Source organism: Yeosuana aromativorans (genome assembly GCF_014646655.1).
GTDB classification, from domain to species: Bacteria; Bacteroidota; Bacteroidia; order Flavobacteriales; family Flavobacteriaceae; genus Yeosuana; species Yeosuana aromativorans.
Map to the genome: position 1 here is coordinate 386,956 of NZ_BMNR01000002.1, position 115,343 is coordinate 502,298.

The window sequence follows — 115,343 nt, forward strand, 5'->3', positions numbered from 1 at the left end:
CCCCAGGTATTGGCAACTTATCATCTTTGCAGTTTGACAAGCAAACAAACAGGAAAATGGAAATAAAAACTATCTTCATATAAATTTATTTTGTTCCAAAAATACAACTTACAATTATTTTGTATAAATTTGCTTAATTAAAAAATAGAAAAATGCGCAATATCGTCACAATTTGTAAACAATACTGGACCTCTAGTTATAGAAGTTGGGCTTGTAGTTTGTTGTGGTGATATGTTTAAAAATATGATTCGCTGCGAAAGCCCAACTGAAAAGTTGGGCTTTTTTTATTGCTAATTTCAACCTTTTATCAATCAAATAACAAATCAAACTAATGAAAACACTATTTCGAAATTATATTAACACATTTGGAGGACTTTCTAGGGAAGTGTGGTGGCTAGCTTTAATAACATTAATAAACAGGGCCGGCACCATGGTTATTCCATTTTTATCATTATACCTAACCAAAAGTCTGCATTTTAACCTAGCTGATGTTGGTTGGATTATGACGGCTTTTGGTTTAGGGTCTGTGGTTGGCTCTTGGATTGGTGGTAAATTAACCGACAAAATCGGGTTTTATAAAGTCATGGTTTTTAGCTTGCTCTCAACAGGGTTGCTTTTTATCTTTTTGCAATTCTTAACCACTTTCACAACCTTTTGCATTGGTATATTCTTGGTTATGCTCATTGCTGATATGTTCAGGCCAGCCATGTTTGTAGCATTAAGTTCTTACAGTAAGCTGGAAAACAAAACACGGTCTGTAACACTCATAAGGTTGGCAATTAACCTTGGTTTTTCGGCAGGTCCAGCAATTGGTGGCATTATCATTACAACGCTTAGCTATGGCGGACTATTTTGGGTTGATGGTATTACCTGTATTGTAGCGGCTTTGGTTTTAATAAATGTGTTGCATCCCAAAAAATCCAAAACATTGGATAATATTAAGGTTGATAGCCCGCAATCTGCTTATCACGATAGGTCTTTCTTAATATTCTTATGTGCCATGGTTGTATTTGGTATTGTGTTTTTACAGTATTTTTCAACCATGCCCTTATATTATAAAGATGCCCATCATTTAAATGAACTTGAGATTGGGATTTTATTGGGCATGAACGGGTTTCTGATTTTTGTATTTGAAATGCCTTTGATAAAATGGCTGGAAAATTCAACATTCACCAAAACGGGTTTAATGCTTTTTGGAGCTATCCTTACTGGGTTGAGTTTTCTTATATTAAATTTAACTTCATGGGCAGGTGTTCTCATAATCGGAATGCTGCTAATGACGTTTGGTGAAATGATTGCGTTTCCGTTTTCAAATGCCTTCGCCATGGATCGAGCTAAAAAAGGAAATCAAGGTGAATATATGGCGCTGTACAGCATTTCATTTTCCATCGCCCATATCTTTGGTCATAATGCTGGATTACAGATGGTTGCTGGTTTTGGGTTTGACAAAACTTGGTATTTCACTACCATTCTTGCAGGCTTATGTGTATTTTTGCTTTTTCTTTTAAAACAAAGAATGCGCATTAAACCCGTTTAGATTAGCTTAAAATATGATTGCAGAAACTGATATTGTTATCGTTGGTGGTGGACCTATTGGTATAGCTTGTGCCCTAGAATGTAAAAAACTAGGTTTGAATTATGTGGTTATAGAAAAAGGGGCGCTTACAAACTCCTTGTACAATTACCCAAAAAACATGACCTTTTTTTCATCTTCGGAAAAACTGGAAATTGATGAGATTCCTTTTATCAGCAATAAGCCCAAACCAAACCGTGATGAAGCGCTGGAATATTATAGGCGTGTGTCTACATCTAATAAATTGAACATCAATTTGTACGAAACTGTTTTAAAGATTGATAAGGAAGGGGCTACTTTTAAAATAGAAACTGACAAGCAATATTATTCAGCAAAAAACGTCATTATTTCAACTGGTTTTTACGACATACCTAATTTATTGAACGTTCCTGGGGAAGAACTTCCAAAAGTGTCCCATTATTACAAAGAGGCCCATCCTTATTCCATGCAAAATGTTATTGTAGTGGGCGCCAGTAATTCCTCTGTTGATGCCGCTTTGGAAATTTGGAGAAAAGGAGGGCGTGTAACTATGGTTGTTAGAGGCAATACTATTGGTGAACGGGTTAAATATTGGGTACGACCTGATATCATGAACCGCATTGAAGAAGGCAGCATCAAAGCCTATTTTAATTCTGAAATCACTGAAATAACCCAGACAAGTGTCATCATTAAAACCACTGAAGGCATGAAAACCCTTCAAAATGATTATGTGGTCGCGCTGACCGGATACCAACCGGATTTCAACTTTTTAAAAAACATTGGTATTGAATTATCAAATGATGATAAAATGATTCCAAACTACAATCCGGATACTATGGAAACCAATGTGGAAGGATTGTATTTGGCAGGCGTGATTTGTGGCGGTATGGAAACCCATAAATGGTTTATAGAAAACTCGCGGATTCATGCCAAAATCATTATTGAACACATACATCCAAATTGAATTGAAGCTTAAAAATGAATTTAAACCAAGTTACCATACCGTCGTTGGATGTTGAAATCTCAATAGCCTTTTATGAAAAACTTGGGCTGAAGCTTATTGTAAGATCACTACCTAAATACGCCAGATTTGAATGCCCAGACGGAGATTCCACATTCTCTGTTCACAAAGTAGATGAGCTTCCTAAAGGTCACGGTATTACCCTTTATTTTGAGAATGAGGATTTAGATAAAACCGTTGAAATACTGAAAGAGAAAGGTCTCGCATTTCAAGAACTACCAAATGATAAACCGTGGCTGTGGCGTGAAGCTCATTTGTTTGACCCTGACGGCAATCATATTATTTTATTTTACGCTGGCAAAAACAGAAAAAATCCGCCATGGCGGATTCAATAAAATCAAAAAGAATCTAAAATTTTCTTAAACTTTGCATCATTTATATATTTTGAAAACTCTTTTTGTTTTAAAATATAATCCTTGTTTTTAAACCCTTTTTCCATTGCTCTTTTTAAATTCAACAACATACTTTCTTGATTATCAAGCAATGCATAGTCCATAGATAATCTTAGAAAAGTATATGGTCTTGATGGATATATTTCCGTGTTTAATTCATGGCAAAAAACAGCTTTTTTAATGTCATTTTCCCTTAAAAACTCTTGGGCCGTTTCAAAAGATAATGCAAAAATAGAATATCTTATACGCTCAACCATTTTTCTGAAACGAGAATCTTCATGCTTGAGATATTTAAAATTGATTTTATTCAATTCCCTTCTCCACCACTCATAATTATTCTTTTTGAGTATTTCACTTTTAACATCACTATTAAATTTTTGCACAAAAATATTAGTGGTTTTTGTTTCTTCACTTATTATTTGCTCTCGTATTTTAACATCTGCCCTATACTGCTTTTCTTTTTTCAGTTCATTTACTTTTGAACTAATGCTATCCAAGTTAAAGTATCTTGAGTAGTTTCTTAAAATTCGTTCATACTCAAAGACCGAAAGCTCAATTTGATTACTACTTTCAAGTGATTTGGCCTGAACATAATTCTTTTGATAGGTTTCTTCAACAATGTCTTCATTAACGTGTTTAAGCCCTTTTTTATAAGCTTGAAGCTCAAGCCAATCAAAAGCTTTTAAAACTTCACTTGATGGAGGCCATCTATGATCACCTTCAAAAGTGAAGATTTCATGGTCAATGCCAAATCTTGTGCACCAGTCTTTAACAGAAAACATTTCTTGATAATTCATGTCCGAATCACCAACCAATCCAACATAAGAGAACGTTTCAAAAGTAGGTTTTTGTGATAAGTTAGAAGAAAAACCAGCACCACAAGCTATAACCCCTTGAATTTTTTTGGAAATCACGGCTACAATAGATGCCAACCTAGACCCGCCCGAAAACCCTGCAGTATATATCAAGTTTTGATTTATTTTAAATGTAGTAAGCACCTCTTTAAATAGATTATCGATGAACTTGAAATTTTCATCATTTGGACCGTTTTTACAATTATTAGAACAGACTAAAATATAGTTATACTTTTCAGAGGATTCTATAAAGGGCTGAATTCCAATTTTTCCTCTGGCGGCAGGGTCAAAAATGAAAACGATTGCAGAAGGTTGATTTTCCTTGAATGTTTTGGGGAGATAAAGCGTGTAAGTTTCTGTAGTGTTTTTAATCTTAACTGAATCAATAATCTTTCCTCTTTCAAAATAAATTGATTGACCATTTAAATTAAAAATGGATAACAAAAAAATAATACTGAGTAACTTCCTCATTAGACAAAAACTCAATTTAATAAATAAATAGAGGTTAAATAAACTATCTTATAATTTTAGATTAATTTATGTGTAATATTCATCCAATCATTCAATTAAAGATAATTTTATTTTAAAGGCTTGACCTCATTGTATTTAACCACATGTGACAACACGATTTGGGTTTTGGTTTCACCATAAACAATTAATTGGTCAATAAAGCTCTCCAAATGTTTTTGGTTTTTAAAAACCACTTCCATAACTATATTTTCGTTACCTGTGATTCTATAACAGTTTAGGACTTCATCGTAGGTTTTCACTTTTTCCAAAAATGGCTTTAGCATCCCCATAAAAGCACGTAAAGTAATCAATGCCTTTAATTGATAACCAACATCCAAAGGCGAAACAGATGTTTTGTAACCTTGAATAATGCCGGCATCTTCCATCTTTTTTATACGCTCTGAAACCGCCGGTGAACTAATGCCAACACGCTTGCCAATAGCAACATTGGACTGTCTGGCATTCTCTTGCAAACACTTTAAAATCTTCCAGTTTAATGAATCGATAATCATTTAAAAAAACAGGTAATTAAAAATTAATTATTAAAGCAAATATACAATTTTACTTTAATATCGATAGTATAAATTGTAGACTTGTCAGTATTTTTGATAAAATTGCTTGAAGAAAATGTTGCCCACTATTCCATCACACCTATCAGATTTGCCTATTTATAAAAAGGCCATGGAAATCTATATTCTAACCAGAAGTATTTCGTCCTACATTCAATATGACTTATCTGAATTAAAACCCGATGGTTCTGAAAATAAAGACATTTATTTTTCAGGTGACATTATTCAGCAATCTGTTTCGTTAGCTCCTGAAATTCTCAATGCCGAACTAGAGCGCAGTTCAGAAAGAAAGCATAAACACATTGCTTCTCTGCAAAGACTTACCAATTTACTTTACAAAAACTCCTATAGATTGGAACGATCAAACAGTAATGGGAAAGACTTTTTACCCATTCTAAGAAGTGAATTGAAAAAGTTTAAAAAACTACAGCACAATTGGATGTTGACGCTTTAAACTGAGCATTACAACTTAATAGATATTTTTTTTATCAATTCGAATTGATAGTAATAATCTGAACTATCATCAGCATTAAACTTTAAAAAACCAGTCCTAGCATAATAAAGTAATTTTTCTTATTACACAATTTCAATAGTTTTATTTTCATTCTTTTTATAATAAAAAAACACACATCAAATGATGTGTGTTTTAATAGAAAATAAGCAATCCCTATTTCTAAATAACCTTATTGATAAATAGCAATTTGATAAATATTCAAGCAAACGATTTTTGAATATTATGCTTCAAATGTAAATAAGATTATTTTACCAATTTTTTAAAAACCCACTTGAAATTGATAAATATCAATTTTTATATGATTTAAATTATAAAATCTATTGATATAGCCTAGATAAGGTTTCTGGACGAATATTTAATAGAGAAGCCATATACTTTTTAGGCAGCCGTTTTACGATTTCGGGATTGAAGGTTTTTGTGAAATGTTCATAACGCTCTTTAGCACCTGATATTCTCGCCAAAAAAGCTCTGTTTTCTGCATGAATGTAATAGTGAACCATTAAAATTCTGTTCAACTCTGCCATATCAGGATAGTTTTTAATGGCGTAGTCCATATCATCAAACCCCAAACTTTCAGTATAAGTTTCTTCTAAACACTGTATGTTTTCTGATGCCGGTTCCTTTTTAAAATAACCCGAAATTGATGTCACTATTTCATTATCTACGCTTACCCAAGTAGTAATTTCATTATCATTATAATCAAAATAACCTCGAATCAAGCCTTTTCGTATAGCATGTATTCTATCACAAACTTCTCCCCTTTTCACTATATAATCGCCTTTTTTATAATGTGTGGAAATCATTCTTTGCGACAAAAAGGTTTTAAGTGAATTTGATAAAGGAGAAATAGAGTTTAACAACGTAACACTAAAGATATTGTTATACTTAGCTACTGGCATATGGATAGTTTTGCCAAGCAATATATTTGATTATGCTACTACTAAAAAATGATATATATCATTTTTTAGATATTAGTATACATTTTTATCATATCAGTATAACTTTTTATCACATATTTCGCCGATACTGTCCACCAACTTCAAATAAGGCATTGGTGATTTGACCCAAAGAACACACTTTACAGACATCCATCAACGCTTCAAAAATATTTTCGTTATGAATAGCCTTTAGTTGCAACTCTTTTAGCAATCCTTCTGTATCATGAGTTGCATGCAGGTTTTGCAATGTATTGATTTGGTTCTGCTTTTCTGCTTCAGTCGCTCTGATGACTTCTTTAGGCAAAATAGTTGGAGATCCCTTACTGCTTAAAAACGTATTAACCCCAATTATTGGATAGTCACCATTATGCTTTAAGGTTTCGTAATGCAGACTTTCCTCTTGTATTTTACTGCGTTGATACATGGTTTCCATGGCACCAAGCACACCACCACGTTCTGTGATTCTGTCAAATTCCAATAAGACAGCCTCTTCCACCAAATCGGTTAATTCTTCAATAATGAATGAGCCTTGGATAGGATTTTCATTTTTAGCCAACCCTAATTCCTTATTGATAATCAATTGAATGGCCATGGCACGTCTCACGGATTCTTCGGTTGGTGTGGTTATGGCTTCGTCATACGCATTGGTATGCAGTGAATTACAATTGTCATAAATGGCATATAATGCCTGAAGTGTGGTACGAATATCATTAAAATCTATTTCTTGAGCGTGTAAACTTCTTCCGGATGTTTGAATGTGGTATTTTAACATTTGAGCACGCTCATTGGCACCATATTTATGCTTCATGGCTTTTGCCCATATTTTTCTTGCTACTCTACCTATAACCGCATACTCCGGATCAATACCATTTGAGAAGAAAAAGGATAAGTTGGGTCCGAATTTATTAATATCCATACCTCTACTCAAATAATACTCTACATAGGTAAAACCGTTGGATAATGTTAAAGCCAATTGTGTGATTGGGTTAGCGCCAGCCTCGGCTATATGATATCCCGAAATAGATACCGAGTAGAAATTGCGAACCTTATGCTTGATAAAATACTCTTGAACATCGCCCATTAAACGCAAGGCAAACTCTGTTGAGAAAATACAGGTATTTTGTGCTTGGTCTTCTTTTAAAATATCGGCCTGTACGGTGCCTCTTACTTGTGAAATGGTCTTGGCTTTAATGTCTTCATAGATATCTTTTGGCAGCACTTGGTCAGCCGTAACACCCAAAAGCATCAATCCTAAACCATTATTGGTTTTTGGTAATTCTCCATTGTATTTAGGACGTTCCTTATCCTTATAAATCTTATTTATTTTAGATTCAACTTCTTTTTCCAAACCATGTTCCTTGATGTAAATCTCACATTGTTGGTCAATGGCTGCATTCATAAAAAAACCTAATAACATAGGAGCCGGCCCATTAATAGTCATGCTCACAGAAGTCATGGCATCTGCCAAATTAAATCCGGAATACAGTTTTTTAGCATCATCCAAACAACAGATGGACACACCTGCATTTCCTATTTTACCATAAATATCTGGTCTTAAATCTGGATCATGGCCGTAGAGTGTAACGCTGTCAAAAGCTGTAGACAACCGTTTGGCAGGTAAGCCTTCACTAACATAATGAAACCGTCTATTAGTCCGTTCTGGGCTACCTTCACCCGCAAACATTCTGGCCGGGTCTTCTCCCATTCGTTTAAATGGATACAAACCCGATGCAAACGGAAACTCACCGGGTACATTTTCTTGTAGAACCCAACGCAAAATGTCACCCCACGCTTGATACTTTGGCAGCGCAACTTTTGAAATTTGGGTGTGTGACAGTGATTCTGTATGGGTCTCAACCTTTATGTCTTTACCACGAACTTTAAAAGTATATATAGGATTTTTATACTTGTTAACTTTGTCTTCCCAACCTATAATGGTTTCCCAATTAAATGGATTAAGGTTAAGTTTAACACGATCAAATTCTGCAATAAGAAGTTTCGTGAAATCCTTATTGTCATCCTGAACTTGTTTCAGGATCTCATCTGTATTCAATCCATTTTTATCAAGGAAAGATTGCTTCGTTTCACTCGCAATGACGTTTAAAACAGATTCCAAGGTTTTATAAATACCATATAGTTTTTGGGCCACGTCTACTTGCTCATTAGCTGTTTTGTCATAAGCCCGATTATTTTCAGCAATTTCTGATAAATAGCGTGTTCGTGCTGGTGGAATAATGAAAATCTTTTCACTTGCCTCCTCTGAACTTTTGAACGTTGACTTTAAATCAGATTCAGTTTTTTTAACAACGGCATCCATAACAGCAGCATAAAGTTTATTCATTCCTGGGTCGTTAAACTGTGATGCAATCGTTCCGTATACCGGTAAGTCATCTTGGGACACATCCCAAAGATTGTGGTTACGTAAGTATTGTTTTTTCACATCGCGTAATGCATCCAATGCCCCACGTTTATCAAATTTATTGATGGCTACCATATCGGCAAAATCAAGCATATCAATTTTTTCCAACTGTGTGGCCGCTCCAAATTCGGGTGTCATAACATACAATGACACGTCACTATGTTCAACAATCTCCGTGTCTGATTGGCCAATCCCAGAGGTTTCCAAAATAATCAAATCATAAGCAGCCGCTTTTAATACCTGAACCGCTTCATGGACATATTTTGATAAGGCTAAATTCGATTGCCGTGTGGCCAAACTGCGCATATAAACCCGAGGATTGTTGATGGCATTCATCCGGATTCTATCTCCTAACAAGGCTCCTCCTGTTTTTCGTTTGGAAGGATCTACAGACACAATACCAACGGTCTTCTTTGGGAAATCAGTTAAAAACCGACGAACCAATTCATCAACCAATGATGATTTTCCCGCACCTCCAGTACCCGTAATTCCCAAAACAGGAGTTTTTGATGTTTTGTTCTTGTTATGAATCGCTTCCAAAGTAGCTTTAGAAACATCAGGGAAATTTTCAGCAGACGAAATAATCCTTGCTATATATTTTGGATCTTTCTCAGTGAGTTTATTGATATCTACATCCAACGTGTCACCAATGGCAAAATCAGATTGTTCAATCAAATCATTGATCATGCCCTGCAAGCCCATTTCACGTCCATCATCTGGTGAATAAATCCGCGCAATGCCATAATCCATCAGCTCCTTGATTTCCGAAGGCAAAATAACACCCCCGCCGCCGCCAAATATTTTTATATGTCCTGAACCGCGTTTTTTTAGTTCGTCATACATATATTTAAAATACTCATTATGGCCACCTTGGTATGAGGTCAAACAAATGGCATTAACATCTTCTTGAATGGCCGTATTAACCACTTCATCAACACTTCTATCATGTCCTAAATGGATAACCTCAACACCTGTTGCTTGAATAATTCGACGCATGATATTGATGGACGCATCATGCCCGTCAAAAAGCGAAGCGGCTGTTACTATTCTGATTTTATGCTTTGGTTTATAGGGAGCAATTTGTTTCATTAATAAAAATATCTGATTTTTCGTCTGCAATTTACGGAATATTCAAAAAAATACACTCATTATCTTGAATTATCTAAAATTACAACCAAAAACCTTTCTTATGTTTTTTTGGTTAATTTTAACCTTTCAAAATCTATAGAATATTATGAACAAAATCACCTTGCTCATGTACTGTAAAGATCGATCCAATATCATTGCCTCGGTCACAAACTTTATCGCCAATAACGGTGGAAACATTGTGTACATTGATCAGCATGTTGATAGAGAGCAGGACATCTTTTTTATGCGCCTGGAAAGTGAGTTTGAAAATAAATCCTTTTCAATTGAAGGCTTTAAAGACCTATTCAAAACCACATTGGTGGACCAATTCAAAATAAAGTGGCGTATGTATGCTTCAAACAGAAAACCTAAAATGGCCTTGTTTGTTTCAAAATACGACCACTGTTTATACGATATTTTAGGGCGTTATAATTCAGGAGAGTTGTTTTTGGAAATTCCTTTTATATTGAGCAATCATAACGACTTAAAACCCATTGCCGATAGTTTTAAAATCCCGTTTTATCATGTTCCCATCACAAAGGACAGCAAGCGGGAAGCCGAACAAAAGCAATTGGAGTTATTAATAAACCATGAAATAGATTTTATTGTTTTGGCCAGATACATGCAGATAGTTTCGGATACCTTGATTTCAAAATACCCCAATAAAATCATCAACATTCACCACTCCTTTTTACCTGCGTTTGTGGGAGCCAAACCCTATCATTCGGCTTATAAACGAGGCGTAAAAATCATAGGCGCTACCAGTCATTATGTTACCGCAGAGTTGGATGCGGGTCCTATAATTGAACAAGATGTGGCACGCGTTTCCCATACACATTCCATTGAGGACTTAATTGCCAAAGGACGGGACTTGGAAAAAATTGTATTGGCCAATGCCATTAAATTACACACTAACAGAAAAGTAATGGTATATAATAACAAAACGGTTATTTTTTCTTAATTAAACTATATATTTGTTTTTAACCTACATAAATCTACTAAACTATGCTCCGTAAACTTTTCATTTTCTTTTTGATTTTTAATCTAACTGCTTGTGCAGAATTACAACAAGTAGTCAACCAGTTACCACAGGGCAGTCCTACTTTAAGTAATGCCGATATTGCAGCTGGTTTAAGGCAAGCCCTTGATTTTGGTATAGAAAAACAAGTAAGCAAACTCACCCAAACCGATGGTTTTTACAAAAATGATTTGGTTAAAATTTTATTGCCAGATGAATTACAAAAAGTGGATAAAGCACTGCGTGATATAGGCTTAAGTAGTTTAGCCGATGAAGGCATAAAAGCACTTAACAGAGCAGCCGAAGATGCCGTAAAAGAAGCTACGCCAATATTTGTTGATGCCGTTAAAGGTATCACGTTCACGGATGCCAAAAACATTTTACTTGGCAGTGATGATGCGGCCACCCAATATTTAACAAGCAAAACACAAACGGCACTGTATGCCAAATTTAATCCCGTTATTAAAAACTCATTCAGTAAAGTGGGCGCGGACCAAATATGGAACAATTTAATTACCAAATACAACAACATTCCGTTTACATCGAATGTTAATCCAGATTTGACCGATTATGTGACCCAAGAAGCATTAAAGGGTGTTTATACCATGATTGCTGTTGAAGAAAAAGACATCAGGACAAAGTTCTCCTCAAGAACAACTGACTTATTGAAGAAAGTATTTGCATTACAGGATTGAGGTTTTAATACTGAAAGCAGAAAGCATTTATTATTATTTTGATTTGCTGCTTCGCTGAAATTATTAAAATACTTACAGCACCAATCATAATTAACATAAAATAAGATGATATTGCAATAATTTATTTGCTTTATAAATAAAATAATGTATATTTAAGAGCCTGTTATTCAGACACTCAATGAACAGAATTGACATTATAAAATCCAATCAAGCAAAACTACATAAGCAATACAAACAGCTTATGGAACAGGCGTACAATATGCGCCAAACAGATTCGGCATTAAGTGATATTTCTGAATTTAAAGCCATCAAACTTCTCAACAGACTCAACAGATTGAAATATCTTTCAGGAGAACAAAAAAAGACCCTGGTCTAGTTTTATTAATTATTTAACTTTCTTATTACATCCAATTTACCCAAGCGCTCGTACTTTATAAAAAAGAACGTATGAACGCACAATTTTGCAGAGTTGGTAAAATTAAATTAAACACCGATAAAATATTCAACAAAGAGCCTTTTCAAAACGACACAGCTTATCACATTGAAATAATCTATAAGCAAAATCCATTAGAGAAAATGCCAGTCTTTTGATTAAATATAAATTGACATTTGTCAAGAAGGTTATTTTGGTTATTTCATCGGGAAACTAACTTTCATAATCGAATAACTTACTATTTTTCATACAATTAGTTTGTTTTTGATATTAAATATTACTAATTTGTATAGAGTTTAACCTTAATAATTGCCTCAATAATGGTATCCTTCCTCCAAAAAAAGCTAGACTCCAAGCTGTTTTTTTCTTTCAGATTTACGGCAATTATAACCTTGGGCATGTCTTTAGTCAATATATATTTTTGGCTAACCAACAATTTACAAAACTTCTTTACTGGGTATTTAACAAACCCAAATGCAACCATGAAAATAATAACTAGCCTTAGTTTTATTTTGCTTGCGGGCGTGTACTTTACCAACAATAAGGTTCGTATTAAATTTTTAATATCGGCCGGATTGATTATTCAAGCCTTACAAGTTACTGCCATTTTGTTTAAGTTGAAGTTACCAGAACTATTGGCCACAAGTTCAATACTCAGCATTTGTTTGTTTTCACTAACTTATTATTCCGTTTACTGTATAAAGATAAAACGGAAGAAATACCAGTTTTTAACTTCAAATTCTATTGTTTTCATTCTTTCTTCATTTATCATTTACAACTATTTATTGGATATTGATCAAACAAAAAGAATCATTAGCTCAGATCTATTGAATTCAGAAAGTATCAGTTGGATTACCGCTATGCTGTTTTTTATAAATGCCATTTCATTATATGAAGTCAAATTAACCAAAAGGATAGGCGGTTTGTACAAAAACAAAATTTTACCACTTAAAAAATGCCATCCATTCAATTATTTTCCTTACTTCTTTTTGATACCAATAATCATTTTTTGGTTAGCCTGTATGCTAACGTTTTCAAACTATATGAGTCATACCAGTAGTGTATTTGTAATCTTGTTGTTTTTAAATATCTCTATATTGATAAGTATGTTTTTGTATTCATACAGATTTATGGATTTTTATGCTGAAATCTCTTCAAATACAACAAAAATACACGACAATAACATAAAACTGAATATTCTAAATGACGAGCTAAAAGAGTCCAACAAATACCTTGCAGACTTTGCCTCCATAACATCACATAACCTAAGAGAACCCATAGTAGCGTTAAGCGAACTGTGCAATTTTTATGAGGAATCCGTAAAAAAAAGACATCTTTCCCAAAAAGAAATGCGAGACATGTTTAAAAGCAATATCCAAAGATTGGATGTTGGCTTAAACGCCTTAATCCAATATCATGAGTTTATTCAAGATGTCAATCAAAAATTACCTCAAAAAATATCAATTGTAGAAAGCTTAGAGCAAACTTTTGAAAAACTTGATAATCAAAAACCAGAAGGAACTGTTGTGCAAGCCGAAATAAAAAATAACATCAACCTGCCAAAAAGCCATATTAACAATATATTTTATAACCTATTGAGCAATTCCTTTAAGTATAAAAAAACTTTTGAGAATCTGAACATTAAGATTTTAGCATACAAAACCAAGGATTCTTACAACCTGCTTTATAAAGATAACGGCATTGGAATTGATGTTGAAAATTATAAAGATGAACTATTTAAACAAGGCAGAAGGTTTCATAAAGAAAGTGGTCCTTCAAATGGATATGGCCTCTATTACTTAAAGCTATATGTAACCAAACTTAACGGACAGATAGATTTATTTAGTAAAGTGGACAAAGGAACACTTTTCAGAATAAAATTAAATTACATAAATGGTAATGGGTAAAATAGCTATCATAGACGATAATTTATTTTTTAGAAAGATAACGTTCCATCTTCTTAAAAAAACAGGTGTTACAGAAGACAATATTCTAATGTTTGAAAATGGAAAAGAAGCTTTTGAATATATAATCAAAAATATAAAAAATAAAAACCTATTGCCAGAACTTATTTTACTGGACTTGAATATGCCCATTGTAACTGGTTGGAAATTTTTAAGCCTTTTTAGAATAGTTAATGAAAAACACAATTATAATCCACAAATCTATATTTTGACATCCTCAGTGGATCATAAGGATATCTCTAGGGCAAAATCCATTCACGAAGTCAACGGTTATCTTATAAAACCAATAAAAACGAATGACTTGAATGACTTACTTAAAAAATCAGAATTAAAAATCAACGTTCCAGAATAGCCTGCATTTCCTGTTGTAACTCAAATGCTTTTTGAGCTGCCACTGTTGCAAAATCCACTTTATTAGATGCATAAATAATGCCTCTTGAAGAATTGATTAGCAATCCTACTTGTGCATTCATTCCATATTTACAAACGTCCTGTAAATTGCCGCCTTGTGCTCCAACACCGGGAACCAATAAAAAACTTTCAGGAATAATTTGCCTTATCTCAGCTAAATATTCAGCCTTAGTAGCACCAACAACGTACATTAAGTTTTCTGAATTTTTCCAGGATTTAGAAGTCTCTAAAACAGTTTTGTAAAGTTCTTTACCTTCAACGGTTTTTGTCTGAAAATCAAAAGCCCCTTCATTGGATGTCAAGGCCAGCAAAATGGTATGCTTGTCTTTCATGGCTAAAAATGGCTCTACTGAATCTTTCCCCATATACGGCGCAACAGTCACACTATCAAAACCCAAATCTTCTAAAAAAGCCTTAGCGTACATACTGCTGGTATTACCTATATCGCCACGCTTGGCATCGGCTATTGTGAAAATTTCCGGATGGTTTTCATTTAAGTAATTGATTGTTTTTTCTAGAGCCTTCCAACCCCTTAAACCATAAGCTTCATAAAATGCAGTGTTGGGCTTGTAAGCAACACACAAGTGATGTGTGGCATCTATGATGGCTTTATTGAATTCAAATATAGGATCATCTTTTGTCAATAGATGTTGCGGTATTTTATTTAAATCAACATCCAATCCTATACAAAGAAAGGATTTCTTTTTACGAATTTCGCTTATCAGTTCTTGTGTTGTCATATTACAAAAAAGCCTCAAAAAAGAGGCTTGGTGGTTTTAAATTACATCTTGATTGGCTTTTAACTTCTCTGTATTTTCGGCCAATTGCAATTCATCTATTATCTTTTGAATATCCCCATTCACGATGTTTGATAAATCATAAAGTGTCAACCCTATTCTGTGATCGGTTACACGTCCTTGCGGGTAATTGTATGTTCTAATTTTGGCACTCCTGTCACCAGATGTTACCATGGAACCTCGTTTGGCAGCATCTTCCTCATTTTTCTTGGCCAATTCCATTTCGTACAATCTAGATCGTAACACCCTAAAAGCTTTTTCCTTGTTTTTATGCTGCGACTTTTGATCTTGGCATTGCGCTACCAAACCCGTTGGAATATGCGTTAATCGCACAGCGGAATATGTGGTATTAACAGACTGCCCTCCAGGTCCTGATGAACAGAAAAAGTCAATTCTTACATCTTTGGGGTTGATTTCTACATCAAATTCCTCTGCTTCTGGAAATACCATTACAGTAGCGGCACTTGTGTGTACACGACCTTGTGTTTCGGTTTGTGGCACGCGTTGTACACGGTGCACACCTGCTTCAAACTTCAATGTCCCGTAAACCTCTTCACCTGATACTTCAAACTGGATTTCCTTAAAACCACCATTGGTACCCTCACTGAAATCCACTACATCTACCTTCCAACCCTTGCTTTCGCAGTATTTAGAGTACATCCTAAACAAATCACCTGCAAAAATACTGGCCTCATCACCACCGGTTCCGGCCCTTAACTCAACAACAGCGTTTTTGGAATCCTCTGGATCTTTTGGTATCAACAAAAATTTGATTTCATCTTCCAGTTGTGGTATTCTGGCTTTGGCTTCCTCATATTGCATTTTGGCCATATCCACCATTTCAGGGTCACCTCCTTCTGAAATAATATCTTCGGCTTCAGCCAAATTATCTAAGAGGGTTTTATACTCGTTTCGTTTTTCAACAAGAACTTTTAAATCTTTATATTCTTTGTTTAAAGCTATATATCGTTTTTGGTCGGTCATGATATCCGGTTGAATGATCAAATCACTCACTTCATCAAAACGTTGCTTTATTATTTGTAATTTCTCTAACATTTACCTTTTTAAATTGTGCATCAAAAATACGATAATTTATGAATTCTATACATTAACCTGATTATCTTATAAAGAGTTATTATTATATTCTTTATTTTTAAGTCGATATCATAAAATCATGCAAAAACTAATCACTATATTTCATTTCTACAAATCTTTTTTAATTTGGTCTTTGAGTATTAGCATCGTTTTTTTTATTCTTTTTGAACATACCATTTTTCTTGTTGTTTTAGGTAAGGTGATTTTAATTTCCTCATTGGCCTATCTTATTATGTATTCACCTAGTAAGGAAAAATTAATATTTTATAAAAATTTGAGCATTTCAAATTTTAAATTGTTTTTCACATTCTTTATTATTGACTTTTTAATTACAGTGCCTCTGCTTTTAATAATTAAAAAACTAACATGATTGTTGAAATAGACAATGTAGAACTTTACTTTAAAGAAAAACGTATTCTAAACGGCATTTATTTAAAAGCTGAAAGTGGTAAAGTAACAGGCATTTTAGGTAGTAATGGCTGTGGAAAAAGCTGTTTGTTAAAAATAATTTTTGGTGAATTAAAACCAAAATATAAATTAATAAGAGTTGACAAAAAACCTATTTTAAAACCTTTATACCAAACAAAATTAGTATCATATCTACCCCAACATAACTTTATACCGAATGCACTAAAAATTAAAACAGCTTTCAAACTTTTTAATGTTGACTGGATTGATTTTATTGAAATATTCCCTTCATTCAAAACATTTGAAAACTTAAAATCAAAGAAGCTCTCAGGAGGCGAACGCCGAGTAATTGAACTTTATTTAATATTAAAAAGTTCATGTGAAATTGTTTTGTTAGATGAACCCTTTTCACATATTGCTCCTCTTTATATCAACCAAATAAAAACTTTGATTGAGACTGAAAAACATAAAAAAGCTATTGTAATAACCGACCACTTATACAGGCACATTATTTCTGTTTCTGACACCATTTACCTTTTAAAAAACGGTTGTTCTAAACTTATAAACAACCTCAAAGAGTTGGAGGATTACAAATATTTAAGCATAAACTCTTTGGATGAGTAAAAAATAGCCTTAATTTTTAACTACTTAAAAATTTATTAATCTATCCACATTTTGAAGACCCACAATCCTTACAAGTCAAGCAACCTTCTTGGTAAATTAAATTTTCAGATTTACAATTATCACAAACATGTCCTTTGGCTTGTGTACCATCCTCAACATAACGCTTTAAGGCTCTTACCACACCGTTTTTCCATGTATTGATGGATTCACTATCCAATTGCAAACTATTAATTAAATCTACAATTTTATCAATGGGCATTCCATAACGAAGGGTGCTGGAAATTAACTTGGCATAATTCCAAAACTCCGGATTAAATTTATGAGAGAGCCCCTCAATGGTTGTTTTGTAACCTCTTTTATTTTGATATTGAAAATCATAACGCGAACTGCCATCGTCATTCCTGCTTTTAATAATAAGCCCATTAACAACCCACCGTGGTATTAAAATACCATCTTCATCATCAGCCAAACCCGTAAAAATCTCATAGGGCTTGTCATCTATCAAACCAATAAAGGCAATCCATTTTTCCTTACTGTTCTGAAAGCGCACCACGTCAGCCTCTAAAACCTCTGGCCTTTTTGTTGGGAAAGCTGTCAATATATCTTGGGGCTTTTCTTCATTTTTTTCTTCATTTGATATCAAAACCCCAGAACGTGAGCCATCACGATAAACCGTGACACCCTTACATCCTACTTCCCATGCTTTTAAATACAAGTTTCCTACCAAGTCTTCGGTAGCATCATTAGGCAAGTTAATGGTAACACTTATGGAATGGTCTACCCATTTTTGAATAGCCCCTTGCATGCTCACTTTGCTTAACCAATCAACATCGTTGGATGTGGCTTTATAATAAGGTGATTTCTTTATTAAACCATCTAATTCTTCTTGTGTAAACTTTTTAGAAACATCAATACCATTCACTTCCATCCATTGTTTAAACCTATGATGGAAAACTACATATTCTTCCCACGAATCCCCTACTTCATCAACAAAATCAACGCGAACATTTTTATCATTTGGGTTTACCTTACGTCTGCGTTTGTAAACTGGCATGAATACCGGTTCAATTCCTGAAGACGTTTGTGTCATTAAACTTGTTGTACCTGTTGGTGCTATGGTCAACAAAGCTATGTTGCGACGGCCATATTCCAGCATATTATAATATAACTTTTCGTCTTCGTTTTTTATACGCTGAATAAATGGATTATTTTCTTCACGCTTAGCATCAAAAATTGCAAAAGCACCACGTTCTTTAGCCGTATTTACAGATGCGCGGTAGGCTTCAATACACAATGTTTTATGAACTTCCAATGAGAAAGCATTCCCCGTTTCACTACCGTATTTGATACCTAAAGCTGCTAGCATATCGCCTTCAGCCGTAATGCCTATACCTGTTCTACGACCTTCCTCAGCTTTCTTTTTAATATTCAACCATAAATTCCTTTCGGTAGCTTTTACATCATCTAGTTCTGGATCTGAATCAATCTTTTCTAGGATACCATCTATTTTCTCAAGCTCTAAATCAATAATGTCATCCATGATGCGTTGTGCAGCTCCTACATGCTTTTTAAACAGCTCAAAATTAAAGACTGCATCTTTTGTGAACGGCTTTTCTACATATGAAAATAGATTAATGGCTAACAAACGACACGAATCGTAAGGACATAAGGGAATTTCGCCACATGGGTTTGTTGAAACTGTTTTATAACCTAAATCCGCGTAACAATCTGGAACCGATTCATTGATAATGGTATCCCAAAACAAAATGCCCGGCTCTGCAGATTTCCATGCATTGTGAATTATTTTTTTCCAAACATCTGTTGCATGAACCGTTTTAGAATACTTAGGGTTTTTGCTAAATATTGGATATGTTTGCGTATAATCTGAATCAGATTTCACCGCTTTCATAAAAGCATCATCTATTCTTACGGATACATTGGCGCCCGTTACTTTTCCCTGCTCCAGTTTTGCATCAATAAAATCTTCAGAATCCGGATGGTTAATGGATACTGACAGCATTAAAGCACCGCGACGACCGTCTTGTGCCACTTCGCGTGTAGAATTGGAATAACGCTCCATGAAAGGGACAATACCGGTAGATGTTAATGCTGAGTTCTTCACGGGAGATCCTTTTGGACGAATATGTGATAAATCGTGACCAACACCACCTCTACGCTTCATTAATTGCACTTGTTCTTGGTCAATCTTCATAATACCGCCATAAGAATCCGACTCGCCTGAATTGCCAATAACAAAACAATTGGAAAGCGAAGCTGTTTGGTAAGGGTTTCCAATACCTGCCATTGGACTACCTTGAGGAACGATGTATTTAAAATCTTTGATTAGGTTAAAAACTGCCTCTTCTGAAAGTGAATTGGGATACTTTGCCTCTATTCTGGCAATTTCCTTAGCAATGCGTTGATGCATCTCATTTGGTGTTGCTTCATATAAATTACCATGGGAATCTTTTAAAGCGTATTTATTGATCCAAACACGAGCAGCTAAATCGTCTCCTTTAAAATAAATTACTGAAGCTTTAAATGCTTCGTCTTGTGTATAGGTTCTTGATTGTTTGAGGGATTGGGTTTCTACAGGCATTGATTTTGGTTTAAGTTTTTTAGTTAATCATTTTAACAAATAACGTAAAAAAGTTAAACTTAAAACCTGACAAAAATCATAAAGTTTACAGAAAAAAATTATAAATAATTGATAATTAATTATTTAAATATTTATCAACATAAAAAAGTTAACAAATTTTTTATTTTTTTGATTTTAAAAATCCATCGCAAAACCAATGCCCAAAAATTGTTTCCATTGGGTTTTAGGTCCTGCCTCAACAAATTCACCTTCAATTTCGGATGGCTTAGTAGTTTTAACATCATCATCATAACGAATATGGGAACCCAATGTTGCCTTAACAAAACTGTTGACTTTAAAATCAAAATTGATTTGCCAATCCACATCAATATTGCCAAAACTATTGATATAATCTGAATACAAACTCACTAAGTGCTTTAAGGTTATATTGTCAACCACTTCCATTTCGTAACTATTGGTCACCAGCACGCCAACTTCTTTTTGAATGCGCTTTCCCGCAATGATAACGTTTCCTGCATCATCCAAAACTGCTGGATCAACCCCAAAAGCACCTGCATTGGCAAGGTCTTTGTCCAATACAAAGGTTGTTTTTAAAGTCAGGGGCGAAAAATAAAAAGACATGTCTTCTCTATTTTTAGCATATTCCATACCACCACCAAAAAACAGATAACCAGGCGCCATTAATTTTGAAATTGGTTCATCTGTGTTCGGGTACTTGTACCCATTTGTGAATTGTGTTTTAAAATTAAGTCTAGCTGAATAATACCAGTTGGACAAACTATCCGGTTTATACCCTAGATTTGAATTGATTTCAATTAAATCTTCGGTCTTTCTTAACTCCCTGGCTTGTTGCTTATTAATTCCGTATCTGGTAGTCAATCTGTTTTTCCAAGAAAAATACTTGTCCCGGTAATCTAAATTTGACTCTGAACTGAATAAGGCGGAAACTGAATTGCTACCTCCAGAGTTCCAGTTAACAAATGTAACTTCACTTAAATCAACCCCAACTTTATTGTTTTTTTTCCATTCAGGCCTGATTTCCTTTTCTTTATTGCCTCTCATAAACAGAGAGGTTGGTTGCGCGTGCAACAATTGAAGCACTAAACATAACGGAATAATCAAAAGCTTTTTATTCATAGGCTGGTTATTCTAATTTAAAAAGAAAAAAATTTATCAATAATCATTCCATTTACAAACGAGTTAGTTATAAATTCAATAGACAAACTCTCCAAACTCACTTTTTATAGTAAGTTTAGACTGATTTGAAGATTCAACACGTCCTATAATTTGAGCATCAACATTAAAGGATTTTGAAATTTTAATAATATCATCAGCAATACCTGGGGACACATATAATTCCATTCTATGTCCACAATTAAATACTTGATACATTTCTTTCCAATCTGTTTTTGATTGTTCCTGAATCAATTTGAACAACGGTGGTACCGCAAACATATTGTCCTTTATAATATGTAGATTTTTTACAAAATGAAGGATTTTGGTTTGTGCGCCACCTGAACAATGCACCATGCCGTGAATGCTGTCTTTTTTGCACTTAGATAAAATCGATTTGATAATTGGAGCATACGTTCTGGTAGGCGATAGCACCAACCGTCCTGCATCAATTGGAGAACCTTCCACGCTATCAGTTAATTTCACTTGTCCTGAATACACCAAATCTTTTGGAACAGACGCATCAAAACTCTCAGGATATTTTTCTGCTAAATACTTGTGGAACACATCATGTCTGGCTGATGTTAATCCATTACTCCCCATGCCGCCATTATACTCTTTTTCATAAGTAGCTTGACCAGACGATGACAGCCCAACAATCACATCACCAGCTTGTATATTGGCATTGTCAATCACGTCACTACGTTTCATTCTTGCAGTAACTGTGGAATCAACAATAATGGTGCGCACCAAATCGCCAACATCTGCGGTTTCTCCTCCTGTTGAATGAATGGTCACCCCAAAGTTTTTCAATTCAGATATCAATTCTTCCGTTCCATTGATTATTGACGAAATAACATCACCTGGAATTACATTCTTATTTCTACCAATGGTTGATGACAGCATGATGTTATCAGTAGCTCCCACGCACAACAAATCATCTATATTCATGATTAAAGCATCTTGCGCAATACCTTTCCAAACTGATAAATCACCTGTTTCTTTCCAATACATATAGGCTAAGGACGATTTTGTTCCGGCACCATCGGCATGCATAATTAAACAATAGGCGTCATCATTGGTTAGATAATCTGGTACTATTTTACAAAAAGCTTGCGGAAATAATCCTTTATCAATGTTCTTTATGGCGTTATGAACATCTTCTTTTGATGCAGAAACTCCCCGAAGTGCATAACGTTTACTTATTTCTTGGCTCATGAAATAGAAATTGTGTTTTCAATTTGCAAAAGTAAGGATTGTTTACTTTTTACTTTAATTTTTTTTTCCGAATTTAAACGATTGATTACAAACAAAAAAAGGCCTTGATGTAAGGCCTTTAATATTCTTGTTAAATAATTATCGTGTAAACAATAGCTCACGGTACTTTGTCAATGGCCAAATTTCATCATCAACAAGCAACTCCAACTTATCACAGTGGTACCGAATCTCGTCAAATAATGGTTTTACCTTAAAACAATAAGCATGAGCTTTCTTTTCAATATCCTCTATTGAATTTGCTTTTTTGCGCTCATTGGTCATTTTTGTGACATTGGCATTGATCCCTGCAATATGAGCGGAAATTTCTTCAATTAAATTCAACTGTTCCAGTGACACGCGTTGGTATTTCTCTTCAAAGATGTCTTTTAATCCTTTTACGTTTTTAATCAAAATATTTTGATATTTGATGGCAGTAGGAACAACATGGTTTCTTGCTATATCACCCAACACGCGTCCTTCAATTTGGATGTGCATGATGTATTCTTCAATTTCAATTTCATAACGAGCCTCTGTTTCTATTTTGCTCATCACGTTCATTTCCTCAAATAAAGCTATCGCTTTTTTGGAAACTTTGGCTTTCAATGCTTCTGGAGTTGTTTTATTATTACTCAATCCACGTTTTTTGGCTTCAATAGCCCAAGCCTCTCCATAACCATTACCCTCAAACAAAATATTTCTGGAAGCCTTGATATATTCTCTTAAAACATTAAAAACAGCTTCATCTTTCTTTAAGCCTTTGTTTTCAATTAAAGCATCTACCTCAACCTTAAAGTCCTTTAATTGTTTGGCAACTATAGTGTTTAAAACGGTCATGGGATTTCCACAATTGGCCATAGAGCCTACAGCCCTGAACTCAAATTTATTACCAGTGAAAGCAAATGGCGATGTTCTGTTCCTATCCGTATTATCCAATAAAACATCGGGTATTTTACCAACTACATTTAATTTTAAATCCGTTTTTTCTTCTGGCGATAACTTACCATCTGTAACACCTTCCAGCTCTTCTAACACTTTTGTTAACTGATCACCTATAAATACCGAAATGATAGCAGGAGGCGCCTCATTGGCCCCTAACCTATGATCATTACTGGCAGAAGCTATGGCGGCTCTTAAAAGTTCTTCGTTATCATGAACCGCTTTGATAGTATTGATAAAGAACGTTAAAAACTGTAAATTACTCATAGGCGTTTTTCCAGGTCCTAATAAATTAACACCCGTATCGGTTGATAACGACCAGTTATTATGTTTACCAGAACCATTGACCCCTGCAAATGGTTTTTCATGTAACAGCACCTTAAAGTTATGGCGAGATGCCACCCGCCCCATGATATCCATCAATAAAGAGTTATGGTCAACGGCTAAATTTGCTTCTTCAAATATGGGAGCCAACTCAAATTGATTGGGCGCCACCTCATTATGACGTGTTTTAACCGGTATGCCAACCAACATACACTCGGTTTCCAGCTCGCGCATAAAACTTAATGCCCTACTAGGAATGGATCCAAAATAATGATCGTCCAATTGTTGGCCTTTTGCTGAAGAATGCCCTAATAGGGTTCTTCCTGTTAAAGTTATATCTGGTCGTGACGTAGCCAATGATTTATCAATCAAAAAATATTCCTGTTCCCAACCCAAAGACGATGAAACTTTCTTTACATTTTTATCAAAATATTTACAAACTGCCGTTGCGGCATTGTCAACAGCATGTAGCGCTCGCAATAAGGGTGTTTTATAATCAAGTGCCTCACCTGTATAGGCTACAAAAATAGTTGGAATACATAAGGTTGTACCATAAATAAATGCCGGTGATGTTGGATCCCACGCTGTGTAGCCACGTGCCTCAAAAGTATTCCTGATTCCGCCGCTTGGAAAACTGGAAGCATCCGGCTCTTGCTGAACCAGCTGGTCGCCTCCAAACTTTTCAACAGACCTACCACCACCTATGGTTTCAAAAAAGGCATCATGTTTCTCTGCTGTTATGCCCGTTAAAGGCTGAAACCAATGGGTGTAATGGGTAACGCCTTTAGAAAGCGCCCAATCCTTCATTGACGAGGCAACTTGATCCGCTATATTCCGGTCTATTTTAGTACCGTGTTCTATAGCACTCATAACACCGTTGTAGGCATCTTTGGACAAATGTTGCCGCATGGCACTTTCATTAAATACATTTTTTCCAAATAAATCGGAGCGCTTCTCTTTCCCTTCTATAGGAATAGCAGTATGGGACATGGACTCTTTTAAAGCGTGAAATCTTAATGTTGACATTTTGGTATTATTTAAAGTTTATTTATGACACAAAAATAAACATCATTCTTCTTTTGTGGTATACTAATGAAAAATTCTTGTTAACAATTTTACAATTATTGCATAAAAAAATATACTTTTTTTAATAGATGCCACAAAAAAATAGGGTATAAATAAAAATATCAATAAGATTTATGAAAATACCCCTGTAAATTTAAAGTATATTGATAAAAAATTATATTTGTGGAAATTTAATATTAATATCTATTTAAAATATTCATTATGGCAAAAATTAAATTAGAATACATTTGGTTGGATGGCTATTACCCAACTCAAAACATGAGGAGCAAAACCAAAGTAGAAGAACATGAAAACTTTAAAGGAACGCTTGAGGAAATAGGAAACTGGTCTTTTGACGGGTCTTCTACCAAACAAGCAGAAGGAGGTTCATCTGACTGTATACTAAAGCCTGTAGCCATTTACCCAGATCCAGAACGTATTAATGGTTACTTGGTTATGACTGAAGTTATGAGCCCTGATGGAACGCCTCATCCGTCAAATGCGAGAGCAACCATTAGTGATGATGATGATGATGATTTCTGGTTTGGTTTTGAGCAAGAATACTTTATTATGGATGTTGCAACAGAATTGCCTTTAGGATTTCCAAGAGGTGGATACCCTAAACCACAGGGTATGTACTATTGCTCTGTTGGAGGTTTAAATACTCACGGTAGAGATCTTGTTGAGGAACATGCCGATTTGTGTATTGCTGCTGGATTAAACTTTGAAGGTATCAACCAAGAAGTTGCCTGTGGTCAATGGGAATTCCAATTATTTGCCAAAGGTGCCAAAAAAGCCGGTGATGAAATTTGGGTTGCACGCTATTTACTGGACCGATTAACTGAAAAATATGGTTACTATATTGAATACCACCCAAAACCACTTGGTGATACCGACTGGAATGGTTCTGGTATGCACGCCAACTTCTCAAACAGTATTTTAAGAACTTGCGGAGATAAAAAAGTATACGAAGCTATTTGTGAAGCGTTCCGCCCTGTTGTTAAAGAACACATTGAAGTGTATGGTGAGCACAACGAGCAACGTTTAACAGGTAAACACGAAACTGCTTCCATTCACGATTTTAGCTATGGTGTATCAGATAGAGGTGCCTCAATACGTATTCCTATTGCAACCGTTGAAAGAGGTTACAAAGGATGGTTAGAAGACAGAAGACCTGCTTCAAATGGTGACCCTTATAAAATTGCTTCTAGAATTATTAAAACTGTTAAATCCGCTAAGATTTAATAATCTACCAAATTGTTCATAATAAAAAAGAGCCGCTAAATTTAGCGGCTCTTTTTTTACTGACACATTTATTATTTTGAAGTGAAAATCAAAAACATAAAAACTCCATAAGCCAGCACCAAAACAAATCCTTTTGCCCTTGTAATTTCAAACTTTTTCTTGATAAATACCATTGGCAATAAAACAAACGCAAATGCCAACATCCAAAAAATATCATTTGAAAGTATTTGAGTCTCTGTAACCGGAATTGGTTTAATAATGGCCGTTAACCCCAAAACCGATCCTATATTAAAAATATTAGACCCAATTAAATTACCCAGTGAAATGGCTTTTTCTTGTTTTATAGCCGCCATGATAGATGCTGCCAATTCAGGCACGCTGGTTCCAATAGCGATTACTGAAACGCCAATCACAGCCTCACTTACCCCAATAGAAACAGCAAACTTTTTAGCACCATCAACTAGCCATTCACTTCCAAAATACAAAGCAGTTGCTCCTATGAGCAACCAAACAACTATTCTGAAATTTGACACAATGGCCAGGGTTTCATCCACCTCATCTTCAGCCGCGTAATTTTTTGATTTTTTGATCAATATTATTAAAAATATGATGATGCCAAAAAACAGTATGAACCCTTCCAAAGTACTGAGAATTTTATCGTTCCAAAGAAAATAATACAAGGCTATGGAAAACAGCATCATGACCGGCCAGTTCATTTTATAAAAAGCCTTATCAACAACAATGGACCCCACCAATGCTATAATGCCCAACACCAGCCCAATGTTGGCTATATTGGATCCTATCACGTTGTTCAAGGCAATGGCCGGCGAGCCTGTTAATGCGGCCTGAACACTTACCAACAACTCAGGAGCAGAGGTGGCAAATGACACCACGGTCATACCAATCACCATTTTGGAAATATTGAATTTAAATGATAGCGCGACTGACGACCTTACCAAATATTCGCCTCCTATAACCAACAAAAAAAAGCCTAGAATCAACCAGATAATACCCATAAAAATATTTTTTACGAAGATAGCATTTCAAAGATTTTAAAATTAAAAAATTCACATTTATTAACAACTCATGCATTTTTCATTTTAAAGTTTAGTTAAACTTTTTTAGTCGATTATTTTATGTAATAACTTTAAGTGAATATTTAAAAAAGACATGATTATGAAATCTAAAAATGTTTTAAAAATCGCACTAGCTTTAGTTGTTGTTGTGGCTTTAGGAACTGTTTCTTTTAAAAGTTTTGCCCACAAAAACAAAGTACACACAATTACCTCAAGTAAGAAAATTGACAAAGATTCCAATGTAATTGTTACCATTGACAAGACAACCACAGCAAAGGATTTTGATGATATAACGGATATGCTAAAGGAAAATGGCATTACGGTTACTTTTAGCAATATTGAACGGAATGATTTGGGCGAACTCACAGGTATAAATATTGAATTGGAAGACGGCACCAATAATAAAGCAGAAAGTACCATTTCAAGTAATATGCCCATTGCACAAATAACCTTTGGCCGAAAAGACGGTTTACTGTTCATTTCACAAAGCAATACTGAAAAAGGGGCCTTTGCATTTTTCAATCAACCCAATATGATGCCTTTTGGATTTGAAAACGATTCATTAATGGGACAAAATTTTCAGTCTTTTGGAAATTTGAATTTTGATGACTTTTTTAATGATGATGACAATTCGTTTTTCTTTAAAGGCCAAAACATGACCATTGATCAATTGCGTGAGCAAATGAAAAAACAGTTGCAATCAAGCGGCATGAACCCTAACGGTCTGTCTTGGTTTTTTGACTCAGAAAGTGATTCGCCAAGCAAATTCAACTTTAAAGATGATCCCAATTTAAACAAGCTCATTATTATTGATGGCAAAGAATCTGATTTTAAAACCCTTAAAGATTTAGAAAAAAATGGCAAACTGGCCGCTGTAGATATGCTTAAGCCAAAAACAGCCATTAGTATTTATGGACAAAAAGCCAAAGATGGCGCTGTTATAGTGACAACAAAATAAGAGTACTTATGTATAATATATTTTATTTAGGGAGTCTACTAGGCTCCCTTTTTTATAAGGTCTTACAGCCATAAATCACACCTCCCCTTCACTAATAAAACTTAAAAATTAGTTAAATAACTATATTAATAGTTGTATAACTATAAAAATAGTTATATGTTTGTTTTGCGTTAGGGGTTGCAACGGCATCCTTTTTTGATTCACTCAAAAAAGATACAGTGGAAAACCCGACCTGAAAGGTAACGTCCAAAAAATACAACCATGGAAAAACTCACCAACAAGGAAGAAGAAATCATGCATATTTTATGGAAGCTTGAAAAAGCTTTTGTAAAAGATGTCTTGAATGAGATAACCGATGACAAACCGCACTACAACACGCTGTCAACCATCATTAGGAATTTGGAGGACAAAGGGTATGTTGGCCATAATGCTTATGGAAAAACACACCAGTACTACCCTATTGTAAAGAAAGCTGATTACCGGAAACGGTTTATGAGCCAAGCCATAGACCATTATTTTAATAATTCCTATAAAAACATGGTGTCATTTTTTGCTCAAGAGGAAAAGCTGAGCGTTGAGGACCTCAAGGAAATTATTGCACTTATAGAAAAAGACAAATAATTATGGAATATTTACTGAAAGCCAGTGCCATTATTGCATTATTTTATGTGTGCTATAAAGTGTTTCTACAAGATGAGACTTTTTTTGAGTCTAATAGATGGTTTTTGTTGTTTGGTCTTTTGATGGCCATTTGCATGCCGTTTGTAGTAATTCCCATTTATGTGGAACAGGCACCATTATTACTTGATAATTATACGTTTACAAATGCTTCTGAACCTATACAGCAAACCAAGAAAACCTTTGATATCCTTGCAATATTGACTCTTGTATATGGCCTTGGTGTACTGGCCTTTGCCATTAGGTTTATCGTTCAGCTTACATCTTTAGGGTTGTTATTATTTAAAAGCAAAAAGGTTGTTGCTGGTAAATTTACGCTCATAAAAACAAATAAAAATATCCCACCTTTTTCATTTTTCAGTTACATTGTTTACAACCCCAATCAATTTAGCGAAAGCGAATTGGAGCAAATACTAACTCATGAAAAAGTGCATGTTACCCAACGGCATTCTGCAGACATCTTACTATCACAATTGTCCTGTATAGTGTTTTGGTTCAATCCGTTTGTTTGGCTTTACAACAAAGCCTTAAAGCAAAATTTAGAGTTTATTGCCGATAAAACTGCTGTAAAGCTTTCGTCCTGTAAAAAAAGCTATCAATACACCTTATTAAAAACAAGTATGCCAACTCATCAATTGGCTTTAACCAATAATTTTTATAATTCATTAATCAAAAAACGAATCGTTATGTTGCACAAATCAAAATCAAAAAAAATCAATCTGTTTAAGTACAGTTTAATCCTTCCGTTACTAGCATTATTCTTAATGAGCTTTAACACTGAAGAAGTCATTATTGAAAAGGCCTTAAAAGAACCTACCGAACAACCTGTTTTGAATCCATCAAGTAATGTTGTTATTCCCGCTCTAACAAAAACGCAAGTAGAAAAACCAGCACTGCAAAACGCAACAGTCAAAAAAACAAATTCAACCAGTGCCAATATAGAGGTTATTATTACCAAAGACTTTACAGACAACGATTTTGAAAAATTGAAAACCAAATTCAAAAACGAAGGCTACACACTAAAAGTAAAAGGTGTTAAGCGCAACAAACAAGGTGAGATTACATCCATAAAAATTGAGGTAAGCTCGCAATCATCCAATGCCAATTATAATATTGATACCAACGAAGCCATTAACCCAATAAAAATTAGCATTGATGATGATGGCAAAAACATTTCCATAGGAAATGGCCACTCAACAAAAGAGAAACACATGGTCTTTATCTCCAAAGATGGAAACAAGCATGTCATTAATGGTTCTGATGATGACTCTAATGTATTTGTAATTTCCGATACTGACGGTGATGTAGAATTTGACAATGATGTGGATGTTAAGACTTTTGTTGTAAAAAAGGGAGATTCCATTAAGGTTAGGAAAATTCATAAAAAAATGAATTCAGATGACGATGTGTTTTTTATAACAAAAGACGATAACGCTAAAGTGCACAAAGTCATTAAAATTAAAACAGATGACGACCATTCTGGCATATCATGGACAACTGATGATGACGAAAAAGTGATCATTAATGGAGACAGCGATGCTAAGGTAAAAATACTATCAACTGAAGGAAAAGAACCTTTATACATATTGGATGGAAAGGAAATCACTTCACAAGAAATGAAAGACATCGACCCAAAAAACATTGAAAAAGTTGAAGTACTAAAAGGTGATGGCGCCACCGAAAAATATGGAGACAAGGGAAAAAATGGCGTCGTTATGATTACCACAAAAAAGTAAAACCAATCTAACTAATTACTAACTTTCAAAAAAGCTGGGCTTAAACGTTCAGCTTTTTTTTATTCAACAATAATTTTTTTAAGGCTTGACAAACCTCTGGAAGTCAGTTTTAAAAGATACAAGCCTGATGAGAGATTATCATCAACAAAGGTGTCATGATTTGTTTTAAAGCCTTCAATTTTCCTTCCGTCTATAGAGTATAACTCAACACGGGTTTCTGCTTTGATCCCTTTTATATAAAACCCGTTTTTGGCAGGATTTGGAAACACCTGAACATGAACTAAATCATGATCATTAACACTTAAAGACTGGCTCCACAGTTCCCCTGCATGAGTTCCCCATAAATACTCTACCAAATCAGGTTCGTCTATAAATGGGTTTCTATTGTGTTGCCAAGTGTAAACAATGTTATTTCTGTTCATTTCATAATCATCCGGTGGATCATTTCTGTGCCACTCCAACAAGGTTGCCAAATCGCCTATAAATCCCGGCGTGGTATCAACTGGATATCCGTTCACAACATCAATTCCATTGTATCGTGTAACCATATAAAAAATGCTTCTGGCCACATCTCCTTTAAAGCTTCCTGAATTTCCTAATGGTCCATCATATTCACTCGCGCCATAGTTTTGATTGTTACGGCTACTGTTTTCTGGCCCATCTGCGGCTCTTAACGCATGGGCATCAGAATTTCCATGTCGTAATGAATCGGCGGTTGTTGTCCAATAAATATCTTTTCCATCAGGAATATCATCATCTTTTATGCTGTAAAATCCGCCACGCGATCTGCAATACACGTGTTCTCTATTCCACTTTCCAGTACTGCTACTTGACGAACCTTGATAATCTAGTTTAGCTCTACCCTGCTCCGTATAAAGCAACCAAACTTGATTACTGTTGGCTGGGTTTTGATCGGCTTCTTTTAATATATCTATAATATCTGCATAGGTTTGTGCTCTTACAACAGCTGGGTTGGCAATAATATCTTGAATAGCCTGTTTTAAAGCCGCACCAGAAAATCCATCCAAACTATCATAATAACCAGCTGGTTGTGTGCTTGATACCACACCATATGTTGGATTTAATGGTGTTCCCCATGCCGCAACCACATAATCATTATCAACAACCCTGATTTCCAGTTTATCATTCAGTTTCAAGTATTCCGTTGGCAATGACAACACACTAATTTTCAACACCTCATCACCTTCATCATCAGAGTCATCTGTTAATGAGATGGTTGTAGTTACTGAATTCTGTCCAGTTGGAATAGTCAAGGACGTTGTTCCTGTATAATCTGAAGTGTTAAAAGAGCCGTTATTTAAACTTATACTAAATGATAAATCAGAAGTGACATTCTGTTCTGTTGTAAATGTAATGTCAAACGAATCCCCTTCATTGTATTGGGTTTGGGCTATGGTAGTTAACAATCCATTTAATACGATTCCGCTACCATCGTTTAATTGTCTGGGCGTAGGTGTCCCAACAGTATAAGAACCGTCATTATTTCTTTGAATGGAATTGGCATTTCCTCCCGCACCTTCATTTATCATTTGAATACTGGGGTTAAAGGCCGAAAAAATTGGCACCAACCCTGTTCCATCGGAATCATTTGTTTCATAAATCAATACATCAATAAGGGCTCCATCAACATAGGCCGTGGTTAAATCGGGGAAATCATAATCGTTTGCTTGGTAAACAGCTACTGCATCTGCTCCATTTTGAATTGTGTTGGATGGTATTATATATTGAGGTATAGGTGATACCGTATTGCTTCCTATTAGCAATAAACCATTCACATCGGTTGAATAGCCATCTAAATCCAAAGCCATATAACTTCTATTTTCACCGGTATCGGGATTGGTCGATCCATTAAAAAAAACGACTACATAACCATCCAAAGGAAAATTGGGTGCATCAGATTTTAACTCTAAAAACTCTGCATCATCTGTTCCAGGTGTATCGCAATCCAATTCATTGATAACAATTTGCCCAAAGGACAGTTGTACCATCAATGATATAAACAAAACCAATATGGATTTTTTCATCAGCTTATTTTTTACAAATGTAAGCATCTAAAATGCATTTTCTGTAAATTTCAAAATGATCGTATTGGGAATTTAATTTTTCAACCTCGAAAATGAAATCAAAGAAAATGAGTTGTTTTTAAAAAAAATGCCTCTACAATTTTTAAAATAAACTCAAAAAGCCTCTATAAATATTACATTCTATAACAATATATTAGAATTTATGTAACATTTTATCACTTTTTTGTAGACTAAATATTAAATATTTATATACATATCATTTTTTTACTTACACATATGCATTCAATTTCATAGATTTTATTGTAAATCCTTGGATGATATATTGGTTATTATTTACCTTCATAAAACATTCATTTAATTAAACTATTTATTAACCGATAAAACCTAAAATTATGATCACACTTGCTGCTATGTTAATTGATATTATCTTTTCAATTAATTAAATTAAAAAATGTAAAACTTAGTCTAGAATAAGTTTTACTATTTTTACAATATGCAACAGCAAGTATTTAAATTTTTAGCAAAGGTCAATAAAATGATTTTGCCCAGTTACTCTAAAAAACAACTGGACTTATCAAAAGCAACCAAACTACAATTACTGATTATTGGGTGGCGTTATTACGTGACAATTAGGGCTTTGGGGTAAACCTTTATAAGACTTTATTATTTAAAAAACAGAAATAAAAAAAGGGAACAATCCAACTAAGAACCATTCCCTTGTTTTTGTTATCAACCAACCAATAAATAACATTACAAATATCTGTATAGTTTATTTTAAAAAACATGACTTTTGTTAGGTTTTAAAAAAACATTTAAAAATTAATCTTTTTCTTTTTGCTTGGTTTTTTTAAACCCTATCATGGTGCGGTTTTTAAGATCTCTTTTTTTCAATTCTTCCTCTAATTTTTTATATCTACTGATGTCTTTAATGGTCACCACAGCAGCTACCACATGATTTTTACTGTCCAGTATAGGCCTACCGCTTAATAACACTCTTCGGCTTTCATTTGTTTCCAAATCTTTTAACAGGATATCTATATCATCTGTAACTTCACCAACCAAAGCGCGCTCTGCCGGAAGATTTTGAACAGGATACGTGGTTTCTCCATCGGGATATAGGACTTCAAAATGATCGGAGAAATTAATGGGTATTTTGGAATCATCTTCAATTCTAAAAAGTTCATTGGCTATATGGTTAGCCAGGATGACTTGCCTATTGGCATTGGACACAATAACACCATCACTAATATTTTCAAGAATCATATTGAGTTTTTGTTGGCTTTCAAATAACTCATTTAAAGTTTTTTCTTTTTCTTCTTCAAGTTGACGTTCTTCAGTGATGTCTCTCACAATAGCATATAATGTTCCAGTGTTTACATCGGCGGTAGCATTCCATGACAGCCATTTGATAGAGCCATCTTTACATATCCATCGGTTATTAAAATTAATCAGGTTGTTCCCTTCTTCAAGCTTTTCAATTTCCTTTTTTGTTGTTGGTACGTCTTCAGGCAAAATAAACGTTGCAAATGGTTTTTCTAAAAGTTCAGGAACAGTATATCCTAAAATCTTGCTTAAAGATGGGTTGATCTTCAAAAACCTATCTTGTGAGGCTATGACCAAGCTATCTATTGACAGATTAAAAAACGTATCGGCTGCTTTTAATGATTGCTCTACTCTTTTTCTCTCGGTAATGTCAGTTGAAATGTTACCAATGGCATAAGCTCTGTTTGAGGCATCAAATAATGGGAATTTAACAGATAAATACGTATGAAGGCCATCCAGTTGCTCCAACGTTTCTTCAATATGTATTTCCTTACCTGCTTTTATGGCTTCTAAATCTGAACTTCTGTAGGTATCTGCAATTTCCTTTGGCAAGAAATCATGATTGGTTTTTCCAATCAGGTCTTTCGCTTTTGACTCAAATAACAGTTGGTATTGTTTATTTACCAAAATATATTCGCCATTTAATTTTTTAACCGAAATAGGATTGGTTGTATTATCAATTATGGACTGTAATACATTCTTGTTTTTTAATAATTCCTGTTCATAAATTTTATTTGATTTCTGTTGGGCCTTCAGTATAAAAAACACCACCGTCAGCATCCCTAATGAAAGCACAATCAATACCAATGAAACCCAATCCAATGCAGTTTTGTTGGTATGTGATATCTGGCTCCAATATATGAGCCCAAGAGCCAAAATTGCCGAGAGATTAACAATAAAACCCAGGGCAATTTTTGTTTCAAATGAGATTTTCATTGTTACTATGTTTCAACACAAATCTATTGTAGTAAGCTTTTTTGTTTCTTTTGGTTAATTATCCCTTTGATTAATGAAAAGATTTCTTTTTTAATAGTTCTGTGCTTTTTTTGAAAATTGCTAACATCAATGATAAGACTTAAATGATCCCTTTTATATGCTTCTTCTTCTTTTATTTGATCGATGCCATCCACTAAAATTTCCAAGGCCCTTTCGTGCATTTTAACGGTTTTAAGTATATCATTAGTTTCTTTTTCAAATGCTTTTAGCCCATCAATGATTTCCTTACTTTTTTTGAAATGCTTTGAATCGATGAGTTGAAGCGTATATGATTTGATCAAATCATTAAAAAACAATTGTTCATCTTTGATGAATTCTATTTCGGACAACCAATTAAGAGATGTTTTATGAATCATGTCCGGACTAAGCCATTCTTGATATTTGGCTTCAGATTTATCTTTTTTCATATCATTAGTTTTAGAATTAAAAAAAGCAGAAAGCTAATTTTGAATGATTTATAACTTTCTGCTCTTAGAAGAAATTAAATAACCTCAATGATTTTTTTTGGATGTTCTTTTTCAATGACTTCCTCTTTTTTAAGAAGTTTAACTTTTAAAACACCGTTTTTATAAGAAGCTTTTACCTCTTGTTCCAAATCAACAGAAGGTGGAAGCATCATGGATCGTTTAAAGGATTTGTAGCTAAACTCTCTTCGAGAATAGTTGTTTTCCTTTTCCTCGTTATCAATTTCTCTTTCACCAGAAATATGAAGCACATCCTCTTCTATATCGACTTCAAAGTCTTTTTTGTTAAATCCAGGAACGGCTAATTCAATTTCAAAATCTTCTTTATGCTCTTTGATGTTCATAGCTGGCATAAGACTATCATCTTCAAAAAAATCATCTTTAAAAACATCATCAAATCGCAACAAATTGTTTAAATCTTCAAAGTCAGTTCTAAATAACTGGCTGCCCCAAGGTCTTAAAAAACTATTGCTCCAAGGTGTTAATAATCTGTTTTCAAAAGGAGATAATTCGTTTCTCCTTCTGCGTTTTGTTAGTGTTGTCATAATATCAATGTTTTAAATTAGACTTATTTTATTGTAAGACCAATGTATTTTACAAACTTGTTTTTTACAATGATTGATATCAGCGTACTTAATTAATTCCCAACATCTTATTAACAGCAATTACTGGTTTATTACACTTTGCATATATTGAAAAAACCCAAACTTAAAATTTGAAATTTTATCACTAAAATTGAACATTTCCTTTTCAGCATCATCATAGTTATCTTTAAATAATTGAGATAGATCATTATCCTGCCCTTTTGCTTTTTTCATATGTTTTAAACGCGAGGATATCTGATGAAATAATACCATTCGTTTGTCTTCTAATTGACTGATATCTTTTTTTAACCTTGACAAGTTTTCAAACAAATTCATAATATTATTTTTAAAAATTGGCCTATCCAGTATAGCCATGTAAAATTCCAGCTCAAATTTTAAATCCCTTAGCCATACCAGATGTTTTGTTAAATTGTATTGCAATTCTTCCAAAGATTTTGCACCCCTAAAACTTTTATAGCCTTGTTGTGGTTCCATGTGCTTTATGGTTAACATTTACATTGTTTGAATATCAAATAATTTTGGGATAATGACATTCCAATGATAGGTGTCCTTTATTTTCACACGAAAGGCATCCAAAACTTGAGGTTCACCATGTATTAAAAACACGTTTTCAGGAATGTTTTTAATGTTCCCCATCCAATGAAGCAAATCTTGTTGATCGGCATGTGCCGATAGGCTTTCTAAGCTTTTTACAGTAGCCTTAACGGGGTAGTATTTACCAAAAAAACGTATTTCATGGGCTCCGTCTTGCAATTGTCTTCCCCGTGTACCTTCTGCTTGGTAACCAACCAATAAGACCGTTGTTGATGTTTCATCTATCAATTGTTGCAAATACGTCAGCACACGTCCACCTGTTATCATGCCACTGCCCGCTATAATTATTTTTGGCTGTTTGTTATCGATGGTTTCCCAGGTTTCTTTGTAAGATTCTATAATGGTTACATGATTGCACATGGCCTTATAGTCTGATACCGATAGTTTATGCCATTTTGGAAATCGCTGAAAAAGGCTCAACACATTGTTTCCCATTGGACTGTCAACTATAATCGGAATGTTTGGTATCTTATTGGCTTTGTATAGTTTCCATAAAATATACATAAGCGTTTGCAAGCGTTCTACCGCAAAACTTGGGATGATTAAATTGCCCCTGTTATAAATAGTTTCTCTGATAAGTTTAGATAGAATTTCTTCAACATCCTCTTTAGGATGCAACGTATTGCCATAAGTGCTTTCAATAAATAAGTAATCAGCCCGTTCCGGCTTTTGAGGGTTATGTAATAAATAATCATTTTGCCTTCCTACATCTCCTGAAAAGACAAACCGCTTTCCGTAAATGTCAAGATCAATGTAGGTTGCCCCTATAATATGCCCGTTGTATTGAAACCGATAGGATACGTTTTCCGAAAGTATTATCCATTGATCAATCTGTTCCGTTTGAAACAAGTCAATGGTTTTCTCTGCTTCAAATGTTGTATAAAATGGTAAAGCGGGGTTATGCTTTGTATATTTTTCTTCATTGGCCCTATTGGCTTCTTCCTCTTGAATTTTAGCGCTATCTTTTAAAATAATTTCTGCAATGGCCAAGGTGGGCGCCGTACCCATTATCTTACCTTGAAATCCTTGTCTTAATAGTCTGGGCAAATACCCAACATGGTCAAGGTGTCCATGCGTAAGCAATACCACATCTATACGCTTAACATCAACAGGAAGATTGACCCAATTGAGTTCCCTGAGTTCTTTTAATCCCTGAAACATACCACAATCTATCAGTATATTTATTTCTGGGGTTTCAACTAGAAATTTAGAACCTGTGACCGTACCGGCTGCACCTAAAAAATGTATTTGAACTGCATTTTTCATTAAAAATGTGTTTAAAAACGGCATAGCGTTTTTATTTCTTTCAGTATTTTTTCTTTTCTTGTTTCTGAAACCGCAAGATGGTCTAAGTAAAATACATCACCTATAAGCTCTCTGCAAAGCACAACATCCCTACTGAGCAAAAACTGTTTTTCCCTATTGGTCAATAGTGTAGATACCGTAATTGGGTATAAACCCAAGCGGTCTATTCTATCTTTTAAGGCATTGTCTTTAGGATAATCCCAACTTAACAAATACAGATTGGCACATTTGCCGTATTGCAAGGCATCTTCTGTAAACCGTGTATTTGTGACTACCCAGCCAATTGTAAGATTGGTTCCGTTTTTTGGATTGGCGTTCCAATGTGATTTGACATCATTATAGCGTGAATGAATATAAAGCGGTATTTTAATGTTGCAATTAAGTCCTGGTTCATTATGAAATTTGCATTCCACAATAGTGGTTTCATTATTTTTATGTGCAATCACATCTATTTCATGTGACACACACCGCCCCTGTAATACTTGGTCAATTTCTGTTTCATAACCTGAATATTTCAAAATAGCACTAATAAACCGTTCAAACGGAAACCCTGTGGGACCAAGTTCGTAAATGGCTTTTTTTAATTTGTATTTTGATGCCAAACAACTGTTGCTCTTTTTAAGCATTGCAAACGCCCTATTGTAAATTTCCTTGGTAGAAATGCCTTCATACAATTCATTTTTAACGGTATTGATGATTTGATTGACCGTTTGATTATTTGCGCCAACACGCTTTAAAGACGCCCTTAATTTATCTAGTGAAAACTTTACCCTCTCACCAGATGATTTAATGATATTGATGGTATTTGTTTCCATGATTTTAAATTTAAAACTGTGAGAGCCAAAAAGAAAAGATGGATCAATTTTACCTAAACAGGTTTTTTTCTCACGGCTATACCAAAATAGTCCTTGACCCAAGCTTTAATTTGGTTTTTGGTCATACTATCAGTTTTATGGATCCCTATTACTTTAGCATTGATATCTTTAAAGTACTCTTCCAATTCATTTTTGAATTTATAGCCAGTTTGGGCCGGCCCAAAAAGAACAATGGCATCTGCGTCTTGTATTTCAGAAACTATTTTCTTAAAGTATGACTTCATTTGGTGAATTTCCCGTTCCAAGTATTTATCTTCTGGAAGTGCATCTTGCGGGCTTCCTCTATAACCAAGCCCAAATCCCCCAGATGGATGAAAATCTTCAATTTCAGATTTTATTGTCCTCATTGTTTCATTTTCTTTTTCAAGGGTCACTATATGTGCTTGTTCCTTGTCTAACCAAATACCTATTTTTTTCATTTTTTTACAACTTTAATTTCTTAAATCATGCATTACCAATATGGGAACTTTGGACGTGTATCCAATTTCTTTAACTAATGGGTTTGTTAATATACTTCCAAAAAAAGCATGTTTTTTATTGATAAAAGCCACCATATCACTGTCCCTACTTTCTATAAAACAATTAATGGCAGTTGGAATCTCAATGCTGCTAAGTGTGTGAAAAGAATAGGCTATTTCCTCAAAATATTCTTCCAAGAGCTTTTTATTATTAAGTTGAAGCTCTTTTAGCTTTTCTTCTTTTTTAACATGCAAAACCTTAACAGAGGCATTGCAATTTTTAGCCAACTCTATCAAATAATTTAATTCATGCTTTTTAAAATGGGTTTTATAGTCTGTTGGGAATACAATCTCTTTTGGCAGATTATGCTTTGCCTGTTCTGGAACCACTATCACCGGACAATTGCGAACCTTTTCCATAACATCTATAGCCACACCACCAAAGGTCTTGGTCCTAGAATCTGTTTCGCCTTTAGTGCCCATGACTATTATTTCTATATCCTTTTCATCAACAAATTGTTTAATTGCCTCAACCGGATTATTGAATTTGGATATGACTTCAAAATGATGCTTTGGATTGGTATGTTTTAATAAGGTCAACATGTCCAAAACCTTAGCCAATCCGTTTTCAGATCTAAGTTTAGCTGTTTCATAAAGTTCACTTCCTGGTTCCATATTCAACAAGCTATCAATAACATTACTGGTTGCGGAAAACACATTTAAAATGTAAAAATCACAGGCATGATTTTTATACAATTCCAGTGCATACATTAAGGCATGCCATGCGTTTTTAGAAAAATCTGTGGGCAACAATATCTTGCGTTTCATCTTTAAACAATTAAAATTACAACACTGCTTTAGGCAATGGCATGTGTCACCTTACTCTGGAACGACTAAAAATGGAACCATGGGTTGTGATCCCATTTTTTTTATAACAGGTTCTTTTATGAGTTTTTCAAAAAAACCATGCTTGTAATTAACCATAACCAGAATATCGATACCCAATTCTGTGATAAAATCTTTAATTTCGGTGGTTTTTTTGGCGTAATTGGGCATCCAGTGGAAACTATGCTCATAGTTTTGCAAAAAACTTTTTAAAACTATTAAATTATACTGTTGAAGTTCATCCAGTGATTCTTCAACATTGATATGAACCACTCTTATTTTAGCATTATACAAATCTGCTAATTTTAATAATGGTTCTATTTCCTTTTCACTATAAAAGTGATTGAAATCTGTAGGAAATGCTATTTGCTTTGGCTCTGCAAAATCAAATTCCTCTGGCAAAATCAATACAGGACATGTTCTCAGGTTATTTATTAAGTGAACGGTATTGGTTCCAAACAAAAACTCTTCAGCTCCCGTTGCTCCTTGGGTTCCCATAATTATAAGCTCTATTTCATAGGTTTTAACTGCCATTTCTATGGCTGGATTTAAATCTTTTGTACTTATAATTATTTCAAACCTATGATTTGAGTTAATATTGGATTTTTCAGCCATATCCTTCAATTCCAATAATTCCCTAAGGGCATTTTCTTTCATGATTTTCAATAACTTGTTTGACAGGTTTGCCATGGTAGAGCCTTCTACTGCTATAGAATTTAAAAAGTAAAACACACAAGCTTCATCTTTATAGAGCTTTAGCGCGTAAACAATGGCACTCCATGAGTTGTCTGAAAAATCTGTTGGCAATAAAATTCTCTTTTCCATGGTTTAAAATGTTTATGTTTTGGCAGGAATTAGTAAAAAAGGGATATTTAAATGGAATCCGATTTGGTTGATGGTCGATTTAAAAAAGAGGTTTTCAAAAAACGAATGTTTATTATTGATCATGACCAACAAATTAATACGGGCTTTCATTTGAAACTCCGTAATGGCTTCTTGAACGGATTCATTAGCTACACTATGGAATAAATAGGACGTTTTACTAAAAAAGGTTTCTAGCTTTTTTTTGTTCTTTTCTTGTTCTTCAGATAAATCATATCCAAAAGACACATTTAAAATATTTACCCTTGAGATATACAAAGATGTTATGTCCAGCAATGGTTGTAGGTGATCATTGGTGTAATTTATGTCATAATCTGTTGGAAATAATATTTCATGTGGTGGTTCAAACTTAAAACTATCTGGAATAGCTAGAATTGGGCATTTTACTTTTTTAAATACATGCACGGTATTTGAGCCAAACAAGACCTCTTTGGCTCCAGTGGCACCTTTAGTGCCCATAACGATATAATCTATGGCTTTCTTTTTAACAACATCTTCAATCTCTGGTATCAAGGTGTTGAAAACAGCCATGGTTTCAAAACTGTGTTTTGGGTTGTTATAATCCTTTTTTATCCTGTCTTTTATGGTTTCCAGCTCCATTAATGATAACTCATTCATAGGATCAGGTATATCAAATTCAGCAGGATTGCCCAGCACATATTCTACCTGATAAATTGCCGGTGTATAAGTATTCAATAAATAAAATTTACAAGTTTCATTTTCAAACAACCGTAAAGCATATTCTATGGCATTCCAAGAATTACTGGAAAAATCTGTAGGTAAAAGTATTTTTTTCATGATGCAGTGTGATTTAATTTACAATTGGTCCCGTCTCATATTTTGTAATGCCAAAAACGGAATGTCCATGTTTAAGGTTAATTCATCTATTGCTGATTGAAAAATGATGTTCTCTAAAAACGAATGCCGTGTATTGACCATCACTAGCATATCAACATTATGTTCTTTAATATATTTATAGATGGTTTCAACAATGTTCTTACTGTTTATAACTTTAAAATTGATAGTATTTTTGCATAGTGTTTCTTTAATGAAATTTTGATTATCTTCTTGACGCATGGAAAGCTTTTTGGTTTTTGAGATGTATAGCATGTCAATTGTAGCCCTATATGGAGCTGCTATTTCACAAAGTAATTTTAACTCTCTCCGTTTATAGGGTATCAAATAATTTGTTGGAAACAGGATATGCTTTGGTTGTACGTATTTATAGCCTTCAGGTATAGCCAGAACAGGGCATTGCACATATTTTATGGTCTGAAGGGTGTGGCTACCAAAAGTCAGGTTTCTATCATTGGTTTTCCCACGGGTGCCCATAACAATGATATCGATATTTTCCTGATCCACAATCCTATCGGCTTCATCCAAAAGAAGACTGTTTGATGAAATCACTTTATAGGTATGCCGTGGGTTTGGAGAGTAATCATTGGCATTTTTTAACACTACTTGCAGCTGCTTGGCGGACCTTTTACTAACTTTATCCTTGACCTTATCCAAAGTCTCTCTGGTCAATGATTCTTCATCGGCATAAATCTCATCCTGATAAGCATGCATAAAGTAAAACTCACTGATTTCATATTTAAATAAATCAATGCCATAACGCAAAGCATTCATTGCGTTTTCAGAAAAATCAGTGGGAATCAAAATCTTTCTCATGGCCATTATGTGGTTATGACTAAAATTAAATACTATACCATTCAATCACAATGATATATATCAGACAGAAACCTTTAACAAGCCTCACTATTGTTTAGATTACATTTTTGGATTACCTGGTTAATTTTGCTTCCGTGACGGTAAACGGTAATTCCTTTAAGTTTATATTTCCATGCAGTCATAAAGATTCTTGAAATATCTTCTTCGGTTGTATCCTCGCAAAGATTTATGGTTTTTGAAACAGCATTATCAGTATGTTTTTGAAAAGCCTGTTGGTGCATTAAATGGTATTTCCAAGGAATTTCCAAACTGGTCTTAAAAATTGATTTTATGGACTGCGGAACCAATCTTGTGCTTTGGATGCTTCCTGCGTTTAAAATTGTCTTTTTAAGCTTATCGTTCCAAACGTTTAATTGCTTCATTTTCTGAATAAAAAGTTTGTTTATTTCAGTTTGTCTTTTGTTTCCTAATATTCCTATACGGTCATACGCTATTGCAAATAGCGGCTCAATAGAATAAGACGTGTCTGCAATAACAGAAATGGTTCCCGTTGGGGCGATGCTATTGCAGGTTGCATTTCTCAATTTAAGGTTAGGAGCGTAAATACTGTTTTTCCATTCCGGGAAAACACCACGTTCCCGTGCCAATTTTTCTGAAGCTTTATAACTTTCATTTTTAATAAATTGCATAATCTTTTCAGCTAATGAAACTGCCTCTACTGAAGCATAAGGAATTTCCAAAAGAATAAGTAATTCGGCCCAACCCATAACGCCTAAACCTATTTTTCTGTTGGCCATTGTTATACTTTTAATCTGGGGCAATAAATAATGATTTAAAGTGATAACATTGTCCAAAAAACGGATGCCCAATTGAACTGTTTTAGTCAGTTTTTTCCAATCTATTTCAAATTTTAGATCCTTCTTTAAAATCATTTTTGAAAGATTAACAGACCCTAAATTGCAGCTTTCATAATTTAGCAGTGGTACCTCGCCACATGGATTGGTACTTTCAATATCCCCCATTTTAGGTGTTGGGTTTAAAATATTGATGGTGCTTAAAAAGATAAGTCCCGGGTCTCCAGTGCGCCAGGCCTGATTCACAATTAATTGCCAGATTGCCTTAGCCTTGACAACCTTAGCCACTTTTTTAGTGTGCGGGTTAATTAATTGCCAACTTAAATCCTGTTGCACAGCTTTCATAAAATCGTCTGTTATTCCAACAGATATATTAAAGTTTTTGATGGCTTTTTTACTGGATTTTGAGGTAATGAATTCCTCTATATCTGGATGATTTACATTTAAAATAGCCATGTTTGCACCTCTTCGCTTGCCGCCTTGCTTAACATATTCTGTGGCAGCATCATAAACTTTCATAAAAGCCACTGGTCCTGAAGAAGTACCACTTGTAGTGCTCACAAAATCATTTTTTGGACGAAGCTTTGAAAAGTTAAATCCTGTTCCGCCCCCACTTTGGTGGATTAATGCAGCATGTTTTAAGGTGCTAAAAATTGCCTCTAAACTATCCGCAATTGGAAGCACAAAGCAAGCACTTAATTGTCCGTTCCTACAGCCTGCATTCATTAAAGTTGGGGAATTGGGCAAAAAAAGCAGATTATTTAGAATTTCATAAAACTGCTCTTCAAAAACATTTTTTTGTTCTTCTTCACAGCTTGCTACACATGTTGCCACTCGTCTAAAAAGCTGTTGAGGGGTTTCAATAATGTTGCCATCACGATCCTTTAAAAGATAGCGTTCTTTAAGAATTTGCAAAGCATTTTTAGATAAAGAAGTCACAATTAACCATACTATAACCCTAATGTATAAACAGTTGGTTTTTAACACACTGATTTATATCATTTGTTACATCCCTAGTAGTTAGCATATTTACATATAAACTATAATAAACAGACCATGGCACTTAATTTCACACAATTCGCAACTGAAGGAAATACCTTTTTAAAAAAATATGCAAAAGAGATGAATTTGGCCAACAATACAGATAAAGCAGGCCGAATACTTTCTTCTATTTTACATGCCTTAAGAGATGTCATAACAACTCAAGAGTCATTACAATTAATCTCACAGTTCCCCATGTTCTTAAAAGCTGTTTATGTTAATGGGTGGACCATTCAAAAAAGACAAAAAATAAAAACCATGACCGAATTTATTGATTTGGTCAGGAAATATGATGGGGTAACATCGGTACACGACTTTGAATCAGACGAAGTTGCTGAAAATTACATTGATACCACTTTTATCATATTAAGAAAGTATATTTCTTTAGGAGAGTTGGAGGATTTAAGGACCGTGCTCCCAAAAAATCTTAAATCCATGATTTACCAGAACATTATGTTTTAAAAAAAGGGAAAAGATATCTTTTTCCCTTTTTTTGCATAATAGCTTTAAGTATAAAACCATATTTGCAATTGATTAATAGCCTATAAACAAAAGAAACAGGAAGCCGAAACTTCCTGTTTCCTGTCAAAACATTTGATTTTATTCATCAACCCTATTTGGTCATTAACTTAACTTCATTTCTAAAACTTAACTTTATTCCTAAACTTAAATTAATCCATCAGCTAACAAATAGCTTCAAATGTTTCTAAACCAGATTAAGCCTTTTACAATGAAATCCCTGGTTTTTTTTTAAGAAACAGGAAGCCTGAGCTTCCTGTTTCCTTTCAAAGCATTTGATTTTATTTATGAACCTTTTCTAATCATTAACTTTACTTTATCTCTAAAGCTAGGTTAAATCTTCAGTTAAAAAATATACCCAAATGCTCCAAAACCAGACTTAGCATCTCTATAATGAAAACTCTGGTGTATTTTTTAAGAAACAGGAAGCCGAAACTTCCTGTTTCTACAAAGTATTTAATTTCATCAATATGACTTTCGGTTTTCTGCAACACACCCTTATCTCTAAGAAGCATGTCTGGGTTTTCTGGTCATACAATAGCTTTAAACACTTTGTTCCGGCCCCATCGTCTTTCAACAATGAAACCCGGTTTTTTTAAGAAACAGGAAGCCAAAGCTTCCTGTTTCTCTTTTAGAGTTTAATTATATTATTCAATTTTATGCCTGTTAACATAATCTTCTTATATGGAATTGAAAAACTCAATTTAACTAACTAAGAATAACTAATACAAATACATTTAATGAAATAATAGCTTCAAACTCTATTTTATGTTTCCTATAAATATTTGAAAGAACGTTTTAATTATGATGCTAATATACATCACCATTTATGGATTTGAAATGATGGATATCAGTCTGAGAAAAAAAATCTAAGTGGGAAGTATACCATATACCATGTTCAATAAAAACAACCCTATAAAGAACAACAACATGTATATTGTTTGGACAAATTTTATGTTAATAAGTTCTAGACTTGGAATAGTCTTTTTTGGAAATATAAACAAGGCCAACCCCATGAACAGCGATATCCAACCTATCAATGTAATTATGAGTTTCCAATTCAGTTCCCAAATATTATGAAATATGATATTGAGCAAACCTATGATTATTGCTAAAAATGCCGTGATTATCAAAAATTTTTCATCATTTAAATCCTTGAAAATTTGTTTTATACGTTGAGGGTTGAGACTTAGTATCAAAAAGAAAATAATAAGATACCAACCCCAAAACTTTGCTAAGATAAAAGACGCATCCATATCCATTTATTTTTTTTCGTGCAACACTAAAAACGGGATCTCTAAATGATAGCTCATTTCTTCAACTTTTGAATGGAACAATAGCCTTTGGAAATAATTCAAGTTTTTTGCAACCATACAGATCATATTTATCTGCCGACTTTCAACAAAACACTGTATCGCATCTTCAATATTTTTACTTGTTAAAAAAAACAGATTATAACGGCATTCTGTAAAATAGTTTTCCAAAAATTCTTTGTTGATGTTTTGGTACGCAGTCAAATCTTCTTTCTTTTTTCCAACATGAATAATTTGCAAGGACGCTTCATGTTCCTGTAAAATATCCAATAGAGGTTGCAACGTGTTAATATCATATTCCAAAGAGAAATCTGTTGGAAATGCTATTTCCTTTATGTTACCAAAACTGGCCTTTTCAGGGATGGCCAAAACATTGCAATTTACTTTTGTAATGACATCGCCTGTGTTTGAACCTATGATATACTGATTCATCCCTGAAGCACCTTTCGTGCCCATTACAATACAATCTATTTTCTTTTCAACTACTATGTTTTTAACAGATTCTATAAAGAATCCATAATCTGTGAGTGTATGAAATCTGTGGTTTTTATGCTGTGGAAATTGACTCGAAATACGTTTTAAAATATGTCGCAATTTTATTTTTGATGGTTTTGTATAAACCTCTTCAACAATTTGGTTTGTGGGCGCATACGGAATATCCCCTGTTATCAAATAGCTCAATTTATCAACATGCAATAAGTAAAAGTCACAGGTTGAATGCTCAAAAAACTTTAGGGCATAATTTATGGCGTTCCATGAGTTTTCTGAGAAGTCTGTCAATAATAATATATTTTTCATATTAAAAATATTTACCTATTAAATTTAAACTTAAGATACTGGCCACGAAATGACATTGCTCATTCAGAGGCTCTTATCCTGAGAAAATAATTTCTAGCTTAAATTAAGCTGTCTAAAGAAGTAAAGGGATTATTTGATTTTTTTCAACCTTTCAAAGTCCATGATTTTAAAATCCTTGCCATCTGCCTTAACAATGCCTTGGTTTTTAAATATGGTAAGCGCTCTTATAAACGTTTCTGATGCTATTCCTGCTATACTTGCCAAGTCGCTTCGTGAAATTTTTATGGTATCGCCAGCTTTGTAGTTCAGCTTTTCTGCAAAATTCAAAATGGTTGTAGCTGTTTTTTTATTGACCGAACCGTATGCCATTTGTAAAAGCTGCTCTTTTAAAGTAGCAACGTTTTCAGCCAGTAGTTCTATGAGTTCTAAAACTACTTTGTGGTTAGAGTTCAATATGTTTTTAAACTCTATGGTAGAAACACCAAATAACCTGGTATGGTCTATGGCCTTTGCCGTTTCCTTAAATGGCACATTGTGGATAAAGGAGGTAAAACCAAACAAATCATCTTCCTTAAATAATGCAGTTGCCAGTTCTTTACCTTGTTCATCTATCTTGTAGGTCTTTACGGCACCATGATCTATTAAATAGATATAATTGGAGTGCTCACCTTCCCTGTAAATGATATCATCTTTATTGAACTCAAAAAGTGCTCCATAATCATCAAAATAATTTTTTAGATCATTCAATGTCTTTATTTCGGCATCATAAGGTATGGCTTCAAGCACAATGCTATTGGTTTTTGGCTCATCCATCTTATATGCTTTGGCCAAACGCTTTTCAATTACACTCAAAAGATCTTCTTCAGTAAACGGTTTGGTAATGTAATCATCAGCTCCTAAATTCATGCCTTTCCGTATATCTTGGTTTTGGCTTTTCACGGACAAAAAAACAAACGGTATATACTTGGTTTTTTTGTTTTTTGAAAGTTTCTCAAACACCTCATAACCATCCAATTCTGGCATCATAATATCAGACAGAATGATATCTGGCAGGTGCTTTTCTGCCATGCTCACACCTAACAACCCGTTTGAAGCTGCAATGACCTTGTAGTTGGCCAACTCCAAAATTTCTGTGGTGTTTTCCCTTAAAGCACGGTCATCTTCTATCAATAAAACTGTTTTCATGTGCCTATGATATTTGTTTTACAATGGTCATGTGGAATATCACCAATAAAAATCCTATTGTCAACTATTATAAGGCTTGGATGTTTCATTGTTTGGCAGTATTGGGTATGGACACTGTAAACGTTGAACCTTGTTGTTCCTCACTTTCAAAATAGATGCTACCGTCTAAATGCTCCAAATGGTTTTTAACAATGTTCAATCCTATTCCTGTGCCCTCTGTATTAATGACGTTTTCGGCTCTATAATACCGTTCAAAAATGTTGTTCTGGTCTTTTTTGGGGATACCAATTCCAGTGTCCCTGATCTTAAATGTTGTTATCTGGTCGTTTTGGTCTATATCTAAATAAATATTTGAATTCTCTGGAGAATATTTAATGGCATTATGAATTAAATTTGATAATATCAATTCAATAATTTTCTCATCTTGATAAAGTGATAATTCTTCGCTCTTTTCTGTGTATTTTATTTGTTGGCCTTCTTTTAAGAGCATTCTGGCATTAAAAATAACCTCATCAATAATTTTGCTCATTTTAAAATAAGTATATCTATAACTTAGCTTACCAGACTCAAATTTCTCAATGGATAAAAAACCATTTAATATATTATTTAATATATGGGCCTTCTCTGTTATGGTTTTAATGTGTTTATCCCGCTTATCCTGTTGCTCTGTCATTTGGTATTTGCTCAATAACAATGCAGAGGTTAAAATAGCACTTAAAGGGGTTTTGAACTCATGTGACAACTGTGCCAAGAATTTGGTTTTTAGTTGATTGACCTCTATCTCTTTATCAAGCACTTCTTTAAGTTGCTGTGTTCGCTCTTCAACAATCCTTTCTAGTTTAGCCGTATAGTTTTTGCGCTCTGTGATGTCCAAAATGATAGCGACAAACACCTGTCTGTCTCCTAAATTGGAGAGTTGCAAATGGGTTTCAACCGGGTATGTGGTTTCGTCTTTTCGTTGGTGAACTGATTCAACTTCCAATTTTTCCACATTCTTTTTAAGCAAAACATCCACAACCTCTCTAAACTCTGTTTCATTTTTATAAGGTGTTATGTCAATTGGTGTCATGTTGGCCAATTCTTTCATGGTATAACCAAGGTTTCTTTGGGCACCATAATTAACGTTTATGAACTTTAAGGTTTTGGCATCAAAAACATGGATTTCATTTAAGGACCTATCAAAAATTGTTGACAAATGCTGGCGCTCATCTTCCTCTTGTTTTCTTTCTGTAATGTCTTGATGGATGCCAATAAAATTTGTTACCAACCCATCATTATCAGTAATGGGCATAATAAATAGCTCGTTCCAGAACAAGGTTCCATCCTTTTTATAATTTTGTAGGATTGCTCGACAACTTTCACCGTTTTCAATAGCTTTCTTTAACTTTTCAATTGTCTCCTTATCGTCTTTTGTCCCTTGAAGAAATTTACAACTGTGATTCAATATCTCATCAGGACCATACCCAGTTAAATTTTGATAGGCCGTGTTGCAATATATCACAGGATTGCCATGCTTAAAAGTATCGGTTATGATAATGCCATTGGTTGCAGATTCCAAAGCCCTGCTTTTGATCATTAATTTTTTTTCTATTTCCTTTTGTTCGGTTATGTCACTGATCAATGCCATTACAAACGTTTTATTATAAATAGAAAACGGAATTAATTCAATATCCAATTCAATAATATCACCATCTTTTTTTATTCCAAAAATATTTTTTGAATCGGTGATTCTTGTCCTGGTTCCAATTTTAAAAAATTCTTTGAAATGTGCCGAAAGGATTTTGTGATAGTTAGACGGAAGCAGTACGTTTAAATCCTTTGAAATCAATTCGTCTTTTTCGTAGCCAAAAATACACTCTGCCGCTGTATTAACTTGTGCGATTTTTTGATGGTTATCAACAATAACAACTGCTTCGGAAATAGCTTCTAAAAGAATGCTTGATATGTCTTCTGCCTGCCTAAACATAATATAATCGGGTTTAAAGAAAGGATTACTTATGCTATTATTGGGTGGCCCTATAAAGTTACGAAAAAAATAGTAATAAACATATAATTCATGCATAATGATTTATATCATAACATATTAACAAACAAGATTTTAAATTTATAGAAATGATTATCAGATTATGGGAAAAAGAAAACAAATGACGCTTAAATTTTATCAAAATCTTGGTAAGCTATTTTATGCCGTTGCGGCCGTGGACAAAAATGTAGAAGCGGTTGAATTTGCAAAATTAAAAGAGCTTGTAAAAAAACAATGGTTAAATCTGGATACCATTGAAGACACTTTTGGTTCCGATGCGGCCTTCCAAATAGAAATTGTATTTGATTGGTTGAATACCCAAGGAAATTTAAACGCTAAATCTTGTTTTGACGATTTTATTGCTTATAAAAACAAACAAAACCATTTATTTACAGATACCGTAAAACATTTGATACTAAAAACAGCCCATGCCATAGCGGCATCCTTTTCGGGCATCAATAAATCAGAATTGATTTTTCTTGCTAATTTAGACAGAGAATTAAAAAATACATAATTATGACCTATTATTTTAACACCACAGTATCCGGTGAGTTTGACACTATTACTGAAAAAGTCACACAGCTTTTAAAAGAAGAAGGTTTTGGTGTGCTCACCGAAATAGATATCCAAAAAACCTTAAAAAATAAACTTGATGTGGATTTTAGGAAATATAAAATACTTGGAGCCTGCAATCCACCTTTTGCCTATCAGGCTCTGCAAGCTGAAAATAAAATTGGTACCATGCTGCCTTGCAATGTTATTGTACAAGAACTAGAAACCGGTAAAATAGAGGTCGCAGCTATCAACCCAATGGTTTCCATGCAAGCGGTTAAAAATGACCAGCTTGAAAATATAGCCCAACAAGTAAGCAACAAATTAAAACATGTAATTTCAAACCTAGAAAATGAAAAGTAGTTTTAATGATATCATAACATCCAACCAACCCGTTTTGGTGGATTTTTATGCAGATTGGTGTGGCCCTTGTAAAATGCTTGCACCCATTTTGAAAGAAGTAAAGCAAGACCTGAAGGATTCCATAAAAATAGTGAAAATTGATGTTGATAAAAATCAGGTCCTGGCCAGTAAATATCAGGTTAGAGGTGTGCCCACTATGATGCTTTTTAAAAACGGAAAACAATTATGGCGCCAATCTGGGGTCCTGCAAAAACATGACATTATCGCTGTTATAAAACAGCACCTTTAGGAGCTGGTTTATAGTGATTGATATCATTTCATGATAGACAAAAAGGGCCTATTTTTAAGTTAATAACTTAAAAATATTTTGTCATGAAAAAAGGTATAAATCTCCTTGCAGCATCACTTTTGTTTTCTGCTATAATTTGTGCTCAAACTATTGAAAATATTGATTACATATCAAACTTTAATGATGGTCTTGCCGCCATTAAAAAAAACAACCAATGGGCATTTATAAATAAAGAAGGTAATATAGTTATAGACTTTAGAAATGATCTGGTTACTACCAAACTTGACAACGGCGATTTTCCAATATTTTATAATGAAAGATGCTTAATTAAAAAAGAGCATGAAGGCATCTCTTATTTTGGATATATAGATACCTCTGGCAAAACAGTGATTGAACCCCAATACTTGAATGCTTACAACTTTAATAATGATAAGGCCATTGTATTGGTATTGATAAAGCAAGAAATTGGTGAAAACGAGGTATTAGGTAAAAATATTGTTTATTACAGGTATTATGAAGCTGTTATTGATATCAACGGACATGTCAATTTTTATTTAACTCCAAAAGGGTTTAATGTAGTCTTGGATGAAAAGCATCTGAGAACACCCCCTAAAATTACATCCAGACGCCTGTCTGATAATCTGTATGCCATATGGAACAACAATAAGAAATGGACGATACAAACCATGGTGGAACCAAACTAATTATAATGAAAGCAAATCTAAACTTGGGAGCAGTTTCTGGCATTAAAATAAAAGTTCATTGGACTTTTTTGTTTTTAATTCTTTGGATTGTGTTCAGTGAAATGAAACGAGGTGGCAATACAGATAGCATTTTGTTTAATGTTGCATTGGTGCTGACTGTTTTTTTATGTGTGGTGCTTCATGAATTAGGACATGCCCTGACCGCTAAAAAATTTGGGATACAAACCCAAAAAATTACCCTATTGCCCATAGGTGGGATGGCTACTATGGAAAAAATCCCTGAGTCACCAAAGCAAGAATTACTTGTAACATTAGCTGGTCCATTGGTCAATATCGTTATTGCACTACTACTCTACTTCATTATACCAGTTAAGGAATTAATACAATTAAATTTTACCGAGGCCTTTGAAACCTTCAGCAGGTTTACACTTCAGAATTTTTTATTCTACTTGTTTGTAATAAATATTGCTTTGGTTGTTTTTAATTTAATACCTGCTTTCCCCATGGATGGTGGACGTCTTTTAAGAGCCTTGCTAGCAATAAAGATTAATCGTGTTAAAGCAACACAAATTGCTTCAACCATTGGGCAATTTATAGCCGTTTTATTTTTACTCATTGGATTATTGTATAATCCTTTTCTCGTTTTTATAGCACTTGTTATTTTTTTGGGAGCTTATGGAGAAAACCAAATGGCACATCACCTAGAACTCCTTAAAGGCCATACAGCTAAAGAGTCATCAATAACAAACATAACAATCTTTAGCCCACAAGATACAATCTCAAAAGCTGTAAAAGCAGTGATTACAAGTACTGAAAATAATTTTGTTGTCATTGAAAATAATGCGGTTAAAGGGCTATTGTTTTATCAGGACATCTTGGAAAATGCAAAAAAAGAAGATACTTTAATTGGCGATGTTATGACTACCTCGTTTAAGACTGTTGATAGCAATGATGATCTCAAAAAAGTATACCAACAAATCCATGGTCAAAAAAATTCATTTTTCCCTGTTTTGGAAGACGGTAAATTAATAGGAGCCATTGATGCTATAAATCTTAATGAGTTTATTGTTTTGCAATCCAAACGATTATCTTAACCAAGGCCCTTCAAAACAGAGCGCTAAAGAGATATTTGGTTTGTTTTATTTTGACTATTTGGTTTGCTGTTGTTTTTAACGCTATAAAACTTTTTGGCTTTTCATTTAAATTTGCCTAATTAAAAGAGATGATAAAAATCATATAAAATGCATACTTTTAAAGATATCTTTAGTAATTGAACCAAAAAAAGAGGCGTATATGGCGTTTATAGATTATTATAAAATTTTAGGCGTTTCAAAAAATGCAACTGAGGCTGATATAAAGAAAGCATACAGGAAATTAGCGCGCAAATACCATCCGGATTTAAATCCGAACGATAAAGTTGCCGAAAAAAAATTCAAGGAAATCAATGAAGCCAATGAAGTTTTAAGCAATACCGAAAACAGAAAAAAATATGATAATTATGGTGAGCATTGGCAACATGCTGAAGAATACGAAAAGACAAAACAGCAATATCAAAGACAAAATAGCAATCAAAGAGCTTCATCACAATATAGTCAGGCCGATTTTTCAGATTTTTTTGAAAACATGTTTGGCGGTACATCTTCAAGATCACGAGGTAGTGGCCAAGTAAGATTTAGAGGGCAAGACTTTAATGCCGAGCTGCAATTGGATTTAAAAGATGTTTATGCAACACATAAACGCACATTAACCGTTAACAATAAAAATATAAGGATTACCATTCCGGCCGGTATTGAAAACGGACAAACCATAAAAATTAAAGGACATGGCGGTCCTGGCGTAAACGGTGGCCCAAATGGCGATTTGTACATTCAGTTTTCTATTGTAAACCATTCTAAATTTAAACGCGATAAAGATAACCTCTACTTAACAGTAGACTTAGATTTATATAAAGCATTATTGGGAGGTGAACTCATGGTAGACACTTTTGATGGAAAGGTAAAACTTAACATCAAGCCAGAGACCCAAAATGGTACCACGGTAAAACTAAAAGGCAAAGGATTTCCTAGATATAAAAAAGAAGGACAATACGGCGACTTATATATAACCTTTCAAATTAAGCTTCCTGAAAACCTTACAGCCCAAGAAAAAACACATTTTCAAGAATTACAAAAACTTCGTAAATAATGGACACAACAGATTTAATACCCGTGCAATTACTTTGTGAACGTTATGATATTCCCATATCATTTTTAGATACATTGCAAGAATTTCAACTAGTCGAAATAATTGATGAAGACAATAGCCTGTATATTCACACCAAACAAATAAAAAAAGTTGAAAAAATGATGCGTTTACACTATGATTTGGAAATTAATTTTGAAGGTCTTGACGCTATCCATAATCTGCTTAACCAAGTTGAATCGTTAAAGAAAGAAGTAAAGATATTGCGCAACAAACTAAGGTTTTATCAAGACCTATAAATAATTGCAAGAGCATGAACATCAGTTTCTACGTCGCGTATTTGTTGAGCTCTCGTCGTTAGTGCTTCTCCTTCCTTTTATATTGGTATAGGTATTCCTGTGGTATTCCTTGATGTTATCGCCATAATAATTATCAACTCTAATCTGTTTTGCATGTTTAAAATTTACACCATTAAATCTGGGTGGCAAAATCTTTACGGTTGTCCAAACACCATTATCAAAATAAATATAGCTACTTAGTGATAAATCATAATAAACAGAATAGTCTGGAAAATAGACATATCTTAAATGAACGACCCTGTTGGGGTAAAACCAAGGTGGCGTTTGATGGTTATATCCTCCTGAAACGATAACTGGCCCACAACTTTCCAAACATAACAGGCTGATTAAAAAGCCTATGAAAATTATTTTGAATGCTTTCATGACGTAAGTTTTTAAAAAGTAAAGGAACTTAATATTAGGCTTTCATCCACTGATAATTATCAATGACCTTAGAAATCAATAAAATTATTTGTAGGAAATATTCTGACTGATGGATATCATTTAGAAAAATATGGCATATAGGTATTTTTAGGTAGATATTAATTTAAATAACAAATACCATGAAAAGATTAATTTTTTTAGGAGCGTTGGTAGTTATGGCAACTTCAACATTTTTTGCACAAGACAAAATACAAGATAGAGATCAAGACAGAGATCAAGATCGTATCATGTTAGTTGATGGAGATGTATTACAAATTCGGGATCGTGATCAAATTAGGTTAAAAGACAAAATTGTATTAAACGATGGAACCGTTGTAAACCCAGATGGAACATACATGACCAAAGATCAGGAAAGACTGCGCTTAAAAGACGGTGAATGTTTAGATAATGATGGTATAAAATATCGCAATGAATACCAATATCGTTATAAAGTTGAACAAGAAAACAAAGGGTTGGCACAAAACCAAATTCAAGAACGCAACAATAACAGATACCAAATAATGCTTATTGATGGCAATGCCTATCAAATTAAAAATCAATCCCAAAATAGGATTAGCCAACAAGTAAGACTTAATAATGGGACTATTGTTAATCCTGATGGAACCTATCAAACTCAAGAACGTGCACAATTACGCCTTCAAGATGGTGAATGCTTAAATGCAGATGGTGAAAAGTTTAAAAACATGTTTCAACAAAGAAAAATGATTACTGAAAAAGCTTTGAATAAAAACATGAACAAAAACATGAATAAAAATAAGATTCAAACAAAACCAGAAATTCAAAAACAAACCAAGAAAAAAGGAATTTCTTAATTAAAAAAGTAAAAAGGGATTTTAAAGTAACTTAAAATCCCTTTTTACAAATTAAAGACTTTTCATCATGAAACCTTACAACATTATTCTTAGCCTTTTTGTGTTAGTTATTTTAATTAACAATCCAATATTGGCACAAAATAATACGGATGCTATGCAGCCTAAGAAAAACAATGGTTCTTCTTATTTTTCATTAAGCTTAAATTATATAAGTGATGCTGTTTATTTAGGCAGAAAAGACTCCATTACGGCACCCTATTTATATCCATCCATTTCATATCACAACAAAACGGGTCTGTATGCAATGGGCTCATTTTCCTATCTTACAAAACCTGATGAAAGTAGAATAGATTTATTTCTAGGGAGCTTAGGGTACGATTTTACCAATAAAAAATTTAGTGGGGACATATCTTTTACCAAATACTTTTTTAATTCTGATAGTTATAATGTTATTTCTGAAGTTGATGCAGACATTACAGCCAGTTTAAAATATGATTTTAATCTTATCAATCTAATGTTATCATCAACATGTTTTATCAATAAAAACGGCAACTCAGATTTTTTCATATCATCTGAGATAAGTCACGATTTTGTCACTACAGATAAAAAAATCCAAATATCCCCAAGTATGGGCGTTTATTTTGGCTCTCAAAATTTTTATGAAGAATACTATATATACAATCGGTTTGGCAGTGAAAGAACTACTGGTTCTGGACAAGGTTCTGGACAAGGAACTGGACAAGGAACAGGTGGCACAGGAGGCACAGGAGGTACTGTTATAACAACAGAAACAACAACGACAACCGTAATGCTTCAAGAAAGCAAAAAATTTGGGCTAATGGCCATAGAGTTTAGTGTTCCTATTTGGTACATTAACAAACCTTTTATAGTATCCTTTTTGCCCACTTTGGTCATACCACAAAATCCGGCAACATTAACAGTAGATTCCGAAGTTTATAAAGAAGATTTAAAAAGTACATTTTATTGGATGGCTGGAATAAGTTATAGATTTTAAAAACAGTTGCACTCCATATTTTGTAATTAATACAAGAACTTATCATTCCTGTTTTGATTGGGATATACTAATTATATTTTATTAAGCAAAAAAGGTATGCTCACATTTAAAAACTTTAATATCGCCGATTGGTTTTCCTTTTACCGAATATTTGCGACTCCTTTTTTGTTTATTTTAATATGGTTTGATCTAAGACTGATATTCACATGGCTATTATTAATAAGTTATTGTACAGATGCCATTGATGGTTATTTAGCTAGACGCCTAAAAATAACAAGCCCCAGAGGGTCACAACTTGACTCGTTTGGAGATCAAATAACACTTATTGTAGGGTTGATTGGATTGTTTTATTTTGAAACCGATTTTATTAAAGCAAACATATGCTTAATACTCATTGCATTTATACCCTATATCATTCAAATGCTCATTGCCTATTTTAAATATGGCAAAGCAACAGCTTTTCATACCTATTTGGCAAAACTAAGCGCTGTTTTGCAAAGTGTATTTATACTATGGTCATTATTCTTTACGCCAGAATACGTCCTTTTTTATACTATGATTATTATTGGCTTATTGGAAACCTTTGAAGAAATCGCACTTATTTTCATGTATGATAATTGGGCCTCAGATGTAAAAGGCATGTATTGGGCCTTACGTGACAAACGCCGTTTGAAAAAGGAAACACAGTAATGTAAAAATCATCTTATGCGCAGCTTTTCTCTATTGAGCATCTTACTATTGTGCCTGGCCATTGTATTGGTAGACATTACTACATTTTATTGGTTACAATCCATTACAACCTTTATTTCGTCTCCTATATTAAAAAAAGCCATACAGGTTCTGTTTTGGGTTTTTACCGTTGGCTTAATAACAGCAATTATAGTTCTTAAAACCACATTGGATGACATAAACCCAAAACGAAAACATTTACTTATTTCATCGTTGTATGGCCTTACGGTTTCATCATTCATACCCAAAATAATATTCGTGATAATTGTTTCACTATTATTTTTCACCAGAACGTTAATTCCTGAAAAAGTATCTGTTATAATGGTTCCAGTTATAGGCCTCTTTTCAGGATTTCTTCCATTTTTTGTTATTGTTTATGCCATTTTTAAAGCGGCATATCACTTTAAGGTCTACCATCATAACATATCTTTTGATCAATTACCAAAATCGTTTCACGGATTAAAGATTGTACATATATCCGATTTGCATATTGGAGGATTCAATTACCAATATAAAATACTGGGACGCGCTGTAAAACTTATTAACAAATTAAAACCCGATATTATTTTCTTTACAGGAGATCTGGTAAATAATTATGCATGGGAATTACGAGGTTGGGAGACTGTTTTAGACAAATTAGTTGCAAATATGGGGAAGTTCGCCGTTTTGGGCAATCATGATTACGGTGATTATAGTGAATGGGACACAACCGAAGAAAAAGAAGAAAACCTAAATACCATTAAACAGTTTTACAAAAAAATAGATTTCACTTTACTGCTGAACCAATCCCGAATCATTGAAAACAACCATGAACAAATAGCACTAATAGGTGTTGAAAATTGGGGAAAACCTCCTTTTAAGCAATATGGAGATTTGGAAACCTCTTTGAAAAATGTAAGCACCATTCCTTTTAAAATATTGCTCTCTCATGATCCAACACATTGGAGCGAACAGGTCATTGATAAAACCGATATTGCACTAACGCTATCAGGGCATACACATGGCTTGCAGCTGGGTTTTAATTATAAAAAACTAAAATGGAGTCCAATTAAATATAAATATAAACATTGGGCCGGTTTGTATAAGCACAATAAGCAATATCTACATGTTAATCGTGGTTTAGGCTGGTTAGGTTTTCCGGGAAGGATAGGTATGCGCCCAGAAATTTCAAGTATTGAATTAAGTTCTTCTGGCTTTTAATTTAAAACGATTGCTATGGTACCCAGTTATTTTACTGCTTTTATTAAACAATGATAAATCATGTCATGTGTTTACGGGTTATTAACACGTCCTCCTTTTGTTCATAAAATACAATGATACTGCTTGCTACTTTTTTATTGAACTGATGCTCATCATTGATATCGGTGTTTGTGATACGTATATTAAATTCGTTTTAAAAGTATGGTTTTCAACCAAATATATGGCTTGACATAATTTTAAACTAAAACTAATTGTTTAATTAAAACATGTAATCATGAAAGCACTAACTACTCTTTTAAAAGTCATGATTTTTATGCCTTTCATCGTTATCTGTTCTAGCCAAACCATAAATGCGCAAGGCGGATATGGTGGTGGCGGAGGTCACGGTGGCGGAAATGGCGGCGGTGGCGGAGGTCACGGTGGTAACGATGATGGTGAAACTGCAGGAAATAATTTATCCTTTCCGGTTATTTTCGCAGACGGGGGCTCAAAAGTATTGCCCGGTACTATGGGAGCCTATTCTCTTGAAGGTGTTTGGTGGTATGTTTGGGGCGAAGACCCTATTGATCCACAAGCACCACTCTACAGTTGTGAGCCTTTAGACAATACCAGTGGTAAATGTAAAGATGGTTCAGATCCTGGTGATGGCATTTCTACAGTATATAAAGCATACATACAAAAAGATGCAAAGAATATTTGGCAAGCTTATAATACCAGTGTCCCAGCTGGGGAGACCCTAAATATTGATTATGTTGACTGGGGAGACAATCTTGAATCTTTAGACTGGACTCTGACTTCGCAAGTGAGAACAGAAATGGTTTTATTACAGGATATAGATTCTGTAACAGAGTTTAGTATGCGACATGTTGATAGTTGGGGCATTGATGAAGTTCATGGTTTACAAACCACACTTCAAGATCAAGTCATTTATGGTCCAGGTACACAAGCTACTGTTTATACTCCAAATGCCAGATTTACCGTTCAAAAGCTAAATGTTGCAAGTTTGGATCAAGTTACCGATAAATTATCGTGGGAACCTAAAATGGGATGGACCGAAGTAAATCCTTCAGACAACATGGTGAATGATGCCATTTTTAATATGGCTGTTTCAGAAGCAGGTGATGGTCCTGGATATTATAATGCTGAAATTAATGTAAAAGGTAAAATCATTTATGGCTATACTTGGAATGTAAGGGAAATGAATGAAGGTTCTGGATACTACAGGCTTACGTTTAGCTTTGATGAAGGCAATGAAGCAATAGGCACCGCAAAATTTGATGAATTCACTCAAATTATAGTTCCTATTGAGGAAGAAGAAAGTACTGAAACAGCAAAAACTACAGAAACTCAAGAAGCTCCCGGTGGAGGTGGCACTGCCGTAATGGATTGGCTTAATAACCTGACTTACATGGATGTTTATATTAAAGCAAAAGGAGGAGATGCCGCATCAGTTGCAATAACTGGTTTAAAACTCATTGATGCAGATAATGATGTACCTCTTGGCAATCTTACAAATGAAATGATCATAAATATCAATGAAATTCCGGTTTCAAATCTTAGCGTTGAAGCATTAACAACAAGTGATGTTGGTAGTGTTAAATTTGAATTAAGTGGCGACAAATCCGCAACAAGAGTTGAAAACGTTTCGCCTTATTCTCTTTATGGTCAAACAAACGGCAACTACTCTGGAAGAGACTTTACAACAGGAAACTATAATTTAACGGTGACTCCTTACTCTGAGGATAACTTGCAGGGTGACGTAGGAACACCTTTAACAGTGTCATTTGAAATAGTATCTGCGCCACCAGATGATAATGAAAAAGCAGGAAACAATTTATCCTATCCTGTAATTTGGGCCGATGGTGGTTTAAAAACGCTACCGGGTACTATGGGAACCTATTCTCTTGAAGGTGAATGGTGGTATGTTTGGGGCGAAGATCCTATTGATCCACAAGCACCTATTTACAGTTGTAAACCAATGGCTGGCAATAGTGCAAAATGCGAAAATGGCGAAGATCCCGGTGATGGAAACTCCATGGTCTATAAAGCGTATTTACAAAAGGACAAAAACAATACCTGGCAAGCCTATAATGAAGCAGTGCCAGCCGGAGAGACCATGTATGTTGACTGGATTGACTGGGGCGACAATCTTGAATCTTTAGCCTGGAAAATCAATTCGAAGGTGAGAACTGAAATGGTTTTATTGAAAGATATAGATTCTGTAACCCAATTTAGTATGCGTCACGTTGCTGGCTGGGGTACCGATGAAGTTCATGGTTTACAAACAACACTAAATGATGAACCTGTATATGGTACAGGAACTCAGGCTACCATTTTTACTCCAAATGCCAGATTTACCATTCAAAAATTAAATTACACAAGTGAAAGCATTTCTCCTACCAGACTTAATTGGGTTCCTGGAATGGGATGGACAGAAAAAGAAAATGAAGCTTATGACATTGTTAATGAGCCTATACTAAATATGGCTGCGGCCGATGCTGGCGATGGTTCTGGCTACTATAGTGCAGAGATCAATGTAAAAGGTAAAATAATTTATGGATATACATGGGATGTAAGCAACTTGAATGAAGGAGAAGGATACTATAGATTAACCTTTAGTTTTGATGAAGGTGATGAAGCAAAGGGCACTGTTAGATTTGGTGAATCAACTAAAATTGTGATTCCTATTGAAGAAGAATCTTCAGACGTGGCAAAAACCACTGAAGATGGTCCCGGTGGAGGTGGTATTGGGATAATAGATCATTCTAAAAATCTGACTTATATGGATGTGCTTATTGGTGAATCTGGTGGCATAGCATTAAAAGTACAAAGTTCTAAAATGCTACCGTTTAATATCTATCCAAATCCAACATCAAATAAAACTGTTAACATTCAAAATACTACCGGCAACCTGCTAAGCATTTATAACACGCTTGGCCAAGAAGTATTTAAAACAAAAATTAATAGCCCTTATGGCATTCAAACACTTAATTTGAGCACATTGCAATCAGGCCTGTATTTTGTAAAAGTTAGTGATGGTCAAAATTCATCAGTTAAAAAATTGATTTTAAAATAAACAAAACAATTAAACTTTGAATCAAATGAATCCCTGATAGATTTAAAATCTCTCAGGGATTCATTATTAAAGTATATAAGATAACTGATTTTTTGAAAAATTCAATACATCTGAAAGTACATAAAAACATAAAATATCATTCTATTTTTTAGAAAAGCAAAGAAACATTATTACTAAAATACACTGAACTGATAGGTGTAATTACTAACCTATGTTAACAAAACCAACATAAGGTAATTTTGAAATTCAAGGTGGCTGACACATATCATTGCCATTTTCCCACTACGAGCTTATTTTTATATCAATCAGAATCCATTAAATAAAATTATCATGAAAACAGATTTAAAAATCAAGCAAGACGTTCTTGATGAACTAAAATGGCAGCCTAACATTGATGAGACACAAATAGGCGTTATTGTTAAAGATGGCATTGTAACGCTTGAAGGTACTGTTGACTCCTACACAAAAAAAATAGCAGCAGAAAAAGCCGTTAAAAATGTATATGGTGTTAAAGCTGTGGTTGAAGACATTAAAGTTAAATACAATGCTGGTGATAGCAAAACTGATGAAGAAGTTGCAAAAGCAGCTGTTAACGCTTTGCAATGGAACGCTTCAGTGCCCAGTGATACGGTAAAAATCAAAGTAGAAGATGGTTGGGTTTATCTATCTGGTGAAGTTGCTTGGGAATATCAAAAAAACGCTGCTAAAAATGCCATTACAAAACTATATGGCGTTAAAGGTGTTGTTAATAATATTTCCTTGAAACAAACATTAACCCCTTTTGAAGTTGAAAACAGAATCGCTAAAGCCTTTGAAAGATCAGCTAAGCTTGAATCTAAAAAAATTAAGGTTGAAGTAGATGGACATACTGTTAGATTAAACGGTACCGTTCATTCTGTTGCTGAAAAAGAAGAAGCTCGCAAAGCGGCCTTCTTTGCACCAGGAGTTACCAAAGTAGAAAACAACCTGATTGTTGATTATTATCCTGAATATGCTTAGCATTTATGGCATTGTGAATTGAGTGACAAAAACTAAAAGCCCTGTCCGTTAAAACGGACAGGGCTTTTTAATTTCTTGCTAATACATAGCTTGCTAAATCACTCTAATTGACACTCAAAAACCAATCTAATCGTTTTTAATATCAAAGGTTACTTTTGTAGCCACTCTATATTGTGATATTTTATTGTTCACAACAGTTACTTGCATGTCTTTTACATAAACCGATTTGATGTGATTTACAGTTTTTGAAGCTTCATTAATTACATTTTGAATGGCGTCTTCAAAGCTCTCGGTAGAGTTCCCTAGAATTTCAATAACTTTTAATACAGACATAATATTTATTTTTTTGATTAATATATCTGTAAGATAAGATTGCAAACATGAATTTGAAATGATATAAATCACTGACCCTAAATAACCTAAAAGATAATTTAACACATCCATTAATCTAGATCATTTTTCATTATGTCAAAAAACGGCATTCAGTCAAACATAAATTAACAAATCACTTATTGCTGTTTTTTCCTTTCCTCTTTTTCTTTTTGCTTTTCCAATTTCCTGAAATAACCTCGTATTAAAAAATTATGCTTTAAAGCCTCCATGTTCTGGTTAAACTTGTCTGTTCCTTCATTGATGTTTTTAAGTGTGGACTGTAAACTATTGACCAGTGTTGTATCATTTACTATATAGTTATAAGCACCATCACCTGAATTAAAATCAACAATGGTAGTGTCAATATTGGCAATGACATTTTGGATTTGCTTGCTGGAAGCTTCAAGATTGCTCACAATAACTTTAAGATTTTGACCAGATACGGAATCATTCAACAACATGCCCAAAACGGTATTATCATTTGTCTTTAAGGATGTAATAATCTGATTAATCTCACTAATGGTATTTGAAGCATCACGGCTAGCTACCTTCAAATTTGTTACTGACTGTCTTAATTCTTTAGCCATAATGGTATCATTAAGCAATACGGCCAAGGTTCCCTTGCCCTTAATCATGGCATCGGTAATTTTTATTAAATCTGACGTAAGGATGGCTGCATTTTCAGAGCTTACACTTAAGGTACTCAAGATATCATCTGCACCAATTTTACTGTATGAAGCAATAATATCACCATCGGCAATGACTTCATCTGTTCCTTTTCCCGGAACAATATTGACAATCATGTTCCCAACCAACCCATCAGAGCCAATAGTGGCAATGGCATTTTTTTTGATATGGGCAATGATTCCTTCTTCAATATTCATATCTACTTTTATAGTGGAATCGTTGGTCATGACTATGTTTTTTACCGTTCCAATATTAATTCCGGAATACCTTACATTATTGCCCTTTTGCAGCCCATTCACATTTTGAAAATAAGCACTAATGGTGAATGTGTTTTGAAACATATTTTGTTTTTGCCCAATAAGATAGACGGCCAACACAAACAGCGTAGTACCAATAATAACAAAAAGTCCCAATCTTATTTTTTGTGAATTTGTATTTTTCATGTGTTTATATTTATTGTTTGAAAAATGCCTTTACTTTAGGGTCCTTGGATGCTGAAAGCTCTTCAAAAGTTCCTTCGGCATAGTTTGTTCCATCAATCAATAATATCATCCTATCTGCAATAACCCTGGCACAGTCCACATCATGTGTAATGATAAGGGATGATGTATTGTATTTTTTTTGAATATCCTGCATTAATATGATGATTTCTTTTGCCGTAATGGGATCCAATCCGCTGGTTGGCTCATCATATAAAATAATCTTTGGCTGAAGTATGAGCGTTCTGGCCAAAGCCACCCGTCTTTGCATACCACCTGATAATTCAGCGGGCATTAAATCCAATGTATGAGCTAATCCAACATTCTTTAACGCTTCAATAACCAATGTTTCAGTATTGACATTTTTACCAAGTTTTTTATAATGGTGTCTCAACGGAAATTCCAAATTTTCTCTTACCGTCATGGAGTCATATAAGGCACTTCCTTGAAATAAAAACCCAATATCGGCTCTCAAAATATCCAATGATTCTTGATTAAGTGACGTAATATCGTGGTGCATCACAATTATTTTTCCACTATCTGCTTCCATTAAACCCACAAGGCACTTGATCATTACCGATTTTCCTGATCCGGATTTTCCCATAACAACCAAATTCTCCCCTTTGTACAATTTCATACTAAAGTGTTTTAGAACATGATTGTCATCAAAGCTTTTATTCAAATCTTGCAATTCAAGAACCACTTCCTCACTGGATTCTTTCTTTTTGTCCTTTTCTAATATGGCCTGTTGCTTTTTCATAAGTCATAAAAAATATCAGCCACAAAAACGGCTATAAAGTCAATAATGAACAGTAACAATGATGTAAAAACTACCGCAGAATTTGCTGCTATTCCCACCCCTGCTGTTCCTTTTTTACAGTAATAGCCCTTAAAACAACCAACAAGGCCAATGGCAAGCCCAAAAAAGAAGGATTTAACCGTTGCAGGAACTATGTCACCAAACTCCAAAGAATCAAAGACCTGATTAAAGTAAAGGGCAAATGACACATCCCCTTTAAGGTGCTCTACCAAATAAGAACCATATAAAGCAATGGCGTCGCCAAAAATGACTAACAAAGGAATCATTAATGTTGTTGCCATAACGCGGGTCACCACTAAATATTTAAAAGGATTGGTTCCTGATACTTCCATGGCATCAATTTGCTCAGTAACACGCATAGAACCCAGCTCGGCTCCAATTCCAGATCCAATTTTACCGGCACAAACCAATGCTGTAATCATAGGGCCTATTTCCCTAACAATAGAAATACCAACCATGGACGGCATCCAAGATACCGCTCCAAACTCCATTAATGTTGGCCTGGTTTGTAAGGTAAGTACCAATCCAATAATAAAACCAGTAATACCAACCAATAACAAGGATCTGTTCCCAATGCTGTAACATTGTCTTAAAAACTCTTTAAACTCATAAGGTCTCCTAAACACCTCTTTAAAAAACCGAATTGTAAAATAAGTTAGTTCTCCAATTTCCATGAAGAATGACTTTATTTTAATCCATATTAGCATAAAGCATATAAATGTATGTTACAATTAAATCTAAGGTATTACCACAACATACAAAATGATTAAAGTCAGAACACTTGACTGAGAAAAATCATTGCCAATCAAAGGTTTAGTTTGCATATTTAATATCATCTTAAAACTTATAATCATGAAAACTAAACAGGATATTCAATTTGTGGACAAAATCATTGGGGCCCTTAGAAAATCAGCTATTGAATTGGAAGAATTTCAAGTTAAAGCCGCTTTAGGAAAAGTAGAAGCCCAAGACAAGTATGAAGAGGTCAAGAAAAAATTTAATTTGTTTATTCACGACAGTGAGTTCAAAATAAAAGAAATCAAAGAAAAAATAGAAGAACTCAATACTAAGTTTGATGAACTACGCGTACAATTAGCTTTGGGAAAGGCCGAGACCAAGGAAATCTTTAAAAAACAAAAAAAGCAGATCCTTTCAACTTTACATGAGATTGAAGTCAAAATAAAAACCAATGAAACATTGAATAGAATGTACGCGCTAACGCTCATTGAAATTGAACAATTCAAAATTCAGTTAGAGATCTTGGAACAAAAATTCAAAAAGGACAAAAAAGGAGGAAAAGTCGCTTTTGAAAAAGGAAAACAAGAATTTAATTCTTTTATAGATAGGTTTAAAGGTAAATATGCTAAGAAGAAAGAAGAAACCAAACTAGAGCATTTTCAAAATGAAATTTCTGAAGCCTTCAGCCATTTCAAAAAAGCATTTTCAAAAGCATAACCTGCAAATCTTCAGTAAAAAACGTACTCGCTCAAGTACGTTTTTTGTTTTAAATGGTTAATAATCATAATCGCCCTTTTTAATATTTGACAACAGGCCATACCCAAGTAAAACGGCCAATGAAAAACTTGTCATACCTAAAATGGAAATCCCGTTCCAAAGTGGATGTATCTCAAAAATAATGAACAAGGAAGCACTGATTATCAAAGCGACCATAATAGAAGCCGTAACCAATTGTTTTGTAATTCTTTGTAAGGTATGCACCAGAGGATCAATGCCTTTGTGTGACAAATCAACTTTTATAGTACCTGAATTTATTTTTCGTATGGCATTTTTTAAATCCGTTGGAAAATCTTCCATATAGTTTGTTAGCTCAATAACTGAGTTCACAACTTTTTTACCTATTGTTACAGGATTGTATTTTTGGGTAGCGCTATGTCTCAAATAAGGTTTTACAATTTCAAACACCTCTAGGTTAGGGTCCAGTTTTTCAATAACACCTTCTATGGTCACTAAAGACCTGGCAAAAAGAAAAAAATAAGTAGGCACTATTAATCCGTGGGCAATGATAATGTCTTTGAGTTCCAATAAAATAGTGCTCATTTCATTTTCATGAACATCCCTTACATAATATTTTTCCACAAATTCGTTAATATCAAACTCCAAGGCTCTCATGTCACTTACAGGAGCATGGTTAGAAAGTTGCTGCAATACTTTAATGATTTGTTTTACATCCTTATTGGTGATGGCTATAAATAATTTGCCGAAAATTGAGATATCTCTTGGCAACATACTTCCCATCATACCAAAATCCAAATAACAAATATGACCGTTTGGGAGCACCAATAAATTGCCGGGATGCGGATCTGCATGGAAAAAACCATATTCAAAAATTTGTTTAAAATAACTTATGGCAAGCCGTCTAGCAATAACTTTTGTATCAAATTCCTTACTTAACAACTCATTGATTCTATCTATCTTGATTCCAGACATGAACTCTAAGGCCAGAACCTTTGGTGTTGTAAAATCTGGATATACTCTAGGTGCTTGTGCAAATTGTTCTAATGAACCATCTTTTGCCAGATTGTTGTAAAATCTTTGTACGTTAATGGATTCATTTATGAAATCGAGTTCCTTTAATATAGAATCTTCAAAATTTTTGACCAATCCAACAGGGTCAAAGTTTTTTAAAGACGGTATTCTTCGCTCCAAAACATTAGCAATTTTGTACATGACCTTAATGTCCTCAGTAATGATATCATAAATTCCGGCGCGTTGTATTTTTAAAGCAACCCGTTTACCGGAATGCAAGGTAATTTTGTGTACTTGTGCCATGGATGCCGATGCAAAAGGAATGGGTTCAAACCATGCAAATAAATGTTCCACTCTGCCCTTTAACTCCGTTTCAACAACTTCTTTAGCTACTATTTCAGACATTGGGGGTACATTGTCTTGAAGTTTTTCCAATTCTAAAGTTAATTCCAAAGGAACCAAATCTGGTCTGTTGCTCAATATTTGTCCAAATTTCACAAAAGTTGGTCCCAATTCCTCGCATACCAATCTCATTTTGGCCCATTTACTGAATTTGGCAACATGCTTTTTTGTTGAATTTGGGATTAGTTTTTGAATTAATATGTATTGACTGTTTTCATCTAAATAATGAACCAAATCTTCAAAGCCATATTTTAATAGGACTCTTAGAATTTGATTATATCTAGAGATGGATTTAAATTTTTTTCCAATATCTGTTACAACGCCCATCTTATTATGATTCCAGTTTGTTTAGCCTCGCTTCAAGTAAAGCAACACTTGTCTCAAGTTTTTCGAGTTTGATGTTTAGAGCCTTAATTTCATCTAAGTGAGCAACATTTATTTTTTTGTAGAACTTTGCCACTAGTTCTTCTATTTTTTCATTTAGTTCTTCCCTTAGCTCATGGGCTTTTAAAATTATTTTATCTGCAAACTCGAGTTCATTTCCGTTTTCATCCAATTGGGTTTCAGATAACACCCTATTGATATTGTCTTTGCCTTTTTCTGAAAGCGTATTTATTTTATCCAATAATTTAGTATCTCTTGCTATATAATAAAGGCTTGAGCTTAATGTAAGCAATTCTAATATTGTTTTTGTTTTCATAATGCACGGCTTTAACTTAAAAACACAATTAAATGTATCACTAAATAAAGAGGTTCTAAATGATTTCAATCATTTCAAAAAGCATGCTAATGAGTTATTTTTAATGATATAAAAGACAAAAAAAGAAGGCCATGAAAACCCAATTATCATCAATAATGACAAAACATGTGGTTTGTGTTTCTCCTGAACAAAACTTAATTGATGTCAAGCATATTTATGAGAAGAGAAACTTCCATCATCATATTCCTGTGGTTGAAAACAATAAGTTAGTGGGAATGGTCAGTTTAATAGATTTTATGTACAACATTTCAGGGGCTGGAATTAATGATGACAATACTGTATATAGTGAATTGACCGTTAAAGACATCATGACCCAAAAACCATTTTATTTAACAACAATGTCCACCATTGAAGACGCAGCCAAGGTTTTGATTGAAGGTAATTATCATGCCATACCTATTGTTGAGGACGACCGGCTGGTCGGGATCATATCAACAGCAGACCTGATAAAATTTTTCCTAAGCAAGGCATCATAATCCATTAAGAATGTTCAAACCCTTTTTTAGAATCCATTTGATGCTGATAACGATCATTGTCCACACTAATAACATCCAGTACTTTCCCAATATAATAATTCATTAAAAATGACTACTGGGTTAGTCCTCTCCGGAGGAGGTATGCGTGGAGCTGCACATATTGGAGCTATAAAAGCCCTTGAAGAACATGATATATTTCCAACCCACATTGCCGGTACAAGTGCCGGTGCTGTAGTAGGCGCTCTTTATGCTTATGGCCACAGTTGTGAGGACATGTTAACATTTCTCAAAGGGATTAATATATTGGACATAAAAAAATATGCTCTAAATAAGCCTGGCCTTATTGATGCTGAAAAATTTTACCCTGGCTTTAAGACCTGTCTTAAAAATGACGATTTTTCATCTCTGAAAAAGCAATTGACCATAACCGCTACAAATATTTTAAACGGTAAACTAGAAATTTTTAAGACCGGCGAATTGATTAGGCCTGTTTTAGCCTCGGCAGCAATACCGGGGATTTTTGCTCCAGTAAAAATCAATGACTCTTATTATGTTGATGGGGGCACACTAAATAATTTCCCAGTTGAACTATTAAAATCAACATGCGATAAAATTATTGGAATCTATGTCAATAGTTTTGATGATATAAAAATCAAGGATTTAAAGCATTCTTATAATGTCATAGAAAGGGCTTTTATAATAAAATCTGTTGATGAGGACTTAAAAAAGTTCAACGACTGTGATTTAATTATATCCCCAAAAGGATTAAATAAATTTGGGGTTTTTGACAAAAACCATCTTAACGATATCTTCAACCTTGGTTATGAAGCCACTAAAAAAGAATTAACAAACAATAATAAATTTTCAATGAAAACAATGGCAGACTGATACTGATCATTTCCGTTTTTTTATTGGACACTTATCTTTATAAACATAATATCATCACATGAAAACTACTTTATATATACATAATTTAAAATGTCCGAACTGTGAGACAATTATTATAGAAAAGCTTTCTAAGCTAAAACATATAACTAATGTTTTTATTAAAAGACAATATGCCACAGTAACCTTTGAGCATGAAACAGCTAAAGATATTGATTTGGTAAAAGCTACCCTTACAAAAATGGGTTATCCCCCTTTTGGTGAAAAAAACAATTTAATTAAAAAAACAAAATCCTATCTGAGCTGTGCAGTAAACAAAAAATAAAAAAAAATGGAAACACTATTTCAAGAACAAATCATTTCAATTCCAAGAATTGGAGATTATGCACCAGAATTTAAAGCAGTAACAACACAAGGCCCTATTAATTTTCCTTCGGATTACAAAGGCAAATGGGTCATTTTATTTAGTCACCCGGCAGATTTTACTCCCGTTTGCACATCAGAGTTTATCACTTTTGCTAGCCTAGAAAACAAGTTTGCTAAAGCCAATTGCAAATTGATAGGCCTCTCTATTGATGGATTATATAGCCATATAGCATGGTTAAGAACCATTAAAGAGAAAATCAAATTTAAAGGCTTAAAAAATGTAGAAGTAAAATTTCCTTTAATTGAAGATATTACTATGGAAATAGCCAAAAAATATGGCATGATTCAACCTGGCGAAAGTAAGACACAAGCTGTGAGAGCCGTATTTTTTATAGATCCCAAAGGTATTGTTAGAGCTCTTATTTATTATCCGTTGAGTTTAGGTAGAAATTTTGATGAGATTTACAGAGCGTTAATTGCTATGCAAACGGCAGATAAGTTTGCGGTTGCAACACCCGCAGATTGGAACCCCGGTGATGATGTAATCATTTCGCCCGCTGGTTCCTGTGGTGTAGCCGAAGAACGAATGACCACCAAAAACGGGTTGACTTGTGAAGATTGGTTTTTCTGTACCAAAAAACTGGACAAAGACACTGTTTTAAGTGAGCTGATAAAAAATTAATGTCAAAAAAAGCTAACAAGATGTTTTCTAAATTAAGTTTTCCACTTTTTTTGGTATTCATCTTGTTAGTTATTTCCATAAAGTTTTGCTGCCCTAATAATCCAAATTACCTCATTGTATCATCAACTTTTAAAAACAATCAAGTATTAAATAAAGTCTATAAGCCAGCTAATATTGTGGTTGACAAACCAATAACGGTTGGAAATTATTTTAAATTTATAGACTCAATTGTTCAAAAATATGACTCAGTAACGTCCTATCGTTTAACTGAACACCTTTTGGTTAGAGCCAATCCATGGATTATTGATACACTGAAAAACACCGATTATTACACGATGAAAAACAAGGGACGATTTGTGTATGATCAAAAAAAGATTGTTGTGCTTCATAAAGGTGATTCAATTTTATTGCCCGATTCAGCATTAGCAAAAAAAATACTTCAATCGTTTCAAAACACGATGATTGATATCAATATTCCGGAGTTCAAGCTACGTATCATTGAAGATTCAAATGTGTTATATGAATGTCCCATTCGAGTGGGACGCCCCGAAATGAAGTTCCTTAAAATGAGTAACAGGGTGACGGATTTAAGAACCAAAACAGGCACTGGTTTTATAGTAAATCACGTCCGTAATCCTAATTATTACAATCCTGTAAATGGACATCAATATTTTGTTACCAAAAGAGACGACCTTATCGTAACGGCATTGCCACAAATACCCTTTATAGAAACAGAAATAAATGGTATACGAAACGGGCAACTTATCCATCCTACAACAAACCCTGTAACTTTAGGGAAAGCCTATTCAAATGGCTGTATAGGTACTAAAGAAGGTGATGCTTGGGTTATTTACTATTATGCTCCAATTGGCACAAAAATCAATATACGTTATGATTTACAGGTGAATGATTCTTTAGGTCAAAAGATTACTTTAAAGGATATTTACAATCAAAATACAGCCTTAAACTAGTCTGGATTTCTGGAAAAAAAAGTTAAGCCGACACACTTTTATTGGTACTGCCAGAAAAATGCAGCTCATTTTCTGTTTCCTTGTTATCATTCCAGCAATTTAAATTATAAATAGTGGTTTCTGCAATATTTGTAAGTGCTTCTTCAGTTAAAAAAGCATGGTGTCCTGTAATAAGTACATTTGGTAGCGCATTAAGTTTTATAAGCATATCATCCTTTGGAATATCATAAGAATGATCTTTAAAGAAAACATTCCTTTCGTGCTCATATACATCCATGCCCAATCCAGAAATACGCTTGCTTAACAAAGCATCAATAATATCTTTGGTGTTAATTACAGCTCCTCTGGCAGTATTGATTACAATGCAATTTGGTTTCATTAAATCAATTAGCTCTTTGCTTATTAAATGATGTGTTTCAGAGTTTAAAGGCACATGAATGCTAATGATATCTGATGTTTTGCAAAGCTCTTTAAGTGTAACATATTTTAAGTGATATGAAACAGACAATTTTTTATTTTCCAAAATATCAAAGCCCAATAAATTACATCCAAAACCATGCATGATCCTAGTCATCACAGATCCTATTTTGCCAGTACCAATAATCCCAACGGTTTTGCCATATAAATCAAAACCAATAAGGTTATTAATGTCAAAATTAAATTGTTTTACCCGTTGATTTGATACTATTATCTTTCTGTTTAAAGCTTGTAGAATGGCAAGTGCATGCTCTGCAATTGCATATGGTGAGTAAATAGGTACATTGGCCACTTTAATACCCAAGTTCTGCGCTGTAAAAAGGTTAACATTGTCATGCCCAACAGACCTTAGCGTGATATATTTTACTCCAAAATCCTTTAATTTTTCCAAAACTATGTTGGATACCATATCACTTGAAAATACTGAAATAGCATTATAACTAATAGCTTTCATGGCAGTTTCTGATGACAATACATCTTTGATGAATGTTATCTTATGCTTGCCCCTATTGGCGTCTTCTAAATATTCAATCTCAAAATCTTTTGAGCTGTATACAAGTACTTTCATTTTTATTGTTTGACATTTGAAGAAATAATCGCTTCATTTTCCAAAGACTTAATAATACTTTTTACATAATCTTTAACTGTGGTATTAATAGCTTTTGGATCAACAATATCATAGGAAGCAACCCATACCAATGACTTGACATTATCTTCCTTCAAATCATATAATGTTGCCTCAATGTTGTAAATATTATATTTTTCATAGTAAGAGGGATCAAGATATATGTCTTGATACATATAATAATAAGGTCTAAAACGTCTCCAATAATAATCTCTTCTGTAAATATCTGAAGAATAAGCAACTTTTTCTTTTACACCTTTTACTGCTGATATTAAAATGGCATCAAACCCGTTATGAGCAAGTCTTTCAACTTCATTTTGAATATTCTCTTCAGTTTGTCTTACGCTTGTAAATTCAGTTTTAAACACGTCAAAACTCTCAACGGCATGTATACCTCTCTCTTCAAGCGATAATACCAATTGCTCTTCAAATACCCTCCTAGCTGTTAGATTATCCGTCAAACCAACTACCAAGATTTTTTTAGGGCTATAGCCTGTATAGTCTTTGTTGACCCAACTATCTATTGTTCTTACAGAAGAACAATCCAGTAACAACAACATTATTAATAAATAAAAAAACGCTTTCATTGGTTAACATTTACTCTAATAAAACTATCAGAATATATAGTAAAGCACAATGATAAATATCAGTGATTTTTATAAGAATAGACACAAATTAATCACAAGTGAAGATAAAAATCCTTGAAAAAAATGTTAAGATACCTTGATAGCAATAACTCTTATTAAAATTAAATTTATTTAATGCTATATTATTCTTCTGTTTTGAGATTCTTAGCATTCTTAATCCGTTCTATTTCTCTCAACACCAAGGGAAACACAGGCTCAGTCATATTATGCCCATAGCCTTCAAGTTCATATAAAACGGTTTCTTTATGTCCCACAATTTTCATCATACGCATGAGGTAAGCATTTTCTTCATAACGCCCCAACATTTCCATCTCTCTATCTCCAGTAATCAGCAATAGTGGTGGTGCATCAGCCCGAACATGAAATAAAGGCGCTAAGCTATCCACAACTGGTTGTGTTCCTGGTATGCCCCGTTCTTCACGAACAGTAAAATGCGTAATGGTATGTCCACTAAGTGGGATAAGACCGGCAATCTTATTGGCATCAATATCATATTTACCAAGCCAACTCGTATCCAAACCAATCATACTGGTTAAATAGCCACCAGCCGAATGACCTGAAACAAAAATTAGCGAGTCATTTCCACCATAATGTTCAATGTTTTTAAACACCCAGCTTACAGCAGCAGCTGCATCTTCAATATATTTAGGAGCTTTTACCTTTGGATAGAGCCTGTAATTTACTGCAACTACGGCTATACCTTTTTCTTTAAGTGCTGAAGGTATTTCTTTATTTCCCCCAGTTAAGCCACCACCATGAAACCAAACCAAAGTTGCAAATCCCTCACTATTTTTTGGATAATAAATATCCAAAACACAGCGCTCATTAATATAAGAATCTGAATTGTTAATGCTTTCACTGTAATAGTGAATGTCATTTTTTGTTATATATGAAGAGTTCTGGCCACATAATATCATGGCATTAAACTGCACACATAATAATAACCAAAACACTCTGCTCATAACTAACTTAATTAAAATGATTTATTCAAAGATATAAACTCTAACCCTATTTATTCAACACACATGAAAAGTTGAATTACCTAGACTTATGTTTACAATTTTTATATGGAAAATTCCTAAAAATATTAAACCCTAATTGCTCAATTGCACTATTATTGATAAACACGAACATAATCTATCTCCATGGTAGAACTTTGAAAGCTATCACTAATTGTACCACCTAAATTCCCACCCATGGCAACATTCAAAATGATGAACTGATTACTTGTAAATGGCCAGTTTTGATTATTTTTAGGTGACGGATTATATGTGTAATACACCTCATCATCCAATAAAAAAGTAATGCTGTTTTCTGTCCAAATCATGGAATACAAATGGAATTCTGTGGTTTCATTTGAAACAGAAACGGATTTATGGTTGATAGTGGCTCCATAGCTTGAAGTTGTGTGCAAAGCACTAGATACCTGTCCTAGGTTATTGCCTACATGCTCCATAATATCTATCTCACCGCATGCTGGCCAACCAACCGAACCAATATTTGCTCCCAGTAACCAAATGGCTGGCCATGTTCCACTGCCATCTGGTAGTTTGGCTCGAACATCTATTCTTCCGTAGGTAAACTCAAATTTACCAGAAGTAAGCATTCTGGCCGAGGTAAATGCATACCCTTGGTAATTTTCTCTTTGAGCCGTAATTTTTAAAACACCATTTTCTACTTTGGCATTATCCAATCTATTGGTATAATATTCGGATTCATTGTTGCCCCAACCATTATCGCCATTACCAATATCATACCCCCAATTGGCCGGGTTTGGGCTTCCATCTTGATTAAACTCATCCTGCCAAACCAGTTGCAAATTGTTGTCGGCGGCTTTTACAAAAACGGTTACCGAAATGGTCTTGCTTACAAAATTAAGACCATTATATGCCGAAACAATAACGGTATAAGTTTTTATACCTGGCGTAGTAAATGTATAGCTAAACTCATTTTGTGTAAGCGTTAAGGTTTCGCTGTTTATCAAAACCTTGTATGAGGTGGCATTTGATGCAGAGATAATGAAATTGACCTCTCCACTTCCATCCCCATTAGGTTTTTCACTGTCTTTTCCAACTATATTTGCCGTAATGGAAAGATTGGATGGTTTTGTAATTTCATTGGCAGGATCTTCCCCACCACTGCTGCTACAAGACATAAAAACCAGTAGTAAAAACAAAGCAATGGGTTTGATATAATATAAAAAATTGAACATTTTAATTATAGTTTTGTTTAAAATTTAGATAATTCAAATTAAACCCACCAGTATCAAACACGACTTTAATCTTGTTGATTCCCTTGTTAAGTTTTATTGATGACAGTGTCACTTGCTTATAAGAAACATTGCTTCCTGTTGATGGAAGCGAAACCAGTTCTGATTTTTCGCCATTTTGAAGTTCCAAATGGAGTTGACCCATAGTATTCTCACTTGAGTAACGTATGATAACTTTATAGTCAGATGATTGTAATGCGTTAACTGTAAACAACAACCATTCACCGTTCTTTATATCAAACACTTCATATCCATTGGAGTTTTCGTCTTGGCAAATTTGTATATCAACACCGTCATTTCGCATAACGCCTCCTTTATTCCAATCGCCTTGTATTCCTGTATCTACTTTATAATTAATAAAATCATCATCTAAATACGCATAACCATTAGTTCCCAAGTCATATTCAGAAGCATAGATGGTTCCGGGAATGGTATGTGCTTTATAAGGTTTGGTTTCATTAGTTTGTATTTGCCTGAACATGGCGTCAATAACATCTGTCTTTATTGTTACATGTTCCATTTTGTAATTTTCAGCTAATTGCATCAATGCATTTTTAGCAAATTCCTTTGATGGTTTTTTACCACCCTTACTCCAGTATTCACGAATGGTTTCATAACCTGGGTTTTTGGTAACAGAAGTTACACCGGCAATGTTCTCTACCTTTTTCATGGGCCAAAATGCCCAACCAATATTATTTGATTCCACTAAGGAAATAGCATCTTTAAACCATACATTGGAATTTTCACCACTTTCACCCAGCCAAATAGGGATATTGTAATGTGAACGGTAATCCAACATCTTTTGTATGGATCCCTTGGTATTATAATTCCAATACTTATGGAAACTTAACACCATATTGTCATCCCATACTGGCAAAATACCTTCATAATTATTCCCCCAACAATTACCTTCAATAATAATGATATGATTATTGTCAACTTCCCTAATAGCTTTGGTTACACGCATCATTAATTCCCTTAAAGGCGCATTTGAGGTTTCATCACAACCATTGGGGTTGGTGCCAGTAAAATTCCAATTAGGTTCATTAATAATATCATAACCACCAATCCAAGGTTGGTCTTTATAACGTTCTGCCAATTTTTTCCAAAGTGCAATCATTTTTTCTTGATTGGCTTCACTTTCCCAAAGTGATGGCTTTGTTTTATCATAATCTGAAATATTGGCATCATTTCCCTGACCACCAGGTGCACCGTGCAAATCCAAAATAAGGTACATTTTATTATCAGCACACCACTGTAATAAACTATCAGTCATTGTGAAACCTTTTTCCAACCACGATACATCACCGTTGTTTTCATTTTCAATGGGAGGTGTAAAAAGATTATAATGCATGGGCAACCTTATCGAATTAAAACCCCAGGCTTTCAGTGAATCTATATCACGTTTGGTGATTCCATTTGCTCTGTAGGCTTCGTAGAATTCTTCAGTATTTTCAGGTCCAACTAATTCTTGAATTTTTTGTTTAATAACATGTTGTGGCCCCGCAAAAGCTCCGGTCTGTATCATATAACCTTCTTGAATCATCCAGCCGCCAAGCCCTAAACCACGAAGTAGAACATTTTGGCCATTTCCATCTACAATTTTCTGGCCCTCACTATGTAAAAACCCTTGTCCATAAATGGATGTACACAAAACTGCAAAAAAATATATAATTGTTTTCTTCATTTCAAATCCTGATAAATACTTGTTAATTTATTCCCAAACATAGGTGCCAACTGCCCCCGCTGCCAATGAGGTCACAAACCATTTACCGTTGTATTTTACATTAAACGTTGTGCTTAAGTCTCCATTATTTTCAACAATTAAAACCTTTTTTCCATTAGGCGTTTTAAAAGCAACATTTTGTATGTCACCTGAGATGTTAGAACCTATTCTAACCGAACCAGATGGAACAAATTTTGATGCATGGGCAATTATATAGTATGCAACATTTCTGGTGATATTACCACCAGAACTAATGGTTAAAGCACCTTTACATGTTGAACAGCCACCATCTGTGTGCGGTTCAAAGGCTGGATTATTGGCGAGATTCCATTCCAAAGCATTTTTGCTCCAATTTCTCATGGAACCAATAATCACATTTGCCAAATGCCACTTTAAATCTCCTGCAAAATCACTTGAGGAGGATGTGTATTGTTCTGTAAAATATAGGTTTTTATTGGGAAACGAATTATGAACGGTTGAAAGCGCACTGATATTGCCAGCATATAAATGAAATGCTGAACCATCAATAAACTTATTGGCATCTGGATCATTTAAGACAGTAATTGGATAATCTGGACGATCACAGTTGTGGTCCCAAACTATTATTTTAGTTGTGATATTGGCACTGGTAAATGCTGGTCCTAAATGATTTTTAATAAAGTCTGCCTGTTCTACCGCACTCATCACCATGCTTGGATTATTACCCCCATGCTGTGGCTCGTTTTGAACGGTAATAGCATCAACAGTAATACCCAGATTTTTCATTTCCTGAATATATTTTACAAAATATTGCGCATAGGCTCCATAATATTGAGGCTGCAAACTACCACCTATTGTACTATTGTTGTCTTTCATCCAAACTGGAGCAGACCATGGAGATCCCAATATTTTAATGTTTGGGTTTATTTGTAAAATATCCTGCAAGACACTTATAACGCCGTTTAAGTCTGGCTCTAAACTAAAATTACTTAATGTTTCATCTGTTTGCCCTGCGGGAACATCATCATAGCTAAATGGAGCTTCGTTTAAATCGGAAGCACCTATGCTGATTCTTAGATAGCTTATTGAAATGGAATTTTCAGAATTACCAAACAGTTCTTGCAATAACTCCGTTCTTTTTGTTGAACTTAATCCATTGATGACTTCTGCACTTCCTCCTGTTAGCGTAAAACCAAATCCATCTATGCTTTGATATGTTTGACTTTCATCTACCGTAATGTTAGGGTAATTGTTGAAAGTAGTGTTAAAGCTCAAAACCGTGGACTGTTTCTTTAATAAGTCATTTTTGTTTGCTGTTGTTAACCAAAAATCCACATCATTGGTTGCTACTGGGTTCTCGGGCGGATTAGGAGAAGGATTTGGGTCTTCTGGCTCATTTGTACTACCAGATGAACAATTTACCTGAAGCATTAAACTAAACAAGGATATTATAGAGACAATGAGGCTTTTCTTCATTATTATAAACATTTATATTATATTTTTAACAGTTTTAATACACTAATGATTGAATGGCATGGGCTGGGATTTCAATTAGGGCTTGTTCATCATTTACAAGTAGTTTATAAACTATTTTTTGGTCACTTGAATTCATGACCACAGTAACCATTGTTCCATCTGTGTTTAAAAATGATGTGCTTAATAAAACGCTTCTACTAACCGAAGTACTTACCCGTTTTGCTCCTGGACGAATGAATTTAGAAAAATGCCCTATGTAATAATATGAAGGTGTGAAAATTAATTCACCAGTATTTGTATTGGCATGCACAGGTGCAAAACAAAAATTACCCACATGATTTGGCCCACCATTTTGGTCCAATAAAATGTTCCAATCTGTCCACCCTACGGTACCATTATTAAAATCGTGAATCATACTTTCACCGTAATGCTCACCATTTGGCCAAAATTGTAATTTATTCGCATCAAATTTGTCGTTACAACCTTCGGTAAATAATAGTTTTTTTGAAGGATAATCCTCATTCACTCTTTTTACGTTATCAAACATAGGTTTGCCACCAGACCATGTCTCATACCAATGAAAGCCCATTCCCCAAACGTATTTTGAAGCTTCGGGGTCATTGTAAATAACATTGGCTCTATGGGTCATCAAATCCCTGTTATGGTCCCAAACAATTATTTTTTTATCACTCCACCCAAGCTTTTTAAAAGTTGGTCCCAGGTTATTTTTTATAAAATCGCGTTCTGCTTCTGCAGTGTATATACACGATTCCCATGTTTGAATTGCCATAGGTTCATTTTGAACAGTAATCCCCCATATAGGAATTCCCTCTTTTTCATAAGCCTTTATAAATTTCACAAAATAATTTGCCCATGGTTGGTAGCATTCTGGTAATAAAATTCCACCATGCAACATATCGTTGTTGTTTTTCATAAATGCAGGCGGACTCCATGGACTTGCAAAAGTAACCAGTCCATTTGCCTTTTGTATAGCCCTCTTTATCATTGGAATGCGATATTGTCTATCCTTTTCAATGCTAAACGTGCTCAACGTTGAGTCTCCTTCTTTTATATAGGTGTAACTTTCACTACTAAAATCACAACTGTGTATTGTTGTTCTCATTAAAGAATATCCTATCCCTTTGTCTTTACTGTAATAAGCAGTTATCAATTGGTCTTGAGTTTCTGTATCCAACTTATAAAAAGTTTCTGCACTGGCATCAGTAATGGCACCACCTATCCCTATAAATGTTTGGAACGTTTTTTTAGGCTCAACAAAAACACTAATCTCTTTTTCTTTAGGTTGTTTTGTTTCGGAAAATGTTAGATTCTCAATTTTTGTTAATCTTAAATTTGTACTATCGGCTGTTGTGTAAACGGATATAGTTTTTCCTTTTGCAGAAAACTCCATATTGGCTTCTGGTTGGATAGACAGATTATTGTCTTTCAGTTTTTTGTTGCAAGACATGATTATAACGCAAACAGAGAAAACGATATATAGGTTCTTAGGTGTCATCATTTGTTTTAAAAAATTGATTTCATTTTAATTGATTTAGATTGTCTGAAAGTAAGTTAGAATTGAAAATAGCCCATAATCATGATGAAAAGAGTATAGGCTATTTAACAATTAACTAAACTCAAACAAACTCAATTTTTACTAGTTAGTGCCTCTCATTTCTACGTTGGTTATTGCAATACCATCTCTCATATCATTACCACCACCTCTAATTACTAAATATGCCGTTCCTGTAGCTGTAGCAACAAATTTTCCTGGCTCATTAGGATAGGTAATTGCACCAAGATCACATCCAACAACTGATAACTTTCCACTAAATGGGTCACCACCGCATCCAGCCCAAGTATTAATGGTCATAAGTTTTCCGCCTTCATTATAATCGCCTGATGTTGTAGGAACACTATATCCACAATAAATCTCAAACCAAGTATCAGAAACACCTGAAGTGGAGCTTACAAGCATATCAATTTGATATGTTTTTCCTTCTATTACATCAACGGCTTGATAAATACCTCTACCGCCGTACCCTGAAGCGGTTAAAGTGGCTTTTCCATTAGCAAAAGTCCATACACCATCCGAACTTCCTGTACCTCCTATTGTCCATTGTGCTATATCTTCGGGTGTGGCAAATTTTCCACCTTTAACAATATTTCCAGAATTAGGATCAGATTCATCTACAGTTAATTCCTGTGAGGACATATAAGTAGCTCCACCTTTTGCAACTGCAGTATGGGAAAGTGTGTATGTGCCTGCATCAGGTAAAAAAATCTCTTCATTGACTTTGCCACGAAACATTCCAGATCCATCACCAACATCCCACCAATTTGTTATTACATTAGCTGTTGATTGGGCCTGTAAAGTATACCTATTTGTAACACCATTAACAGGGGTCACCGTGAAGGACGCATCAATATCTGTAGCTGCCAAACCATTGTTTTTAAAGGAATCTTCGGGTTGACACGCTGTCATTAGTATCATGCTTATCAAGCTAAACATGATTACTGAATATTTTGTTATTCTGATTTTTATATTCATGAGAACTTTATTTTAGTAATTAGGATTTTGAACAAGTTTAGTGCCTTCCAATTCCCTAAACGGAATTGGCAATACTTCATTCTTGCCTGAAACGAAGCCTTCGTCTGCCAGTACTGTGGCTGCTTTGCCCCATCTAACAAGATCAAACCATCTATGGCCTTCTCCTGCCAATTCTAATCGGCGCTCTTTCATAATGGCATCCATTGAAACGGGTACAGAAGGCAAACCAACTCTTGCTCTTACAGCATCCAAAAGAGCTTGTGCTCTAGCTCCTGATGCTCCTAAAGCTTCAGCTTCTAACAAATACGTGTCAGCCAAACGAATGATGTAAACATGTTGCTGGTAGTTTAATTCTTTATTCCCTCCTCCGGTAGATGCGTCACTATTAAGAGGCATGAACTTTTTAAGATAGTAGCCCTTATCTTGATCGCCCAACACATAATCTATTTGATTTGCAGCTTTCATGGCTCCCAAATTTGCTACGGTAGCATCTAAACGTGGGTCATTTTTTATAGCATCATAAAAATTTTGTGTGAAAACATTAAAACTCCAACCGGGGGCATAATCTGGGGCAGAGTTATCCAATCTTGAATAACTTCTTGGACCTACCATAATGTTTATAGTGTTTCCTTCATCACTACCTGAACCCCAATTGCCCCAACCAGCATTACTTTTATTAGTGTTGGCTGTTTCTAAGATAGATTCAGAATTGAATTTGTTACTGAAGTCCCATAAATCGGCAAAATTATCCAATAACTTATATCCATATTGACTGGTACCACCTGGTGTTCCATTTACTTCTGCCAGTTCAGTTGCTGCTTGTGCATTTTTTCCATCGTATAAATAAACTTTGCCAAGCAAAGCTTGCGCTGCTCCCTTAGTTAATCTTGCCCCTTCTGTGGCAATATCAATAGTACTGGGCAGACCTGCTTTAGCTTCTTCCAAGTCTGCTTCAATTTGTGCATAAACATCTGCTTTTGGAGCTTGTTCTATGTTATAAATATCATTGGCTGAAACAGGTTCTGTCATCAAAGGAATGTTTCCAAACATTTTGACCAATTGAAAATAAAAATACCCTCTTAACGCTTTTACCTCTGCTGTAAAACGCTTTTTTGTATTGTCATCCATAGGAACGTCTGGCAATTTTTTTAACATAACATTGGCTCTAAAAATGCCTTGATAATAATCATTCCAGTAGCTTACTGGCATGTTTCCTGGGTCAATTGTATAATGGGCAAAACCATGAATACCAGCACCATCATCTGGTCCACCGCCACCTGCATAATGGTCATCTGATGCCGCGTTCATAAATGTCACCATATTTTCAAACCCTCCTGATTCTTTACCTACTTTGTCATAAACTGCTATCACACCAGAAAATGCTTGCGCTTCATCTTGATAATAATTGTCTTCCAAGAATGTTCCCTTGGGTTGTAACTCTATATAATCTTTACTACAAGAGACTATTGCCACTACGGTAAAAATTACAGTTAATATCAAATAATTTAAATTCTTTAGTTTCATAATCTTTTTTTTAAAATTGTAAATTAATACCTAACATGCCTGTTCTTGCCTGAGGATAATACCCTCTGTCAATACCAAAAACGCCTCCCCCGATTTCTGGATCAAATCCAGAATATTTAGTAAGAGTAAATAAATTTTCCCCTGTTACATAAAGTCTTATTTTTTCAATACCAAACTTATTTAACACATCCTTAGGTAGACTGTAACCAAATTGTATTGTTTTGAATCTTAAATAATCACCATCTTCTAAATAAAAATCAGACGGATTGGAAAAATTCTTATTGGTATCATTTGCGGCCAATCTTGGAAATGTATTGGAGGTGCCTTCGCCTGTCCATCGTCCAAGAGCTGATTTTTGGAAATTGGCCGTACCAATATCCAATCTTCTAATAGCCTGATAAATTTTATTTCCGGCGGCTCCTTGGGCAAATACTAATAGGTCAAAATTTTTGTAATTAAAATTAAACGTGAACCCAAAGGTGACTTTTGGTATGGAACTTCCTAGAAAATCCCTGTCATCTGATGTGATGGTTCCATCGCCATTGATGTCCTTCCATTTGAAATCTCCAGGAACGGCATTAGGTTGAATTAAACCTCCATCGGTGTTAGTGTAAGCATTTATTTCAGCTTGGTTTTGGAAAATACCATCTGTCATAAATCCATAGAAAGAGTTGAATGGATGTCCCACTTCAGACCGAATGATATAAGGAACGGAAGATGCCTGGATGCCATCTCCTGTAATAAAATTGGTATCTGTACCTAAATAAGTGACTTCATTCTTTACAGTTGAAACATTACCATTTAATGAAAATCCAAAGTCATCAAATTGTTTATTATATCCTAAACTGATATCCAAACCTGTGTTTTTCATATCTCCTACGTTTACGGCTGGACTTCCTGTTGCTCCAACATAACCAGGTAAAGGCACATTTCTTAAGATATCTGAAGTCTTTTTAAGATACCAATCAACTGTGAGGTTTAGTCCTCTAAAAAGGGTGGCATCAAAACCAATATTGGTCTGGCTGGTTTCTTCCCATTTTAAATCGGGGTTAGCCGGTGCATTTGGACTATTACCTACAACAATAGATCCTTGCGATTCATTCCCAAGAAAATAATTTCGTCCATCACCAATAGTCGATAAATATCTAAAATCACCAATATCATCGGTTCCTGTAACACCATAACTGCCTCTAAACTTTAATTGGGTAACAACGTCATTTTCTGGCCAGAAATCTTCTTTTGAAGGCACCCAGCCCAATGAAAATGATGGGAAGTAACCGAACTTGTTGTTAGAACCAAAACGACTGGATCCATCTTTACGTATGATACCTGTTAATAAATACTTATCCTTGTAAGCATAGTTTAATCGTGCAAATAATGATATCACTTTATGTATGGTGCCTTTGTATGCTCCTGCAATAATATTATCTTGGCTTGTTTCAAACCCAAAATCAGCATCTTTATAGTTGTTGACAGGCAGGTTATTGTAAGTCACGTTTTGTCCATCGGTAATGTTATCAACATAAACACCTTGACCCAATAATATTGTAAAATCATGGTCGTTCAATTGTTTTTCGTAGGATATAATATTTTCAATGGTCCAACCAAAACCTCTATTGGTGCTTTTAGACAAGCTGTTTTGTGAGGTCACAAATGAAGAGGTTAAAAAAGATTCTGGATTAAAATTCCTGTCACCCCAAAACGCCATTTTACCAGAAAATGTTGATCTTGCTTTAAGCCCCTCAATTGGCTCAATTTCTACATAAGCATTACCTACAAAATTATTTGACCAACTATAATTACCTAATTTTGTTTTTACAAAAGCCAAAGGGTTGGTCATTTCTTGTCCCACATTAGATGAGATACCATAAGGAAATCCATTAGGTGCATAAATGATGTTTGGTTGTGCATAATCACCTTGACCAATAAGCACAGGGTCGGTTTGAATTGCCGGTGTTATAGGGTCTAAGTTAATTGCAGAAGACAGTGGCCCTCCATAATAGTTATTAGAATCTATACCTGTGTTTTTTTCATCAGAAAAACCAAATGTTTGACCCAATCTAATATAATCATTGATTTTATGGGTAGAATTCAAACGGAAATTCTTTCTTGTATAATGCGAAATATCAGACGTAACAATACCATCCTGATCCAAATATCCAAAAGAAGCATAAAATGTAGATTTATCATTTCCGCCACTTACGCTTAATTCATGGCTTTGACGTTGAGCACTGTTATTGTAAATTAAATCTTGCCAGTCAGTCCCTTTCCCATAGGATTGTGGGTTTGGGAAAGGCAATTGAAAATTATTAGGATCTGCACTATTGGCATATCTTTCGTTCATTAAAGTTGCATATTCTGTTGCATTTAATAAATTTAATTTTCTTGCTGGCCCAGAAACACCAGTGTAACCATTGTAGTTTACACTAAGTTTACCAGATTTGCCTTTTTTGGTTGTTACCAATATAACACCTGCAGCAGCCCTTGAACCATAAATAGCTGCTGAAGCCGCATCTTTCAATACTTCTATAGAGGCAATATCAGATTGATTCAAATACCCAATACCACCATTGTCAACAATTACTCCGTCAACAACCCAAAGTGGGTCATTGTTGTTTATTGTTGTGATTCCTCGCACTCTAATGGTTGATGATGAACCGGGTTGTCCAGAATTGGTTACAATGGTCAAACCAGAAGTACGACCTTGTAAAGATTGTTCTATCCTTGTAACAGGAAGATCTTCTAAGTCTGATGCTTTAACTCCCGAAATTGCACCTGTTACAACACTTTTCTTTTGAGTACCATACCCAACCACGACCACTTCATCAAGTGATTCAACATTCTCTTTTAAGGTTATTGCAATACTACTTTGACCGTTTATTGATACTTCAGTCTTGGTATAGCCAATATAGCTAATTACCAAAACACCATTAGACGGTGCGTCAATTTGAAATTTACCATCAAAATCAGTTGTGGTTCCTTTAGATGTGTTTTTAAGCAATACTGTTGCCCCTGGAATTGGCATTCCACTTTCATCACTAATCGTTCCACTAACGGTCAAGTCTTGAGCTTGAATATAAGCAGTGAACAATAATGATAAAAAACACAAAACATGTAATTTAGTAATTCTCATTAGTCTTTAGTTTAAATTAGTTTTTGTTAATTTTTTGTGTAGTTTTTTATGATTATCTAACAATATTAATAGTAATTTTATGCACTTCACAAAAATTATCCATTACAAAAATACATCATATTATATTTTAAAATCATACAAAAACACATCATATATTTTTTAAATATTTGAATATTAATATTTTATAATTTAATTTAATTTATTACAATATTATTTTTTCAAATTAAAAACACTACATTAGTAAAAAGGTTATATTTTATTGAATTGTTAATGTTGAAAACTGCTTATTTCTATGCTTTTATTATTTAAAAAAAAGAGTTCAATCCTTGATTGTTTTCGGTATACTATAATTTTTACTCTACTGTTTGGGGTTTCTTCAGTTTTGGGTCAAATAAAAAGTATAGGATTGCCTGATATAATAAATTATAAAAAAACAGATTATAAAAGTGGTACACAGAACTGGAATATAGATCAGGACGCAAATGGAAATATGTATTTTGCAAATAATAATGGCCTATTACAATTTGATGGGTCAAATTGGCACACATATGTCGTTCCTAATGTAAATAGCATAAGAAGTGTTAAGGTTGAAGATAGTACCGGTAGGATTTTTATTGGTGCATATAACGAATTTGGTTATTTTGAGTCTGCCTCAAATGGCGATTTAACCTATGTATCATTACTTCCTTTAATCAAAGATGATAGGTTCAAGAAATCTGATTTCATATGGAAAATACACCTGTTTGGTGACGCTGTTATTTTTCAATCTTTTACCGCAGCTTATATTTTTAAGGATAATAAGATAAGTATTCTACCGGCACCAAAGCGGTTTCAATTTTCTTTCAAAGTAAACAACAAACTGTATTTCCAAGATGTTGGTTCTGGTATCCTAGAATTTATTAACGGGAACTTAATACCTTTAAAAGGTACTGAAGGATTGAATAACTCTGAAGTTTGGGGGATAGTTTCTATACCAGACAATACATTGCTTATTACTACTTTAGAGTCTGGTGTTTATGTTTATAAAAATCAAACGTTACAACACTGGAATACTGAGGCCGGTCAATTTATCAGTAAAAATGGATCTTTGGGAGATGTTGTTATTAATGATTCATTAATAGTTATTAACTCTGTACTAAGTGGAATTATTATCTGTAATCTTCAAGGAGAAATCATCCAACACATCGATTTAAAAAAGGGCTTGATAAACAATACAATATTAAGTTCGTTTATAGATGCTAAAAAAAATCTTTGGTTAGGACTTGATAATGGTATTTCATATATTAACATTAATTCTCCCTTTACCTATTTCTCATCAAGCCTTAACAACAGTTCTGTGTATGCATCTGTTATCCATAATGGTTTACTTTACGTTGCTACTAATCAGGGTGTATTTTACCATAAAATTGAGGACAGGTTTAAAGATGACACGTTTGTACTTGTGGATGGCACAACAGCTCAATCCTGGAATATTCAAGTCATATCTGGTGAACTGATTTGTGCCAATAATAAAGGGGTTTTAATTATTGAGGGTGGTAAAGTCATAAAATCATTAAACCATTCTGGTTATTTTGGTTTTAAACAACTCCCAAATCATTCCAAGTACATTATTGGAGCAAACTATAGTGGCTTTGATATTTTTGAAAAAAACCAAAAAGGGATAGTTTTTAAAAATAAAATTCAAAATTTTTATGAGTCATCAAAAGATTTTGAAGTTGATGATGCTTTTGTATGGCTAAAAAAGGATGAATTTCTTTATCAAATGGTATTAACTGAAAGTCTGGATGGTTTTTATGTAACAAAAAAGATTGACAGCATTAATGGCGAAAATAATATAAGTTGTATGCAAAAAATAAATGGTACATTATATTTTATTGCAAACAACCACTTCTACAGCTATTCCAAAGACAAAGGAGTTTTTGAAGAGAACATCAATTTAAGTAAATTATTTAGTGACATTCCCCCTGTCAGCTCATTAACTGAAGATTCATATGGCAATTTGTGGTATTCGTATAATGAATCATTGGGCGTATTCATGAAAAATAAAGATGGAAGCTATAAACATGAGTTTGAGCAATTTTCAAATTTAACAGGCAAAATAATGAGCGATTATTTATCTGTAAATGAACTTGGTCCGGACAGTTTCTTTATTGGTCTTATAAACGGCCTTGTATGCTATGATTCTGACTATTCAACAAAGACCTTAAGTAAACCTAAAGTTTTTATAAGAAGTTTTTCTTTTGGAAAGGATACAATTTTTAGAGGAAATCCACAGCAAAAACCATTGGATTTAACTTTGCCTTTTGCTTCAAACAACGTTAGGTTCACCTTTTCTTCACCAGAATTTGAAAACTCAAAGAATATCCAGTATTCCTACCAATTGGAGCCGTTTGATAAACAATGGAGCAATTGGTCTACAGCAACTGTAAAAGAATATACCAACCTAAAGGAAGATAATTATAAAATGCGGGTAAAAGCTAAAAACAGTTATGGTATTGATTCTGACGTTGCATCAATAACATTTAGTATTTCGCCTCCTTGGTATAGAAGTTATTTAGCATACATAATTTATTTTTCCATAATCATACTCTTTCTTTACCTTCTTTCTATTGTTCAAAAAAGAATTTTAAGAAAAAAACAATATTATAAAACCATTGAACAAAGAAAACTATATCTGGAAAAAGAATCAAAGATTAGAAAAGAGCAATATGAACTGGAAAAGGAAATAGAAAAATTAAACAGGGAAAGATTGCAAACAAGAATTATTTCAAAGGACAAAGAACTTGTAAACCATTCATTGCAAGTTGTCAAAAAAAATAAAATATTAAATGGAATCATTCATAAATTAAAAGAAATGGAGGTAGATAACATGTGTGATGACACTAAATTTCAAATAAATAAATTAAAAAAGAGCATAATAAAAGAAGTACATACAGACAAAGGGTTAAAACACCTTGAGAAACATATAAAAAATGTGCATTTTGATTTTTTAAAACGATTGAAAGACAAATACCCAAATATATCACCCAGAGAACTAGATTTATCAACTTATTTGCGTCTCAACATGTCTACAAAAGAAATTGCTGAGATTATGAATATATCTAGTGGCGGGGTTGAATTGGCGCGTTATAGATTGCGAAAAAAATTAAATTTAAAAAGGCACGAAAACTTAACTGGATTTTTAATGGCCATATAATAAATAATTTTATTTATTTCATTATACCTGTTTTTATTTACCAATACATAATACGTGAGAAGCTTATTTAACTTACAAAACTTTAACAAACAATATATTATCGATTTTACACCTAATAAAAGGGTGCTTACCGGCTTAATATTTTTAAAAATAGGCTTTCAAAACAAAAAAGTTCAAACCACTGATACCAGTCCGCTGCTTTTAAAAAAATCCAGTATTAATGAGGGTTTCGGAGAAAATAAGAAACCGGACAATTCTCTTGCTAAGAATTGTCCGGTTTAGTGACCTCGACAGGATTCAAACCTTACGATTTTATCCTAATATTTATAGGGTCTATGCTAAATTCTATGTTTTATGTTGACGAATTGTGAATTCGATATAATACTCAATGTTTCTTTTTAATATATCGTCTAATACAAATATATATTATTTAAAAAAACAATCTTAAAAAATTCTATTTTTTTGTGCTAAGTATTAAATTTAAATGTGGAATTAAGCTTATTTAGATAGAGTAAACATGGTGAACCATATAGAGTAGATAAAAGTGAGCACACTATAATTAAAACTGTCGTCATGACAGGGGTTATTTATACCCGCAACACACAACAGATTATATATCAATCATTTACAAGAATAAAAATTAAACTGTTAGCCGATTTGTTGACGATATTATAAATGAACTTAAAGTAAAATGCTTTACTTTCTGATTGCATAAATATATAATTTATGCATTTTTAAACCTATATAAAACACGATTTATTTTACTTTCTTTTAAAACAACAAAAAACAAAGTTCTGATATGTACCAAAGGGTGTTTTATGATCTGATTTTATACATTTTATTCTGTTGAAGTAAGCTTTAAACCGATTGGCCATAGAACCTTCAGAATATTGTTTAATATCTAAACCACTGCATTTTGGGGGTCCATTTTCAGAAAAAGTACCAATTACTAAAGTACCGTTCTTGTTCAGGTATTTCTGAGTAGTTTCAATATAATTATTTATACTTTCTTCTTCGGTTAAAAAATGAAAAGCTGCCCTATCATGCCAAAAATCATATGTTTCAGGTGGTAAAAAAATTGCGGCATCAGCAACTATCCATTTAACCATATTAGCTTGTTTCCTTAAGCGCTGTTTTGCTCTGTTTAATGCTGATTCTGAAATGTCCAATATCGTTATATCAGTATATCCCAATTTTAATAAATGGTCTACCAAAAAGCTGTCGCCGCCTCCTATATCAATAATTTTTGCTGTTTTGGGAATATTGGATTCTTTTAAAAATGCCAGCGATGTTTCAGGTACGGGTTCATACCAACTCACTTCGTTTAAGGATTTTGTTTTGAAAACATTTTCCCAATGTTCTTTTTTGTTCATAATTATGATTTTAGTTCCAACTCAATCGCTGCAATCTATCAGCATTAAATATAGCCAATAATGCAACACCAACTTCTGCAAATGCAGGCTTTGACCATTTGCATTATCCGGCCAATTTAAAGGGGGAGCTTCATATCCAGTCATTTTAATAATCGTCCATTTTTGCTTTTCTGCTAAGTCCTTGATTTTTTTACTGGGAACTTTATCCTGAACAAGGGTTTTTAAATTGTTTAGGTCAGAAAGAATTGACAGACTGGATTCCGAAGGTAGGTTTATTGCTTTGGCCAACATAAAAATCTTTGCGCTAAACTCCTGCATTTCTGCATATTCGGCTTTATCGAGCATCCCACCATCCCTAACGGCCATTGGATAATCTTTTGAAAGATAATCCAGAAGATGGATTATACTTTGGATATTATTATCCTTTTCCTTGACAGAAACTTGAAGGGAAGAAAAGAATATAAAATATAAAGGAATTATGACGGGATTGAATACAGATGTAATTTCATTTGAACAAATAATAATTTGTCATTATTCAGACTAATCATAAACAAAGGCTTTATATTTGACCTAAATTGTAAATCACTTTAGAATTTAGCGGTAAAACCCGCATATAAACTCCTGCCAACCGAGGGTATGATCCCTGGGCCGGGATATTCATCCGCTCTTCTGGTAAAATATTGCTTGTCGGTCAGATTGTTTGCCCCAAGTTTTAATACAAAGTTTTTGATTCTATAACTTGCACTCAAATCCAAAACCGTATAGGCAGGAATGTAGCCCGCAACGGCACCATCGCTTTGTCTTGTATTTGTGGCGTCGCCAAAGGCATCGCCTACAGAATTTACCTGAAAGGTTGTTGAAAACCTTTCGTTATTGAAAATTAACCCAACACGGTTAATGGTTTCTGTGGCGGTTTCCACACGGTTTCCCTTAAATTCTCCACTGGTGTATTTAGCATCAATATAGGCGAAGGAGTTGAAGATACTTAAACCAAATTCTGATTCTTGGTTTATGAATTTCAATAGATTGAACTCTACATAACTCTCAATTCCTTTATGGACACTATTGGCAACATTGGTTCTTAAAGTGTATTCTTCATTTGTGACCGGATCATTTTTTAATACCGTTCCAATTCTATCGTTATAGGCCAAATAAAACGCACCAATATCAAAATTCAAATAATTCTTAATGGTTGCTCTATATCCCAAATCGGCATTATAACCGGATGCATCCTTTAGATTTGGGTCAATTCTAGAGGTGGTTCCAAATGGCTCTAATTCGCCGTAATCTATTGGGCGATATGCCTGACTTATATTTCCGTAGATGTTGGTATTTCTGGAAGTTTTGTATTCCAGACCCAGACCTGCCAATGGTATGTACCTATCACGGCTTTCTTTTGAATTTATTTTCACACCATCCTCCGTTTTGTAGCCCTTTGCCGTACTATTTAAATATTCAAATCTAAAACCTGGTGTAACACTAAACCTATCACCGAGCCTAAAAATATTTTCGACAAAAGGTGCGAGATTAATAGTCGTAAAATCCAAATCGTATCCCCAATTACCGGTTATGGATAAATCGAAATCGCTATCCGTTGTTCCCTCGCCACCACCTAATCGCTTGAACCAACCGTAACTAAAACGAACACCTCCAGCCACAGTAGCTTTGTTGTTTCCTATATTGTATTGTTTTGATATCCTCAATTCTGTCGTGGAGTTGTTAAAATCCTGTTTGCCCACTTCGCGTGGCACATATTGGTTTGTTACTGGGTCTATATCATCAACGGCAGCGGCACCGCCATCCTCGTTCCGCCATACTATGGAACGGCTCCCAAAAAGATAGGTTGATTTTAGGCTTATGACTGTGGTTTTGGATGGGATATAATTGGCGTATGCCGTGATAATGTTCCAAGGGGTCTTTAGCCAGTTTCTTGATCTTGTCGATTGTTCGGGGTTCTTACTAAACTGTTCGTCGGTCAATCCACCCGGCATCTTGATTTTATTACGAAGCAATGAGTACTCAACCCCGAAATTTAATTTGTCCGAATGATTGTATTGCACCTTGCCATAACCCGAAAGTTGCGATTGTTGGCTATTTGGCCTGTATCCGTCCATATATCGGTACTGCAAAAAGCCATAGTAACTTATTTTTTTGTAGTTGCCACCTACAGAATTGAAGGAATTATACAAACCGAAACTCCCCAAGGTCTGTGAAGTCACAAATTCAAAGGGCTTGTTTTTGGGTGCATCTTCGATTACATAATTGACCAATCCACCAAATTGAGAGCCAAACTGTAATGATGCAGCGCCACGAACCAGTTCTATACTTTTAACCGCTTCCATTGGTGGAAGATAATACGCTTCATTATATCCGTAAACATCGGCACTGATATTATAACCATTTTGCCTCGTATTCATTTCAATGCTCTGCACAGGGTTCAAACCACGTGTTGCAATCCCGTTGGCAGTAAACCCGCCTGTTTCTGTTTCTACAATATTTAGCCCTGGTACTCTCCCTAAAATTTGCCGTGTATTGTTGAGTGCCTTATTGGCATCCAGACTATCGACGAGGATAACTTCATTTTTTTTACCTGCGTATACAATGCCGTCTTTGGTTTCTGGAAGATGCCCAACACCATTGACTGTTTTGTAACCCCTGATAATTACTTCGTTTAAACCAATGATACTGTCTCTCTTCTGTGCAATGGTTGAATGACTAACTAATAAAATGACCGGAATACAAAGGAGCTTTTTGAAATTCATTTTTCTATAATTTGATTTTACAATAATTATTTTATTTAGATTAAATAAAAATAATAATGCAAATATATTAGGGCAATTTCAATACTCCAAATTATTTAGAATAATTCTTAATAATAATTTTAAAGACTTATGGGACACCTTCCACATTATCTTTTTTTTATGTTTTTTTTAGCTGGTTTTTAAACTTTGTGACCCCTTCAATTTCTGCAGCTTTGGGTCAATATTTTCATTATTTCCATTTCATATTCTGCAATCTAACTGCATTTAAAATTGCTAATAATGCCACACCTACATCTGCAAAAACAGCTTCCCACATGGTCGCTAAACCTCCTGCACCTAAAATCAAGACAACTAATTTAACCCCAAAAGCCAATATAATATTCTGCCATACAATTTTTCGGGTGGAGCGGCTAATTTTTATGGCTCTAACAATTTTTGAAGGTTGGTCAGTTTGGATGATGACATCTGCTGTTTCAATGGCCACATCACTTCCTAAACCACCCATTGCAATACCAACGTTACTTGCTGCTAAAACTGGAGCGTCATTGATACCATCACCTATAAACGCTACCTTGTTCTGTGGGTTTTTCTTTAAGGTTTCAACTTCATTTAATTTGTCTTCTGGTAACAAACCTCCTTTGGCTTTTTCAATGCCTAACCCAGAAGCTATTTGTTGCGTAATGGAATCTTTATCACCTGAAAGCATCATTATGTTTTTGATGCCGACTTTGCGCAATGCTGTAATAGTGAGTTTAGCATCTTCTTTCAATTCGTCAGCAATCACTACATAACCAGCAAAATCATTATCGATTGCTACCAATACAATGGATTCTACAATAGATTCTGTTTCCTTTGGAAACTTAATATTATTTGCAAGCATTAAAGCTTTATTACCCACTAAAACAGTCTTCCCATTTACATTGCCTTTTAAGCCTTTACCTGCAATTTCTGAAACTTTTTCCACTTCAAAATCTTTGCTATTTTCTTTATACTCCATAATGGCTTTTGCAATAGGATGTGTAGATTGTGCTTCCATAGCCATTAAGTATTTCATAAATTCTTTTTCATTCCAATTGATGGTTTTAATTTCCTTGATTTTGAAAACACCCTTGGTAACCGTACCTGTTTTGTCCATTACCAACATATTAATTTTGGCCATGGCATCTAAAAAGGAAGCTCCTTTAAACAAAATACCATTCTTTGAAGCTGCTCCCAATCCACCAAAATAACCTAATGGAATAGAAATTACTAACGCACATGGGCAAGAAATTACCAAGAAAATTAAGGCTCTGTATAACCAATCTCTAAAGACATAATCATCTACAAAAAGGTAAGGAATAAATGTAACACCAATAGCTAAAAACACAACAATTGGTGTATAGACGCGTGCAAACTGTCTGATAAATAATTCCGTTTTTGATTTACGTGCCGTAGCGTTTTGAACCATTTCCAAAATTCTGGCAATAGAGCTATCTTCAAACTTACTGGTGACTTCAACCTCAATAACACTTTCTAAATTGATACTTCCTGCATACACTTTGGCGTCTTTAATTACCGAATCGGGTTTGCTTTCTCCTGTTAAAGCTGCTGTGTTTAATGATGCTTTTTCAGATAATAAAATACCATCCAACGGAATTTTTTCACCTACCCGAATCTGTATTTTCTCTCCAATGTTTACTTCTTCCGGTGAAATACTTCTATAATCACCATCACGAAACACATTAGCTTCTTTTGGCCTAACATCCAACAATGCTTTAATATTTCCTTTTGCTCTTTTAACCGCTGCGTTTTGGAATAGTTCACCAACTGCATAGAAAAGCATTACAGCGACACCTTCGGGATATTGGCCAATAGCAAACGCACCAATGGTAGCTATGGACATTAAAAAAAACTCCGTAAATACATCACCTTTTTTAATACTTTCCCAACCTTCTTTTACTACTGGAAATCCAACGGGTAAATACGCTATGCCATACCAAATAATTCGTATCCAATCTCTAAAAAAAGATGTATCAACATAATCTAATACTATCCCAATGATAAGCATTGCAAAACTTATAATTGCTGGAATATATGCCTTGAAATTATTGGATGTTTTATCGTGATTATGTCTTTCTTCCGAATCTGGTTTTAAATCTCTTAAATTAACTTTCTTTTTTTTCATAAATCATTTATTTTTAGCAACAACTTTTGTTTTGTTGAATTGATGGACAAGGAACTGTACCATATGAGCAATACACACAACAATCACCTTTTTTTGGTTTTAAAACCGTTTTGCAATTTTCACACTCGTAAAAAAATTGACAAGCATTTGTTGGCATTACCTCAACTTTCTTATGCCCGCAGTTTGGACAAGTAATTTCAGATTTTAATTGGATTTCCATTAGTTTTCATTTTTGCTTGTTACCATGTAGCCTGTTGAGTTTATTGCTTTCTCTATTTCTGATTCATTGGTTTTGGTTTTGTCAAAATCAATGATTGCTTTTCTGTCTTCGTAGGAGGCTTTCGAATTCACAATTCAATCAAGTTCACTTACTTTGTGGTTTAAGTGGTCTTCACAACTCTCTTAGGTCATACCGTTGAGATTTTAAATTCAACCGTTTTAATATCTGATTTGTCAACTACGTTTGTTTGTTTTTCTGTGTTTGAGTAAAAAACACCTTAATAATAAGGGAAGACTAACATAACAACCGCAAACACAGTAACTATACTTAAAAAAATTTTCGATTGAAAAAATTTTGTTTTGACTTCTATCTCACATTCACAGTCGATTTATTTTTTTGAGGTTTAGTTTTTGATACCGAGCCAACCATGAATAAATATTGCTAATCCAATTAATAAACACAAAAATGCAAATAAAAACAGTGCAATGGAAGTGCATTATTGCCCACTGCATTTATCACATACACCTTTTACAACCAAGTTTACATTTTCTGCCACGTAGCCTTCCGGTAAGCTGATGTGTGGTATTTTATGCTCGGTCAAACAAATGGTTTCATTGCAATTGTTGCAGTGAAAATGCAAGTGCAGGTCTGTATCTATTTCACAATTACAGTGCTCTTCACACAATGCATATTTGGTTACACCTGTACCATCATCAATTTGATGTGCAATGCGGTTTTCAACAAAGGTCTTTAAGGTACGGTACAATGTAGTCCTATCGGAATTATCAAAATAATCTTCAATATTTGTCAAACTGACAGCCACATTCTTGTTCAAAAGATACTGTAAAACCAACAAACGCATGGCCGTTGGTTTTACATTACTGTTCTCCATTATTTTCTCCAATACGTCCATTGCACTACAAATTATGGCTTTTTAAGGATTCCCCCGTTTTAATTTGAAAGGCGTCCTCTATGTTTGACAAATAAATAATGCCATCTCCCGGTTCTTCTGTCTTACCATGTGCCAAAATTATATCAATAGCTGCTTGTGCCTCTTCATTTTGGCAAACCAATTCTATTTTAACCACAGGACTGTCCGTTACATGGAAATCAAGGGAAGGCCTTGCTCCTTTTGCCTTAAATGCCCCAGTGCCCTCAGCTTGTGAAAGGGTCATGCTTTTAAACCCATTATCGGTCAACGCTTCAATTATTTCATGTATCCTGTTCGGTTTTACAAATGCTTTTATTTCTTTCATATTTTAATATTTTATGATTTTGAACCGAGTTTGTCTATGATTTTTAACTAATTAAGACCAAGAACAAACCCGGAATCAAAATCTTTGTTTACATTTTTAATCTAATCTTCGTGCTCCAATTCCCCTTTTATTCTTTCGGATGACAGGGTATAGGCCCCTTTGGTGACTACTTTAGCATCTTTTGAAACATTGGTGGGAAAGTTGACTTCTACAAAGCCCAAATCAGTGATACCTGTACTTACTGGTGTCATCTTATACCTCAATTTATTTTCTTCTGCTTTAACATCTTTGTCCAATATAAAAACAAAAGACTGTTCACCCTCTTTGATAATGGCTTCTTCCGGGACCACATAGACCATTTTTTCACCTTGAACAATTCTACCTTCAACATACATTCCAGGCAGGAGTTCTTTATCCTCATTGTGTACATCTGCATGCAAATGCAATGCTTTAGGGTCAGTTTCAAAGGTCTTACCAATGGCATGTATTTTAGCCTTTAAAAGCTCGTCAGGTTTTGAAGCCACAGCAAAGTATATTTCTTGCCCTTCTTTTACTTTATAGATATCTTTTTCATACACTTTAAAGTCGGCGTGGATCTTTGTAATATTGCTAACCGTAAACATCTTGGTCTGTGGAGCAACATAATCACCAAGACTTACAATAACTTCATCTACAAAACCATCAATTGGTGTCGTTATGGGTATAGCCGAATAAATTTTACCCTTAGCTATCTTATCAATATTCAAACCTAACAGATGTAACTTTGCTTTTAATGCATTGACACTGGACGTTGTAGAACGAAATTTGGATTGGGCCATTTGATACTCCTTACCAGAAGACACCCCTTTTTCATATAAGGTTTGTTTACGCTCAAAGTCCTGCTTTAGGAAAACGAGTTCGTTGTTTTTTTCCTGAAAATCCTGTTGCATACTGATAATGTCAGGATGTTCTAGGTATGCCAATACTTGGCCTTTTTTTACCTTATCGCCTTCAATAACATGAATCGCTCTAACATTACCTCCTACAAACGGGCTAATGTTTGCTCTATCCTGTGGGAACAATTCCAATTGACCCGTAACCTTTATGGTGTTTCCCATGCTTCTTTGCTCTAATGGTTTCACTTCTAAACCAATGGTTTCGGCCTGCATGGTTGATATTTCCACCACACCTTCCTCTCCTTCGTGGTCACCTTCTTCACCATGTGCACCTTCTCTATTTCCTGTATTTTCCGTTTTAACATTTTCACTCTCATTATGCCCCAATTCAGACTTTTGGTGTTTGTTGCAGCTTATAAACATAAGCATTAAAACTACAGTTGATATACTTATTATATTTTTCATTTCTCTTTTTTTAAGGTTATAGATTACCCAATTGATATTGTAACTCAATGGTTTGTTGGTTGAACTGATTAACATATTGCAAATGGTTTTGCTTGATTTTGATGGCACTATTGAGTATGGTAATATAATTCACATAATCTATTTCACCTTCTTTAGATGCCAGTTCTGCCGTAGCTATTTGTTCTTCCGCCAATAGCAAGGCACCTTCCTCATAATAATCAAGGGTTTTTTTTGTCTTTTCCAATGATTTTAATAGTTGGGAAACCCTACTTTCGGTTACGGCTTTTTGTTCCAAATATTGATTCTCGACTATCATAGCATCTGCTTTAGCCGCCTTTACCCTAGATTTCTGTGGAAAAAACCATAATGGAATAGTAATTCCCGCCTGTAAGGTATTAAAACCAGATACATCATCAACTACCTGTTTTCCGAAGCTGAAACTGAACTTAGGCAAAAACTGTGATTTTTCAACTCCAACATTCGCTTGGCTTACTTTAGTGTTTTGCAAGGCAAATTGCAATATTGGATTATTCTCTACCGAAATTGAATCTCTAGTACCCATAAAAGTCAATATTTTATATTGTCCTTCTTCAGTTTCAAAGGTATCCTCCATACCCAAATACTGCTTTAGGGCACGCTTGGCAATTTCAATATCATCATAGGCCTGTTGCCTTAACACTTGTATTTGTTGATATTCAGAAGACGCTGCAATAAATTCCAACTTTCCTGTCTCTCCTGTTTCATATCGCAATTCGGCCGCAGACTTAAAATTGGTGTAAACACTATCCAATTCTTTAGCAAAACGCAATTGGGCTTTGCTATAGTTTATTTGGTCATACGCTTGCATCACATTGCGAATCAGTTGTTTTTCGTTCAACACATAGAATTTTTCTCCCAAAGAAACACGCTCTTTATAAAACTTAACTTTTGAAAAACCGGAAAGCAAATCTATATTTCCCTGTTGTACACCGATAGTGGTCTGTATTCCTGGAAGATTATTGCCATATTCCTCTTTACCAGTAAATACTTGGGTACTTCCAAGGTCAAAGCTTGTTCCTTTCATCGCCTTTTCTCTATCAATAAACGCTTGACTTTCCTTAAGAGAAGGGTAATTCTCTTTTGCCATTGCAATAGCTTCTTCCAAGGTAATGGTCTGGGCCATTTGGTTGTCCTGTGCGGTAGCGGAATTTGATGTCAAAAATCCTCCCAAACTCAATAAAACAATAATAACCGTTGTACTTTTCTTGATGTAACTTACGTCTCCACCATTTTCATTCTTTTCTTTTTGGGATTCCAGCCAATAATATAATACCGGAATCACAACAAGGGTCAAAAACGTTGCAGTAATCAAGCCTCCAATAACCACTGTTGCCAATGGCCGTTGTACTTCCGAACCTCCAGAGGTAGAAACCGCCATTGGGATAAAGCCCATAATGGCCGCGGTAGCCGTCAGCAAAATTGGGCGTAAACGCTCGTAGGTGGCTTCGTATATTCTGGCTTTTAAATTTGTCATTCCACTTTCTTTTAGTTCATTGAATTTGTTTATCAGTACCAATCCGTTTAAAACCGCAACCCCAAAGAGCACAATAAAACCAACACCTGCCGAAATACTAAAAGGCATACCCCGTATCAATAGTGCAAAGACACCTCCAATAGCGGCCAAAGGCACCGCCATATATATCATAACCGATTGTGAAAACGAGTTTAATGCAAAATAGAGCAATATAAATATGAGCGCAAGGGCAATAGGTACTACAATCATTAAACGGGCTGATGCTCGTTGAAGATTTTCAAAAGAACCACCATAGGTTACATAATAGCCTGGGGGCAGTTTCACTTCCCTTTCAAGTTTTTGCTGGATTTCCTCGACCATGGATTTTACATCACGACCACGTACATTTACGCCTACTGAAATACGGCGATAGGTATTGTCCCTTGAAATTTGCATTGGGCCCGGTTTATAACTGATATCTGCCAATTCCTTTAAAGGCACTTGGTTGCCATTAGGCAAATCGATATAGAGGTCCTTAAGATTGTTAATGTCCTTACGGTATCCTTCCGCCAATCGAATGACCACATCAAACCTTTTTTCACCTTCAAAAATCACACCGGCCTGTTCACCAGCAAAGGCAGCACTTACATAATCATTTAACTTATCAATGGTTACGCCATACTGTGCCATTTTTGCCCGGTTGTAGACCACTGTCATTTGTGGTAAACCACTGGTGGCCTCTATACGTACATCGCCAGCACCTTGTACCGTTCTTACTACAGCAGCAATCTCTTCTATTTTTTTGGCCAAAACACCTAAATCCTCACCGTACAGTTTTATCGCAACATCTTCACGTACTCCCGTTAACAACTCATTAAAACGGAGTTCTACGGGTTGTGTAAACACAAAGTTTACTCCTGGAATAACGGATATTTTTTCTTTTATCTTTTCAATTAGTTCCTCTTTAGTTTCCGCGGTAGTCCATTTGCTCTTATCTTTTTCCAGAATAATATAGCTATCGGCAATATCCATGGGCATTGGATCGGTTGGGATTTCTGCCACACCAATTCTTGAGACCATCGTTTTTACTTCTGGAAACTGCTTTACAATGTTTTGAATTTTTTTTGAAGCCTCAATAGATTCAGTAAGGCTACTTCCAGGTTTTATCAATGCCTGCATGGCAATATCACCTTCGTCCAATTTCGGGATGAATTCTCCACCCATATTACTAAAAACAAAACCGGCAACAACTAACAATCCAATAGCACCAATCAGGATTCCAGCCTTAAACCGAAGTGCAAACGTTAACAATGGCTTATAGGCCCGGTTCAATGCAGACATTATCTTATCGCTAAACTTATCAATATTGTTTTCAAACTTTGCGAACCAATTATTTGGGTTTTGAGCAGGTTTTAAAAACAGAGCAGCCGCCATCGGCACATAAGTAAGACATAGAATTATGGCTCCCAAAACTGCAAAACCAAAAGTAAATGCCATAGGACGGAACATTTTCCCTTCAACTCCAGTTAAAAACAGAATAGGTGTAAATACAATTAAGATGATCAACTGCCCAAAAAAGGCCGAATTCATCATGGTACTCCCTGAATCATAGGCAATTTCATCCATTTCTGCTTGTCCAATGAGGGTCTTGGATTTTTTCAAACGTTGATGGATTTGGAGTACCATGCCTTCCACTATAATTACGGCACCATCTACTATAATCCCAAAGTCTATAGCTCCAAGAGACATTAAATTAGCCCATACACCAAACTGTTTCATCAAAATAAATGCAAACAAAAGCGATAAAGGAATTACCGAAGCTGTTATCAAACCACCTCGGAAACTTCCCAATAGCAGCACCAAAACAAAAATCACAATCAATGAGCCCTCTATAAGGTTTTTTTCCACGGTACTCGTTGTTCTTGCAATCAGCTCACTTCTACTCAAAAAAGGTTCTATATAAACCCCTTCTGGCAGCGATTTTTGAATTTCATCAATACGCTTTTGTACATTGTTTATAACATTGCTTGGGCTTTGTCCCTTAAGCATAAGTATTTGTCCACCTACTGATTCGTGGCCATCTTGGGTGAATGCACCATAACGTACCTGATTTCCGAAACCTACTTTTTCAGCCACATCACGAATTAAAATTGGGCTTCCATTTTGCGTGGTCACCACGGTGTTTTCCAAGTCTTTTAAACTACGTGCCAATCCTTCACCTCTAATAAAATTAGCCTGATGGTTTTTTTCGATATAAGCACCTCCCGTATTGGCGTTGTTCACTTTTAGAGCTTCAAAGACTTGGTTCATGGTGATACCGAAACTTTTTAATTTATCTGGGTTGATAGCAACCTCATATTGCTTAACAAAACCTCCAAATGCATTTACCTCTACCACGCCAGGAACCAATGCCATTTGGCGTTTTACAATCCAATCTTGTATGGTACGAAGTTCCATCGCATCATATTTGTCTTCATAGCCCTCTTTAACTTTTAGCGTATATTGAAATATTTCACCCAAACCTGTCGTTATTGGTGCCATAAAGGGCTTTCCGAAACCTTCGGGTATTTCTGAGCTAACATCTGCTAGCTTTTCCTGTACCAACTGTCTTGGGAGATAGGTTCCTGCCTCATCCTTAAAAACTATGGTTACTACGGACAGACCAAAACGGGACACAGAACGCAGTTCTATAACATCAGGGAGGTTTGCCATAGCCAACTCAACAGGATAGGTTACAAATTGTTCAATATCTTCTGTGCCAAGGTTTGGCGCTACGGTTATTACTTGTACTTGGTTGTTTGTTATATCGGGTACAGAACCCAGGTTTATAGTGGTCATAGACCAAATGCCCGTACCAACAAGTGCCACTATAAATAAGCCAATAATAAATTTATTATTAATGGAAAATGAAATGATTTTATTAATCATGGAATAATAGTTATAATGAATTTATAAATAAAGAATAGTAACCAATAGCTGTTATTGGCGACTTGAATTTATAAAATACCTGCATTTGCAGGTATTCATTATACCTGTGGTGGTTGTAAGATGGAGGCACTAAAGTCCTTTTCCAGACCTTTAAAGTGGTAAAACACTATTGTAGAAATATCAGTTGATGCTACTGCAAATTCAATAACCTCAAAATGTGTTACATGAACTTGGCAGCAATGGCATATACAAAAGGGCGAACATAAATCCAATCCTTGATGTTGATGGTCGTTGTTTGGACTCTGAGAAATCTCAGTTTTAACTTCGTTGTTGAGCATACCATTATCTTCGCAAGGAGCTAAATTAAGCGAGAAGATGTATAATGCTAATATGAATGCTGAAAATTTCATTGTGGCAAAGATATAAATTATTCAATGCAATGGTTGTGCAAATAAATAAAATCCCTATGAACAAAAACTTATGAAATTTTGATTAAATCACAAATCAAAACATGGAGCAATAGAAAAAGATAAAAAATAGAACTATCCCATATACCTATCTATTTCGTAGCCATCCTTGCACTATCTATATCATACCCATGTAATATAATTGTTTTATGTATAATAATTGCTTTTTACCAATATTTGTCCAAACAAATGAAACGGTAATTTTGACTCCAATCATTATTTTGACGAAAAACTCTTTGAAGAACACTTTCTCGGCTCTATCCAATAAAACTGAATTTATAGTTCTTGGTAACTAAAATTAGAAAATACAAAAAGAGCTGAAGTAATTACTTCGGCTCTTTTAAGATTTTAAAAGTAAATTTAATATTCTTCAACTCTCAGTTGAAAATTAATATCAATAGTATCTTTTACGACTATGAGCCCAAAGGCTTTTTTTGGTGGCTCTAAATTAAAATCACGAAGATTTAAACTCAATATACCTTTAATAAGTAATGTGTCTTCACCTTCAAATTCGATAGGTATGCTATAAGATCTTGTAATACCTGCAATCTCTATATCCAATAGTGCTTGGATTCGATTTTCATTATTTGGGTCTTCACTTATTTCCTTTAATTTAATGAATATGTGTGGGTAAGTTTCCGATTTTAAAAGTTTTTGAAAATCATTGTTTATTCCTGTTCCTCCACAATCAAAATTAGCATTATCTAATACTAAGGTTGTTTTATCAAAAATAATCTCATCTTTATATTTCCTAAAAAAAACAGGAATAGGTTTATTCAATTTTGAGACATTGTATTGACACTTAAATGTACTGATATTTGTTTTTCCTTTAATAAGAATTTTGCTGGTGGGTGCTATTAAAACAGACGTACTTCCAACAAACGCATTTGTAAAAGCCAATGTTGCTAAAATAGAGATAAAAAATAGAATCTTTTTCATGTCCTTATTTATTAACTAATGGTTTTCAGGTTTTAATAATTAAAAAAAGTAAGTCTAAAAGTATACGAGTCTTTTAATTAAATTTCTAACTCATAATTATACTTTTAGACTTACCATTGTACTTATTTTTTTAGAAACTTATAACTGCTTCAGCTATGAGTCCGTTAAATTTACCATCTTCTAAAAGGTTTCCTGCTGGATAATCTTTATATTTTTGAACTACATATTCGGCTTTCATCAAGATGTTTTTGGTCATAAACCAACCAGCTCCTAATTGAAATCTATTGATGTTTACATCGTCTCCACTAGCTAGTTCAGCATTTACGGTATTGTAACGGCCGCCAAAATACAAGTTTTCAGAATTTCCAAATCTGTAAAGAATCTCACCGGCATATTGTTGTGTTTGTCTTCTGCTGCTTTCTGCCAAACTTCTACCTGAAGTTAATTCAACTGTACCAAAAGCTTCTAAACCACCATATTTAATAAATGGGTTTATCATTACGGCTGTGATTTTATTTTTAAAACCAGGATCAAAACGACCAGATCTAAAGTTATCGCTTGTAGCAGTGGCATCTTCCATAACGCTGTAATATCTAGAACCTGCTCTATCTGCGGTGTACAAATATACACTTGGTGCATAGCCTGTGTTGTACAACGAACCTGTTAACCTGAATCTGAAATCGTCAGTTATTTGTTTGTCGTATCCAATTTTTGCCAAGAAAGCTGCGCCTCCTGTAGTTCCATTTGATTCTTTTACGTTTTGGTTTAATTTACCGTTGCTAAAACCAATCATACCTAAAAATCCACTATCAGTTCTGTACAACAACTCAGCACCAACCTCTGTAGTAAATGAATCCATAATTAAGTTACCAACAAATGGGTTGTAAATGGCTTGGGCATTATCACTTCTTCTAAAATGGGCATCGCCATAGTTGTTTTCCATGTGGCCTATTTTAATAGTGGCATGGCTCATGAAGTCTTCCAAGAATCCTTTACTAATAAAATCCAATTTATCAATTTGGAAATATCCGCCTTTTACATAAGTATTATTGTGGTGTCTAGATGATAAATACGTTCTTAAGTGCATTCTTACGCCTTCTGCCAATACAACATCTAAATCTAAGTTAGCCGTTGCCAAGTTAAAGTTGCTTCCTATTTTTCCTAAAGGAATAGCTCCTGAGTTCTCGTTATCAAGCGCTTGGAATTGTAGAGTGGAGGCACCACCAATTCTTACTTGCACCCCATCAAAATTGGTCACACTGTCTTTTGGGCTTTCAAATACATTTAAGCCACGTTGGTCCGGCAACCTGTAATTGTTTAAATCTCTGTTTTGGGCATAAAAACCGAATCCTGTTAATATGGCCACCAATAGTATTGATTTTTTAAAATTTGTGTTCATAATTTCTGTTGTTTAATTGTTTTGATATTTAATTTATTTATTTACTTTTTTGATTTATTTGAATATTGTTGAAAATTCAACGGTAATTTCGTCGCCGGTGGTTATTGTTCCAAATAAGGCTGTTGGTGGTTCTATATTAAACTCGGTCATTTTAATTTTTTTCTCACCAGTCAGTTTAATTTTGGAATCGGTAACACTAAGTGTAAAATCTAAAGAGATAGTTTTTTTAACACCAGCAATGGTTAAATCTCCAATGGCATTTACATCAAACACTCCATTATCTTTGCTAATGGTTTTTTTAACTTCAGTTAATTGGAATGAAATAGTTTTATACTTATCCGTTTTTAAAGCTTTATAAGTGTTTTTATCCATACCACGTTTGCCACTTTTTAAACTTTCAGCCACAATATTAATATTGATTTTTTCTATTTGACCAGTTTCAAGGTTGTTGAAATTTATTTTGCCGCTTTGGTCTTCAGCAACTTCATGCCAATCGTGTATGCTAGAAGTTCCCATAATTTTTAATGATGATTCTTCTTTTAATAATTTAAACTCTTGGGCTTGAGTTAAATTAAATGTTACTATTAATAGAATTATCAAACTTAAAATTCTAGTACTTATTTTATGCGTTTTCATTTTAAAGTTATTTTTTGATTTTTAATTTTAGTACAAATTTCTATACCAAATAGAGTGTAAAATATGATATATATCATACCTGAATGACGTGAAAAAATTTGGCTTTAAAATATGATGTTTATCATATCTTAACATAGAAGTCATCTTGATTTTTTGAGTTACAACCTCTTTTATTTATTATTTTTGTTTTCTTCCAGAAGATCTAATTAGAAATCATCATAATAAAATTCATATTTAAAGTATTATTTGACATCATATTGAATTCGCCCATATTTTGTTCATTTCCAACAGGGTTCATAATATAACCGTCTAATTCAGCTTCAATAGTATACATTCCTTGCGGAATTCCAATAAACGTATAATTTCCATTATCATCAGAATGGGTTGTGGTATAAAGTGCTCCATTATGCATCAATGAAATAGTAGCATTTGGTAAATTTCCAACAGTATCCTGCACATTGCCGTGAATGGTTCCAGACGTTGACATATCCACAATACGCATGGTTGGCATAAAGGTAAAACCGCTCATACTCATCATCATATTAGATCCAGATCCAGTGAAGTTCACACCCTCAAGCATAAATGATTGATTAACATCCATATCTAACAAAAACTCGCTCATACCACCTTCTGTAATAGTTAAGGCATTATTTAAAGTGATATCAATACTTTTGTTGTTTGAATTTAACATCATCCTACCTTGCATCATGCCGTTACCAGAATAGCCATCTTGATTCATATTATATGTGTACGTATCACCATTTTTAGTGACCATTTCTGTAGATGACACATATAAACGCATCAAATCATAATTTCCTACGGGAATTTCAGTATTTGCCATGGTTTCAGTTATACCATTTATCAGTTCTAATAAATTATATGTCATTGGTGTATTCATGATGTTTATCATAGAATTAGTATCAGCATTATTGCCGATTTCAATTTTATCAATGGTTACACTTGCCGACATGAATTGATCATAATGCATTGGTGCATCACTCAGTTTAACTGAAAGCGTGCCTTTTGGTTCGGCTGTGTCATTTGAGCAACTTGCTACAGCTATTAACAATAGTGTAACGAAAAAATATTTTATATTTTTCATTTTAATGTATTTTAAAATTAATTATAACGTATTTAAAGTTTGGTCGGTTATAATTTATAATGTAAAAGGAAGTTCAAACAAAATAGTTTCTAGAATGTTTGATTTAAAAAAGCAGTAGAATATTAAATTCGAAAAACTTGGTATAAAATATTGAAATCATGTGTATTTGGTGGTGGAAAGTAATTCTTGAAATGGATTGCCCTGTTTTCTTTTGGGTAAAATAAAACTGCATCAATTAAATTAAAGACTATGAAATTTTGTTGTTGATTATTGAGTTTTAAGATTGGTTCTTTTTCAAATATTGATCCATTTTTGAGTTGAATTTCTTCTTCGCAACATGTTTTTTTTGAATAAGAAGGGATATTACTTGCTAGCTCACATTTGCCTTCATCCATTCCACATTTCTCCGCATTTCCAAAAAAGGATTCAGAAAAAACATGGCCACCGCATAAGTGTTTTTCTACCGTAAAGGAAACAGATGAAAACAGCACCAATGCTATTAAGAAAAAGACAGCTATGTTAGAAAAAAATTTTTTCATATTTGAGCCCTAAATATTTAATTTTTAATGATTATTATAATTGAATTATCAAAATTATTACCCTGCAAGCTAAAGGTTTTATGTATAATTAAAAATGACATTTATCATATTAAATCTCTTTTATAATCTCACATTTCTCAACCTCAAAGAGTTTGTGATTACAGATACTGAGCTAAAACTCATAGCTAAAGCCGCAATAATTGGTGACAATAACAATCCGAATACAGGGAATAAGACACCTGCAGCAATTGGCACGCCTAAAACATTATAAGCAAATGAGAAAAATAAATTTTGCTTGATATTTCTCATCACGGAATGACTTAAATTTTTTGCTTTAACAATTCCTTGTAAATCGCCTTTAACTAAGGTCATTGAAGCACTTTCAATAGCCACGTCTGTTCCTGTTCCCATAGCAATACCGACATTAGATTGGGCAAGCGCGGGCGCATCATTAATACCGTCGCCAGCCATGGCAACTATTTTACCTTCAGCTTGCAATTTTTTAATGACTTCTAATTTATCTTCAGGTAAGCAACTTGCTTTAAAACTGGTTAAATGTATCTCGTCTGCTACGGCCTTAGCTGTGTTTTCATTGTCCCCAGTTAACATAATAACTTCCACACCTTTATCCATTAATGATTTAACAGCTGCTTTACTTGTTTCTTTTATAGCATCCGAAATACTAACATAACCTACCGCAGCATTATTAACTGCAATATATGATACCGTTTTACCTAATTTTTGTTGTGAAACAATCTTAGCTTCTAATTCTTTAGAAACAGAAGCATTTATTTGTTCCATCAATTTTTTATTTCCTAAAGCAACTTTATTTTTAGCAACGGTTCCTATCACCCCTTTACCTGCAACAGCCTCAAAATCATCAACTTTTATAAGCTTTGTTTTATTTTGCTTCGCATAATTTACAACGGCTTGCGCCAATGGATGTTCACTATATTGATTTAGAGAAGCTATTTGCTGTAACAATTCGCTATTTTTATCATCCGTCGCATATACCTTTTCAACCGAGGGCTTTCCTTCGGTTAAGGTCCCTGTTTTATCAGTTATTAAAACATTTACCTTATTCATGGTTTCAAGTGCTTCAGCATTTTTTATTAATACACCATTTTGGGCACCTTTGCCAACACCTACCATAACCGACATGGGTGTTGCCAATCCTAACGCACATGGGCAAGCAATGATCAGCACTGCAACTGCATTAACAAAGGCATAAACCATGGCAGGTTCTGGGCCAAAATTGGCCCATATAATAAATGTTATGATAGAAACCAAAACCACAATGGGGACAAAATATTTAGAGATGGTATCCGCTAATTTTTGAATGGGAGCTCTGGATCGGCTCGCATCATTTACCATTTGGATAATTTGTGATAATAAGGTTTCAGAACCTACACGTTCCGCTTTCATAACAAAAGATTGTGTGCCGTTTATGGTGCCTGAACTTACTTTATCATCCACTGTTTTATCAACAGGAATTGGTTCCCCGGTAATCATGGATTCATCAATACTGCTTTTTCCTTCAAAAATTACGCCATCCACGGGGATTTTATCACCTGGCTTTACCCGCAACAAGTCCCCGGCTTTAATGTCATGAATGGACACTACTTTGTCTTCGCCATCCACTACTAAAGTGGCTTCCGAAGGTGCCAGTTTTAACAATTCTTTTATGGCGCCACTGGTTTGGCTATGTGCTCTGGCTTCTAATAATTGCCCTAATAAAACTAAGGTTAATATGACTGCTGTGGCTTCAAAATAAAGACTTACATCTCCACTATTGCCTTTAAACTCGGCAGGAAATACATCAGGAAATAAAAGACCGACAATGCTAAATATAAATGCAGCTCCGGTTCCTATGCCAACCAAGGTAAACATATTTAAATTCCAAGTTATAATAGATTTCCATGCGCGTTCAAAAAACATCCAACAGGCATAAAAAACTACTGGTAGTGTTAGTGCAAACTGAACCCAATCCCAATTATATTGCGGCATAATGCTTAATAATGGGTTTTTTGGCAAATACATGGCTAATGAAATCAATAAAACAGGCACAGCGAAAACAGTGGCAATCTTCATTTTTTTTGCCAACATATTGAATGTTTTTAATTCTTCGCTTTCATCGGGCTCCATTGGAATTAAATCCATACCACAAATTGGACAACTTCCCGGTACATCCTTTATAATTTCGGGATGCATAGGGCATGTATATTTGGTATCGCTAACTAATTTTGGTTGCTCAATTAAATCCATTCCGCATTTTGGGCAACTACCTGCTTTATCATAGGTTTTTTCCCCTTCACAATGCATTGGGCAATAAAACACGCCATTGCCTTCTTTTATAGGCCCATGGCTGTGTTGGTGCTCATCTGCATGCTTCTTGCTTTCTGTTTTTCCATGTTTTAGTCCTAAAGACTCTCTAGGCACCAAGGTCATTTTACATTTAGGACATTTCCCTGGCTCATCACTTACAACTTCTGGGTGCATTGGGCATGTATATTCAGCCTTTTGTTCTACTAAATGCATTCCACATATTGGGCAATCGCCGGCCTCTTTATAAGTTTTCTCTCCTTCGCAATGCATAGGGCAATAAAACTCGCTACTGCTTTCCTTTACACTTTCATGCGAATGCTTGTGGTTTTCTTGCTTATTGCTTTCTTGTCCGGGCATTTCAATAGTATAATGCAACCCCGCTTTTAATAAGGTGTCTTGCAATTTTTCTATTGAAATATGGGATGTCATTTCAACAACAACTTCTTCCTTTTTTAAATTTGCAGTTACTTGGGTAATTTCTTTTAAACTTCCTAAAGCACTTTCAACATTGGTTTTACAACCCATGCAAGTCATTCCTGTTATTTTATAAGTGTGTTTCATTATCTTATTTATCTAATTTTATGTTAAGGTCTATTTAAATCCTATCATATTATAAAGGATTTTGGTTAAAACGCATCATATTTTATTATTCTATTTACTTTTACTTAACTCACGTACATCCTCTAATATTTTCTACTTCTAACTTCCGAAATTCCAATAGACTGCAATTTAAAAGCTTTAATCCTAAACAATTAGCATATTTAATTTCTATAAAATAATCGATACTGTCGAAATACGTCTAGGACAAGCCATTTTTTTTATGTTGAGGATAATGTTCATTTTCTTTATGACTAAAACAAATATTACCTAGCGTTGGAAAGCGAATAATAGTAACCAGCAATAGTTCCTAATAAAAGAATAATTATAATGGCGAGTATTCCAATAATTTTATCTTTTCTTGAAATATCACTTTTCGTTTTATGTGATTTCCTTTTGTTCTTTCTTTTATTTCTTCTAGTTTCACTCACTTCTTTTTATTGTTATGTCTATAATAATAGCTAGTTATTAATGGTCATACAATTGCTTATCTAAAATTAATAGACGCGAATTTTAGATTTATCCTCCTAACCAAGCAATTGTTTAACCAATGCACCAACAACTATTAGAGCTATTATCGTGTAGACTATATAGTTGAGCCATTTCTTTATGTTAAACTTTTTGTTGGTGTTTTGGTGATTCTCTTTACAGCATTCTTTCATAATTGTTCTAGTACCTTTTGTTATTTACCATGTTAAATTTCCAATATTTAAAAATGTAAAACGCACGGCTACTAATCCATCAACCCAAAAACATTCTTCTTTCAAAATTCAATTTACAATTTCGGACCATTTTCTATACATTTTGGTCAAGTGGCTTTCTGTCACAGCTTGCTATTTTTTATACTGGGACATTCACTATTAGGAACGTTTAGGTTCATCACAGTCTTTAAACTGATCGGGAGTTTTTCCACACATACTGCATGGTTCTCCATTTTTATTGAGCATAGGGTTTTGGCTTGCACAGGTTCCGGCAAACTTACCTCCTTTTTTGGCCCAAAGTTTTATGGCTATTCCCGTTATTCCCAATCCTATTAGGATAAAAGTGATTAATAAAAGTTTCATCTTTTTAGAGTTTATCTATTTTTCTTGTTTTGCGAACCACCAAATTGTCTAAAGGACAATTATTAGTGGGATAATCCATAAATACATCATGATTTCTAGATTTTAAAATGTGCTCTAGTTTGTATGCATATTGCCCGTGTTCATTCCTTTGGCACTCATCATCTTGATGCAGGAATTCATACACTCATCGCTCATCATGCCTTGATCGTGCATCATTTGCATCATGTGAGTCATCATTTTTTCGTCTTTCATCATGGAGTGCATCATATTCATTGACATTATACTGTCATTCATCATATTCATACCTTCACTATTCATCATCATATTCATCATTCCTTTATCCCCTTGCATCATTTGCATAGCACGCGGATTGTTTTTCATTTTTCCCATAAATTCTGTCATCATATCATGGTCACCTACGATGTTTTGCATCATTTGACCTCTCATTTCTGGGTTTTGCATCATTGCATTTACATTGGCATCTTGTTTGCAGCTTGTTAAGGTAAACAGACCAATTACCGTTAAAAATGTTACTAATGTTTTCATAATATTTAAATTTATTGATTACTCTTTATATCGTGACTTATTTTGACTTTACTCTAGTTAAAATTAAGCATATCATGTTATTTCCCTTTACATAATTCGGGTCATTGTTTATACAATTTGGTCAAGGGTTTTTCTCTCCCATTGTTGCAAGTTTTTATATTCGGTCATTGACATGCCTGTTATGTTTTTAAATTGTCTTGCCAAGTGGCTACTTGACGCATAATTAAGGTTATAGGCTATTTCAGAAAAATTTAATTCTCCCAACTGCATATATTCTTTTACCTTTTCAATTTTTAGGTTAATTTCATATTTTTCAATGGTCATACCTTCAGTTTTACTGAACAGCTTACTTAAGGCAGAATAGGATTTGTTGAAATTTTTAGACAAATAAGAAGAAATATTTAAGTTGTCTTGATTTTCGATTTTTTTTATAAGTGCAATCTTTATTTCTTCAATCAATACTTCTGTTTCATCTTTGATAATCTCAAAACCGTGTTTTTTAAGATTTTCTTCTAATTTAGAATTATCTTTAGGCATACTTTCATTAAAAACTACCTGTCCTAATTTAAGTGAAACTATATTATAACCCAGTGCATCCAACTCTCTTTTCACCGTTGCCTTGCATCGGTTGCATACCATATTTTTTATATAAAGTGTCTTTTTCATTTTTTATTTAGATAAAACATCCATACCAACAACTATTGGGTATTCACAAAAAGGCTTTCAATGCCAATCCTATTAAAAGAATCAAAGCAAATAGATAGACTATCAAACGTTTGAAACCTAATTTTAAAAAATTGAAACCCTTCCAATCTCCATCTTTTTTCTTTTTCTTAATGTTGTAATAAACCAAAACACTTGTTATTACAGCGAAGACCATATTAAACCAGAACGTATAATCTATTTTAAAAGTTCTGCCATCGGCTTGTTTTTTAACAGATTCCGGTATAGCATCAAAAAGTTCAAACCCATAATCCAAAATTAAGGCCGTGAATAAAATACTTATGTACATGATCCCTGCAATATATAAGGCTACCTTTATTCCGTAATATTTTCTGTTCATGTCTACTAAAGGAGGCACCATCAAATCAGAATATATAAATCCCATTACTCCGGTAAATGCTACTCCTGAACCAGCAAGTACTGTAGCCAAAGGAATGTTTCCCATTGACCCTATAAAGGTAAGGGCAGCTACAAAAGGAGCCACCGCTGCATTCTCTAACCGAATCCAAAATCCAGGTTCCCCAGACATGGGCACCATATCCTGTAGAAATATGGCCTGCCAAAAACTATCTGGAACAAAAACCGCTACAAATCCTGCAATTACAAAACCAATCAAGATATCCTCCCAGGCCATTCCCCACTCCATACTATAGCTTTTGCTGACCATATACCATCCTTTTTTTGATTTTATGCGCTTTTTCCAATCAAAGTCTTCTTCTTTAATATCTGATTCCTTTTCTAACTTTTCACGAGCGTTTTTTATCCATTGTTTGGGATATGTTAATTTAATAAGAATCGAACTTATTACAATAAGAACCAATCCACCAATAATTTCTGCTACTACGTATTCTGCTCCCAGAAAAATAAAAATTAAAATACCCAATTCTATTACTAAATTGGTTGAAGCAAACATAAAAGCAACTGTAGTAATAAAATGAGCTCCTTTTTTGAAGAGCGAACGTGCAGTTGCCAATGCTGCAAAAGAACAAGAAGAGCTTATAGCACCGAATAGCGTTGATAAGGAGACGCTTTTAACACTTAATCCACCAATATAATTGGTCAACTTCTTTTTTGGAACAAATGATTGAATCATGGCACTGATTGCATAACCCAAAACAAATGCCCAACCAGATTTCCAGAAGAAGCCTAATGATGTAAATGCGCCTTCTCCCCACTGTTTTAAAAAGTCATTCATAATCTTATGTTTTAGTACCTGGTTTATGAAGGGTTTTAACTAATCAATAAAAGAAACCATTCCATACTTAACATCAGGTCTTATTTTAAACTGTCTTTTATTTGTTTCATAAATCCTATAACCAATTCCTTTTCAGATTCTGATAAAATGGCATCCCTATGAATCAAAGTGTATGAAGACAATGGCATCTCATTATCTTCAATTTGACTTATTATCGATTTTAATTTGCTTTTTTTTCTTCTATCTGAATAGTTTGACCATTCACTAAAATTCAATTCAGACTTACCCTTTTTAATATGGTTTTCTAAAAACCAAGCAACTGGCTGTACTTTATTATACCAAGGATAGGCCGTATTGTT

Annotated in this window: 104 protein-coding genes (2 of these 104 only partly in view); 36 read left to right on the forward strand and 68 right to left on the reverse strand. The window is 34.2% G+C overall.

Annotated elements, in window-relative coordinates; translation table 11 throughout:
- Positions 1 to 79: the beginning of a DUF1684 domain-containing protein gene (locus IEW94_RS05015; RefSeq protein WP_188650647.1), read on the reverse strand. 527 nt of this gene lie to the left of the window's left edge; only the first 79 of its 606 coding nucleotides appear in the window; its start codon is at positions 77 to 79; the stop codon falls past the left edge of the window.
- A gap of 252 nt (positions 80 to 331) precedes the next feature.
- Here IEW94_RS05015 and IEW94_RS05020 point away from each other — a divergent pair, with 252 nt between their 5' ends.
- The 3 genes from IEW94_RS05020 to IEW94_RS05030 are packed head-to-tail and all read left to right on the forward strand — an operon-like array spanning position 332 to position 2,908.
- The gene (locus IEW94_RS05020; RefSeq protein ID WP_188650649.1) at positions 332 to 1,537 is read left to right on the forward strand and encodes an MDR family MFS transporter; all 1,206 of its coding nucleotides are present in this window, start codon (positions 332 to 334) and stop codon (positions 1,535 to 1,537) included.
- A 13-nt stretch (positions 1,538 to 1,550) separates the two neighbouring features.
- Positions 1,551 to 2,516, forward strand: a complete 966-nt coding sequence (locus tag IEW94_RS05025; protein WP_188650650.1) for a YpdA family putative bacillithiol disulfide reductase — start codon at positions 1,551 to 1,553, stop codon at positions 2,514 to 2,516.
- Positions 2,517 to 2,530: 14 nt separating this feature from the next.
- Positions 2,531 to 2,908 carry a VOC family protein gene (locus tag IEW94_RS05030; RefSeq protein ID WP_188650652.1) on the forward strand — a complete coding sequence of 126 codons (378 nt, stop codon included), beginning with the start codon at positions 2,531 to 2,533 and terminating at the stop codon, positions 2,906 to 2,908.
- Between the two features lie 2 nt (positions 2,909 to 2,910).
- On the opposite strand, the gene IEW94_RS05035 is transcribed toward IEW94_RS05030, so the two are convergent.
- Both IEW94_RS05035 and IEW94_RS05040 read right to left on the reverse strand, forming a co-directional pair.
- Positions 2,911 to 4,290 carry a hypothetical protein gene (locus IEW94_RS05035; protein ID WP_188650654.1) on the reverse strand — a complete coding sequence of 460 codons (1,380 nt, stop codon included), beginning with the start codon at positions 4,288 to 4,290 and terminating at the stop codon, positions 2,911 to 2,913.
- Positions 4,291 to 4,397: 107 nt separating this feature from the next.
- The gene (locus IEW94_RS05040) at positions 4,398 to 4,841 is read right to left on the reverse strand and encodes an Lrp/AsnC family transcriptional regulator (protein ID WP_188650656.1); all 444 of its coding nucleotides are present in this window, start codon (positions 4,839 to 4,841) and stop codon (positions 4,398 to 4,400) included.
- Positions 4,842 to 4,956: 115 nt separating this feature from the next.
- Between IEW94_RS05040 and IEW94_RS05045 the strand changes: the two genes are divergently transcribed.
- Complete coding sequence (locus IEW94_RS05045) at positions 4,957 to 5,352, forward strand: hypothetical protein (RefSeq protein ID WP_188650659.1); 396 nt, start codon at positions 4,957 to 4,959, stop codon at positions 5,350 to 5,352.
- A 377-nt stretch (positions 5,353 to 5,729) separates the two neighbouring features.
- Here the strand turns inward: IEW94_RS05045 and IEW94_RS05050 are convergent, their stop codons facing one another.
- The gene (locus IEW94_RS05050) at positions 5,730 to 6,311 is read right to left on the reverse strand and encodes a Crp/Fnr family transcriptional regulator (RefSeq protein ID WP_188650661.1); all 582 of its coding nucleotides are present in this window, start codon (positions 6,309 to 6,311) and stop codon (positions 5,730 to 5,732) included.
- A 109-nt stretch (positions 6,312 to 6,420) separates the two neighbouring features.
- The gene (locus IEW94_RS05055) at positions 6,421 to 9,858 is read right to left on the reverse strand and encodes a methylmalonyl-CoA mutase family protein (RefSeq protein WP_188650663.1); all 3,438 of its coding nucleotides are present in this window, start codon (positions 9,856 to 9,858) and stop codon (positions 6,421 to 6,423) included.
- A 145-nt stretch (positions 9,859 to 10,003) separates the two neighbouring features.
- Between IEW94_RS05055 and purU the strand changes: the two genes are divergently transcribed.
- The 5 genes from purU (at position 10,004) to IEW94_RS05080 (ending at position 14,359) form a co-directional block, all read left to right on the forward strand.
- Entirely contained in the window at positions 10,004 to 10,858 is an 855-nt protein-coding gene (gene purU, locus IEW94_RS05060; protein ID WP_188650665.1) for a formyltetrahydrofolate deformylase, read from the forward strand.
- A gap of 44 nt (positions 10,859 to 10,902) precedes the next feature.
- Complete coding sequence (locus IEW94_RS05065; RefSeq protein ID WP_188650667.1) at positions 10,903 to 11,610, forward strand: DUF4197 domain-containing protein; 708 nt, start codon at positions 10,903 to 10,905, stop codon at positions 11,608 to 11,610.
- Between the two features lie 178 nt (positions 11,611 to 11,788).
- Positions 11,789 to 11,986: a Lacal_2735 family protein gene (locus IEW94_RS05070; protein WP_188650669.1), complete on the forward strand. Its 198-nt coding sequence runs from the start codon at positions 11,789 to 11,791 to the stop codon at positions 11,984 to 11,986.
- Positions 11,987 to 12,525: 539 nt separating this feature from the next.
- Entirely contained in the window at positions 12,526 to 13,950 is a 1,425-nt protein-coding gene (locus IEW94_RS05075) for a sensor histidine kinase (RefSeq protein ID WP_188650671.1), read from the forward strand.
- A complete protein-coding gene (locus IEW94_RS05080; protein WP_188650674.1) occupies positions 13,943 to 14,359 on the forward strand; it encodes a response regulator in 417 nt (138 codons plus the stop codon). The genes IEW94_RS05075 and IEW94_RS05080 overlap by 8 nt, the downstream gene beginning before the upstream one ends.
- Here the strand turns inward: IEW94_RS05080 and pyrF are convergent.
- Positions 14,343 to 15,158, reverse strand: a complete 816-nt coding sequence (gene pyrF / locus IEW94_RS05085) for an orotidine-5'-phosphate decarboxylase (RefSeq protein WP_188650675.1) — start codon at positions 15,156 to 15,158, stop codon at positions 14,343 to 14,345. The two genes, IEW94_RS05080 and pyrF, sit on opposite strands and share 17 nt — an antisense overlap.
- A gap of 36 nt (positions 15,159 to 15,194) precedes the next feature.
- Positions 15,195 to 16,271, reverse strand: coding sequence for a peptide chain release factor 1 (gene prfA, locus IEW94_RS05090; protein WP_188650677.1), 1,077 nt, complete (start codon positions 16,269 to 16,271; stop codon positions 15,195 to 15,197).
- Positions 16,272 to 16,676: 405 nt separating this feature from the next.
- Here prfA and IEW94_RS05095 point away from each other — a divergent pair, with 405 nt between their 5' ends.
- Entirely contained in the window at positions 16,677 to 17,342 is a 666-nt protein-coding gene (locus tag IEW94_RS05095; RefSeq protein ID WP_188650680.1) for an ATP-binding cassette domain-containing protein, read from the forward strand.
- Positions 17,343 to 17,382: 40 nt separating this feature from the next.
- On the opposite strand, the gene IEW94_RS05100 is transcribed toward IEW94_RS05095, so the two are convergent.
- The 4 genes from IEW94_RS05100 to IEW94_RS05115 form a co-directional block, all read right to left on the reverse strand.
- Entirely contained in the window at positions 17,383 to 19,941 is a 2,559-nt protein-coding gene (locus tag IEW94_RS05100) for an adenosylcobalamin-dependent ribonucleoside-diphosphate reductase (protein WP_188650682.1), read from the reverse strand.
- A 174-nt stretch (positions 19,942 to 20,115) separates the two neighbouring features.
- Entirely contained in the window at positions 20,116 to 21,078 is a 963-nt protein-coding gene (locus IEW94_RS05105) for a DUF3078 domain-containing protein (RefSeq protein ID WP_188650684.1), read from the reverse strand.
- A gap of 75 nt (positions 21,079 to 21,153) precedes the next feature.
- A complete protein-coding gene (locus IEW94_RS05110; RefSeq protein WP_188650687.1) occupies positions 21,154 to 22,332 on the reverse strand; it encodes an AIR synthase related protein in 1,179 nt (392 codons plus the stop codon).
- A 138-nt stretch (positions 22,333 to 22,470) separates the two neighbouring features.
- Positions 22,471 to 24,657 (reverse strand): glutamine synthetase III family protein, encoded by a 2,187-nt coding sequence (locus tag IEW94_RS05115; protein WP_188650689.1) that lies wholly within the window; start codon positions 24,655 to 24,657, stop codon positions 22,471 to 22,473.
- A gap of 261 nt (positions 24,658 to 24,918) precedes the next feature.
- On the opposite strand from IEW94_RS05115, the gene IEW94_RS05120 reads away from it, so the two are divergent.
- On the forward strand, positions 24,919 to 25,941 hold the full coding sequence (locus tag IEW94_RS05120; protein ID WP_188650691.1) for a glutamine synthetase beta-grasp domain-containing protein: 1,023 nt from the start codon (positions 24,919 to 24,921) through the stop codon (positions 25,939 to 25,941).
- A gap of 71 nt (positions 25,942 to 26,012) precedes the next feature.
- On the opposite strand, the gene IEW94_RS05125 is transcribed toward IEW94_RS05120, so the two are convergent.
- Positions 26,013 to 26,957 carry a calcium/sodium antiporter gene (locus tag IEW94_RS05125; RefSeq protein WP_188650693.1) on the reverse strand — a complete coding sequence of 315 codons (945 nt, stop codon included), beginning with the start codon at positions 26,955 to 26,957 and terminating at the stop codon, positions 26,013 to 26,015.
- A 160-nt stretch (positions 26,958 to 27,117) separates the two neighbouring features.
- On the opposite strand from IEW94_RS05125, the gene IEW94_RS05130 reads away from it, so the two are divergent.
- The 3 genes from IEW94_RS05130 to IEW94_RS05140 all read left to right on the forward strand — a co-directional run bounded on the left by IEW94_RS05130 (position 27,118) and on the right by IEW94_RS05140 (position 30,389).
- Positions 27,118 to 27,975 carry a hypothetical protein gene (locus IEW94_RS05130; protein ID WP_188650695.1) on the forward strand — a complete coding sequence of 286 codons (858 nt, stop codon included), beginning with the start codon at positions 27,118 to 27,120 and terminating at the stop codon, positions 27,973 to 27,975.
- Between the two features lie 261 nt (positions 27,976 to 28,236).
- A complete protein-coding gene (locus IEW94_RS05135) occupies positions 28,237 to 28,596 on the forward strand; it encodes a BlaI/MecI/CopY family transcriptional regulator (protein WP_188650697.1) in 360 nt (119 codons plus the stop codon).
- A gap of 2 nt (positions 28,597 to 28,598) precedes the next feature.
- Positions 28,599 to 30,389, forward strand: coding sequence for a M56 family metallopeptidase (locus tag IEW94_RS05140; protein WP_188650699.1), 1,791 nt, complete (start codon positions 28,599 to 28,601; stop codon positions 30,387 to 30,389).
- A 59-nt stretch (positions 30,390 to 30,448) separates the two neighbouring features.
- Here IEW94_RS05140 and IEW94_RS05145 read toward each other — a convergent pair whose 3' ends face one another.
- Positions 30,449 to 32,434: an endonuclease gene (locus IEW94_RS05145; RefSeq protein WP_188650701.1), complete on the reverse strand. Its 1,986-nt coding sequence runs from the start codon at positions 32,432 to 32,434 to the stop codon at positions 30,449 to 30,451.
- Positions 32,435 to 32,927: 493 nt separating this feature from the next.
- Between IEW94_RS05145 and IEW94_RS05150 the strand changes: the two genes are divergently transcribed.
- Entirely contained in the window at positions 32,928 to 33,080 is a 153-nt protein-coding gene (locus tag IEW94_RS05150; RefSeq protein WP_188650704.1) for an SsrA-binding protein, read from the forward strand.
- Between the two features lie 173 nt (positions 33,081 to 33,253).
- Here IEW94_RS05150 and IEW94_RS05155 read toward each other — a convergent pair whose 3' ends face one another.
- The 12 genes from IEW94_RS05155 to IEW94_RS05210 form a co-directional block, all read right to left on the reverse strand.
- Complete coding sequence (locus tag IEW94_RS05155; protein WP_188650706.1) at positions 33,254 to 34,693, reverse strand: PAS domain-containing protein; 1,440 nt, start codon at positions 34,691 to 34,693, stop codon at positions 33,254 to 33,256.
- A gap of 23 nt (positions 34,694 to 34,716) precedes the next feature.
- Positions 34,717 to 35,160, reverse strand: coding sequence for a hypothetical protein (locus tag IEW94_RS05160; RefSeq protein WP_188650707.1), 444 nt, complete (start codon positions 35,158 to 35,160; stop codon positions 34,717 to 34,719).
- A 74-nt stretch (positions 35,161 to 35,234) separates the two neighbouring features.
- Positions 35,235 to 35,762, reverse strand: coding sequence for an Hsp20/alpha crystallin family protein (locus IEW94_RS05165; RefSeq protein WP_188650709.1), 528 nt, complete (start codon positions 35,760 to 35,762; stop codon positions 35,235 to 35,237).
- A 120-nt stretch (positions 35,763 to 35,882) separates the two neighbouring features.
- A complete protein-coding gene (locus tag IEW94_RS05170; RefSeq protein ID WP_188650711.1) occupies positions 35,883 to 36,296 on the reverse strand; it encodes a hypothetical protein in 414 nt (137 codons plus the stop codon).
- Between the two features lie 18 nt (positions 36,297 to 36,314).
- Positions 36,315 to 37,682 (reverse strand): MBL fold metallo-hydrolase RNA specificity domain-containing protein, encoded by a 1,368-nt coding sequence (locus tag IEW94_RS05175; RefSeq protein WP_188650713.1) that lies wholly within the window; start codon positions 37,680 to 37,682, stop codon positions 36,315 to 36,317.
- A gap of 11 nt (positions 37,683 to 37,693) precedes the next feature.
- Entirely contained in the window at positions 37,694 to 38,536 is an 843-nt protein-coding gene (locus IEW94_RS05180; protein ID WP_188650715.1) for an ATP cone domain-containing protein, read from the reverse strand.
- A 53-nt stretch (positions 38,537 to 38,589) separates the two neighbouring features.
- Positions 38,590 to 39,015 (reverse strand): hypothetical protein, encoded by a 426-nt coding sequence (locus IEW94_RS05185; protein ID WP_188650717.1) that lies wholly within the window; start codon positions 39,013 to 39,015, stop codon positions 38,590 to 38,592.
- Positions 39,016 to 39,027: 12 nt separating this feature from the next.
- Positions 39,028 to 39,882 (reverse strand): universal stress protein, encoded by an 855-nt coding sequence (locus tag IEW94_RS05190; protein WP_188650719.1) that lies wholly within the window; start codon positions 39,880 to 39,882, stop codon positions 39,028 to 39,030.
- 51 nt (positions 39,883 to 39,933) lie between these two features.
- On the reverse strand, positions 39,934 to 40,764 hold the full coding sequence (locus IEW94_RS05195; RefSeq protein ID WP_188650721.1) for a universal stress protein: 831 nt from the start codon (positions 40,762 to 40,764) through the stop codon (positions 39,934 to 39,936).
- A gap of 12 nt (positions 40,765 to 40,776) precedes the next feature.
- The gene (locus tag IEW94_RS05200; RefSeq protein ID WP_188650723.1) at positions 40,777 to 41,619 is read right to left on the reverse strand and encodes a universal stress protein; all 843 of its coding nucleotides are present in this window, start codon (positions 41,617 to 41,619) and stop codon (positions 40,777 to 40,779) included.
- Positions 41,620 to 41,637: 18 nt separating this feature from the next.
- Entirely contained in the window at positions 41,638 to 42,492 is an 855-nt protein-coding gene (locus IEW94_RS05205; protein WP_188650724.1) for a universal stress protein, read from the reverse strand.
- A 74-nt stretch (positions 42,493 to 42,566) separates the two neighbouring features.
- Positions 42,567 to 44,333: an adenosylcobalamin-dependent ribonucleoside-diphosphate reductase gene (locus IEW94_RS05210; protein ID WP_308423683.1), complete on the reverse strand. Its 1,767-nt coding sequence runs from the start codon at positions 44,331 to 44,333 to the stop codon at positions 42,567 to 42,569.
- 69 nt (positions 44,334 to 44,402) lie between these two features.
- Between IEW94_RS05210 and IEW94_RS05215 the strand changes: the two genes are divergently transcribed.
- Positions 44,403 to 44,849, forward strand: a complete 447-nt coding sequence (locus IEW94_RS05215) for a DUF2267 domain-containing protein (protein WP_188650728.1) — start codon at positions 44,403 to 44,405, stop codon at positions 44,847 to 44,849.
- A gap of 926 nt (positions 44,850 to 45,775) precedes the next feature.
- On the opposite strand, the gene IEW94_RS05220 is transcribed toward IEW94_RS05215, so the two are convergent.
- The 4 genes from IEW94_RS05220 to IEW94_RS05235 form a co-directional block, all read right to left on the reverse strand.
- Positions 45,776 to 46,162, reverse strand: coding sequence for a hypothetical protein (locus IEW94_RS05220; protein WP_188650730.1), 387 nt, complete (start codon positions 46,160 to 46,162; stop codon positions 45,776 to 45,778).
- Between the two features lie 6 nt (positions 46,163 to 46,168).
- Positions 46,169 to 47,017, reverse strand: a complete 849-nt coding sequence (locus IEW94_RS05225) for a universal stress protein (RefSeq protein ID WP_188650732.1) — start codon at positions 47,015 to 47,017, stop codon at positions 46,169 to 46,171.
- 129 nt (positions 47,018 to 47,146) lie between these two features.
- On the reverse strand, positions 47,147 to 48,202 hold the full coding sequence (locus tag IEW94_RS05230) for a response regulator (RefSeq protein ID WP_188650734.1): 1,056 nt from the start codon (positions 48,200 to 48,202) through the stop codon (positions 47,147 to 47,149).
- Between the two features lie 85 nt (positions 48,203 to 48,287).
- The gene (locus tag IEW94_RS05235) at positions 48,288 to 50,168 is read right to left on the reverse strand and encodes a PAS domain-containing sensor histidine kinase (protein ID WP_188650736.1); all 1,881 of its coding nucleotides are present in this window, start codon (positions 50,166 to 50,168) and stop codon (positions 48,288 to 48,290) included.
- Positions 50,169 to 50,346: 178 nt separating this feature from the next.
- Here IEW94_RS05235 and IEW94_RS05240 point away from each other — a divergent pair, with 178 nt between their 5' ends.
- From IEW94_RS05240 to IEW94_RS05270, 7 genes are all read left to right on the forward strand, one after another.
- Positions 50,347 to 50,739, forward strand: coding sequence for a hypothetical protein (locus tag IEW94_RS05240; protein WP_229669456.1), 393 nt, complete (start codon positions 50,347 to 50,349; stop codon positions 50,737 to 50,739).
- 2 nt (positions 50,740 to 50,741) lie between these two features.
- On the forward strand, positions 50,742 to 51,140 hold the full coding sequence (locus IEW94_RS05245) for a DUF302 domain-containing protein (RefSeq protein ID WP_188650740.1): 399 nt from the start codon (positions 50,742 to 50,744) through the stop codon (positions 51,138 to 51,140).
- Complete coding sequence (gene trxA, locus IEW94_RS05250; RefSeq protein WP_188650742.1) at positions 51,130 to 51,429, forward strand: thioredoxin; 300 nt, start codon at positions 51,130 to 51,132, stop codon at positions 51,427 to 51,429. Before IEW94_RS05245 ends, trxA begins: the two co-directional genes overlap by 11 nt.
- Positions 51,430 to 51,512: 83 nt before the next feature.
- Positions 51,513 to 52,133, forward strand: a complete 621-nt coding sequence (locus IEW94_RS05255) for a WG repeat-containing protein (protein ID WP_188650744.1) — start codon at positions 51,513 to 51,515, stop codon at positions 52,131 to 52,133.
- Positions 52,100 to 53,227 carry a site-2 protease family protein gene (locus IEW94_RS05260; protein ID WP_229669457.1) on the forward strand — a complete coding sequence of 376 codons (1,128 nt, stop codon included), beginning with the start codon at positions 52,100 to 52,102 and terminating at the stop codon, positions 53,225 to 53,227. Before IEW94_RS05255 ends, IEW94_RS05260 begins: the two co-directional genes overlap by 34 nt.
- Positions 53,228 to 53,426: 199 nt before the next feature.
- Positions 53,427 to 54,317, forward strand: coding sequence for a DnaJ C-terminal domain-containing protein (locus tag IEW94_RS05265; protein ID WP_188650747.1), 891 nt, complete (start codon positions 53,427 to 53,429; stop codon positions 54,315 to 54,317).
- The gene (locus tag IEW94_RS05270) at positions 54,317 to 54,613 is read left to right on the forward strand and encodes a chaperone modulator CbpM (protein WP_188650749.1); all 297 of its coding nucleotides are present in this window, start codon (positions 54,317 to 54,319) and stop codon (positions 54,611 to 54,613) included. The genes IEW94_RS05265 and IEW94_RS05270 overlap by 1 nt, the downstream gene beginning before the upstream one ends.
- A gap of 21 nt (positions 54,614 to 54,634) precedes the next feature.
- On the opposite strand, the gene IEW94_RS05275 is transcribed toward IEW94_RS05270, so the two are convergent.
- Positions 54,635 to 55,036 (reverse strand): hypothetical protein, encoded by a 402-nt coding sequence (locus IEW94_RS05275; RefSeq protein WP_188650751.1) that lies wholly within the window; start codon positions 55,034 to 55,036, stop codon positions 54,635 to 54,637.
- Positions 55,037 to 55,215: 179 nt separating this feature from the next.
- On the opposite strand from IEW94_RS05275, the gene IEW94_RS05280 reads away from it, so the two are divergent.
- The 6 genes from IEW94_RS05280 to IEW94_RS05305 all read left to right on the forward strand — a co-directional run bounded on the left by IEW94_RS05280 (position 55,216) and on the right by IEW94_RS05305 (position 62,927).
- On the forward strand, positions 55,216 to 55,908 hold the full coding sequence (locus IEW94_RS05280; protein WP_188650753.1) for a DUF6799 domain-containing protein: 693 nt from the start codon (positions 55,216 to 55,218) through the stop codon (positions 55,906 to 55,908).
- A gap of 67 nt (positions 55,909 to 55,975) precedes the next feature.
- The gene (locus IEW94_RS05285) at positions 55,976 to 56,923 is read left to right on the forward strand and encodes a MipA/OmpV family protein (RefSeq protein ID WP_188650755.1); all 948 of its coding nucleotides are present in this window, start codon (positions 55,976 to 55,978) and stop codon (positions 56,921 to 56,923) included.
- A 96-nt stretch (positions 56,924 to 57,019) separates the two neighbouring features.
- The gene (locus IEW94_RS05290) at positions 57,020 to 57,613 is read left to right on the forward strand and encodes a CDP-alcohol phosphatidyltransferase family protein (protein ID WP_188650757.1); all 594 of its coding nucleotides are present in this window, start codon (positions 57,020 to 57,022) and stop codon (positions 57,611 to 57,613) included.
- Between the two features lie 15 nt (positions 57,614 to 57,628).
- Positions 57,629 to 58,852: a metallophosphoesterase gene (locus IEW94_RS05295; protein ID WP_188650759.1), complete on the forward strand. Its 1,224-nt coding sequence runs from the start codon at positions 57,629 to 57,631 to the stop codon at positions 58,850 to 58,852.
- Between the two features lie 274 nt (positions 58,853 to 59,126).
- The gene (locus IEW94_RS05300) at positions 59,127 to 61,928 is read left to right on the forward strand and encodes a T9SS type A sorting domain-containing protein (protein WP_188650761.1); all 2,802 of its coding nucleotides are present in this window, start codon (positions 59,127 to 59,129) and stop codon (positions 61,926 to 61,928) included.
- A 330-nt stretch (positions 61,929 to 62,258) separates the two neighbouring features.
- Positions 62,259 to 62,927, forward strand: a complete 669-nt coding sequence (locus IEW94_RS05305; RefSeq protein WP_188650763.1) for a BON domain-containing protein — start codon at positions 62,259 to 62,261, stop codon at positions 62,925 to 62,927.
- A gap of 126 nt (positions 62,928 to 63,053) precedes the next feature.
- On the opposite strand, the gene IEW94_RS05310 is transcribed toward IEW94_RS05305, so the two are convergent.
- The 4 genes from IEW94_RS05310 to IEW94_RS05325 all read right to left on the reverse strand — a co-directional run bounded on the left by IEW94_RS05310 (position 63,054) and on the right by IEW94_RS05325 (position 65,992).
- Positions 63,054 to 63,260 (reverse strand): dodecin family protein, encoded by a 207-nt coding sequence (locus IEW94_RS05310; RefSeq protein ID WP_188650765.1) that lies wholly within the window; start codon positions 63,258 to 63,260, stop codon positions 63,054 to 63,056.
- 176 nt (positions 63,261 to 63,436) lie between these two features.
- Positions 63,437 to 64,429 carry an MlaD family protein gene (locus tag IEW94_RS05315; RefSeq protein WP_188650767.1) on the reverse strand — a complete coding sequence of 331 codons (993 nt, stop codon included), beginning with the start codon at positions 64,427 to 64,429 and terminating at the stop codon, positions 63,437 to 63,439.
- Between the two features lie 10 nt (positions 64,430 to 64,439).
- Positions 64,440 to 65,225, reverse strand: coding sequence for an ABC transporter ATP-binding protein (locus tag IEW94_RS05320; protein ID WP_188650769.1), 786 nt, complete (start codon positions 65,223 to 65,225; stop codon positions 64,440 to 64,442).
- Positions 65,222 to 65,992 (reverse strand): MlaE family ABC transporter permease, encoded by a 771-nt coding sequence (locus IEW94_RS05325; protein ID WP_188650771.1) that lies wholly within the window; start codon positions 65,990 to 65,992, stop codon positions 65,222 to 65,224. Before IEW94_RS05325 ends, IEW94_RS05320 begins: the two co-directional genes overlap by 4 nt.
- 145 nt (positions 65,993 to 66,137) lie before the next feature.
- On the opposite strand from IEW94_RS05325, the gene IEW94_RS05330 reads away from it, so the two are divergent.
- Positions 66,138 to 66,740, forward strand: coding sequence for a hypothetical protein (locus IEW94_RS05330; RefSeq protein ID WP_188650773.1), 603 nt, complete (start codon positions 66,138 to 66,140; stop codon positions 66,738 to 66,740).
- A 57-nt stretch (positions 66,741 to 66,797) separates the two neighbouring features.
- On the opposite strand, the gene IEW94_RS05335 is transcribed toward IEW94_RS05330, so the two are convergent.
- Positions 66,798 to 68,501, reverse strand: a complete 1,704-nt coding sequence (locus tag IEW94_RS05335) for an ABC1 kinase family protein (RefSeq protein WP_188650774.1) — start codon at positions 68,499 to 68,501, stop codon at positions 66,798 to 66,800.
- Positions 68,502 to 68,505: 4 nt separating this feature from the next.
- The gene (locus IEW94_RS05340; protein WP_188650776.1) at positions 68,506 to 68,874 is read right to left on the reverse strand and encodes a hypothetical protein; all 369 of its coding nucleotides are present in this window, start codon (positions 68,872 to 68,874) and stop codon (positions 68,506 to 68,508) included.
- Between the two features lie 131 nt (positions 68,875 to 69,005).
- Between IEW94_RS05340 and IEW94_RS05345 the strand changes: the two genes are divergently transcribed.
- The 5 genes from IEW94_RS05345 (at position 69,006) to IEW94_RS05365 (ending at position 72,314) form a co-directional block, all read left to right on the forward strand.
- Positions 69,006 to 69,410: a CBS domain-containing protein gene (locus IEW94_RS05345; protein WP_188650778.1), complete on the forward strand. Its 405-nt coding sequence runs from the start codon at positions 69,006 to 69,008 to the stop codon at positions 69,408 to 69,410.
- Positions 69,411 to 69,518: 108 nt separating this feature from the next.
- Positions 69,519 to 70,298 (forward strand): patatin-like phospholipase family protein, encoded by a 780-nt coding sequence (locus IEW94_RS05350; RefSeq protein WP_188650780.1) that lies wholly within the window; start codon positions 69,519 to 69,521, stop codon positions 70,296 to 70,298.
- Positions 70,299 to 70,356: 58 nt separating this feature from the next.
- Positions 70,357 to 70,620 carry a heavy-metal-associated domain-containing protein gene (locus IEW94_RS05355; RefSeq protein WP_188650781.1) on the forward strand — a complete coding sequence of 88 codons (264 nt, stop codon included), beginning with the start codon at positions 70,357 to 70,359 and terminating at the stop codon, positions 70,618 to 70,620.
- 6 nt (positions 70,621 to 70,626) lie between these two features.
- Positions 70,627 to 71,343 carry a peroxiredoxin gene (locus tag IEW94_RS05360; RefSeq protein ID WP_188650783.1) on the forward strand — a complete coding sequence of 239 codons (717 nt, stop codon included), beginning with the start codon at positions 70,627 to 70,629 and terminating at the stop codon, positions 71,341 to 71,343.
- A complete protein-coding gene (locus tag IEW94_RS05365) occupies positions 71,343 to 72,314 on the forward strand; it encodes a L,D-transpeptidase (protein ID WP_229669458.1) in 972 nt (323 codons plus the stop codon). Before IEW94_RS05360 ends, IEW94_RS05365 begins: the two co-directional genes overlap by 1 nt.
- A gap of 22 nt (positions 72,315 to 72,336) precedes the next feature.
- Here the strand turns inward: IEW94_RS05365 and IEW94_RS05370 are convergent, their stop codons facing one another.
- The 10 genes from IEW94_RS05370 to IEW94_RS05415 form a co-directional block, all read right to left on the reverse strand.
- Positions 72,337 to 73,359 carry a 2-hydroxyacid dehydrogenase gene (locus IEW94_RS05370; protein WP_188650785.1) on the reverse strand — a complete coding sequence of 341 codons (1,023 nt, stop codon included), beginning with the start codon at positions 73,357 to 73,359 and terminating at the stop codon, positions 72,337 to 72,339.
- A gap of 2 nt (positions 73,360 to 73,361) precedes the next feature.
- Positions 73,362 to 74,003, reverse strand: a complete 642-nt coding sequence (locus IEW94_RS05375; RefSeq protein ID WP_188650787.1) for a hypothetical protein — start codon at positions 74,001 to 74,003, stop codon at positions 73,362 to 73,364.
- A gap of 182 nt (positions 74,004 to 74,185) precedes the next feature.
- Positions 74,186 to 75,025 carry an alpha/beta hydrolase gene (locus IEW94_RS05380; RefSeq protein WP_188650789.1) on the reverse strand — a complete coding sequence of 280 codons (840 nt, stop codon included), beginning with the start codon at positions 75,023 to 75,025 and terminating at the stop codon, positions 74,186 to 74,188.
- Between the two features lie 152 nt (positions 75,026 to 75,177).
- Entirely contained in the window at positions 75,178 to 76,275 is a 1,098-nt protein-coding gene (locus tag IEW94_RS05385; protein ID WP_229669459.1) for a glycoside hydrolase family 16 protein, read from the reverse strand.
- A gap of 1 nt (position 76,276) precedes the next feature.
- Positions 76,277 to 78,019: a cellulase family glycosylhydrolase gene (locus IEW94_RS05390; protein ID WP_188650791.1), complete on the reverse strand. Its 1,743-nt coding sequence runs from the start codon at positions 78,017 to 78,019 to the stop codon at positions 76,277 to 76,279.
- A gap of 27 nt (positions 78,020 to 78,046) precedes the next feature.
- On the reverse strand, positions 78,047 to 79,513 hold the full coding sequence (locus tag IEW94_RS05395) for a glycoside hydrolase family 30 protein (RefSeq protein ID WP_229669460.1): 1,467 nt from the start codon (positions 79,511 to 79,513) through the stop codon (positions 78,047 to 78,049).
- 34 nt (positions 79,514 to 79,547) lie between these two features.
- Positions 79,548 to 81,032 (reverse strand): glycoside hydrolase family 30 protein, encoded by a 1,485-nt coding sequence (locus IEW94_RS05400; RefSeq protein WP_229669461.1) that lies wholly within the window; start codon positions 81,030 to 81,032, stop codon positions 79,548 to 79,550.
- Positions 81,033 to 81,170: 138 nt separating this feature from the next.
- On the reverse strand, positions 81,171 to 82,064 hold the full coding sequence (locus IEW94_RS05405; RefSeq protein ID WP_188650793.1) for a hypothetical protein: 894 nt from the start codon (positions 82,062 to 82,064) through the stop codon (positions 81,171 to 81,173).
- Between the two features lie 12 nt (positions 82,065 to 82,076).
- On the reverse strand, positions 82,077 to 83,588 hold the full coding sequence (locus IEW94_RS05410; RefSeq protein ID WP_188650795.1) for a RagB/SusD family nutrient uptake outer membrane protein: 1,512 nt from the start codon (positions 83,586 to 83,588) through the stop codon (positions 82,077 to 82,079).
- A 10-nt stretch (positions 83,589 to 83,598) separates the two neighbouring features.
- Complete coding sequence (locus IEW94_RS05415; protein WP_188650797.1) at positions 83,599 to 86,721, reverse strand: SusC/RagA family TonB-linked outer membrane protein; 3,123 nt, start codon at positions 86,719 to 86,721, stop codon at positions 83,599 to 83,601.
- Between the two features lie 406 nt (positions 86,722 to 87,127).
- Between IEW94_RS05415 and IEW94_RS05420 the strand changes: the two genes are divergently transcribed.
- Entirely contained in the window at positions 87,128 to 89,917 is a 2,790-nt protein-coding gene (locus tag IEW94_RS05420; protein ID WP_229669462.1) for a triple tyrosine motif-containing protein, read from the forward strand.
- Positions 89,918 to 90,678: 761 nt separating this feature from the next.
- On the opposite strand, the gene IEW94_RS05425 is transcribed toward IEW94_RS05420, so the two are convergent.
- The 22 genes from IEW94_RS05425 to IEW94_RS05525 all read right to left on the reverse strand — a co-directional run.
- Complete coding sequence (locus IEW94_RS05425; protein WP_373286590.1) at positions 90,679 to 91,290, reverse strand: class I SAM-dependent methyltransferase; 612 nt, start codon at positions 91,288 to 91,290, stop codon at positions 90,679 to 90,681.
- 21 nt (positions 91,291 to 91,311) lie between these two features.
- A complete protein-coding gene (locus IEW94_RS05430) occupies positions 91,312 to 91,815 on the reverse strand; it encodes a 4-helix bundle domain-containing protein (protein ID WP_506016856.1) in 504 nt (167 codons plus the stop codon).
- 62 nt (positions 91,816 to 91,877) lie between these two features.
- The gene (locus IEW94_RS05435; RefSeq protein WP_188650802.1) at positions 91,878 to 94,052 is read right to left on the reverse strand and encodes a TonB-dependent receptor family protein; all 2,175 of its coding nucleotides are present in this window, start codon (positions 94,050 to 94,052) and stop codon (positions 91,878 to 91,880) included.
- A 229-nt stretch (positions 94,053 to 94,281) separates the two neighbouring features.
- Positions 94,282 to 96,216, reverse strand: coding sequence for a heavy metal translocating P-type ATPase (locus IEW94_RS05440; RefSeq protein ID WP_188650804.1), 1,935 nt, complete (start codon positions 96,214 to 96,216; stop codon positions 94,282 to 94,284).
- Between the two features lie 13 nt (positions 96,217 to 96,229).
- Positions 96,230 to 96,436 (reverse strand): GDCCVxC domain-containing (seleno)protein, encoded by a 207-nt coding sequence (locus IEW94_RS16900; RefSeq protein ID WP_229669463.1) that lies wholly within the window; start codon positions 96,434 to 96,436, stop codon positions 96,230 to 96,232.
- Entirely contained in the window at positions 96,436 to 96,567 is a 132-nt protein-coding gene (locus tag IEW94_RS17045; protein WP_444545772.1) for a hypothetical protein, read from the reverse strand. Before IEW94_RS17045 ends, IEW94_RS16900 begins: the two co-directional genes overlap by 1 nt.
- A gap of 365 nt (positions 96,568 to 96,932) precedes the next feature.
- A complete protein-coding gene (locus IEW94_RS05450) occupies positions 96,933 to 97,349 on the reverse strand; it encodes a Fur family transcriptional regulator (RefSeq protein WP_188650806.1) in 417 nt (138 codons plus the stop codon).
- 4 nt (positions 97,350 to 97,353) lie between these two features.
- On the reverse strand, positions 97,354 to 97,692 hold the full coding sequence (locus IEW94_RS05455; protein ID WP_188650809.1) for a P-II family nitrogen regulator: 339 nt from the start codon (positions 97,690 to 97,692) through the stop codon (positions 97,354 to 97,356).
- 101 nt (positions 97,693 to 97,793) lie between these two features.
- Complete coding sequence (locus tag IEW94_RS05460) at positions 97,794 to 99,032, reverse strand: efflux RND transporter periplasmic adaptor subunit (RefSeq protein ID WP_188650811.1); 1,239 nt, start codon at positions 99,030 to 99,032, stop codon at positions 97,794 to 97,796.
- Positions 99,033 to 99,048: 16 nt separating this feature from the next.
- Complete coding sequence (locus tag IEW94_RS05465) at positions 99,049 to 103,452, reverse strand: CusA/CzcA family heavy metal efflux RND transporter (RefSeq protein WP_188650813.1); 4,404 nt, start codon at positions 103,450 to 103,452, stop codon at positions 99,049 to 99,051.
- A gap of 98 nt (positions 103,453 to 103,550) precedes the next feature.
- A complete protein-coding gene (locus IEW94_RS05470) occupies positions 103,551 to 103,862 on the reverse strand; it encodes a DUF6660 family protein (RefSeq protein WP_166961784.1) in 312 nt (103 codons plus the stop codon).
- A 417-nt stretch (positions 103,863 to 104,279) separates the two neighbouring features.
- On the reverse strand, positions 104,280 to 104,858 hold the full coding sequence (locus IEW94_RS05475; RefSeq protein ID WP_166961781.1) for a YceI family protein: 579 nt from the start codon (positions 104,856 to 104,858) through the stop codon (positions 104,280 to 104,282).
- 130 nt (positions 104,859 to 104,988) lie between these two features.
- Positions 104,989 to 106,257, reverse strand: coding sequence for a hypothetical protein (locus tag IEW94_RS05480; RefSeq protein WP_166961778.1), 1,269 nt, complete (start codon positions 106,255 to 106,257; stop codon positions 104,989 to 104,991).
- A gap of 54 nt (positions 106,258 to 106,311) precedes the next feature.
- Positions 106,312 to 106,893 (reverse strand): YceI family protein, encoded by a 582-nt coding sequence (locus IEW94_RS05485; protein ID WP_188650815.1) that lies wholly within the window; start codon positions 106,891 to 106,893, stop codon positions 106,312 to 106,314.
- A 202-nt stretch (positions 106,894 to 107,095) separates the two neighbouring features.
- Entirely contained in the window at positions 107,096 to 107,995 is a 900-nt protein-coding gene (locus IEW94_RS05490; RefSeq protein WP_188650817.1) for a DUF4382 domain-containing protein, read from the reverse strand.
- A gap of 122 nt (positions 107,996 to 108,117) precedes the next feature.
- Positions 108,118 to 108,534: an HYC_CC_PP family protein gene (locus tag IEW94_RS05495; protein WP_188650819.1), complete on the reverse strand. Its 417-nt coding sequence runs from the start codon at positions 108,532 to 108,534 to the stop codon at positions 108,118 to 108,120.
- A gap of 120 nt (positions 108,535 to 108,654) precedes the next feature.
- Positions 108,655 to 111,420, reverse strand: a complete 2,766-nt coding sequence (locus IEW94_RS05500) for a heavy metal translocating P-type ATPase (protein WP_166961766.1) — start codon at positions 111,418 to 111,420, stop codon at positions 108,655 to 108,657.
- An 896-nt stretch (positions 111,421 to 112,316) separates the two neighbouring features.
- Positions 112,317 to 112,520 carry a membrane or secreted protein gene (locus IEW94_RS05505; RefSeq protein ID WP_166961763.1) on the reverse strand — a complete coding sequence of 68 codons (204 nt, stop codon included), beginning with the start codon at positions 112,518 to 112,520 and terminating at the stop codon, positions 112,317 to 112,319.
- A 114-nt stretch (positions 112,521 to 112,634) separates the two neighbouring features.
- Positions 112,635 to 113,066: a hypothetical protein gene (locus tag IEW94_RS05510; protein ID WP_166961760.1), complete on the reverse strand. Its 432-nt coding sequence runs from the start codon at positions 113,064 to 113,066 to the stop codon at positions 112,635 to 112,637.
- A gap of 108 nt (positions 113,067 to 113,174) precedes the next feature.
- A complete protein-coding gene (locus IEW94_RS05515; protein WP_166961757.1) occupies positions 113,175 to 113,732 on the reverse strand; it encodes an AraC family transcriptional regulator in 558 nt (185 codons plus the stop codon).
- A 43-nt stretch (positions 113,733 to 113,775) separates the two neighbouring features.
- On the reverse strand, positions 113,776 to 114,984 hold the full coding sequence (locus tag IEW94_RS05520) for a permease (protein ID WP_166961754.1): 1,209 nt from the start codon (positions 114,982 to 114,984) through the stop codon (positions 113,776 to 113,778).
- A gap of 80 nt (positions 114,985 to 115,064) precedes the next feature.
- Positions 115,065 to 115,343: the 3' portion of a heme-binding domain-containing protein gene (locus IEW94_RS05525; protein ID WP_166961751.1), read on the reverse strand. It continues 177 nt past the right edge of the window; 279 of the gene's 456 nt are visible here — the last part of the coding sequence; its start codon lies beyond the right edge, outside the window; its stop codon occupies positions 115,065 to 115,067.

Bases quoted from the DNA above. Each gene is read 5' to 3' on its own strand.
- IEW94_RS05020 (WP_188650649.1), top strand. From the start codon at position 332: ATGAAAACACTATTTCGAAATTATATTAACACATTTGGAGGACTTTCT.
- IEW94_RS05025 (WP_188650650.1), top strand. From the start codon at position 1,551: ATGATTGCAGAAACTGATATTGTTATCGTTGGTGGTGGACCTATTGGT.
- IEW94_RS05030 (WP_188650652.1), top strand. From the start codon at position 2,531: ATGAATTTAAACCAAGTTACCATACCGTCGTTGGATGTTGAAATCTCA.
- IEW94_RS05035 (WP_188650654.1), bottom strand. From the start codon at position 4,290: ATGAGGAAGTTACTCAGTATTATTTTTTTGTTATCCATTTTTAATTTA.
- IEW94_RS05040 (WP_188650656.1), bottom strand. From the start codon at position 4,841: ATGATTATCGATTCATTAAACTGGAAGATTTTAAAGTGTTTGCAAGAG.
- IEW94_RS05045 (WP_188650659.1), top strand. From the start codon at position 4,957: ATGTTGCCCACTATTCCATCACACCTATCAGATTTGCCTATTTATAAA.
- IEW94_RS05050 (WP_188650661.1), bottom strand. From the start codon at position 6,311: ATGCCAGTAGCTAAGTATAACAATATCTTTAGTGTTACGTTGTTAAAC.
- IEW94_RS05055 (WP_188650663.1), bottom strand. From the start codon at position 9,858: ATGAAACAAATTGCTCCCTATAAACCAAAGCATAAAATCAGAATAGTA.
- purU (WP_188650665.1), top strand. From the start codon at position 10,004: ATGAACAAAATCACCTTGCTCATGTACTGTAAAGATCGATCCAATATC.
- IEW94_RS05065 (WP_188650667.1), top strand. From the start codon at position 10,903: ATGCTCCGTAAACTTTTCATTTTCTTTTTGATTTTTAATCTAACTGCT.
- IEW94_RS05070 (WP_188650669.1), top strand. From the start codon at position 11,789: ATGAACAGAATTGACATTATAAAATCCAATCAAGCAAAACTACATAAG.
- IEW94_RS05075 (WP_188650671.1), top strand. From the start codon at position 12,526: ATGAAAATAATAACTAGCCTTAGTTTTATTTTGCTTGCGGGCGTGTAC.
- IEW94_RS05080 (WP_188650674.1), top strand. From the start codon at position 13,943: ATGGGTAAAATAGCTATCATAGACGATAATTTATTTTTTAGAAAGATA.
- pyrF (WP_188650675.1), bottom strand. From the start codon at position 15,158: ATGACAACACAAGAACTGATAAGCGAAATTCGTAAAAAGAAATCCTTT.
- prfA (WP_188650677.1), bottom strand. From the start codon at position 16,271: ATGTTAGAGAAATTACAAATAATAAAGCAACGTTTTGATGAAGTGAGT.
- IEW94_RS05095 (WP_188650680.1), top strand. From the start codon at position 16,677: ATGATTGTTGAAATAGACAATGTAGAACTTTACTTTAAAGAAAAACGT.
- IEW94_RS05100 (WP_188650682.1), bottom strand. From the start codon at position 19,941: ATGCCTGTAGAAACCCAATCCCTCAAACAATCAAGAACCTATACACAA.
- IEW94_RS05105 (WP_188650684.1), bottom strand. From the start codon at position 21,078: ATGAATAAAAAGCTTTTGATTATTCCGTTATGTTTAGTGCTTCAATTG.
- IEW94_RS05110 (WP_188650687.1), bottom strand. From the start codon at position 22,332: ATGAGCCAAGAAATAAGTAAACGTTATGCACTTCGGGGAGTTTCTGCA.
- IEW94_RS05115 (WP_188650689.1), bottom strand. From the start codon at position 24,657: ATGTCAACATTAAGATTTCACGCTTTAAAAGAGTCCATGTCCCATACT.
- IEW94_RS05120 (WP_188650691.1), top strand. From the start codon at position 24,919: ATGGCAAAAATTAAATTAGAATACATTTGGTTGGATGGCTATTACCCA.
- IEW94_RS05125 (WP_188650693.1), bottom strand. From the start codon at position 26,957: ATGGGTATTATCTGGTTGATTCTAGGCTTTTTTTTGTTGGTTATAGGA.
- IEW94_RS05130 (WP_188650695.1), top strand. From the start codon at position 27,118: ATGAAATCTAAAAATGTTTTAAAAATCGCACTAGCTTTAGTTGTTGTT.
- IEW94_RS05135 (WP_188650697.1), top strand. From the start codon at position 28,237: ATGGAAAAACTCACCAACAAGGAAGAAGAAATCATGCATATTTTATGG.
- IEW94_RS05140 (WP_188650699.1), top strand. From the start codon at position 28,599: ATGGAATATTTACTGAAAGCCAGTGCCATTATTGCATTATTTTATGTG.
- IEW94_RS05145 (WP_188650701.1), bottom strand. From the start codon at position 32,434: ATGAAAAAATCCATATTGGTTTTGTTTATATCATTGATGGTACAACTG.
- IEW94_RS05150 (WP_188650704.1), top strand. From the start codon at position 32,928: ATGCAACAGCAAGTATTTAAATTTTTAGCAAAGGTCAATAAAATGATT.
- IEW94_RS05155 (WP_188650706.1), bottom strand. From the start codon at position 34,693: ATGAAAATCTCATTTGAAACAAAAATTGCCCTGGGTTTTATTGTTAAT.
- IEW94_RS05160 (WP_188650707.1), bottom strand. From the start codon at position 35,160: ATGAAAAAAGATAAATCTGAAGCCAAATATCAAGAATGGCTTAGTCCG.
- IEW94_RS05165 (WP_188650709.1), bottom strand. From the start codon at position 35,762: ATGACAACACTAACAAAACGCAGAAGGAGAAACGAATTATCTCCTTTT.
- IEW94_RS05170 (WP_188650711.1), bottom strand. From the start codon at position 36,296: ATGGAACCACAACAAGGCTATAAAAGTTTTAGGGGTGCAAAATCTTTG.
- IEW94_RS05175 (WP_188650713.1), bottom strand. From the start codon at position 37,682: ATGAAAAATGCAGTTCAAATACATTTTTTAGGTGCAGCCGGTACGGTC.
- IEW94_RS05180 (WP_188650715.1), bottom strand. From the start codon at position 38,536: ATGGAAACAAATACCATCAATATCATTAAATCATCTGGTGAGAGGGTA.
- IEW94_RS05185 (WP_188650717.1), bottom strand. From the start codon at position 39,015: ATGAAAAAAATAGGTATTTGGTTAGACAAGGAACAAGCACATATAGTG.
- IEW94_RS05190 (WP_188650719.1), bottom strand. From the start codon at position 39,882: ATGAAACGCAAGATATTGTTGCCCACAGATTTTTCTAAAAACGCATGG.
- IEW94_RS05195 (WP_188650721.1), bottom strand. From the start codon at position 40,764: ATGGAAAAGAGAATTTTATTGCCAACAGATTTTTCAGACAACTCATGG.
- IEW94_RS05200 (WP_188650723.1), bottom strand. From the start codon at position 41,619: ATGAAAAAAATACTTTTACCTACAGATTTTTCCAGTAATTCTTGGAAT.
- IEW94_RS05205 (WP_188650724.1), bottom strand. From the start codon at position 42,492: ATGAGAAAGATTTTGATTCCCACTGATTTTTCTGAAAACGCAATGAAT.
- IEW94_RS05215 (WP_188650728.1), top strand. From the start codon at position 44,403: ATGGCACTTAATTTCACACAATTCGCAACTGAAGGAAATACCTTTTTA.
- IEW94_RS05220 (WP_188650730.1), bottom strand. From the start codon at position 46,162: ATGGATGCGTCTTTTATCTTAGCAAAGTTTTGGGGTTGGTATCTTATT.
- IEW94_RS05225 (WP_188650732.1), bottom strand. From the start codon at position 47,017: ATGAAAAATATATTATTATTGACAGACTTCTCAGAAAACTCATGGAAC.
- IEW94_RS05230 (WP_188650734.1), bottom strand. From the start codon at position 48,202: ATGAAAACAGTTTTATTGATAGAAGATGACCGTGCTTTAAGGGAAAAC.
- IEW94_RS05235 (WP_188650736.1), bottom strand. From the start codon at position 50,168: ATGTTTAGGCAGGCAGAAGACATATCAAGCATTCTTTTAGAAGCTATT.
- IEW94_RS05240 (WP_229669456.1), top strand. From the start codon at position 50,347: ATGACGCTTAAATTTTATCAAAATCTTGGTAAGCTATTTTATGCCGTT.
- IEW94_RS05245 (WP_188650740.1), top strand. From the start codon at position 50,742: ATGACCTATTATTTTAACACCACAGTATCCGGTGAGTTTGACACTATT.
- trxA (WP_188650742.1), top strand. From the start codon at position 51,130: ATGAAAAGTAGTTTTAATGATATCATAACATCCAACCAACCCGTTTTG.
- IEW94_RS05255 (WP_188650744.1), top strand. From the start codon at position 51,513: ATGAAAAAAGGTATAAATCTCCTTGCAGCATCACTTTTGTTTTCTGCT.
- IEW94_RS05260 (WP_229669457.1), top strand. From the start codon at position 52,100: ATGGACGATACAAACCATGGTGGAACCAAACTAATTATAATGAAAGCA.
- IEW94_RS05265 (WP_188650747.1), top strand. From the start codon at position 53,427: ATGGCGTTTATAGATTATTATAAAATTTTAGGCGTTTCAAAAAATGCA.
- IEW94_RS05270 (WP_188650749.1), top strand. From the start codon at position 54,317: ATGGACACAACAGATTTAATACCCGTGCAATTACTTTGTGAACGTTAT.
- IEW94_RS05275 (WP_188650751.1), bottom strand. From the start codon at position 55,036: ATGAAAGCATTCAAAATAATTTTCATAGGCTTTTTAATCAGCCTGTTA.
- IEW94_RS05280 (WP_188650753.1), top strand. From the start codon at position 55,216: ATGAAAAGATTAATTTTTTTAGGAGCGTTGGTAGTTATGGCAACTTCA.
- IEW94_RS05285 (WP_188650755.1), top strand. From the start codon at position 55,976: ATGAAACCTTACAACATTATTCTTAGCCTTTTTGTGTTAGTTATTTTA.
- IEW94_RS05290 (WP_188650757.1), top strand. From the start codon at position 57,020: ATGCTCACATTTAAAAACTTTAATATCGCCGATTGGTTTTCCTTTTAC.
- IEW94_RS05295 (WP_188650759.1), top strand. From the start codon at position 57,629: ATGCGCAGCTTTTCTCTATTGAGCATCTTACTATTGTGCCTGGCCATT.
- IEW94_RS05300 (WP_188650761.1), top strand. From the start codon at position 59,127: ATGAAAGCACTAACTACTCTTTTAAAAGTCATGATTTTTATGCCTTTC.
- IEW94_RS05305 (WP_188650763.1), top strand. From the start codon at position 62,259: ATGAAAACAGATTTAAAAATCAAGCAAGACGTTCTTGATGAACTAAAA.
- IEW94_RS05310 (WP_188650765.1), bottom strand. From the start codon at position 63,260: ATGTCTGTATTAAAAGTTATTGAAATTCTAGGGAACTCTACCGAGAGC.
- IEW94_RS05315 (WP_188650767.1), bottom strand. From the start codon at position 64,429: ATGAAAAATACAAATTCACAAAAAATAAGATTGGGACTTTTTGTTATT.
- IEW94_RS05320 (WP_188650769.1), bottom strand. From the start codon at position 65,225: ATGAAAAAGCAACAGGCCATATTAGAAAAGGACAAAAAGAAAGAATCC.
- IEW94_RS05325 (WP_188650771.1), bottom strand. From the start codon at position 65,992: ATGCTAATATGGATTAAAATAAAGTCATTCTTCATGGAAATTGGAGAA.
- IEW94_RS05330 (WP_188650773.1), top strand. From the start codon at position 66,138: ATGAAAACTAAACAGGATATTCAATTTGTGGACAAAATCATTGGGGCC.
- IEW94_RS05335 (WP_188650774.1), bottom strand. From the start codon at position 68,501: ATGGGCGTTGTAACAGATATTGGAAAAAAATTTAAATCCATCTCTAGA.
- IEW94_RS05340 (WP_188650776.1), bottom strand. From the start codon at position 68,874: ATGAAAACAAAAACAATATTAGAATTGCTTACATTAAGCTCAAGCCTT.
- IEW94_RS05345 (WP_188650778.1), top strand. From the start codon at position 69,006: ATGAAAACCCAATTATCATCAATAATGACAAAACATGTGGTTTGTGTT.
- IEW94_RS05350 (WP_188650780.1), top strand. From the start codon at position 69,519: ATGACTACTGGGTTAGTCCTCTCCGGAGGAGGTATGCGTGGAGCTGCA.
- IEW94_RS05355 (WP_188650781.1), top strand. From the start codon at position 70,357: ATGAAAACTACTTTATATATACATAATTTAAAATGTCCGAACTGTGAG.
- IEW94_RS05360 (WP_188650783.1), top strand. From the start codon at position 70,627: ATGGAAACACTATTTCAAGAACAAATCATTTCAATTCCAAGAATTGGA.
- IEW94_RS05365 (WP_229669458.1), top strand. From the start codon at position 71,343: ATGTCAAAAAAAGCTAACAAGATGTTTTCTAAATTAAGTTTTCCACTT.
- IEW94_RS05370 (WP_188650785.1), bottom strand. From the start codon at position 73,359: ATGAAAGTACTTGTATACAGCTCAAAAGATTTTGAGATTGAATATTTA.
- IEW94_RS05375 (WP_188650787.1), bottom strand. From the start codon at position 74,003: ATGAAAGCGTTTTTTTATTTATTAATAATGTTGTTGTTACTGGATTGT.
- IEW94_RS05380 (WP_188650789.1), bottom strand. From the start codon at position 75,025: ATGAGCAGAGTGTTTTGGTTATTATTATGTGTGCAGTTTAATGCCATG.
- IEW94_RS05385 (WP_229669459.1), bottom strand. From the start codon at position 76,275: ATGTTCAATTTTTTATATTATATCAAACCCATTGCTTTGTTTTTACTA.
- IEW94_RS05390 (WP_188650791.1), bottom strand. From the start codon at position 78,019: ATGAAGAAAACAATTATATATTTTTTTGCAGTTTTGTGTACATCCATT.
- IEW94_RS05395 (WP_229669460.1), bottom strand. From the start codon at position 79,513: ATGAAGAAAAGCCTCATTGTCTCTATAATATCCTTGTTTAGTTTAATG.
- IEW94_RS05400 (WP_229669461.1), bottom strand. From the start codon at position 81,032: ATGATGACACCTAAGAACCTATATATCGTTTTCTCTGTTTGCGTTATA.
- IEW94_RS05405 (WP_188650793.1), bottom strand. From the start codon at position 82,064: ATGAATATAAAAATCAGAATAACAAAATATTCAGTAATCATGTTTAGC.
- IEW94_RS05410 (WP_188650795.1), bottom strand. From the start codon at position 83,588: ATGAAACTAAAGAATTTAAATTATTTGATATTAACTGTAATTTTTACC.
- IEW94_RS05415 (WP_188650797.1), bottom strand. From the start codon at position 86,721: ATGAGAATTACTAAATTACATGTTTTGTGTTTTTTATCATTATTGTTC.
- IEW94_RS05425 (WP_373286590.1), bottom strand. From the start codon at position 91,290: ATGAACAAAAAAGAACATTGGGAAAATGTTTTCAAAACAAAATCCTTA.
- IEW94_RS05435 (WP_188650802.1), bottom strand. From the start codon at position 94,052: ATGAATTTCAAAAAGCTCCTTTGTATTCCGGTCATTTTATTAGTTAGT.
- IEW94_RS05440 (WP_188650804.1), bottom strand. From the start codon at position 96,216: ATGAAAAAAAAGAAAGTTAATTTAAGAGATTTAAAACCAGATTCGGAA.
- IEW94_RS16900 (WP_229669463.1), bottom strand. From the start codon at position 96,436: ATGGAAATCCAATTAAAATCTGAAATTACTTGTCCAAACTGCGGGCAT.
- IEW94_RS05450 (WP_188650806.1), bottom strand. From the start codon at position 97,349: ATGGACGTATTGGAGAAAATAATGGAGAACAGTAATGTAAAACCAACG.
- IEW94_RS05455 (WP_188650809.1), bottom strand. From the start codon at position 97,692: ATGAAAGAAATAAAAGCATTTGTAAAACCGAACAGGATACATGAAATA.
- IEW94_RS05460 (WP_188650811.1), bottom strand. From the start codon at position 99,032: ATGAAAAATATAATAAGTATATCAACTGTAGTTTTAATGCTTATGTTT.
- IEW94_RS05465 (WP_188650813.1), bottom strand. From the start codon at position 103,452: ATGATTAATAAAATCATTTCATTTTCCATTAATAATAAATTTATTATT.
- IEW94_RS05470 (WP_166961784.1), bottom strand. From the start codon at position 103,862: ATGAAATTTTCAGCATTCATATTAGCATTATACATCTTCTCGCTTAAT.
- IEW94_RS05475 (WP_166961781.1), bottom strand. From the start codon at position 104,858: ATGAAAAAGATTCTATTTTTTATCTCTATTTTAGCAACATTGGCTTTT.
- IEW94_RS05480 (WP_166961778.1), bottom strand. From the start codon at position 106,257: ATGAACACAAATTTTAAAAAATCAATACTATTGGTGGCCATATTAACA.
- IEW94_RS05485 (WP_188650815.1), bottom strand. From the start codon at position 106,893: ATGAAAACGCATAAAATAAGTACTAGAATTTTAAGTTTGATAATTCTA.
- IEW94_RS05490 (WP_188650817.1), bottom strand. From the start codon at position 107,995: ATGAAAAATATAAAATATTTTTTCGTTACACTATTGTTAATAGCTGTA.
- IEW94_RS05495 (WP_188650819.1), bottom strand. From the start codon at position 108,534: ATGAAAAAATTTTTTTCTAACATAGCTGTCTTTTTCTTAATAGCATTG.
- IEW94_RS05500 (WP_166961766.1), bottom strand. From the start codon at position 111,420: ATGAAACACACTTATAAAATAACAGGAATGACTTGCATGGGTTGTAAA.
- IEW94_RS05505 (WP_166961763.1), bottom strand. From the start codon at position 112,520: ATGAAACTTTTATTAATCACTTTTATCCTAATAGGATTGGGAATAACG.
- IEW94_RS05510 (WP_166961760.1), bottom strand. From the start codon at position 113,066: ATGAAAACATTAGTAACATTTTTAACGGTAATTGGTCTGTTTACCTTA.
- IEW94_RS05515 (WP_166961757.1), bottom strand. From the start codon at position 113,732: ATGAAAAAGACACTTTATATAAAAAATATGGTATGCAACCGATGCAAG.
- IEW94_RS05520 (WP_166961754.1), bottom strand. From the start codon at position 114,984: ATGAATGACTTTTTAAAACAGTGGGGAGAAGGCGCATTTACATCATTA.